This window comes from Melioribacteraceae bacterium, assembly GCA_035362835.1.
Taxonomy (GTDB): Bacteria; Bacteroidota; Ignavibacteria; order Ignavibacteriales; family Melioribacteraceae; genus DSXH01.
The window spans coordinates 1-103,137 of record DAOSDY010000006.1 but is presented as its reverse complement, the minus strand read 5'-3'; the positions used below and the strand labels follow the sequence as shown (position 1 = coordinate 103,137).

Annotated in this window: 81 protein-coding genes and 1 tRNA gene; 54 read left to right on the top strand and 28 right to left on the bottom strand. The window is 38.1% G+C overall.

Features of this window, described 5'->3' with window-relative positions:
* The first annotated feature begins 1,219 nt into the window (after positions 1 to 1,219).
* The 9 genes from glmS to PLZ15_15020 all read left to right on the top strand — a co-directional run bounded on the left by glmS (position 1,220) and on the right by PLZ15_15020 (position 11,519).
* Complete coding sequence (glmS, locus tag PLZ15_15060) at positions 1,220 to 3,052, top strand: glutamine--fructose-6-phosphate transaminase (isomerizing) (GenBank protein HOI31063.1); 1,833 nt, start codon at positions 1,220 to 1,222, stop codon at positions 3,050 to 3,052.
* 18 nt (positions 3,053 to 3,070) lie between these two features.
* Positions 3,071 to 4,390, top strand: a complete 1,320-nt coding sequence (locus tag PLZ15_15055; GenBank protein HOI31062.1) for a cyclic 2,3-diphosphoglycerate synthase — start codon at positions 3,071 to 3,073, stop codon at positions 4,388 to 4,390.
* On the top strand, positions 4,387 to 5,334 hold the full coding sequence (gene arcC, locus PLZ15_15050) for a carbamate kinase (GenBank protein HOI31061.1): 948 nt from the start codon (positions 4,387 to 4,389) through the stop codon (positions 5,332 to 5,334). Before PLZ15_15055 ends, arcC begins: the two co-directional genes overlap by 4 nt.
* Before the next feature lie 15 nt (positions 5,335 to 5,349).
* On the top strand, positions 5,350 to 7,173 hold the full coding sequence (locus PLZ15_15045; GenBank protein HOI31060.1) for a carbamoyltransferase: 1,824 nt from the start codon (positions 5,350 to 5,352) through the stop codon (positions 7,171 to 7,173).
* On the top strand, positions 7,160 to 7,579 hold the full coding sequence (locus PLZ15_15040; GenBank protein ID HOI31059.1) for an SxtJ family membrane protein: 420 nt from the start codon (positions 7,160 to 7,162) through the stop codon (positions 7,577 to 7,579). The genes PLZ15_15045 and PLZ15_15040 overlap by 14 nt, the downstream gene beginning before the upstream one ends.
* Before the next feature lie 42 nt (positions 7,580 to 7,621).
* Positions 7,622 to 8,554: an ornithine carbamoyltransferase gene (gene argF / locus PLZ15_15035; protein HOI31058.1), complete on the top strand. Its 933-nt coding sequence runs from the start codon at positions 7,622 to 7,624 to the stop codon at positions 8,552 to 8,554.
* 57 nt (positions 8,555 to 8,611) lie between these two features.
* Entirely contained in the window at positions 8,612 to 9,265 is a 654-nt protein-coding gene (locus tag PLZ15_15030; GenBank protein ID HOI31057.1) for a hypothetical protein, read from the top strand.
* 10 nt (positions 9,266 to 9,275) lie between these two features.
* Positions 9,276 to 9,605, top strand: coding sequence for a hypothetical protein (locus PLZ15_15025; protein HOI31056.1), 330 nt, complete (start codon positions 9,276 to 9,278; stop codon positions 9,603 to 9,605).
* A 90-nt stretch (positions 9,606 to 9,695) separates the two neighbouring features.
* Positions 9,696 to 11,519 (top strand): long-chain fatty acid--CoA ligase, encoded by a 1,824-nt coding sequence (locus PLZ15_15020; protein ID HOI31055.1) that lies wholly within the window; start codon positions 9,696 to 9,698, stop codon positions 11,517 to 11,519.
* 51 nt (positions 11,520 to 11,570) lie between these two features.
* Here PLZ15_15020 and PLZ15_15015 read toward each other — a convergent pair whose 3' ends face one another.
* The gene (locus tag PLZ15_15015) at positions 11,571 to 12,890 is read right to left on the bottom strand and encodes an alkaline phosphatase (GenBank protein HOI31054.1); all 1,320 of its coding nucleotides are present in this window, start codon (positions 12,888 to 12,890) and stop codon (positions 11,571 to 11,573) included.
* A gap of 193 nt (positions 12,891 to 13,083) precedes the next feature.
* Between PLZ15_15015 and metG the strand changes: the two genes are divergently transcribed.
* The 7 genes from metG (at position 13,084) to PLZ15_14980 (ending at position 22,639) form a co-directional block, all read left to right on the top strand.
* Positions 13,084 to 15,120, top strand: a complete 2,037-nt coding sequence (gene metG, locus PLZ15_15010) for a methionine--tRNA ligase (protein HOI31053.1) — start codon at positions 13,084 to 13,086, stop codon at positions 15,118 to 15,120.
* Between the two features lie 22 nt (positions 15,121 to 15,142).
* Entirely contained in the window at positions 15,143 to 16,087 is a 945-nt protein-coding gene (locus PLZ15_15005; GenBank protein ID HOI31052.1) for a site-specific DNA-methyltransferase, read from the top strand.
* A gap of 96 nt (positions 16,088 to 16,183) precedes the next feature.
* Entirely contained in the window at positions 16,184 to 18,169 is a 1,986-nt protein-coding gene (locus PLZ15_15000; GenBank protein HOI31051.1) for a peptidylprolyl isomerase, read from the top strand.
* Positions 18,153 to 18,968 carry a hypothetical protein gene (locus tag PLZ15_14995; protein HOI31050.1) on the top strand — a complete coding sequence of 272 codons (816 nt, stop codon included), beginning with the start codon at positions 18,153 to 18,155 and terminating at the stop codon, positions 18,966 to 18,968. Before PLZ15_15000 ends, PLZ15_14995 begins: the two co-directional genes overlap by 17 nt.
* A complete protein-coding gene (locus PLZ15_14990) occupies positions 18,965 to 20,230 on the top strand; it encodes a peptidylprolyl isomerase (protein ID HOI31049.1) in 1,266 nt (421 codons plus the stop codon). Before PLZ15_14995 ends, PLZ15_14990 begins: the two co-directional genes overlap by 4 nt.
* A gap of 56 nt (positions 20,231 to 20,286) precedes the next feature.
* Positions 20,287 to 21,273 carry a MoxR family ATPase gene (locus tag PLZ15_14985; protein HOI31048.1) on the top strand — a complete coding sequence of 329 codons (987 nt, stop codon included), beginning with the start codon at positions 20,287 to 20,289 and terminating at the stop codon, positions 21,271 to 21,273.
* A 139-nt stretch (positions 21,274 to 21,412) separates the two neighbouring features.
* Positions 21,413 to 22,639: a peptidoglycan DD-metalloendopeptidase family protein gene (locus PLZ15_14980; GenBank protein HOI31047.1), complete on the top strand. Its 1,227-nt coding sequence runs from the start codon at positions 21,413 to 21,415 to the stop codon at positions 22,637 to 22,639.
* Positions 22,640 to 22,645: 6 nt separating this feature from the next.
* Here the strand turns inward: PLZ15_14980 and PLZ15_14975 are convergent, their stop codons facing one another.
* A complete protein-coding gene (locus tag PLZ15_14975; GenBank protein HOI31046.1) occupies positions 22,646 to 26,293 on the bottom strand; it encodes a multifunctional oxoglutarate decarboxylase/oxoglutarate dehydrogenase thiamine pyrophosphate-binding subunit/dihydrolipoyllysine-residue succinyltransferase subunit in 3,648 nt (1,215 codons plus the stop codon).
* 200 nt (positions 26,294 to 26,493) lie between these two features.
* Here PLZ15_14975 and lysW point away from each other — a divergent pair, with 200 nt between their 5' ends.
* The 13 genes from lysW to nuoF all read left to right on the top strand — a co-directional run bounded on the left by lysW (position 26,494) and on the right by nuoF (position 36,924).
* Positions 26,494 to 26,661, top strand: coding sequence for a lysine biosynthesis protein LysW (lysW, locus tag PLZ15_14970; protein ID HOI31045.1), 168 nt, complete (start codon positions 26,494 to 26,496; stop codon positions 26,659 to 26,661).
* A complete protein-coding gene (locus PLZ15_14965; GenBank protein HOI31044.1) occupies positions 26,662 to 27,819 on the top strand; it encodes a 2-isopropylmalate synthase in 1,158 nt (385 codons plus the stop codon). It abuts the gene before it with no gap.
* 36 nt (positions 27,820 to 27,855) lie between these two features.
* Positions 27,856 to 28,701: a lysine biosynthesis protein LysX gene (gene lysX, locus PLZ15_14960; protein HOI31043.1), complete on the top strand. Its 846-nt coding sequence runs from the start codon at positions 27,856 to 27,858 to the stop codon at positions 28,699 to 28,701.
* Positions 28,701 to 29,747, top strand: coding sequence for an N-acetyl-gamma-glutamyl-phosphate reductase (argC, locus tag PLZ15_14955; protein HOI31042.1), 1,047 nt, complete (start codon positions 28,701 to 28,703; stop codon positions 29,745 to 29,747). Before lysX ends, argC begins: the two co-directional genes overlap by 1 nt.
* A 55-nt stretch (positions 29,748 to 29,802) precedes the next feature.
* Entirely contained in the window at positions 29,803 to 30,405 is a 603-nt protein-coding gene (locus tag PLZ15_14950) for a hypothetical protein (GenBank protein HOI31041.1), read from the top strand.
* A complete protein-coding gene (locus PLZ15_14945) occupies positions 30,396 to 31,187 on the top strand; it encodes a [LysW]-aminoadipate kinase (protein ID HOI31040.1) in 792 nt (263 codons plus the stop codon). Before PLZ15_14950 ends, PLZ15_14945 begins: the two co-directional genes overlap by 10 nt.
* On the top strand, positions 31,184 to 32,338 hold the full coding sequence (locus PLZ15_14940) for an acetylornithine/succinylornithine family transaminase (protein HOI31039.1): 1,155 nt from the start codon (positions 31,184 to 31,186) through the stop codon (positions 32,336 to 32,338). The genes PLZ15_14945 and PLZ15_14940 overlap by 4 nt, the downstream gene beginning before the upstream one ends.
* Before the next feature lie 100 nt (positions 32,339 to 32,438).
* The gene (gene ndhC, locus PLZ15_14935; protein ID HOI31038.1) at positions 32,439 to 32,807 is read left to right on the top strand and encodes an NADH-quinone oxidoreductase subunit A; all 369 of its coding nucleotides are present in this window, start codon (positions 32,439 to 32,441) and stop codon (positions 32,805 to 32,807) included.
* Positions 32,798 to 33,295, top strand: a complete 498-nt coding sequence (nuoB, locus tag PLZ15_14930) for an NADH-quinone oxidoreductase subunit NuoB (GenBank protein HOI31037.1) — start codon at positions 32,798 to 32,800, stop codon at positions 33,293 to 33,295. Before ndhC ends, nuoB begins: the two co-directional genes overlap by 10 nt.
* Before the next feature lie 22 nt (positions 33,296 to 33,317).
* Positions 33,318 to 33,809 carry an NADH-quinone oxidoreductase subunit C gene (locus PLZ15_14925; protein HOI31036.1) on the top strand — a complete coding sequence of 164 codons (492 nt, stop codon included), beginning with the start codon at positions 33,318 to 33,320 and terminating at the stop codon, positions 33,807 to 33,809.
* Positions 33,769 to 35,064: an NADH dehydrogenase (quinone) subunit D gene (nuoD, locus tag PLZ15_14920; protein HOI31035.1), complete on the top strand. Its 1,296-nt coding sequence runs from the start codon at positions 33,769 to 33,771 to the stop codon at positions 35,062 to 35,064. Before PLZ15_14925 ends, nuoD begins: the two co-directional genes overlap by 41 nt.
* Before the next feature lie 64 nt (positions 35,065 to 35,128).
* Entirely contained in the window at positions 35,129 to 35,602 is a 474-nt protein-coding gene (locus PLZ15_14915; protein ID HOI31034.1) for an NAD(P)H-dependent oxidoreductase subunit E, read from the top strand.
* Positions 35,602 to 36,924 carry an NADH-quinone oxidoreductase subunit NuoF gene (gene nuoF, locus PLZ15_14910; protein HOI31033.1) on the top strand — a complete coding sequence of 441 codons (1,323 nt, stop codon included), beginning with the start codon at positions 35,602 to 35,604 and terminating at the stop codon, positions 36,922 to 36,924. The genes PLZ15_14915 and nuoF overlap by 1 nt, the downstream gene beginning before the upstream one ends.
* Before the next feature lie 60 nt (positions 36,925 to 36,984).
* On the opposite strand, the gene PLZ15_14905 is transcribed toward nuoF, so the two are convergent.
* The 3 genes from PLZ15_14905 to PLZ15_14895 all read right to left on the bottom strand — a co-directional run bounded on the left by PLZ15_14905 (position 36,985) and on the right by PLZ15_14895 (position 41,775).
* A complete protein-coding gene (locus PLZ15_14905) occupies positions 36,985 to 38,688 on the bottom strand; it encodes a T9SS type A sorting domain-containing protein (protein HOI31032.1) in 1,704 nt (567 codons plus the stop codon).
* 160 nt (positions 38,689 to 38,848) lie between these two features.
* Positions 38,849 to 40,867 (bottom strand): tetratricopeptide repeat protein, encoded by a 2,019-nt coding sequence (locus PLZ15_14900; protein ID HOI31031.1) that lies wholly within the window; start codon positions 40,865 to 40,867, stop codon positions 38,849 to 38,851.
* Positions 40,864 to 41,775: a hypothetical protein gene (locus tag PLZ15_14895; protein ID HOI31030.1), complete on the bottom strand. Its 912-nt coding sequence runs from the start codon at positions 41,773 to 41,775 to the stop codon at positions 40,864 to 40,866. Before PLZ15_14895 ends, PLZ15_14900 begins: the two co-directional genes overlap by 4 nt.
* Before the next feature lie 182 nt (positions 41,776 to 41,957).
* Here PLZ15_14895 and PLZ15_14890 point away from each other — a divergent pair, with 182 nt between their 5' ends.
* Entirely contained in the window at positions 41,958 to 42,368 is a 411-nt protein-coding gene (locus tag PLZ15_14890; protein HOI31029.1) for a hypothetical protein, read from the top strand.
* Positions 42,369 to 42,546: 178 nt separating this feature from the next.
* Here PLZ15_14890 and PLZ15_14885 read toward each other — a convergent pair.
* The 3 genes from PLZ15_14885 to PLZ15_14875 form a co-directional block, all read right to left on the bottom strand.
* Positions 42,547 to 42,636 (bottom strand) — tRNA-Ser (locus tag PLZ15_14885).
* A 59-nt stretch (positions 42,637 to 42,695) separates the two neighbouring features.
* Positions 42,696 to 44,930 carry a TonB-dependent receptor gene (locus tag PLZ15_14880; protein ID HOI31028.1) on the bottom strand — a complete coding sequence of 745 codons (2,235 nt, stop codon included), beginning with the start codon at positions 44,928 to 44,930 and terminating at the stop codon, positions 42,696 to 42,698.
* Positions 44,931 to 44,946: 16 nt separating this feature from the next.
* The gene (locus PLZ15_14875; protein ID HOI31027.1) at positions 44,947 to 45,414 is read right to left on the bottom strand and encodes a hypothetical protein; all 468 of its coding nucleotides are present in this window, start codon (positions 45,412 to 45,414) and stop codon (positions 44,947 to 44,949) included.
* A 568-nt stretch (positions 45,415 to 45,982) separates the two neighbouring features.
* On the opposite strand from PLZ15_14875, the gene PLZ15_14870 reads away from it, so the two are divergent.
* The 7 genes from PLZ15_14870 (at position 45,983) to PLZ15_14840 (ending at position 57,089) form a co-directional block, all read left to right on the top strand.
* Positions 45,983 to 48,220 carry a TonB-dependent receptor gene (locus tag PLZ15_14870; protein ID HOI31026.1) on the top strand — a complete coding sequence of 746 codons (2,238 nt, stop codon included), beginning with the start codon at positions 45,983 to 45,985 and terminating at the stop codon, positions 48,218 to 48,220.
* The gene (locus tag PLZ15_14865; GenBank protein ID HOI31025.1) at positions 48,217 to 49,206 is read left to right on the top strand and encodes a DUF4249 family protein; all 990 of its coding nucleotides are present in this window, start codon (positions 48,217 to 48,219) and stop codon (positions 49,204 to 49,206) included. The genes PLZ15_14870 and PLZ15_14865 overlap by 4 nt, the downstream gene beginning before the upstream one ends.
* A complete protein-coding gene (locus PLZ15_14860; GenBank protein HOI31024.1) occupies positions 49,199 to 50,653 on the top strand; it encodes a PEGA domain-containing protein in 1,455 nt (484 codons plus the stop codon). Before PLZ15_14865 ends, PLZ15_14860 begins: the two co-directional genes overlap by 8 nt.
* Before the next feature lie 109 nt (positions 50,654 to 50,762).
* Entirely contained in the window at positions 50,763 to 51,365 is a 603-nt protein-coding gene (locus PLZ15_14855) for a TetR/AcrR family transcriptional regulator (GenBank protein ID HOI31023.1), read from the top strand.
* A gap of 140 nt (positions 51,366 to 51,505) precedes the next feature.
* Positions 51,506 to 52,846: a TolC family protein gene (locus PLZ15_14850; protein ID HOI31022.1), complete on the top strand. Its 1,341-nt coding sequence runs from the start codon at positions 51,506 to 51,508 to the stop codon at positions 52,844 to 52,846.
* Between the two features lie 14 nt (positions 52,847 to 52,860).
* On the top strand, positions 52,861 to 53,967 hold the full coding sequence (locus PLZ15_14845; GenBank protein HOI31021.1) for an efflux RND transporter periplasmic adaptor subunit: 1,107 nt from the start codon (positions 52,861 to 52,863) through the stop codon (positions 53,965 to 53,967).
* Positions 53,968 to 53,981: 14 nt separating this feature from the next.
* A complete protein-coding gene (locus PLZ15_14840) occupies positions 53,982 to 57,089 on the top strand; it encodes an efflux RND transporter permease subunit (protein ID HOI31020.1) in 3,108 nt (1,035 codons plus the stop codon).
* A gap of 61 nt (positions 57,090 to 57,150) precedes the next feature.
* Here PLZ15_14840 and citF read toward each other — a convergent pair whose 3' ends face one another.
* The 9 genes from citF to PLZ15_14795 form a co-directional block, all read right to left on the bottom strand.
* The gene (gene citF, locus PLZ15_14835; protein HOI31019.1) at positions 57,151 to 58,746 is read right to left on the bottom strand and encodes a citrate lyase subunit alpha; all 1,596 of its coding nucleotides are present in this window, start codon (positions 58,744 to 58,746) and stop codon (positions 57,151 to 57,153) included.
* Positions 58,747 to 58,748: 2 nt separating this feature from the next.
* Positions 58,749 to 59,969 (bottom strand): aldolase/citrate lyase family protein, encoded by a 1,221-nt coding sequence (locus PLZ15_14830; protein ID HOI31018.1) that lies wholly within the window; start codon positions 59,967 to 59,969, stop codon positions 58,749 to 58,751.
* Positions 59,926 to 61,449: an MmgE/PrpD family protein gene (locus PLZ15_14825; GenBank protein ID HOI31017.1), complete on the bottom strand. Its 1,524-nt coding sequence runs from the start codon at positions 61,447 to 61,449 to the stop codon at positions 59,926 to 59,928. Before PLZ15_14825 ends, PLZ15_14830 begins: the two co-directional genes overlap by 44 nt.
* A 262-nt stretch (positions 61,450 to 61,711) precedes the next feature.
* Positions 61,712 to 63,688, bottom strand: coding sequence for a homoaconitase (gene lysF / locus PLZ15_14820; GenBank protein ID HOI31016.1), 1,977 nt, complete (start codon positions 63,686 to 63,688; stop codon positions 61,712 to 61,714).
* Positions 63,689 to 63,877: 189 nt separating this feature from the next.
* Positions 63,878 to 64,414, bottom strand: a complete 537-nt coding sequence (locus tag PLZ15_14815; GenBank protein HOI31015.1) for an HD domain-containing protein — start codon at positions 64,412 to 64,414, stop codon at positions 63,878 to 63,880.
* An 11-nt stretch (positions 64,415 to 64,425) separates the two neighbouring features.
* The gene (locus PLZ15_14810) at positions 64,426 to 66,060 is read right to left on the bottom strand and encodes a carbon starvation protein A (GenBank protein HOI31014.1); all 1,635 of its coding nucleotides are present in this window, start codon (positions 66,058 to 66,060) and stop codon (positions 64,426 to 64,428) included.
* Between the two features lie 97 nt (positions 66,061 to 66,157).
* Positions 66,158 to 67,336 carry an isocitrate/isopropylmalate family dehydrogenase gene (locus PLZ15_14805; protein HOI31013.1) on the bottom strand — a complete coding sequence of 393 codons (1,179 nt, stop codon included), beginning with the start codon at positions 67,334 to 67,336 and terminating at the stop codon, positions 66,158 to 66,160.
* A 91-nt stretch (positions 67,337 to 67,427) separates the two neighbouring features.
* Positions 67,428 to 69,413, bottom strand: a complete 1,986-nt coding sequence (locus PLZ15_14800; GenBank protein ID HOI31012.1) for a helix-hairpin-helix domain-containing protein — start codon at positions 69,411 to 69,413, stop codon at positions 67,428 to 67,430.
* 11 nt (positions 69,414 to 69,424) lie between these two features.
* The gene (locus tag PLZ15_14795) at positions 69,425 to 70,210 is read right to left on the bottom strand and encodes a hypothetical protein (protein ID HOI31011.1); all 786 of its coding nucleotides are present in this window, start codon (positions 70,208 to 70,210) and stop codon (positions 69,425 to 69,427) included.
* Between the two features lie 90 nt (positions 70,211 to 70,300).
* On the opposite strand from PLZ15_14795, the gene PLZ15_14790 reads away from it, so the two are divergent.
* Positions 70,301 to 71,194: a DUF4835 family protein gene (locus PLZ15_14790; protein ID HOI31010.1), complete on the top strand. Its 894-nt coding sequence runs from the start codon at positions 70,301 to 70,303 to the stop codon at positions 71,192 to 71,194.
* 21 nt (positions 71,195 to 71,215) lie between these two features.
* Here PLZ15_14790 and PLZ15_14785 read toward each other — a convergent pair whose 3' ends face one another.
* Together PLZ15_14785 and PLZ15_14780 are read right to left on the bottom strand one after the other, a co-directional pair.
* Positions 71,216 to 72,337 carry a hypothetical protein gene (locus PLZ15_14785; GenBank protein ID HOI31009.1) on the bottom strand — a complete coding sequence of 374 codons (1,122 nt, stop codon included), beginning with the start codon at positions 72,335 to 72,337 and terminating at the stop codon, positions 71,216 to 71,218.
* Between the two features lie 49 nt (positions 72,338 to 72,386).
* Positions 72,387 to 73,580, bottom strand: coding sequence for a pyridoxal phosphate-dependent aminotransferase family protein (locus PLZ15_14780; GenBank protein ID HOI31008.1), 1,194 nt, complete (start codon positions 73,578 to 73,580; stop codon positions 72,387 to 72,389).
* A gap of 113 nt (positions 73,581 to 73,693) precedes the next feature.
* Here PLZ15_14780 and PLZ15_14775 point away from each other — a divergent pair, with 113 nt between their 5' ends.
* Entirely contained in the window at positions 73,694 to 74,686 is a 993-nt protein-coding gene (locus PLZ15_14775) for an NAD(P)-dependent oxidoreductase (GenBank protein ID HOI31007.1), read from the top strand.
* On the opposite strand, the gene PLZ15_14770 is transcribed toward PLZ15_14775, so the two are convergent.
* A complete protein-coding gene (locus tag PLZ15_14770) occupies positions 74,617 to 75,042 on the bottom strand; it encodes a DUF123 domain-containing protein (protein HOI31006.1) in 426 nt (141 codons plus the stop codon). The two genes, PLZ15_14775 and PLZ15_14770, sit on opposite strands and share 70 nt — an antisense overlap.
* A gap of 19 nt (positions 75,043 to 75,061) precedes the next feature.
* The gene (locus tag PLZ15_14765; protein HOI31005.1) at positions 75,062 to 75,376 is read right to left on the bottom strand and encodes a hypothetical protein; all 315 of its coding nucleotides are present in this window, start codon (positions 75,374 to 75,376) and stop codon (positions 75,062 to 75,064) included.
* Between the two features lie 220 nt (positions 75,377 to 75,596).
* Between PLZ15_14765 and PLZ15_14760 the strand changes: the two genes are divergently transcribed.
* Positions 75,597 to 76,943: an alkaline phosphatase D family protein gene (locus PLZ15_14760; GenBank protein ID HOI31004.1), complete on the top strand. Its 1,347-nt coding sequence runs from the start codon at positions 75,597 to 75,599 to the stop codon at positions 76,941 to 76,943.
* A gap of 88 nt (positions 76,944 to 77,031) precedes the next feature.
* Here PLZ15_14760 and PLZ15_14755 read toward each other — a convergent pair whose 3' ends face one another.
* The 3 genes from PLZ15_14755 to PLZ15_14745 are packed head-to-tail and all read right to left on the bottom strand — an operon-like array spanning position 77,032 to position 78,574.
* A complete protein-coding gene (locus PLZ15_14755) occupies positions 77,032 to 78,093 on the bottom strand; it encodes a tyrosine-type recombinase/integrase (protein HOI31003.1) in 1,062 nt (353 codons plus the stop codon).
* Positions 78,063 to 78,239 carry a hypothetical protein gene (locus PLZ15_14750; protein ID HOI31002.1) on the bottom strand — a complete coding sequence of 59 codons (177 nt, stop codon included), beginning with the start codon at positions 78,237 to 78,239 and terminating at the stop codon, positions 78,063 to 78,065. The genes PLZ15_14755 and PLZ15_14750 overlap by 31 nt, the downstream gene beginning before the upstream one ends.
* Positions 78,212 to 78,574, bottom strand: a complete 363-nt coding sequence (locus tag PLZ15_14745; GenBank protein HOI31001.1) for a hypothetical protein — start codon at positions 78,572 to 78,574, stop codon at positions 78,212 to 78,214. The genes PLZ15_14750 and PLZ15_14745 overlap by 28 nt, the downstream gene beginning before the upstream one ends.
* A gap of 117 nt (positions 78,575 to 78,691) precedes the next feature.
* Between PLZ15_14745 and PLZ15_14740 the strand changes: the two genes are divergently transcribed.
* The 10 genes from PLZ15_14740 (at position 78,692) to PLZ15_14695 (ending at position 92,604) form a co-directional block, all read left to right on the top strand.
* On the top strand, positions 78,692 to 78,931 hold the full coding sequence (locus PLZ15_14740; GenBank protein ID HOI31000.1) for a hypothetical protein: 240 nt from the start codon (positions 78,692 to 78,694) through the stop codon (positions 78,929 to 78,931).
* Complete coding sequence (locus tag PLZ15_14735; GenBank protein HOI30999.1) at positions 78,928 to 79,089, top strand: hypothetical protein; 162 nt, start codon at positions 78,928 to 78,930, stop codon at positions 79,087 to 79,089. The genes PLZ15_14740 and PLZ15_14735 overlap by 4 nt, the downstream gene beginning before the upstream one ends.
* The gene (locus tag PLZ15_14730; protein ID HOI30998.1) at positions 79,079 to 79,477 is read left to right on the top strand and encodes a DUF4373 domain-containing protein; all 399 of its coding nucleotides are present in this window, start codon (positions 79,079 to 79,081) and stop codon (positions 79,475 to 79,477) included. The genes PLZ15_14735 and PLZ15_14730 overlap by 11 nt, the downstream gene beginning before the upstream one ends.
* Positions 79,478 to 79,843: 366 nt before the next feature.
* On the top strand, positions 79,844 to 82,495 hold the full coding sequence (locus PLZ15_14725) for a type I restriction-modification system subunit M (protein HOI30997.1): 2,652 nt from the start codon (positions 79,844 to 79,846) through the stop codon (positions 82,493 to 82,495).
* Entirely contained in the window at positions 82,485 to 83,735 is a 1,251-nt protein-coding gene (locus tag PLZ15_14720; protein HOI30996.1) for a restriction endonuclease subunit S, read from the top strand. Before PLZ15_14725 ends, PLZ15_14720 begins: the two co-directional genes overlap by 11 nt.
* A gap of 103 nt (positions 83,736 to 83,838) precedes the next feature.
* The gene (locus PLZ15_14715; protein ID HOI30995.1) at positions 83,839 to 84,453 is read left to right on the top strand and encodes a DUF6088 family protein; all 615 of its coding nucleotides are present in this window, start codon (positions 83,839 to 83,841) and stop codon (positions 84,451 to 84,453) included.
* Positions 84,446 to 85,459 carry a nucleotidyl transferase AbiEii/AbiGii toxin family protein gene (locus PLZ15_14710; GenBank protein ID HOI30994.1) on the top strand — a complete coding sequence of 338 codons (1,014 nt, stop codon included), beginning with the start codon at positions 84,446 to 84,448 and terminating at the stop codon, positions 85,457 to 85,459. The genes PLZ15_14715 and PLZ15_14710 overlap by 8 nt, the downstream gene beginning before the upstream one ends.
* An 8-nt stretch (positions 85,460 to 85,467) precedes the next feature.
* Positions 85,468 to 88,758 (top strand): HsdR family type I site-specific deoxyribonuclease, encoded by a 3,291-nt coding sequence (locus tag PLZ15_14705; protein HOI30993.1) that lies wholly within the window; start codon positions 85,468 to 85,470, stop codon positions 88,756 to 88,758.
* A complete protein-coding gene (locus tag PLZ15_14700) occupies positions 88,751 to 89,428 on the top strand; it encodes a SprT family zinc-dependent metalloprotease (protein ID HOI30992.1) in 678 nt (225 codons plus the stop codon). The genes PLZ15_14705 and PLZ15_14700 overlap by 8 nt, the downstream gene beginning before the upstream one ends.
* Positions 89,429 to 89,487: 59 nt before the next feature.
* Positions 89,488 to 92,604 carry a hypothetical protein gene (locus PLZ15_14695; GenBank protein HOI30991.1) on the top strand — a complete coding sequence of 1,039 codons (3,117 nt, stop codon included), beginning with the start codon at positions 89,488 to 89,490 and terminating at the stop codon, positions 92,602 to 92,604.
* A 179-nt stretch (positions 92,605 to 92,783) separates the two neighbouring features.
* Here PLZ15_14695 and PLZ15_14690 read toward each other — a convergent pair whose 3' ends face one another.
* Positions 92,784 to 92,960, bottom strand: coding sequence for a hypothetical protein (locus tag PLZ15_14690; protein ID HOI30990.1), 177 nt, complete (start codon positions 92,958 to 92,960; stop codon positions 92,784 to 92,786).
* 692 nt (positions 92,961 to 93,652) lie between these two features.
* Between PLZ15_14690 and PLZ15_14685 the strand changes: the two genes are divergently transcribed.
* The 3 genes from PLZ15_14685 (at position 93,653) to PLZ15_14675 (ending at position 98,383) form a co-directional block, all read left to right on the top strand.
* Positions 93,653 to 95,890 carry an ATP-binding protein gene (locus PLZ15_14685; protein HOI30989.1) on the top strand — a complete coding sequence of 746 codons (2,238 nt, stop codon included), beginning with the start codon at positions 93,653 to 93,655 and terminating at the stop codon, positions 95,888 to 95,890.
* Between the two features lie 61 nt (positions 95,891 to 95,951).
* Positions 95,952 to 96,383 (top strand): response regulator, encoded by a 432-nt coding sequence (locus PLZ15_14680; GenBank protein ID HOI30988.1) that lies wholly within the window; start codon positions 95,952 to 95,954, stop codon positions 96,381 to 96,383.
* 65 nt (positions 96,384 to 96,448) lie between these two features.
* Positions 96,449 to 98,383, top strand: a complete 1,935-nt coding sequence (locus tag PLZ15_14675; protein HOI30987.1) for a response regulator — start codon at positions 96,449 to 96,451, stop codon at positions 98,381 to 98,383.
* Between the two features lie 81 nt (positions 98,384 to 98,464).
* Here the strand turns inward: PLZ15_14675 and PLZ15_14670 are convergent, their stop codons facing one another.
* The 3 genes from PLZ15_14670 to PLZ15_14660 all read right to left on the bottom strand — a co-directional run bounded on the left by PLZ15_14670 (position 98,465) and on the right by PLZ15_14660 (position 102,146).
* Entirely contained in the window at positions 98,465 to 99,670 is a 1,206-nt protein-coding gene (locus PLZ15_14670) for a DUF935 family protein (protein ID HOI30986.1), read from the bottom strand.
* A gap of 387 nt (positions 99,671 to 100,057) precedes the next feature.
* Positions 100,058 to 101,353 (bottom strand): phage terminase large subunit, encoded by a 1,296-nt coding sequence (gene terL / locus PLZ15_14665; protein HOI30985.1) that lies wholly within the window; start codon positions 101,351 to 101,353, stop codon positions 100,058 to 100,060.
* A gap of 289 nt (positions 101,354 to 101,642) precedes the next feature.
* Positions 101,643 to 102,146 carry a terminase small subunit gene (locus PLZ15_14660; GenBank protein HOI30984.1) on the bottom strand — a complete coding sequence of 168 codons (504 nt, stop codon included), beginning with the start codon at positions 102,144 to 102,146 and terminating at the stop codon, positions 101,643 to 101,645.
* A 105-nt stretch (positions 102,147 to 102,251) separates the two neighbouring features.
* Between PLZ15_14660 and PLZ15_14655 the strand changes: the two genes are divergently transcribed.
* Positions 102,252 to 103,137: Clp protease ClpP (locus tag PLZ15_14655; protein ID HOI30983.1), on the top strand; the 886-nt coding region annotated here is incomplete at its 3' end.

Genomic DNA, 103,137 nt, shown 5'->3' with positions numbered 1-103,137 from the left:
CCTCAGGATTATATTTATATAAAATTGAGGCTATTCCACAAAATGGTGAAAAACCCTTTACTCAGGTAAAAAAGATGATTCTACTTAAGTAATATTCTTTTTTTAAAGGTTTTGCAATATTAAACATCTTCAAAAAAATTAAGCACTAATCTTATATATGCAACACAGCTAAGATAAAGCTCAATTTATTGAAAGCTATTAAAAGGTCGTAGCAGCTTAATTTGTCAATCCAAAACAAAACCGCCGGATAACTCCGGCGGTTTATTTATTTACCATTCGTATTCGCAATCATTGCAGTGGTATTTGGGAGCGTTGCCATTTTCATCTATTGGTATACAACAACCGCCATAGTGAATATTATCAACATCATTTTCATTTTCTTTTTTGGGATCCAACATGACTAATCCCCATATTATTTTAGCAATCGATTTACCTCCGCACTTCGGACAAGTTTTTCGTGGTTTTGATTTCGGCTTTTTTACTTTAATAATCATTATTCACAATAATGTTTGAATGTAAAACTCAAAAGTATACTGAAATTTTCTTCTAATCGATCTTGAATGATATTTATTCCTTCTTGATGTAAGCTATTAATTCAGTTTTTCCGTCACAATTTTTGCAGCTAAATTCATTAAAAATTTTGCCAACAAAATACGTTGTCACAATTTTATAATCGAGCAAAAATTTCGCCGTTAAATTACAATCTCATTACAAAGTCGTGCAAAAAGTGTCTTAATAGTGTCTTAATTTTAAAAAAAGATTTGTTTTTAGAGTGAATTGAAAGGAAAGAATGTAATCCGTAGTCAGATGCTCTATCCAATTGAGCTACAGGTGCATTAAATCTAAAAATCTGCTACAAATATATGATTAATGAGGGTATTAAACAAAATCAGTCATATTGGGAATTGTTGGCTGTATCGAAATACAAACTCTATTCAATTGAATATATCTTCTAATATTTCAAAACCATTTTACCGTGGAGATCTGTTTACCCCGATTGATCCGAAAAAAGCACCTAATCAGTTGCAAATCCATCCATTTTTTTGCAAATTTGACCCGCAAGTTTTATTTAAAATTCAATATGATTTATCGAAACCATATCAAAATACTGGGTTTAAATATCGAGCCAAATCTACTTCTTTTACGTCCTTGTCCGGATCACTAATTTTTTATTTTCACTCTTCTTATTTATTTTTTATATCAACATATAGGAGTAACTATGTGCGGCATAGTTGGTTATATAGGTGAAAAAAACTGTGTTCCGGTTCTGATTGAAGGATTGAAAAGACTCGAATACAGAGGGTACGATTCCGCCGGAATCGGAATTATAAATACTACTCAATGCAAAGCGGTTAAGACAAAAGGCAAAGTTGCTGAACTCGAAAAACTTGTCCATTCCGAAAATCTCCAGTCCAACCTCGGAATAGGGCATACCCGCTGGGCTACGCACGGCGAACCAAGTACAATTAATGCCCATCCCCATATGAATGAAGACCGGACAATCTTTCTTATTCATAACGGTATTATTGAAAACTATGTCTCGCTCAAAAACGGATTGATTGAAGAAGGATATAAATTTGTCAGCGAAACCGATACAGAAGTATTAGCCCATCTGATTGACCATTATATGAAAATTAAAAAAGACCTCTTTCAGGCGGTCAGATATGCTTTGAATGAAGTAGAAGGGACTTATGGTATAGCAGTTATATATAAAAACGAACCGGAAAAAATTGTAGTCGCAAAAAAAGGTTCACCCCTTGTTATCGGAATCGGTAAGAACGAAAATTTCATTGCTTCTGATGTCAATGCCCTTATTGCTCATACAAGTCAGGTAGTCTACCTGGAGGATGGGGAAATTGCTGAAGTATTTAAAGATCATTTCCAGGCCAAAACGATCAGCGATAAGAATATTATAAAAGAGATCTATGAAGTAGATGTAAGTATAGACGAATTAACCAAAGGCGGCTATCCGCATTACATGCTTAAGGAGATTATGGAACAGCCTGAATCTCTTTACAATTCGATGCGCGGTCGTCTGGTTCTGAAAGAGGGAATTTCCAAACTCGGAGGATTGCAGGGTTTCGAAGAGAGAATTGCCGGTTCGGATCGGATAATCATCTCAGCATGCGGTACATCCTGGCATGCGGCACTTGTTGGCGAGTATATGCTTGAACAATATACCGGCATCCCTGTCGAAGTTGAATATGCTTCCGAGTTCAGGTACCGTCATCCGATTATTACTTCGAAGGATACTGTAATTTTTATTTCTCAAAGCGGCGAAACCGCCGATACACTGGCTGCTTTGAAAGAAGCTAAAAAGAAAGGAGCACTCTGCCTTGGTGTATGCAATGTAGTCGGAAGTTCTATAGCAAGAGAGAGCGAAGCAGGGGTATATATTCACGCCGGACCTGAAATTGGTGTTGCATCAACAAAAGCATTTACATCCCAGCTTATTGTACTTTCTTTAATAACACTGCTGATAGCGCGGAGGAAAAACCTTAATCAGCCCGAAGGGCAGGAAATTATCCGCGAAATGCAGGAGCTTAATAAAAAAGTTGAAAACATCCTTAAGCAGAACGAACTGATTGAGAAGATCGCGGAACGTTATGTCAGTTCTAAAAATTTTCTTTATTTAGGAAGAGGATACCATTTCCCTGTCGCTCTTGAAGGGGCCTTAAAACTGAAAGAGATTTCTTATATACATGCCGAAGGTTACCCGGCAGCCGAAATGAAGCACGGTCCGATCGCATTAATTGATGAGAATATGCCGGTCGTTTTTATTGCTACTAAAGATTCGGTCTATGAAAAAGTCGTAAGCAATATTGAGGAGGTTAAAGCACGCAAAGGTAGAATACTTGCAATTGTTAACGAAGATGATAACGAAATTGAAAAGATTGTAGACCATGTTATTAAAGTCCCTAAAACAATCAATATGCTTCAACCGATTTTGAGTGTAATCCCGCTTCAGCTTCTGGCTTACCATATAGCTGTAAAAAAGGGATTGAATGTTGATCAGCCGCGCAATCTGGCGAAGAGTGTAACTGTTGAATAAACTAATTAGAGGTGATTTATGATTCGTACAAACGTCCTTATCATGGGTGCAGCTGGGCGTGATTTCCATAACTTCAATGTATTCTTTAGAAATAATGAGAATTACAATGTTGTTGCTTTTACAGCTACTCAAATTCCTAATATCGATGGTAGAATTTATCCCCCGGAATTAGCCGGAAAACTTTACCCTGATGGAATTAAGATCTATGAGGAATCTGAACTCGTCGATCTTATTCATAAACTGAAAGTAAATGAAGTTGTCTTCTCCTATTCCGATGTCCAGTTTGAATATGTTATGACTAAAGCTTCTATTGTAAACGCAGCGGGTGTTTCTTTCCGTTTGATGGGTGCTTCTGAAACAATGATTAAAAGTACAAAACCGGTTGTCTCTGTCCTGGCTGTCCGGACCGGAAGCGGTAAATCCCAGACTTCGAGAAAAATTGTTGAGCTTCTTCAAAATGCAGGAAAAAAAGTTGTAGCAATCAGGCATCCGATGCCATACGGCGACCTTGTTAAACAAAAGGTACAGCGTTATGCTCAGTTCTCCGATCTCGATAAATATGAATGCACAATTGAAGAAAGAGAAGAATATGAACCGCATGTCGCAAGAGGCGGCGTTATTTATGCAGGTGTTGATTATGAAGCTATACTTAGGGAAGCTGAAAAGGAAGCCGATATTATTTTATGGGACGGCGGAAATAATGATATGTCCTTCTATCAGTCCGATCTTACATTCACTGTTGTCGATCCGCACAGACCTGGCCATGAAATGAGATACTATCCGGGTAACACATCATTGCGGCTTGCCGACGCGGTTATTATTAATAAAATAGATTCCGCAGGTCCGGAAGGTATTGAAGAAGTAAAGAAAAATATTCAGGCGGTTAATCCCGGCGCTGTGGTTATCGACGCAGCTTCTCCTATTACTGTCGATAAACCGGAATTGATCTCCGGCAAACGCGTTCTTGTTGTTGAGGACGGTCCAACTCTTACTCACGGAGAAATGAAATACGGAGCCGGTACTGTTATTTCGCAAAAACTCGGTGCCAAGGAAATAGTTGATCCGCGTCCATTCACAGTAAAATCTATTACAGAAACTTATCAGAAGTATCCGAATATTGGCGTTCTGTTGCCGGCAATGGGCTATGGCGATCAGCAGATAAAAGACCTTGAAGAAACTATAAACAGAACCGATTGCGATTCTGTTGTTATCGGTACTCCGATTGATCTCAGCAGGATACTTAAAATTAATAAACCGTCAACCAGAGTAATGTACGAGCTTCATGAACTCGGTACGAACACGTTGGCATCAGTATTGAAATCAAAAGGTCTTTTATGAAAAAAGTTGCTGTCGTTGCCTTCGGCGGTAATGCTCTTCTTAGAGGCAATGAAATAGGAACCATTGAACAGCAGGAAAAACACACGCTCGATACTTGTGAAAAGATAATCGAACTGATTAGAAATGATTATGAACTTGTAATTACTCATGGCAACGGTCCTCAGGTTGGAAATATTCTCTTAAGGAATGAAGCCGGCTATAATCAATTTAAAATTCCTAAAATGCCGCTCGACATTTGCGTAGCCGATTCCCAGGGTGGAATCGGCTATATGATCGACAGGCAGTTGAGAAATGCTCTTAATAAGACCGAGCTGAGGAAAAATGTAGTCGCTCTTATTACCGAAGTACTTGTCGATATTAACGATCCCGCTTTTAATAATCCTACAAAACCGATCGGACCCTATTACCTTAAAGAAGAAGCGGACCTTCTTGCCAAAGCGAATAACTGGATTTTTAAAGAAGATCCCAGAAAAAGAGGATGGCGTAAGGTGGTCGCTTCGCCTAAACCTGTTGATGTTATGAATTATCAGGTTGTAAGAGACCTGGTAGATAAAGGGCATATAGTAATAGCTGCCGGCGGTGGAGGAATCCCGGTCTACTTTCATCAGGATACAAAATACCTTGAAGCAATAGAAGCCGTAATTGATAAGGATCTTGCTTCGGCACTTCTGGCACGGTTGATAAATGCCGACCGGTTCTACATTATTACAGATGTTCCAAAGGTTTTCATCAATTTTAATAAACCGAATCAGAAAGCCCTTGATCATATTACTGCAGATGAAGCCGAAAAATATTTAAAGCAGGGGGAATTCCCGGATGGAAGTATGGGTCCGAAAATTCTGGCTGCAATCGATTTTGTTAGAAACGGCGGTAAAGAAGCGATTATTACAAGTGAAGAGGAGATAGAAAAAGAAAACTGCGGTACCAGAATTACTATTAATTAATTTTTAACTAGGGTTATGAAAGAATACATCCTCGGAATTTCGGCATACTACCATGATTCAGCAGCTGCTCTTCTTGAAAACGGAGAGATCATTGCTGCTGCTCAGGAAGAAAGATTCACTAGGATAAAACATGATTCCAATTTCCCGTCGAATGCTGTGAATTTCTGTCTTGATTTTGCCGGAATCTCCGTTGATCAGTTATCTGCTGTTGCTTTCTACGATAAACCGATCGTAAAATTCAACCGGATTCTCGAAACTTATCTTCAATACCCTGGCAGAGGATTGAAATCCTTTATTATGGCAATGCCACTCTGGCTGAGGGAAAAACTCTGGATCCCCGACCTGATCTCCAAACAATTGAATTTTAAAGGTAAAATACTTTTCCCGGAACATCACGAATCTCATGCCGCCTCCGCATTCTATCCGTCGCCGTTTGATAGGGCTGCGTTTCTTACAATCGACGGAGTGGGTGAATGGGCTACATCCTCCTGGGGTGTCGGAAAGGGAAACCGGCTCGAAATTCTGTCGGAACTTCACTGGCCCCATTCGTTAGGGTTACTCTATTCCGCTTTTACTTATTTCACGGGTTTTAAAGTCAATTCAGGCGAATATAAAGTAATGGGCCTTGCGCCCTACGGTGAACCCGTGTATGTGAAAAAAATCTTCGATCATCTGGTTGACCTTAAAGATGACGGTTCGTTTAAAATGAATATGGACTATTTTAACTATAATACCGGTCTTACTATGACAAATGAAAAGTTCGACCGGCTTTTCGACGGGCCTCCCAGAAAAGCAGAATCAAATCTTACTCAGAGAGAAATGAACCTGGCCAGATCCGTTCAGGATGTAACAGAAGAGATTATGATTCGAATGGCTGGGAATGTTAAAAAAGTTACCGGTGAGAACAATCTATGTCTTGCCGGAGGCGTTGCTCTGAATTGTGTTGGTAACGGTAAATTATTACGCGAAAGAATTTTTGAAAATATCTGGATCCAGCCCGCTGCGGGTGATGCTGGCGGTGCTATTGGTGCTGCACTTATTGCTCACCATCGTTTTAACAACAATCCTCCTCCTGTCAAAAAGGGAAGAGACCTTCAGAAAGGTTCCTACCTCGGTACAGTTTATTCTGATGATACGATCGAAAAATTTCTGAAGAAATTCAAACTTCCTTATCATAAAGTATCATCTGATGACTTGATTGAAAAAATATCCGATGCGATTATTGAGGAGAAAGTTATCGGATGGTTTCAGGGTAAAATGGAATTTGGACCCAGAGCTCTGGGCGCGAGATCGATTATCGGAGATGCGCGCTCACCGGAGATGCAGAAAAAGATGAACCTGAAAATAAAATACAGGGAAAGTTTCCGTCCGTTCGCGCCTTCTGTCCTGGCTGAAAAAGTGAACGAATGGTTTGAACTCGATACTGAAAGCCCTTATATGCTCCTCGTTGCAGATGTTAAAAAGGAGAAACAACGGATTATGACTGATGAGGAAAAAAATCTCTGGGGTATCGATAAATTAAATGTTGCAAGATCAGAAATACCGGCGGTTACCCACGTCGATTATTCTGCAAGGATTCAAACTGTTCATAAGGATGATAATCCGGTTTATCATAGACTAATAGAACGCTTCTACGAAAAGACCGGATGCCCTGTAATTGTAAATACTTCTTTTAATGTGCGCGGCGAGCCGATTGTTGAATCCCCGCTCGATGCCTATAAGTGCTTTATGCGGACTGAAATGGATCTCCTTACGCTTGGAAATTTTATACTTTATAAAAACGAACAGCCTCAATTTCACGACGATATCGACTGGAAGCAGAAGTATGAGCTGGATTAAAGACGTTGTACATGAACTGAACAGTCTGGATCTTTCCGTTAAATCCCTCAGGAAGTTCGGGATTACAATCGGAATTGTATTTATACTCATATCCATTTTATTCTGGGGTACGGTAGGAGTAAGGATTTTTTTCCTTGTTGTAGGATCTATCTTATTTGTTAATGGTATTATTTCTCCTGACCGACTTAAAACGATTTATAAATTCTGGATGGGCTTTGCCTTTGCTCTCGGATGGGTTGTCTCGCGGATGATTTTAACACTTCTTTTTATTTTGGTGATGATACCTGTTGGTTTGATCGCAAAAGTTTTCGGCAAAAAATTTCTTGATCTGAAGTGGGGCGATACAAAAAGTTCTTATTGGATTATGAAGGAGAATAAAGAAATCGATTACGAAAAGATGTATTGAAAAAAGTAATTCAAAAAACATATAAAATAATAAAGGTGAAAAATGGCTGTTAATATGAAAGGTAAAAGTCTGATTGAAATTCAGCATCTTACACTCGAAGAGATCTATCAGATATTTGATTTGAGTAGAACACTTAAAGAAGAACGTTTGACAGGCAAAAAACATTATGTTCTTGACGGTAAAAAACTGGGAATGATTTTCTCTAAACCGTCAACACGTACAAGAGTTTCATTTGAAGTAGGTATCTATGAACTGGGCGGGGTTGGATTGTATTTTAATCAGAATGATCTGCAGTTGAAAAAGAGCGAAAGCGTTAGCGATACTGCAAAAGTTCTCTCCAGGTATCTTGATGGAATTATGATTCGTACTTTCGACCATCAGGATGTTATCGATCTAGCAAAATACGGATCGATCCCTGTAATTAACGGATTGACCGATCTGCATCATCCCAGCCAGGTATTGACCGATCTCTTTACTGCACTCGAAAAGAAAAGAACTCTTCAGGGATTAAAACTTGCATATATAGGCGATGGAAATAATATGGCCCACAGTCTGCTTCAGGGATGTTCCAAAGTAGGTATGAATATTTCTATCGCATCGCCATCCGGATACAAACCGGTTGATTTTGTAGTTAAAGAATCGCTTGAAAATGCAAAATATATGGGAAGCACTGTTGAAATTCTTGACGATCCCAAAGCAGCGGTTAAAAATGCTGATATTATTTATACCGATGTCTGGGCAAGTATGGGACAGGAAAAGGAATCAGAAGAAAGGAAAAAGAAATTTGCAGGCTTCCAGGTTAATCCGCAGCTTGTTAAAAACGCAAAGGATGATTATATCTTTATGCATTGCCTGCCGGCTCATAGAGGCGATGAAGTTGTAGATGAAATCTGCGATTCTCCAAATTCCGTTATTTTTGACGAAGCCGAAAACCGTCTTCATGTTCAAAAAGCCATAATGGCACTGACGATGTAACAAACCTAATTATAATTTCAAATGGAGCAGATTATCATCTGCTCCGGATTTTTTATTATGGAAAATATCGACGGATTAGTATCACTCCTTATCGCTTGTATAGAATTACTTTACATTGTTAATCTTCTTTTATTTGCCAGAAAAAATACTGTTAATAAACTTGTAATCGCGCAATTAATACTGCTCTTCGGTTATCAGGTATTCGAGTTTTTAATCTGTTTTGCAGGATTGAAAGAACAGATTTTCATTTATCTCGCCCTTCTGGATATTACACTTCTGCCTCCGCTTGGATTATATACCGTTTTGTTATTTGCGGGTAAACTGAGGAGTTATCATAAACTGATTTTTTTACCGGCTCTCTTTTTTATAATCTATTATCCTTTTGCCATCGATCAGCTTGCCGTTACTAAATGTACTGTGCTTTATGCTTCATACTATTATCCTCTCGGACCGTTCTATTCAACTTTCTATTATCTTCCAATAATCGGGTCTATGATAATTCTGAATAAGAAGTGGGGAGCTGAATCGGAACCGGCTGATAAATCTCTCACCCGGCTTTATCTGTTCGGATACCTTTTTACTTTTATTCCCGCAATGGTTATTGCTATTTTTATTCCGTCATTTGTATTTGCCGTCGAAAGCCTTCTCTGTAAACTTGCTTTTGTGCTTTCGACTTTCCTTACAATCTTTGCACTTAAGAATAAATCCTGAATCGAATAGAATGATGGAAACAATACTTAACATTTATCTTATTATTAAAAACGGCTTTGTCGCCGAATTCAGGGCTGTCGATTATTCTCTTGAAGGATCTGAAGATGAGAAAATAAATTTCCTGAAATCCCGCGCGAAAGAGGATTATCAAATTGCTCAGAGATTCAACTCTCCGTGCAATTCAGCGGGACAATTCATGAAATACTCAAAGTTTTCAAAACTTGAATCCCAAGGAATGCAGTTTCAGTTATTCGAAGAAATTTTCCGCGAATATAAGGTCCCTCAAAATCCCTTAATATGTGTTACTCCCGTAGTTGATGGAATCGTTTTGTCCGATTAATTATCCGATCCTCATAAAAATTATTTATCCTTCCTTATTGACTTTTTATCTCATCCACTACTATCTTGAATCAAATTTTTGGAGAAAAAAATGCCTCTATACAAGGACTTTAAAACAATACCTCAGTTATTCAACATTATTACCCAGGAATTCGGAAAGGGTAAAGAAAGGCCGGTTCTTAAATATAAAGTTGATGAAAAGTGGAACGATATCACTTATGATCAGCTTTATGAAGAAACTGTAAACCTGGCTTGCGGGCTGGCTGCCTTCGGCGTTAAAAAAGAGGATAAGGTTGCAATAATTGCGGAGAACAGACCGGAATGGGTTTATGCAGATATGGCCATTCTAGGACTTGGGGCTATTGATGTTCCTCTTTATCCTATCTCTACTTCGGAATCGCTCGAGTATATTCTTAATAACTCCGAGTCGGTAGGAATTTTTGTCTCAAATAAATTCCAGCTGAACAAAGTCTTGAAAGTTCGCGGTAATTGTAAGAATCTTAAGTTTATTATTGTAATGAACAATTCTGAGAGAGGTTCGGAAAAGGATGTTTACTCGTTACTGGATGTTCAGAATAAGGGAAGGGAATTCCGAAAGGAACAGCCGAATTACTTCAATCAGACTTCAAGTATGTGTACCGAGAATCAACTCTGTACAATTATTTATACTTCGGGCACTACCGGTGAACCGAAAGGTGTAATGCTGACTCACAAAAATATTGTTTCAAATATCAAGGCTGCTCATGAAATTTTTCACATAGATGAAAATGATGTATTTCTTTCTTTCCTTCCTCTCTGTCATATTTTTGAAAGAATGGGCGGATATTACACTGCATTCTCTTGCGGTGGCATAATTGCATATGCTGAAAGTATAGAAAAAATTGCCAATAATATGTCGGAAATTAAACCGACAATCATGACGGCAGTCCCCCGTTTGTTTGAAAGAATGTACAGCAGGATAAAAAAGAATGTTGAAAGTCAACCGGAGAAAAAGCAGAAAATATTTAACTGGGCTATCGAAACCGGAAAAGAATATATGGTTGCTAAAAAGTCCGGCCATCCTGTCCCGATAATGCTCTCATTGAAACGGAAACTTGCGGATAAACTGGTTTTCGGCAAGTTAAGAGAAAGAACCGGAGGCAGATTAAGATTCTTTATCTCCGGCGGTGCAGCACTTTCGCGTGAACTGGGTATCTTCTTTGACGCTGCCGGAATTCTGATTATTGAAGGATACGGTCTTACCGAATCGTCACCTGTTATTACGGCAAATCGATTAAATGATTATAAATTCGGAACTGTGGGCAAACCATTGCCCGGCGTTGAAGTTAAAATTGCTAAAGACGGCGAGATCCTTGCCTATGGTCCTAATATCATGCAGGGATATTATAAGAACAAGAGGGATACTGAAGATACAATTAAAGACGGGTGGCTGCATACCGGCGATATCGGTGTATTCGATGCGGAAGGGTTTCTTATAATTACCGACCGAAAGAAACATCTCTTTAAAACCTCAGGCGGAAAATATATCGCACCCACACCTATAGAGAATATGTTCCTCGCCAGCAAGTATATCGATCAGTTTATTATTATCGGCGATAGAAGGATGTTCATTACGGCTTTAATCGTTCCTGACTACGAAGCACTTAAAGAATACGCCGATGCAAATAGAATCCAATACAGTAATGTTGATGAACTTGTTAAGATGAAGCAGATCTACGAACTCCTTGATAAGGAATTGGGTGAGTTCCAGAAGAAACTTGCTGCATTCGAAAGGATACGCAAATTCGCGATACTCGATAAACCTTTTACAATTGAAGGCGGCGAACTTACACCTTCCCTAAAGGTAAAACGCAAGGTTATTGAAGAACGTTATAAAGATCTGATTGAAGATATGTATAAAGGCATGGAAGGCTAATATTTAATATCTTGCTCATGATCCTTAAAAAATCATGAGCAAGATTATTTTTTATGGAAGCATTTTCCCGAACAGCGTCAGATACATAAACTTGTAAATATCCGTATTATCAACCGATCCTTTCACATATTCAGAATTTAAACCTGCCGCGCGTACAAGAACAGAACCGCACACGTCGTCAGTAGTAGACCAGCTTATTACGAATGGAAACGTCCTCCCCAATTTGTCCGGTTTCGACCTGAAAGGGAAGCTTTCAGGACCGTCCACTCCATCATACGGCGCACCGTTCGGGGCTAATTTAGAAATCGGTTTATCGAACGGGAAATAATCTTCTGTATAACTTATGGCTTCCATTCCGCCTGCCTCGCTGTCCGAACATGTGATTAAAAGTGTCTTCGGATTTGAATCAATATATTTCAATGCAACACCAAGGGCATCATCAGCGCGTTTCAATGCTTCAAGTGTCCCTCTGGCATTGTTCTTATTGCCGAAATTATCGGTTCCTTCTTCTTCTACTACAAGCAGGAATTGTTGATTATTCCTGGAAAGTATTTGAATTGCTGCTTCGGTCATCTCAGCAAGTGTCGGAACACCTGGTTTGAAATTTTGCAGGCCTAGTTTATTTTGTTCTTCCTCGGGTTTGTCGTTAAATGTATGATCTTCTGAAAAGATACCTAATAGTTTTTCAGTTTCTTTGGGCAGGTTCAGGAGTTGTTCGCGGCTGTAGATAACTTTATATCCGAGGTTTTTTGCTTCTTCAATCAGGTTTAGTCCGTCTGTCCTCTTCCCACTCTTTGTATGAAATCCGCTAGTCCCTTTAGGAAGCAGCCATTCCTCGCCGCCGTACATTATTACATCCACACCCGAAAAAATAGTCTGCTTTGCTATCTCTTCATCTTCCTTTCTTGAAGGCACAGTAACAACAAATGCACCTGTCCCGGGTTCGATTATACTTCCGGAATTTATCAGTCCGGTTCTAATATCTGCGCCCATTGCTTCCTGCATTATACTTAGCCTTTTGCCCGAACGCGAAACAGGCTTTTCAAGTTTATCATCAGTCCCGTAAGCACCAACACCTACTTTCACACCATATGCGTGTATTGTCCCTCCGCCGTTGGAAGTAGCTGTTAATGAATTTGTCATATGGCCAAGGTATATCCCGACATTCAGTAATTTATCCCAGTTCAATTGACTATCCGGTCCCGCATAAAGGAGTCTAACTGCATTCCAAACGGCCAGCGATGTACCGTCCGGATGGATGAAAATCACATTTCCTTTTTCAGTATTTAATGATTGAGATGATGAATTTTGTCCGGAAATAATTGACAGACCCGGTAAAATCAATATCATAAATAATTTAAGAAGCTTCATTATATCACCTTGAAATTTTTATAAATGCAAATTTATTCAATTTCCCCGGATGATGAAATATCGAATCTATTATAACTATCACTGACTCAAAGCAACTCAATATTATTCTATTCCAAATGAGGAGTGGAAAACCCAATTTTTCTTATATTTGTCTTCATTATAAACAACCATTGGATCAATTTTGGGAAATAATGTGGAAAGAATTCTAGTCACTTCAGCACTTCCTTATGCAAACGGAAAGATTCATCTCGGTCACTTAAGCGGTGCTTATCTTCCTGCAGATATTTATGTGAGATATAAGAGATTAAAAGGGGAAGATGTAATTTATGTCTGCGGCTCTGATGAACACGGAGTACCAATTACAATTACTGCCGATAGCGAGAAGGTCTCACCCAAAGTAATAATTGATCGTTACCATGAATTAAACAAACAGGCATTCGAAAAATTCGGGATGAGTTTCGATATCTATTCCCGTACAAGCATTCCGGAACATCACGAAACGGCCCGCGAGTTCTTCAAAAGTTATTTTGACCGGGGATTGCTTATTGAAAAGAAGTCTCTACAGTTCTATGACGAAAAGGTTAAAATGTATTTACCGGACCGGTATGTTGAAGGAACATGTCCGAAATGCGGTTATGAGGAAGCGCGAAGCGATGAATGCGAAAAATGCGGCTCGCTTTACGAACCGTCCGAATTGAAAAATCCTAAAAGTAAGATCTCCGGACAAACACCTGTCCTCAAAGAAACTTCACATTGGTATTTCCCGCTCGGAAAATTCCAGGAACGGCTTGAAAAGTATATTAATGAAATGACAGAAAAGTACGGCTGGAAAGATAACGTGCTTCAGTATTGTAAGGGATGGTTTAAGGAAGGACTTAAAGACAGGGCATATACACGCGACCTCGATTGGGGAGTTAAAGTTCCGGTTGACGGCGCTGACGGGAAGGTTCTTTATGTCTGGTTCGAGGCAGTTCTCGGATATATTTCAGCTACCAAAGAATTGTCTGAAAAAAGAAATGAACCGGATCTCTGGAAAAAATACTGGCAGGGAACGGATACTAAATATGTTGCATTTATCGGGAAGGATAATATTGTCTTTCATACAATCATTTTCCCGGCTATGTTGATGGCATGGAATGATTTTAATGATGATAAATATATTCTGCCTCAGAATGTCCCTGCAAATGAATTCCTCAATTTCGAGGGAAAAAAGTTTTCCAAGTCCCGCGGCTGGGGTGTGGATGTGCTCGATTTTTTGGAGTCTTTCCCCGCCGATCCGCTCCGGTATACTCTTGCGGCTAACCTGCCTGAGAATAAGGATACCGACTTCTACTGGAAAGAATTCCAGTCGAGAAATAACGGCGAGCTGGCTGATATTCTAGGAAATTTTATAAACCGGACTTTTACATTTGTCTTTAAACATTTTGACGGCAAAGTTCCGCAACTTGGAAAACTTGACAAAATTGACGAGGATATGATTAGCTTAATCAATTCCTATCCCTCAAAAGTCGGGGAACTTATAGAACGTTATAAGATTAAAGACGCTGTCTTCGAAATGATGAATCTTGCCAGAGTTGGGAATAAATACTTCAACGACTCCGAACCCTGGATAAGTGTTAAAAAGAATAAAGAAAAATGCGGTACTACATTAAATATCTGTCTGAACTGCATTTATACGCTGGCTGAATTATTTGAACCGGTGATCCCGTTCTCGTCCGAAAAGATATTTAAAATGCTTAATGCCTCTAAATCCGGGTGGGATCAGGCCGGAAATCTGAATCTTGTTGCAGGGCACCGGCTTTCGCAGCCGGAAATACTCTTTACAAAAATTGAAGATAATGTTATTGAAAAGGAAATTAGCAAACTCGGGATACCCGAAGCACCTGAAAAAAAATCCGATGAGGAAATTACCATCGATGATTTCAAAAGGATTAAGCTCAGAGTCGCTCTTATTAAAAATGCGGAGAGAGTTCCAAAAAGTGAAAAGCTCCTCAAACTGAAAATTGAAGTCGGCAATGAAGAACGGCAACTCGTTGCCGGAATTGCCAAAAGCTATCAGCCGGAGGAATTGATCGGCAGGAAAGTGTTGATTGTTGCGAATCTTAAACCGGCTAAGTTGTTCGGTCTCGATTCTCAGGGAATGATTCTGGCGGTTGATTCCGGTGAAGAGGGGAAAGTTAAGATTGTTGAGATCGACGGCTCCATCGCTCCCGGCACACTTGCTAAATAATTTTGTCTCAGCGGCAATTTCAATGACCAATAAAAAAAAATCTCCGCTTAACAGATCGATTATTATTTCGGAATCTGAAATCCAGAAATTCTCGCGAAAATTTCTGAATCCGCATTCTATAAATGATTCTAAAGAAATCATTAATAAAACAATCTGCGGTAATTTCTGGGATGTTGCCCCACTTATGCCATCGGGAGTGGTTGACCTACTTATAATCGATCCGCCGTATAATCTTAATAAATCATTCAATACAACAAGTTTTAAAGCATTGTCGATCGACAGCTATGCCGAATGGGTCGATAAAATTATCTCCGGTCTGATCCATATACTGAAAAAGAATGCTTCTGTCTATTTCTGCTGCGATTGGCATTCCTCTATTTCCGTGGGTCCTGTTCTCGAAAAGTATTTTTATATCCGCAACAGAATTACATGGGAGCGGGAAAAAGGACGTGGCGCCAAATCCAACTGGAAAAATAATTCGGAAGATATATGGTTCTGTACTTTATCTCGTAAATATCTTTTTAATAGCGAACACGTTAAACTGAACAGGAGAGTTATTGCTCCATATAAAGACTCAAACGGGGAACCGAAGGATTGGAAGAAATCTAAATCCGGCAGTTTCCGTCTTACATTTCCTTCGAATATCTGGACAGATATCTCGGTTCCTTTCTGGTCGATGCCTGAAAATACTGATCACCCCACACAAAAGCCGGAAAAGCTTCTGGCCAAACTAATTCTTGCAAGCTCAAATAAAGGTGACCTCATATTCGATCCATTCCTCGGCTCTGGTACAACTTCTGTCGTGGCTAAAAAATTGGGCAGAAACTATCTCGGAATCGAAATCGACCGTTATTATGCGGCTCTGGCAGAAAAAAGATTAGAAAAAGCTGAAAATGATAAAAAAATTCAGGGTTACGAGTACGGCCGCTTCTGGGAAAGGAACTCATTACCATTCAAAGTTGAATAAAGGAAGTAATTTCGATTTTTCTTGTTATTTTTACACTCCCGATAATTAAAAAATCGATTTAATTTATAGAAATTCTAAAATAATGGAGGATTATTGATGCCATTCAGAAAGCTTCTCTTACCGGTTATCCCATTAATAACATTTCTGGTCTCATGCGCTCCGGAACAATCAAAAATAGTTGTCGCTGAATATGGTAATTATAATGTCTATATGGACGAGTTTGAAAAGGCTTATTCCAGGAATACAGGAGGTGTGGCAAAAGCTAAAACGGATTCACTGGAAAATATGAAAAACTTTCTTGACCTCTATGTAAATTATAAAATGAAATTGAGGGATGCCGTAGTCAGGGGATATACGAGCGATCCCGATATGAAAAAAGAATTAATCGATTATAAAAAAAATATAGGTACTACTCTCTTTCTTGAAGATAAACTTTATGAACCTGCATTAAGAAAAATGTATGAAAGAAGAAAAACGGAAATTCTTGCCGCCCATATTATGCTCATCCCGGATTCCTTAATGAATGACTCCCAGGTCAGAGAACTTGGAATTAAACTTATCGAGAGAATTAATAAAGGTGAGGATTTTGCAAAACTCGCTGCTGAATATTCAAAAGACCAGTACACCAATACTAAAGGAGGTGTTGTTGGCTGGGTTACTGCAGGAATTATAGTTGTCCCTGCAATTGAAGAGGCGATTTATAATACTGAACCGGGGAAAATTCATCCCGAACTTGTTATCTCCAATTATGGATTTCATATTCTAAAGGTTATTGAAAAAATGCCCCGCCGGGACCAGATAAAAGCCCAGCATATTCTTGTTGCATTCAAAGATTCAGCTGGTGTTGTTGATAGTTCTAAAGCTTTCAATAAAATTTTGGAAATTCAGAAAGAGCTGAATCAGGGTGCCGATTTTAATAAACTCGCTCTTAAATACTCCGATGATAAAATGTCTGCCGATCAGTATGGCGACCTGGGCTATTTCAGCAGAGGCCGGATGGATCCCAATTTTGAAGATGCTGTCTTCAGACTTAAAGTGGGGGAAGTATCACAAATTATTAAGTCCTACGCCGGTTATCATCTCGTAAAATTAAACGCTGAATCACCTTATCCTGCTTATGAACAGAGTGCTGAAGAATTGAAGGATATGTTCCTTAGAACTACTTACCGGCTTGAGTATGATAAAATACTTTCACAGTTACGGCAGGATTATAATTATCAGTTGAATAGGGAGGTTTTTGCGAGGATTATGAATTCACTCCATAACATTCCATCTTATGAAGCATTCGATCAAAGCGACGTAAGGAAGCAATATGGTCAGAGTATTCTTTTCTCATATGCGGACAAATCTTCTACTGTGGATTCATTATTCAGTTTTATGAAGAGTTCCAGCCAGTTCTCCGCTCGCAACCTCACAGAAGAGTTGTTTGCCGAGGCAATCAATGTCTACCTGGATAAAAAGCTGCTTGAGGAAAAAGCATTATCCTACGATAAGGAAAATTCTAATTTTGCTTTTTTAATGGAAGAATACGAAAACGGAATTTATCTTTTCAAAATCCTCGAAGATGAAGTCTGGTCTAAGATCTCTGTAGATAGTATTATGATTCAGGATTATTTTGAAAAGCACCGGGAAAATTACAGGTGGAAGGACCGGGTTGAATTCCAGGAGATTTATGCAATTAGTGATACTGCTGCAAATCGTTATTACAATCTTGCCTTATCAGGAGAGAATTTCGACAGCCTTGTTACCAGATATTCTCTTAGAAAAGGTTATGATAATATACCGGGTTATAAAGGCCTGATGGAAATTGATGTAAATGAACTTTCGAAAAAAGCTGATTCTCTCCCGAACATTGGAGATATTTCAAAACCGTTCAGGTTCCAGGATGGATGGTCGGTTATAAAACTTATTAAGCGGGAACCGGCACGACTTAAAAATCTTGATGAAGTTAAACCTGAAATAATTAGTCTTCTGCAGGAACTTGAAAGTAAACGGCTTGAATCTGTTTATCTGAATAAGCTTAAAGAAATCTACAAACCCAAGTATTACTATGATGAGTTAATGAATGCTTTTAAGAATTAGTTTGCTTGTTGTTATCGGATTCTTATTTGTATCCTGTTCCGAGAATAAAAAAGAATCGAATCAGCTGGTAAAGATTGGTAATTCAGTCCTTACTGAGGAAGACGTCGCTGATGCACTGGGAGAATTCCAGCACCAGTCCCGGTTAAGAGAAGAATATATAAATAACTGGATCGAAAAAGAGATCTTGTTCAATGAGGCGCTGAAAAAAGGTCTTCTCGATTCACCGGTATATAAAACTCTTGTAGAAAAAAACAGCAGGGAGATTGCAGCTTCTCTTTTGATAAATGAATATCTAAAAGAGAATTCATATGTCCCCTCACGCGATGAACTGCTTGAGTTCTATGAAAAAACCAAATCTGATTTTATCTTGAATGATGATACATATCGGTTTAATAAAGTTGATTTCGGAAATTTCGAAAGTGCTGTGAAGTTCAGAAAGATTTTAGTGGAAAGCGACTGGAAGAAGGCAATCAACCAGTTCCGGGGAGATCCGGTGTTGATTAATGCCGAATCGGGTGTTCTAATGCCCCTCCACAAAATCGAACCGGTTACTAAATATAAAATTGTTAGCAATCTGCTCCCGGGTGAGATTAGTATTATTCTTCAAACGGAACCGGACAAATTTACCGTTGTTCAATTAATCGATAAATATGTCAAAGGTCTCCTTCCGCCCTATGAAATTATTGAGGAACAGATTAAAGACCGTTTTCTTCTACTCAGAAATAAAGAGATTGTAAGGGAATACTTAAATAAATTAATTGAAGATCAGGATATTGACTTAAAAGGAAATAAGGAATGAAATATTTAGCAGCATTAATTCTTTTCGCTCTTCCGATCTATTCTCAGCAGGTTGGTGATAAAATTGTGGCTGTTGTTGACAACGAGATAATTTTAAAGTCGGAACTCGATTTCAGGGCTAACTTCGAAGCAGCTCAAAGAAAATTAAATCCGTCCGATCCGGAAATACTAAGAGCCATTCTCAATCAGTTGATTGAGGAAAAACTACTCTATGCGCAGGCCGAACTCGATTCTGTCACTGTAACAGACGACCAGGTAACCCAGCAGCTCGATTACCAGATTAATTATTTCATCAATCAGTACGGCTCGCGCGAAAGGCTTGAACAGGTCTATGGTATGCCTGTTGAAAAAATTAAAAGAACACTGAGAGATGATACCAGAAAAAACCTTATGGCCGATCTTGTGCGTCAGAAAAAGTTTGGAACCATTCAGGTATCAAGATATGACATTGAAGAATTTTATAATGCATATAAAGATTCGCTCGGTATTGTTGCTGAAAAATATCAGATTGCACATATATTTCAGAATCCTAAAACCGGCGAACGGATAAAACAGAAAGCCCGCGAACTGGCTGCCATGCTTCTCGATTCTCTTAAAAAAGGCGGTGATTTTGCCCAGCTTGCACGCCAGTATTCCAATGACCCGGGAAGTGCCTCACAGGGCGGCGACCTCGGATTCGTAAAGCGCGGTGTTTTCTACCCTGAATTCGAAGCGGCTGCTTTTGCTCTGGCACCGAATCAGCTTTCGGGCATTATTGAATCTCCAGTCGGTTTTCATATTATACAGCTCCTCGAAAGAAGGGGTGAGTCCATTAACACCCGTCATATTCTGATTAAACTGAAAGCAGATGACGAAGCGGATCTCCGTTCAATCGAATTCCTTAATGAGATAAGGGATAGTATAGTTTCAGGGAAGAATACATTCGAATATTATGCAAAAAAGTATAGCGATGATAAAGAGAATGCCCGCTTTGGGGGTGAGCTGGGAACATTCGAAAAAAATCAGCTCGATAAATCCCTTCTCGATATTATCTTTAAAATGAAGGAGAATGATATCAGCTTTCCTAAGAGACTCGAAATTGATAGCAATACTTATGGTTATCATATTGTTAAGCTGATTAAAAGAATTCCTGAACACAAAGCCAACCTCGATCAGGATTTTGTGGAAATAAAACGCCTTACTGAATATTATAAAAAACAGAAATTATATTCGAAGTGGATGGATGAACTGAAGGAAAAAATCTTCTGGGAAATCCGGTTATAATTGATAAAAACTGATATCGATTAATTTATTTTCAAAATTAAGATTCAGGAGAATTAGTGCAGAAAAAATCAGACGATGTTGCAGCCGTTGAAAATTTAGCCGGATCAATTCTTCAGATAAAAAAAGAAATTTCAAAGGTTATTGTTGGTCAGGGACAGATTATCAACGATCTGCTTGTCGGTCTGATTGCAAGGGGACACTGCCTGCTTATTGGTGTCCCGGGTCTCGCCAAAACTCTTTTAATAAAAACTCTTGCCCAGGTACTCGATCTCAAATTCAGCAGGATTCAGTTCACGCCCGATTTGATGCCGGGTGATATTACCGGCACTGAAATAATTGACGACGATCCGGTTGCAAAAAAAAGAATTTTCCGTTTTATAAAGGGGCCAGTTTTTGCTAACATGGTTCTGGCCGATGAAATTAACCGTACTCCTCCCAAAACCCAGTCAGCACTTCTCGAAGCGATGCAGGAACATAAAGTAACTGCTGCAGGAACAACTCATCAGCTCGATGAGCCTTTCTTTGTGCTTGCAACTCAGAATCCAATTGAGCAGGAAGGCACATACCCGCTTCCGGAAGCGCAGCTCGACAGGTTTATGTTCAATCTGTGGCTCGATTATCCTTCGACAGGTGAGGAAATTGAAATTATTAGAACAACTACTAGCAATTATCTGCCGGACTTAAATAAAATACTTTCAGCCGAAGAACTTATTGCTTACCAGGAACTTATTAAGCGCGTTCCTGTTGCCGATAACGTTATTGAATTTGCGGTTAATTTTGTAAATAGGACTCGACCCGGTTCAGGCAATACCAGAGCTTTTATTAATGAGTGGGTTAGCTGGGGTGCCGGACCGCGCGCATCTCAATACCTGATATTGGCTGCCAAAGCAAAAGCAGTTATGGAAGGTCGGTTCACTCCATCGATCGATGATGTTAAATCGTTTTTAGTCCCGGTTTTACGTCATAGAATTATTCCGAATTTTTCTGCAGAAGCCGAAGGAATTAATTCGGTTGAAATAATCAAAAAATTATTAGCTCAGTAAATTATATTCCCCTGTAAATTGAGGAGGATTATTGTCCGCTATCATTGAATTTATCCTTAATATAATGGACATGCTCTTAAACCTCTTCAGGATTAAACATGATCCTTTTGCAGGCAGGAATAAAGATTCTGAATAAATTATGATAATAAAATTGACAGGTAAAATTTCGAAGATAATATTTACAACGATTATTGCAGCTCTATTTCTAACAGGCTGTTCCAGTGAAGAAGTAGAAAGAAAAGAGAATCCGGTCAACTACAATTCTTTTGGCCTGGCAGTCGATTCACTAATTGAAGTTCACGGAACAATAGGCGGAGGTGAGACTCTCGGTGAAATTCTTTTACCTCACGGATTGAGTGATAAACAGATATTTGAAATTGCTGAAGAAGCCCGTGGAATATTCCCGGTTAGAAATTTCAAAGCAGGGGACGAATATTACATTTATGCTGAATGGGATACGACTGAAACCGTTCACTATTTTGTATATATCCGCAATCCTATCGAATATGTTGTATTCGATCTTAGGGATAGTATTAAAGTCTATCACGGCAGAAAGGAAGTTGAAATTAGGGAAAGAGCCTTTGCAAGCACCATAAAAAATTCTTTATGGCAGACTCTTGAATCTAATTCCGTCGATCCGGAAGTAGCGGTCAAACTTTCTGAAATATATGCCTGGCAGATCGATTTTTTCAGAATTATGGCAAATGATTCATTGAAAGTAGTTTTTCAGGAATTATATGTGGACGAAAAACCTACCGGTGTAGGAAAAATATTAACCGCATCCTTCAGGCATCGCAATGAGGATTTCTATGCATTCAGATTTGAAAAAAACGATGAAGCCGAATATTACGATGAAAAAGGGAATAGCCTGCGTAAAGCATTCCTGAAAGCTCCATTAAAATTCAGCCGCATTTCCTCAAGGTTTTCTTCAAGACGTTTTCATCCTGTCCTTGGAAGATATAAAGCTCATTTGGGTACCGACTATGCCGCTCCTACCGGTACACCTATTATGACTGTCGGCGACGGTGTTGTAATTGAAGCGGGCTATACAGGCGGAAACGGTAACTACGTCAAGGTAAGGCACAATTCCACGTATACAACACAGTATCTTCACATGTCGAAATTTGCAAAAGGAATTAGATCCGGAGTTGCTGTTAAGCAGGGTCAGATAATCGGTTATGTCGGAAGTACTGGGCTGGCCACGGGCCCCCATGTATGTTTCAGGTTCTGGAAAAACGGTAGACAGGTGGATGCATTGAGAGAAAAACTACCGTCTTCAAACCCGGTAGCTAAAGAGGACCTTCCCCAATTTCAAATGGTTAAAGATTCTCTTGCAGAGAAACTTATCTCAAACACTCTTAATTAATACCAATCATTGTCCGCTAAACGCTTTCTTAATTATTTCTTCCTGTGTTACAAGGTGCTTTCTGGATGAACCGCTGGCCGGACTCGGGCTTTCAGGTCTTCCTGTAAAAACTAATCTCTGGTTTTCCCTTAACAGATTTGTCAGTCTCGGTAAAAGGAAACTCCAGGCACCCATATTTTTCGGCTCTTCCTGCACCCATCTTACTAGTGTGGCGGAAGGATAACTCTTAAGTATTTCGGAAAAAAGAATTTCGTTAAACGGGTAATATTGTTCAATTCTTACAATTGCTGAATCCTTTATTTCATTTATTTCTCTGTAATTCTGGAGTTCATAAAATATTTTACCGCTGGTTAATATTACTGTCTTAATTCCTGATCTATCTTCAATCTTATCATCAATTATTTCTTCGAATTCTCCGTCGGTAAAATCAGAAATAGGTGAACGGGCTGCAGGCAGTCGCAGTAGGCTCTTAGGTGTTAGTACAACAAGAGGTTTTTCAAAAGCTCCGTTACTTTCGCCGGTGCTGCTGTGAACCTGGCGTCTTAACAGGTGAAAGTACTGAGCCGGTGTGGTCGGATTACAGACGTACATATTCTCTTCTGCGCAAAGTATCAGGAACCTTTCGAGTCTTGCGCTGCTGTGCTCGGGTCCCTGACCTTCCTGTCCGTGCGGAAGGAGCATTACAAGATTATTCGGAAGCTGCCATTTAGTATAAGATCCTACAATGAAATTATCTATTATAACCTGGGCACTGTTGGCAAAGTCGCCGAATTGCGCTTCCCATATAACAAGAGCTAGCGGATCGGAAATACTGTAACCGTATTCGAAACCGAGTACGGCTGCTTCTGAAAGGAGACTGTCAAGCGCCTCGATTTTTGCCTGCCCTTCTTCAATTGAATTATGAGGATTAACTTCCTCTTCGTTATTCATATCAGTGAATATCAGGTGCCTCTGACTGAATGTACCGCGTGCGCTATCCTGACCGCTTAATCGAACAGGTCTTTTTTCAACGAGCAAAGTACCGAATGCAAGTGCTTCGGCAAAAGCCCAATCGATCATGGTATTACCTGTAAGAAGTTCCTTACGCTTTGCAATGTGCTTCTGAAGTTTCGGATTAAGTGAAAAGTTCTGGGGAAAAGATGTAATCCCCTTAACAACTTTTTTTAGGAGCTCGAGTGAAACTCTTGTATCGCCGTTACGAGGGAAATTATTATAGTATTCATAAGAATATGCAAGCGGCCTGTCCGGTTTGAATTTGTCTCCTTTCTTCTTTGTCTCTTTCAATGCTTTCTCTAGCAAGTCATAAATATTTTTATCAAGAGATTCAATTTCTTTATCTGACATGATACCGGACCTGATCAGTTGATTCTGATAGATTTCCTTAACCGATGGATGTGCCTTGATTTTTTTGTACATAAGCGGTTGTGTATAAACGGGGTCGTCACCTTCGTTATGACCATGCCTTCTGTATCCGATCAGATCAATAACAACATCCTTCTTAAACTTCTGTCTGTATTCAAACGCAAGTTGTGTTACCCATAGTGAGGCTTCGGGGTCGTCTCCGTTTACGTGAAAAATAGGCGACTGGACCATCTTTGCAACATCTGTCGCATAGGGTGAGGACCTGGCATCCTCCGGAGCGGTTGTAAATCCGATCTGATTATTAACTATTATGTGGATTGTTCCGCCTGTTCTATATCCTTTTAACTGAGATAGATTTAAAGTCTCGGCAACAACTCCCTGACCGGCAAAAGCAGCGTCTCCGTGAATCAATACCGGTACAAACTTATTCTTTTCGGAATCGCTATTTCTCGTCTGTTTTGCTCGGATAATTCCTTCTACTACAGGGTCAACCCATTCAAGGTGCGATGGATTGGAGGCTACCGATACTTTTATTTCACCGCCGTCCTTCGTTTTGTAATTTCCGCTTGCACCCAGATGATATTTTACATCACCCGTACCCTGCGGAGAATCAGGATCAAGCTCGTCTTCAAATTCAGAAAATATATTCGTATAACTTTTACCGATGATATTGGATAGAACGTTCAGTCGGCCGCGATGTGCCATTCCTAAAAAAATTTCCTGAACATTTTCATTGGCTGCAAAACTCAGTAGGTAATCGAGAACAGGTATTAATGTCTCCGACCCTTCAAGTGAAAATCTTTTATGTCCTATAAACTTTGTATGAAGGAAATGTTCGAATGCCTCTGCGATAATCAACTTCTCCATAATCCGTTTTTTATCCTCCGGATTAATTGAGGGTCTATTCTTTACCGGTTCCATCTTAGTCTGAAGCCACAATTTTTCATCGGGATTCTGAATATGCATGAATTCCACACCAATCTTTTCGCAGTATGTCTGATGCAGAATACTGAGTATCTCCCTCAGTGTACCGGTTCTCGTACCCTGAAGATTTCCTGTGATAAAATTTCTGTCGTAATCCCATATTGTAAATCCGTGATTTGCAGGATCGAGTTCCTGATGGAAAGTTTTCGGCGGATGTAGCGGATTGATATCAGCTATAAGATGACCTCTTACCCTGAACATATTAATTAACAGTACAATCTTTGCCTGTTTCTCAATCTCTTCAATATTTTCAATTTTCGAAAACCGTTTGGAGAGAGTATCCAAATCCCATCCAACTGCTTTCTGGGGTATTTTCAAATCAGAAAATACATTGTCGTAAAATCTTTCTTCACCCAGAAGAAGTTTATCCACATAAGCCAGAAATGCGCCCGACTCTGCCCCTTGAATAATTCTGTGGTCGTAAGTACTCGTAATATTCATCACCTTACCGATTCCGAAAGAAGTAAGAGCCGAAGGCACCATTGCCTTGAATTCAGCCGGATAATCGATCGCTCCCACAGCAATAATGCATCCCTGTCCGTTCATTAAACGGGGTGTTGATGATACTGTACCGATACCGCCCGGATTTGTTAATGTAAGTGTTGAATTCTGAAAATCTGCAGGTTCAAGTTTTCCGCTCTTGGATTTTTCAATCAGGTCATTGTATGAATCAAGAAATCTGCTGAAATCCATTACCTCGGACCGTTTTATATTTGGTACGATAAGCGATCGTGTCCCGTCTTTCCGTTCAATATCTACGGCGATTCCTAAATTGATATATTCCTTTTTAATAAAACTCGGCTTGCCGTTAACAATCCCGAATGAGTTGTTTATATTCGGAAATTTTTTCAGAGCCTGTACTAAAGCATACGCAATTAAATGTGTAAAAGAGATCTTTCCCCGTCCGAACCTCTTCAGGTGCTGATTGATTATTGATCTGTTCTCTTCAAGAAGTTTGACGGAAATAGTCCGTAACGATGTGGCTGTTGGTATGCTTAAACTTCCCGTCATATTTTCTATGATCTTTGCCCCAACGCCTGTAATCGGTACTACCTGATCTTCAGGAGCAATATCAAATGAATCTGATATAATTGTAACGGGGACATCCTTTTTTCGTGATGCGCCCTTTTGAATTGTTACTGAAGAGAACGGAGATGTTTCCCCTCCGGTGAGCTGACGGAAATAATTTTGCCAGTATTCCGGTACAGAATTGTTGTCTTCAATATATTTGTCTAGCAGGTCGGCAACGAAGCCGAAATTATAACCGAAATGATTGAATAATTCTTTATGGTATTTGGTCGAGTCCATATTTCCCGTTAATATTTTTCTTACTAAGTCTAACATAAAATTCTGGTGATTCGTTCGTTTCAGATCCTAAAAAAATAGAAATACATCTCATGATAATTGATTTGAGAAGATTCAAAAAGAGTAGTGCTGGAGTGTCAGTTTCTTGCTATCAAATAAATTGTTTTTTATGTTTGCACAACTAAAAATGGAGTTCAGATAAAATGAAAGCTGAGTGTCCGGTTTGCGGTGCCATGATTGACCTTCCTGAAGGCACTGTTGTTGGCGAACTGATTGAATGTCCTGATTGCGGAACCGAACTTGAAGTTGTATCACTTGATCCACCAACCTTAAAGGAAGCTCCTCAAGAAGAAGAAGACTGGGGTGAGTAGTTGGTCGCGGTTTTAGATTCAACATTACGCGAAGGCGAACAAACACCCGGAGTCTATTTCGATAAGCATATCAAATTAGCCATTGCAACATTGCTCGATGAGATCGGTATCGACATAATTGAAGCCGGTCATCCAATGGTTACTCCCGAAATTCATGCAGCCGTTAAATCAATTGCCCAGAAGGGATTCAGATCGGTTGTCGGCGCTCATTCTAGATCATTAAAAGCTGATGTGGATCTGGCATTGGAATGCGGAGTAGGATTTATCGGAATTTTCTATTGCGTATCCGATGAACGTCTTACAACAGTTTTTAAGAAAGACCTCGATACCGCCGTTGAACAAATTACAGATGTTATTAAATACGCGAAAAAAATTAAACCAGATCTTCTTATTAGGTATACTCCTGAAGACACGGTAAGGTCTCAGTTCGAAAACGTCGTGAAAGCTGCGTGCGCTGCTGTTGAGGCCGGTGCTGATATTATTAGTGTTGCCGATACAACCGGTTATATGGTCCCCGGTACCGATAGAAGTATGTATACTTATATCTCACGTTTGAAGGATGAATTTGCCCTGCGGAGTTTATTCCCGAAAGTTGCAGTCCATTGCCATAATGATAGAGGCTTTGCTCTAACAAATGCGCTCGACGCATACAGAGCCGGCGTGGATATAATTGATGCCGCTGCATTAGGTCTTGGAGAGCGGGCCGGAATTGTTGACCTTGCACAACTACTGGTTACATTGACCGTCGACTACAATGAAAAAAGATGGAACCTTCAGAAAATAACAGAACTTTACGAACTCGTAAGTAAGCATTCGGGTATTCCAATACCGGCTAATTATCCGGTTACAGGCAAAAACGCATTTACTCACTGTGCCGGAGTACATACACATGCAGCTGCAATTAATCCGATGCATTACGAAAGTCTCCACCCGGAAATCCTCGGTAGAAAAAGAGATTTTGCGCTCGATCATATGTCGGGTATTGCTTCCCTCCGTTACGCTCTTAATTTGATTAATGAAACCGCTATGGACGATGAGCATCAAAATGCTGTTCTGCAGGAAGTTAAATCCGTTGGTCAGCGAGGACGTACTGTAGACATCGAGGAATTAAAACATATCGTTGACGCAGTAAAGCACCATAAGACCTACAATAAATAGTTCCATAACTTAAATTTACTACCGGAGGATTTTTAGATGAAAATTGGATTGCTTCATTCTTTGATACGAAAAGATGAGAAATTCTTAATGGATGAATTTGCAAGAATAAAAGGCATTGATCTGGTTCTTATTGATGACCGCAATATTACTTTTAATCTGGGAAAAGAAAAATTCGACCTTGATGTAGTAGTAGAGCGTTGTATTAATCACTCCAGGGCATTGCATGGCCTCCGCTTATTTGAAGCCGCGGGTATTAAATGTGTTAATTCCTATAATGTTGCTACTGTCTGCGGTGATAAACTATTAACATCCGTTGCTCTGGCCGAGAACGGTGTTCCTCAGCCGGAAGTACGAGTCGCATTCACTGAAGAGTCGGCACTAAAGGCAATTGAAGAGATGGGGTATCCGGTAGTATTAAAACCTGCTGTCGGCTCCTGGGGCAGATTGCTATCAAAAGTAAATGACAGGGATTCTGCCGAGGCAATTCTCGAGCATAAGACTGTTTTAGGTTCCTACCATCATTCCATCTTCTATATTCAGAAATATGTCGAGAAAAAAGGAAAAGATATCAGAAGCTTTGTCGTTGGCGATAAATGTATTGCCGCCATTTATAGAACATCGCCTCACTGGATTACCAATACCGCCAGAGGCGGTGTTGCTACAAACTGCACGGTTACTGATGAACTGAACGATATTTCTGTAAGAGCAGCCAATGCTGTTGGCGGAGGAATTGTCGCTATCGATGTTTTTGAAACTGCGGATGGACTGATGGTCAACGAGGTGAATTATACTATGGAGTATAAGAACAGTATTACAACTACCGGTGTAAATATTCCCCAGAAAATGGTTGAGTATATTCTACAAGTAGCTGAAGGCAGGTAATGGAAAAGATTAAAGTATCTATTGTTGGTGCATCCGGTTATACGGGTGGAGAGCTACTCAGACTCCTTCTATTTCATCCTTTTGTTGAAGTTTTTCAGGTCACTTCGGAAAGCTATACAGGAAAATTCGTTCACAAAGTTCATCCTAACCTCAGAAAATCGACTTCATTAAAATTTATTTCTTCTTCAGAACTTCAGCAGTGCGACCTCTTGTTTTTATGTCTGCCGCATAACAGCTCTCAAAATCATATCGATAAGTTTATAACCCTTGCACCTAAGATTATCGATCTGAGCGCGGATTTCCGTCTGAAGAATGAATCAGAATACGAAAAATGGTACGGACATAAGCATGCCCGGCCGGACCTTCTCAACCGGTTTGTTTATGGCATCCCGGAACTTCATCGCGAAGAGATGAAAAAAGCCGACTATGTCTCAAGTGCCGGATGCAATGCGACTGCTAGTATTTTGGGACTTTATCCCTTATATAAGAACGGTCTTGTTGATGAAGAAAGAACTGTAATAGAAGTTAAAGCCGGTAGCAGTGAAGGCGGCAATAAGGTGAATGAAGGTTCTCATCACCCAGAAAGGGCAGGTGTTGTAAGATCTTATATGCCCACACAGCACCGTCATACTGCTGAAATATTGCAGGAACTCTCATTCGGGAAAAAGATAGATGTTCATTTCTCCGCTACTGCTATCGATATGGTAAGGGGTCTTCTGGCTACATGTCATGTATTCCTGAAAAATGATCTTCCAGAAAAAGAGATCTGGAAAGTTTACCGAGATGCTTACGGAAATGAACCCTTCATTAGAATTGTAAAAGAGAGCGAAGGAATTTACCGTTACCCGGAACCCAAACTCTTAAGCGGCACCAATTATTGTGATATCGGATTTAAGAAGGATGAATTTTCTAACCGGCTCGTTGTTATAAGCGCAATAGATAACCTGATGAAAGGCGCTGCCGGGCAGGCTGTTCAGGCTTTTAATCTTATGTTCGGCTTCGATGAAAGAACCGGTCTTGAATTCCCCGGTTTGCATCCGATTTAATAGAGCAATTTCTATGTGCCGGCTCCTATATATTAATTCAAAAAAAGAATTTCTGATGCAGGAATTTCTGCAGAAATTTGCGGTTATCGCTAAAGAAAGCAGGGAGTATCAGGGCCATGGCTGGGGATGTTCTTTTCTGAAAAACGGTGTATGGGGTCACTATAAAAATGTTAATCCTATCTGGGAGGATGACTTTTCATTATTTGGAAAGACCAGTCGGCTGATTGTTCATGCCAGAAGTGCGTTCCGGGACGAAGGAATTATTGTTGAAAATAATATGCCTTTCCATGACGGCAGGTATATCTTTATTTTTAACGGCGAATTAAGAGGAGTGAAAATTAAAGAGGAAGGCCGAATCGGCGCTGAAAAAATTTTTAACTACATAAAACGATTTGATAAAAACAATATTAAAGATGCAATTCTCAAAGGGACGGAAATAATCATAAAAAAATCATCCTACATTAGAGCTATGAATATAATTCTAAATGATGAAAATTCGGCCTATGTATTCTCATATTTCAATGAGGACGTGGATTATTTCACTCTCCATTCAAAAATTAATGATGATATGGCGGTCGTTTGTTCAGAGCCGTTCCGTGGTGAAACGGACTGGAATAAAATTTCAAATAATTCTCTTACGGAATTAAAATGTTTATAATTAAAATCGGCGGCGGTAAATCGATTAATATTAAGGGTATTGTAAACGACCTAGCAACTCTTAATGAAAAAATGATTATTGTTCACGGGGCAAATGCTTTAAGGGATGAACTGGCAGTCAAAATCGGCTACCAGAAAAAAATTGTTACCTCTCTCTCCGGTTACGATTCGGTTCTGAGCGATGAGGTTACTATCGACCTTATGATGATGGCTTATGCCGGAATTAAAAACAAACGGATTGTTGAACTATGTCACCAATCCGGAATCAATGCGGTCGGTCTGTCCGGACTCGATGGCAAACTAATCCAGGGTAAAAGAAATTCCGGTATAAAGGTTAGAGAAGGCGGGAAGACTCTTCTGCTAAGAGATTTTTCGGGCAAGCCGAAATCGGTTAACAGGGAATTATTAAATCTTCTTCTCGATAATAATTATACTCCTGTTATTAGTGTGCCTCTTATTGACGAAAATAATTTTGCGATAAATTCCGAAAATGACGATATCGTGGCACTCCTTCAATACGAATTTAAGGCCGGTAAAATTATTTCACTTATCGAAGAAGCAGGATTCTTGACCGATAAAAATGATCCTGCGTCTCTATTAACATCTATTTCCAAATCTGAACTTGAGGAAATGGAAAATAAGGTCGATGGAAGAATGAAAAGAAAAATTCTTGCCCTCCGGAAATTATTTGAAGCCGATGATACTACGGTGATCCTGTCGGATGGGAGAACTGAACATCCAATCATTGATGCACTAAATGGAAGGGGAACAACAATAAAATGAAAGACTACAAATCGCTTATCGAAAAGTATGAAGTAGACGTTTATCCCCGCAGGGATGTTGTACTTGTTAAAGGAAATGGTGCCCGCGTTTGGGACGATAAAGGGAACGAATATATTGATATGGCAGCAGGAATCTCGGTTGCAAATATCGGCCATGCCAACAAAATGGTTGTTGACGCTATCTCTGCACAGGCGGCAACTTTAATCACCTGCCCAAATACTTTCTATAATGATACAAAAGCATTGTTCCTCGAAAAACTCTTCTCAATTGCACCTGCTAACCTGACCAGAGCATTTCTTACAAACAGCGGAACTGAGGCTATCGAGGCCGCTATTAAATTTGCCCGACTTAATACGAAAAAGACCAAATTTATAGCTGCTATGAAAGGTTTCCACGGAAGAACTTATGGTGCTCTGAGTGCTACCTATAAAAAAGATTACAGGGAGGGATTTGAACCCCTGGTACCCGGATTTAATTTTGTGCCTTACAATAATTTTGAAAAGATTGCGGAACTCGCCGATGATGATACTGCGGCTATTATCCTTGAACCGGTTCAGGGGGAAGGCGGAATCAATGTCGGTCAGAAGGAATATTTTAGAAAAGTCAGGGATCTTTGCAACGAAAAAAATATACTCCTTATAATTGATGAAATCCAGACAGGATTCAGTCGTACCGGCAAAATGTTTGCAATTGAACATCTTGGCATTGAAGCCGATATGATGACTGTGGCCAAATCAATAGCAGGCGGTTTCCCGATGGGTGCTCTCCTCTGCTCAGATAAAATAAAAGTTGAAAAAAGTAAGCACGGTTCAACATTCGGCGGTAATCCTCTTGCCTGTGCTGCAGGTATTGCTTCCATCGATTTTATGTTAGAGAATAAATTGTGGGAAATGGCTGAATCAAAAGGGAAGTATTTTAAAGAGAGGTTTGATTCACTTCAGCTTTCTAAAGTTCGTGAATCGAGAATTATTGGATTAATGATTGGTATTGAATTGAAGGATAAAGTTCAACCTGTTCTACAGGAACTGTTGGAAAATAATATTGTTGCTCTGCCTGCAGGAACTACTGTCTTAAGAATGCTTCCTCCTTTAGTGATAGGTTATGAAGACCTGGACAGAGTATTAGAAGTTTTATCAAGAATACTAAAATAAAATTTCAGAACCGACGTTTATCATAACACGGGAATCAGATTCTTTGACTTTATAACCATTTTTGGCTTATTTTTCAAACCAAAATTAATCAATAAATGATATGATTCTTAACTATATACCGGTATTTCTTGTTCTGATTTTTGCAGCTGTCATTGCCGGTGCTATTGTATATTCATCCAGACTCTTCGGCCCTTATCGTCCCAATAAAATAAAGCAGCTTTCGTATGAGAGCGGCAAAAATCCGGTTGGAACAACACACGATCGTATTTCAATCAAATATTACCTCGTTGCTATGCTATTCATAATTTTTGATATCGAAGTGATTTTTGTTTATCCATGGGCAGTTCAGTTCAAATCTCTCTTTGCAGATTATGGACTTTTTGCTTTCATGCCAATGCTCGTATTTCTGATAGTACTTGAACTTGGATTTCTCTATATTTTTGCGAAAGGCGGTTTAAAATGGGATTAGAGGCAAAATTACAGCAGGACGGTTTCATAACTACCACAATAGATTCCATAATTGCATGGGCGAGAAAAAGTTCGGTTTGGCCTATGCCTATGGGAATTTCCTGCTGTGCAATTGAAATGATTGCTGCTGCCGATCCGAAATACGATCTCGCCCGATTCGGTTCGGAAGTTATGAGGTTTACACCCCGTCAATGCGATCTTATGATTGTTGCCGGTACTGTTACATATAAAATGGCGCAGGTTGTTAGAAGAATTTATGATCAGATGCCGGAACCCAAATGGGTTATTGCTATGGGTGCTTGTACTTCCTCCGGAGGAATGTACAGATCCTATAACGTTGTGCAGGGAATTGATCAGTTTCTACCCGTCGATGTTTATACGGCCGGTTGCCCGCCGCGCCCGGAAAATCTGATTAATGCTGTTATGACTATTCAAGCTAAAATTGCCAAGACTAAAGCCCGCGATTTTCAGGATCTGAAAACCGCTTAAATGGAAATATTTAATATCTGATATGGATTTGAAACAACTTATTATCGAAAAGATTAAAGGTAATTTCCCGGATGCGGTCAGTGAAACGACTGACTTCAGAGATGATTTATCCGTTACCGTTAAAAGTGATACTATTCTCGGCGTTGCAAAATATTTAAAAGAGGATAATGAATTACAATTTGAGATGTGCAAGGATGTTACCGCAATCGACTGGGCTACACGCAAGAACCGTTTCGCCGTTGTTTATCATATCTATTCATTTAAGCTGAACTTTAATCTACGGTTAAAATCTATTGTTGAAGTTGATCCTCCGGTTATAGATTCAGTTACGTCTGTCTGGCCCGGTGCCGACTGGTATGAAAGAGAAACATATGATATGTACGGTATCGTTTTTAATAATCATCCCGATCTTAGAAGAATGTATATGCCGGAAGGTTTCCAGTATCATCCCTTAAGGAAGGATTTCCCTGTCCTTGGAATTCCGGACAGTCTACCGTTACCTGAAAAAATTTAATTCTATGGATATAAGAACTAATATATACTCCGACGAGAAGCTGTTAAAAAAAATAGCTGAAGACAGAGAGATTATCATTGAAGATGCGCTCGATAATGAAATGATAATCAATATGGGTCCTCAGCATCCCGCTACACATGGTGTGTTAAGATTGGTTTTAAGGCTCGACGGCGAAACCGTGTTATCTGTTGTGCCTGAGTTGGGATACCTCCACCGAGGATATGAAAAGATGGCCGAAGAGATGAGTTATATAGAATATATCCCTCACACAGACCGTCTCGATTACACAGCAACACTCTGCAACAATGTGGCATACATACTTGCGGTAGAAAAACTTCTCGGCATCGAAGCCCCTAAAAGGGCTCAGTTCATTAGAATGTTGGTTGTCGAATTGTCCCGGCTTGCCGCGCATATGGTTGCTATCGGCACTTATGCTATGGATGTAGGCGCTGTTACTATGGTGATGTGGACTTTCCGCGAACGTGAGAAAATCCAGAATATTTTCGACCGTCTTGCAGGTGCCAGATTTACAACAAGTTATACGAGAATCGGCGGGGTTGCCTCCGATGCCGATGATGTTACTCTTAAAATGGTAAAGGAATTTCTCGATCAATTCCACAGTGCTCTCGATGAAATGGATAAACTGCTTCTTGGTAACCGTATTTTTATCGACCGGCTTGAAGGAATCGGTGTTCTTACAAAGGAGGATGCAATAGCTTTGGGTGTTACAGGGCCTAATCTTCGTGCATCTGGTGTTGAGTATGATATCCGAAGAGCTAAACCGTATCTGTTCTATAATGAAATCGATTTCAAGATTCCTACTTACAATGAAGGGGATTGTCTTGCTAGATATTTCCTCCGCGGCGATGAAGTAAGAGAAAGTGTCAAAATTCTATATCAGATTCTGGATAAAATGCCCGGGGGCGAAATAATTGCTAATGATCCGAAACATGCCCTTCCGCATAAAACTGAAATCTATTCTAAAATGGAAGAACTGATCCATGATTTCATGATTATTAATCACGGGGTTAATCCGCCGGCCGGTGACGTTTTCTTCTCAGCTGAAAATCCGAAAGGTGAACTGGGTTTTTATATTGTTAGTAATGGATCAGGACATCCCTGGAAAATGAAAATTCGATCTCCTTCGTTCTGTAATCTTCAGGCAATTGCAAAAATATGTAAAGGGGCAATGATCTCGGATGTTATTGCAATTATCGGCAGTCTCGACCCGGTGATGGGAGAAGCAGATAAATAATTAATAATTCTGGTCAGTTTCTTGCTCATACTCTTGATCCTGATCTAATATAAAATAAAAAATTATGGCTTTTAAATTTACTGAAGAAAATTTAGCGCGGATTGATAAAGCACGTAAGAAATATCCGACCGCACTCGCCGCAGTTATGGATTCGGTTTATATTGCACAGGAACAGAATGGTTATTTGAGCAACGAGGCAATGGAAGAGATCGCAAGTGTTCTTGGAATAGATAAAGTAAATGTCCTTAGCGTCGTGACTTTCTATACGATGTATCACACAAAGCCGATGGGTAAATATCATGTCCAGGTGTGCACGAATGTCTCATGTATGCTTAGAGGTGCTTATGAAATATGGGACCTGGTCAGGGATAAACTCGGACTCGAAAATATGCAGGTCTCTGCCGACGGGAAATACTCCCTGGAGGAGGTCGAATGTATGGGCGCTTGCGGTTATGCACCTATGATTGCAGTTAATGAAGATTTTTATGAAAACCTAACTAAAGAAAAAGTTGAAGAAATCCTGGAATCTTTAAAGTAATGGAAAGAATCGTACTGCCCGAAATAAAAGATTTTAATCGGATCGAAGTTTATCTTGCGAACGGAGGATTCGATTCCGCAAGAAAAGCTTTTGATCAGTCGCCCGACGATATTATCGATCAGGTTAAGAAATCAGGCTTGCGCGGAAGGGGAGGAGCTGCTTTTTCTGCAGGATTGAAATGGAGCTTCATGCCTAAGACCTCCGATAAACCGAAATACCTCTGTATCAACGGCGATGAGAGCGAACCGGGTTCGTTTAAAGACAGACAGATCTTTGAGTTCAATCCGTTCCAGCTTATAGAAGGCGCAATTATTACATGTTATGCTATTGGTGCAGGTGTGGCATATTTGTATATCCGAGGAGAGTACCATAAATGGATTAAGCTAATGCAGAATGCTATTGATACTGCATATGAACGCGGATACCTCGGCGAAAAGATGAAATCGGTTTTTAATACGGATTTTTCTTGCGATCTGTTCATTCATAAAGGTGCCGGCGCCTATATCTGCGGTGAGGAATCTTCTCTTATGAATTCGATCGAAGGTTATCGCGGATATCCGAGAGTTAAACCTCCATTTCCCGCACAGAGTGGACTTTGGGGCTGTCCTACAACAATTAACAACGTAGAAACGATAACAAATGTACCTCCGGTAATTTCAAAGGGATGGGAGTGGTTTTCTAAAATCGGCGCCCCAAAACATCCTGGCACATTGCTATATGGAATAAGCGGACACGTAAACAAACCCGGCGTTTATGAATATCCGACAGGTATGCTTCTGACAGAACTGATATATGATGTTGCAGGCGGAGTTCCCGGTGGGAAAAAAATCAAATGTGTAATTCCGGGCGGATCATCTATGCCCCCGTTACAAGGCGATCAGCTCGAAGGTGTTCGGATGGATGCCGAATCTCTGAAAGAAGCCGGTTCGGCGGTTGGTACTGCAGGAATTATGGTTATGGATGAGGATACAAACCTTCTTAATGTCCTTCTAAGAATCGCGCATTTCTATCATCATGAAAGTTGCGGCCAGTGTACTCCCTGCCGTGAAGGGACAGGATGGATGGAAAAAACTCTTCACAGGATAAAGGACGGATTTGGTACTTCTAAAGATCTTGATCTTCTTGTAAGTGTTGCAAATAATATTGAAGGGAACACAATCTGTGCCCTTGGAGATGCTGCTGCCTGGCCGGTTAAATTTATGATTACAAGATTCAGAGATGAATTTGAAAAGTATGTTAATATGGAATTCTCAATTCCCGTTCCCAATAAAGTCCACTCGATGAGGAATTCTTCAATACCGCTTGCCGATATTGATAAATGATTGCAATACAAAAAGAGCCCCGTAAAAGGGGCTCTTTTCTAATAAGTTTTTCAGTTCATGTTATTTGAGTAGAATCATTTTTACCGATTTTGAATAATCGCCCGCTTTTAATTGATAAAAATAGATTCCGCTGCTTAAGTGTGTAGCATGGTATTCTACTTCATATGTTCCCGGGCTCATTTCCTCGTTAAGCAACTGATCGACCTTCTTGCCCAGAATATCGTAAATAATTAATTCAACATGATATTTACCTTTGGCTCCGGAGGAAGGAAGTCCGAATTTTATCTTTGTAGATGGATTGAACGGATTCGGGTAATTCTGAGATAGCCTGAATTCATCCGGTACAATTAATTTATTTTCGAATACAGATACAGGTCCGGCTCCGGTTCTGAATTGTATTCTCTTACCCGGGAAATGAATTGCGGCGGTTTTTAACATTGAACCATCATGAGTTACTGGCGAAATTGCTGTCCTTGCATAGTAATCTGAATTCGGATTTAAATCGACTTTTGGTATGTAAGTTACACTGTATACGTTCAAGGCCTGCGTTACGGGATGACCCTGATCGGGACAGACGGATTCAATTGTTGGTCCAACAAATACATCGAGTGTAAAAGGGTCGTCGCCTATTATAGCAATATCCTCTGTCCGGAATTGGCAATTTGTTGGTATATCAGTATCTCCATCATGAGGATACTGAAATCCAACCGGGTTCGGAAACCATTGGTCATTAGTAGTAAACTTTCTGATCTGGCTCATACTATAAGTATTTCCGAACTGTTCTACTATCCTCCAATAATATGTTTCATTATCCTGTAATAAATCGGCAGGCACTGTAAATACCCCTGTATTTGTTGCTATTGAGTGGCTAAATGGGTATCCAACGTTCGGTGTAACTGCTTCCGGAGTTGTTCCGATGTAAAAGTCAACAGATAATGCGTTGTCTGGATCGTCCCAATAAAAATCCAATGGATTTCTTGGAATGTTGGTTGCATTATTACCCGGAGATAATAGAGTCGCTGCAGAGTAATCTGTTGCTCCGGTTATGAAATTAGAAATACTCGATGTAGTATTCCCGAGAGAATTACCATATACGATCGTCCAGTAGTATGTCTTATTCGGATCGAGAGGCCATGGATATGTAAATGAATTTAGTTCTTCCGGAGAAGATGAAAATGGAGGTGATATACTTGGATCCGCTTCAACGCTTGATGTCCCGAAAAAGACCAGGGTTTGAGTAACAACCGGTCTTACCCCTGTTAATGCCGGCTGTTCGAATGTCAAGTCAGGTGATGGGTTGGGTATTATACCGGTTTGACCGTATGTTGGTGTTTTAAGATATGCTGACCAGGGTTTGCCATAAGTACTGAATGTTTGAGTTATAGAATTGTTTGAAGTATTAATATCCTGTGAGAAATCGAGATAATACAGAACTGAATATTCCTGCGATGCCGTTGATATAAATGAACTGGAAAATGTATACTGCTTTGTTTCGCCCACTCCGATTGCACCACCCTGCATCGAACCGGAATAGACTGTGTTGCCGTTTTTGTCCTTGATAACTGCACCCAGATACCAGGAACCGGCTGGAAGTGCGGGTCCTATTGCGTTTTTAATTTCAACTGTTACGGGAAGACTCTTGCTTATAGGGTATTTAGTGTCCTTGGCGGGGCTTACACCTTTAACCACCTGCATATCGTTACCCAATAAAAAAACGGGTAAGAAAAAGAACAGCAACAATAATTTTGGTAGGTTTTTTCTCATCTCTGCGCCCTCATTTGTTAGCAGTTATATCTGAGGAGAAAGGAGATTTATATTTCAGATTATATTTCGAAGGTAATTGTCCTGGATTAATCTAATATTCGGTTTACACAGAATCAACCATTTTTTTCAAGTTAATGATCTTTGTCAATATTAATGTCCATCAATATTTCGATGAAATATATTTAATACATTCTTTAGCACCCTGATGATTAGGATTCAATCTTAGACATTCATAAAAATCCCTTCCTGCAAGTTCATATTGACTGATCATCATGAAGCAGTAACCGCGGTTAAATAGCGGATCAGGATAATCTGTATCGATTTTAATTGCTTCCGTTAAAATCGGTATAGCTTCCTTGTAAAAATTTCTTTTCATCAGAACTGTTGCCAGGTTATTTAGTGCTTTCGCATTCTCAGGTTCTATTTCAAGTGCTTTTATGAAATTCAGATGTGCATTATCATAATCACCAATCATGAAAAAGATATTTCCGCGGTTATTATAATACCTTGAATTGTAAGGATTAACTTTAATAGCCCCGTTGGAATAATAGAGTGCTGAATCCGGTTGATTTTTTAGTTGGAAAGCAATTGAAAGGTTGTTCAGAGCATTATGATAGTCGGGTGATTTATGAATTGCTTTCCTGTAGTAAAAAATCGCGCTGTCTATTAATCCCATTCCCTGGTATGTGTATCCTTTATTATTCCAGTACATCGGATTCTTATTGCTAAGCTCAATCGCCTTATTAAAATCTGAAAGCGCAGTCAAAAACATATTGCGGTCCCGGAAGGCGATTCCCCTGTGATTGTATGCGTCGGAATAATTTGAATCAAGTTTAATTGCCCGTGTGTACTGCTGTATCGCTTTGTCGTATTCTTTCTTTGAGTAGTAATATGTCCCCAGATTATTATGTGGAACCGGATTTAAAGGAGCGGCATCAATATTCTGCTGCCAGAGCGTAATACCGTCCTTCCAGTAATAATTCTGATTGATCGTCAGTATCGAAAAAGTAATTGTAATTATACTGAGAATTGTGAGAGGAACTATTACATTTTTTATTTTTAAGTTGAAGATTAAAGTTGATAGAATTAATCCGAAACCGATAACTACCGGATAAAGCCGGTATTCAAATATCACATACTTTAGGGGAATTATGCTCGATTCAATTGCAAGAAGAATGAAAAACATCAGAATTCCGAAACTGATCATCGGTTTTCTCTTTAAGAGGATAATTCCCGCAAATAATAGAATGATTAGAGAAATACCGCTTGCTAAAACAGCCGGTTCAAATAAAGAATTTGAAACCGGGAAGTGATAGAAAAGATGCTGATTAATTGGTACAACAAGTAATCTTATGTAAGTGATGAGTACCTGTAATTCCGTAAGGAAATAGTTATAGATTGAAGGAGCCTCAGACTGTGCGGGGATTCCCCGGGTAAAAAATATCAGAGCAGTTCCGGCAACAATAATTCCGGATAAGGTATAAATAAATTTGCTGCTTCTACTTTTATCTGATTCACGTAAAAATATTATTTCGATAAGAATTAAAGTGAGCGGAAGAGAGTAGATTATTTCCTTACTGAATATCCCCAGTATGAATGAAATAAATGAGATTAAGAAATAAATGTATTTAACAAGGTTGCCCGGTCCGGTAATCTGCAATAACCTCGCTTTCAAATAAAAGTATATTGCCAATATGTAGAACAGGATTGCAAGCGATACCATCCTCTGTGTAATGTATGTTACAACCTGTACCTGAACAGGATGAAGAGCAAATATCAGTGAAGTAAAAAGTGCTATCTTTTCTTTAAACCGAAGGATCGGTTTGTCATTGAAAGCATTCGATTTGAAAAGTAGTAAGATTAAACCGTATACCAGGAATGAATTTATCAAATGAAGTAAAAAATTCGTTAAGTGGTAATAGAATACGTTATAACCTCCTTGAAGAAAATTCAGAGAAAATGTTAGGTAAGGCAGCTGTCTGTTGTAAAAGGGGATTAGCCATCTGCCGGGGTCAGAAAATTTTTTTAGATACCCAATAGTCGGATTGTTCAGGATTGTGTGGTTATCATCAAGCTGAAATCCTGTTGTGAATGAATTATAATATGTTATTAAAAGAAATATTGTAATAATTAGGAATGGAGTGAGGGATTTAAATTTTTTAATAAATTCGCTCTTCATTTCAAATACTTTGCTATTTTTTTACCGGTTCTGAACTTACCAAGCATCCGCGGATCAAAAAGCGAAAACAACCCAACTGCAATTCCTATTAATACGAATGATTCCAGCGGATTTAAATTATAAAAGTATCCCGATACAAAATGAGCCCTCCAATGACCTAACCAGCCGGGTATTCTCTCTAGAAAGATTATTGTTTTACCGTCCATTTCTGTTATAGCCTTTGCAATAGGAACTGGTGGGGTTTTTTGGATATATCCTGTTGTAACCATTATTAGAATTACTGAAACAAGAACTGCAGTAAAAATAAATCGTTTTGTTTTGTAGAATTGCTTTGTTGCCGCGATATTCAGAGGCAGTCTGTGAAAGCCGTAATACATTAAAAGTCCGCCAATCGTTCCTATGGTATTCAGGAAAAAATCATTGAAATCTAAGTATTTGTGGCCTGGTGCGGTTATATAAAACTGAAAGACTTCGTCCAGTATACCGATCATTACACCGGCAAATAATATCCTGTTGTAATAAAAGTGATTTCTGCCAGGATCAAACGTCCAGCCGATCAGAAAAACCAATCCAAAATACTGTACAAAGTGAACATATTCTACTGCATGAAGACTGAATACCCGGTAAAAGTAATATACAAATATCAGATAGAGATAAATGAATAAAAAAGTATAAACCCTGTTATTCCCCTTAATCGCACGGTATAATACATAGCAGACAATTATAAGCACCAGAACTATACTTGCTTCTAAAGAATAATTCCTGGGAACGAAATCCCCTGTAATAGACTTTAATCTCCCGACAACCAGTGCGGTTACTTCAACATGAAGAAGAAAAGAAAAAAATACGTAAGCTAAGGTAAGAAGTAAAAGGAGGATGGTGATGAACTTATTTCTGTCCTTGAGCATCTGTAAGTTCAATGATTGTTCGAGATGGTGATTCAATATACAAAAAGAATTTCTTGCATATAACAATTTTCTGTCGACTGTGATCTATTCTTGAAACCGATACAATTAGTATAAAATATGTTGTCCTAATAGATAATAATTCCCATTTTACTCTAAGCCTAATAAAATTAATAGGTACACGAATGCAACGAACAGGATTTCATCCTCTTTTCCTCGCCGGTTTAATTGGTTCATTTATTTTCGGTTCATCTTTCCTTGTGGATCTCATTAAAGTCTATTTTGAAGATCAAAATATTTACTGGACTCCCGCAAAACTGAGCCTGAGCCTGGATGATACCGGAAATTCCTTCCAATTCTTTATCCAAAAAGAAGGATTGAAAAAGCTTGTCTCAAGTGAAACTCTTTATTTACGCGAAGATGAAGGAGTATATAAACCGGTTACCTTCGGGGATATAAAAATCCGTATGAACAACTGGAATGAGCAAAAGTCTTCTATACTTGGCAGGGCTGTATTTACCGGTTTCTTTTTCGGGAGTTCTATGTGTATGTTAATAATCGGCGCCGTAATAAAACGAAAAGAACTTCCTGTATAGATCCAAAATTCGGAGAACTTAAATTGAGAGATTCCGGCGAAACCTTCCGCTTGGTAGATCTCAAGTTAGCAGCCTGCAGGTTTACTCACATTGTCCGTTACTCCCGAACTACCGGGATTGGTTGGAGCCGCCAAAAGGTTTAAAATGAAGAAGGCTTTGAATACTCAAAGCCCTATTGCGGAGAGAGAGAGATTCGAACTCTCGGTAGCAGTTTACCCACTACGACGGTTTAGCAAACCGTTGGTTTCAGCCACTCACCCATCTCTCCGTGCTGAATCTTTCAAATTTGCATTGCGAATATAACCAGATTCTGAATAACTAAAAAATCTATAGGTGAAAAAATAATTTATACATAATTCGTGCGTTAATCCCTGCTTCCGGCAGAATTACTTTTACCCGTGAAAGATGATTCCTATGAATCCTGTTGAATATATTATCTATATTTAAGGAAAATGAGTGAACAAGATGATCGTTATTGATGCTGTATTGAAAAAATAAATTAAATATGCTGTATCCTGCAGTCGGCTCTTCAAATAAGTCAATCCTCTTTTGATCCGAGGCAAATTCACCCGATATACCGGCTGCCAACTGATCGAATTCATATTTGATGCTTATCTGACCCTTGAACGGCGGTATCTGTGGAAGTGGTTTCCTGCCTTCCTTAATAGTTCCCCTTGAATAACTGGCCGAAAATCCTAATGATATTCTTTCAAAAAATTTCCAATCGAATTGAAGTTCCATACCGTACAGGATTGCATCCACTCCGGTTGTTGCATAAATAGGAAGGAAGGTAGCATAGTTGATTTCACCTGTGTTTCGTGGAATTATGTAATCAGCAATATCATTGTAAAAAAGGTTGATGTTGTAATAGAGATCGGTAAATTTATGATAAATAAAAATTTCAGCGCCTAGTCCGCTTTCATCTATTAGATCAGGATTCCCGGTTTCATAAGAATAAGCGGCAAGATGCGGACCTTCGGAAAACAATTCTTCAATTGTAGGGACACGTGAGGATTTGCTGATATTTGCACCGATGTGAACTATCTTAGTCAATTCATACAGTACAGATAGAGAGGCTGAGTATGTAAAAAATTCTCTCTGCCGGATATTACCGATATTAGAAATCGGCTTTTCTCTTTCCGGTTTAATTAGATCATAGTTTGCTCTTATCCCCGTCTCAAATGTAAAACGGTTCATTGCAATAGTTTCGAATCCGAATAGAGCAATATTGTAAGATTTAGTAGGGGAAGTAAAGACGAATCCGCCTATTTCAAAATCTTTCATTTCACCTGAAAGACCGATTTTACCATTATCAAAAAAACCTAACCTGCCGTGCATTGCGTTGATAGAAATTGAATGATCCATAATTCTAAACTCGGATCCGACCCTGCCGCTCTTTTCAAATTCCTTATGCCTGTAAAGCTGTCCGCCGTATGAAAATTCCAATGTGTTAAACAATGAATTTTCGAAAATGATTTCAGTTATAAAACGGAACTGGTTTTTATATAAGGAAATATTTACACCTCCGGGATGAGCCCCTACAAATCCCCCTGGTATACCGTAATCAAGTTCGAACCTTCTGAAGGAAGTACCGATCCTGATATTGTCGTTTATGTATGATCCGCCTAATGATAAATTTGTGTTTGATGATCCTGAGTTTTTAAGATTTCCTTCCGGAGTCATTAAGTCATCTGTTTTTCTTCTGCTTCCTTCAAGGCGTAATGCAAAATTTTTATAAGGTATCTCAGTAATCAATGAACCGATATATCCATTGTTCGCCGATTCATAGTATCCTCCAATTGTTCCGAAAGGGGCATTGTGAACCTGCTTTGGTATCTCATTCCGAACAACATTAACCACCCCGCCTATAGTAACAGGTGTATATGTAAGAATTTTTGGACCCCGGATTACTTCGATCCTGTCGATTGAAAAAGGCTCTACCGTTAAAGCATGATCCGGAGAAGTTGCCGATAAATCGACGGTCTTTTTACCGTCTTCACTTATCATTACACGATCGCCTCCAAGTCCTCTGATTACTGGCCGGGCAGGTGCCGGACCCATCGAACGCATTGCGATTCCTGTTTCATTTTTCAATGTTGATGCTAACGTTAGTCCTAGATCCTTTTGAAGTTCCTTACCTTTAAGAACATTTGATAGTTCATAAAGATCCTGAAACTTTGAGACCGAGGATTTATCGGAAACAATTACTGTGGAAATCTCAATGGCCTTGGGCAGAATGTAAACTGCGAATATGGAACCGGAACTTTCACTGAATTTAATTGTGGCAAGAGTTTCTTTATAACCTACGTGAGTTACTTTGAGAGTATAACTGCCTTCATCTATATTTACGAAGGTAAAGTTTCCATTGGCATCGGATGTAGTGAATTTGTTATTGTATAGCAATTCAACAGCTGCATTAGGAACCGGTTTATTTGTTTCGGCATCTATTATAATTCCGCTCAAATTTCCTTTGTAAATGGTTCTGGCATTTACCGGATAATAACAGAAAATATACGCTGCCGCCACCATTATTATAACGAGGCTTATATTTCTTCTTTTCATTACAGTCACGGTAGGATTATTTAATCTCTACTGGAATTTTACCGGTCCGGTAATCGTTGTGACCCTCGTGCTCAATAAAGAATTCAATACGAGTATTTCCGGATTTTAATCCGTCGATATGGAATTCGTATCCGCCTTCTTCACCGGGGTGCTGATAAATTGAAAAGAGGTTCGGATCATCGATAGTCCACTTGAATTTCGAATCTTCCGAATCGGGCGGGTCAATCAGTTTTTCACTGCCGTCAAAAAATTTTACACTGAAATGATCGCTTCTTTTGTTTGTTTCTCCTTTTAACGTATCAGCTGTAACACCGCGTAAAATTTGGACAACCATTTTTCCGCTTGCATCGAAAATCGCCATACCAATAGCTTCAAAATGATCCTCTTCGGCAGATAAAGGATCTTCCTTGCATGAGGTTACTAATAAGAGTGTTAAAATAAAAACAAATAATGCTGACCTCGGAATAGATTTTACTCCAAACATTTTTCCTCCCTTTATATATTATTTAGAATTGATTAAGAATTGGAATTGAGTGGGGGAGCTCTTAAAAGGGAGAGGGAATATAATCGGGATTTTAATTCCCTGTTTAATTTATCTGTTGCAAGAATTTCGGAATCAATTCTTACAGACAATTCAGAAGTAATTTTGCCGATATAACCGGTCGCTGAAAATTGAAGTATCAGACAATTTGTTGCATTGTGGGAACTAGAATTGTGATAATGACTGAGAGTATTTTTTGAACTGAATATTTCTTGACCGGAAGAATAGAAAATTATGTTATGATAATGCGAAAAGCTTATAGCAAGCAGCCCTAAATACAATGTTAGAAAACTGCGGCCAATGTTTATTTTACTCTTTCCACTTATCATTTATATACTGATCTTACTCTAACTTATTATTTGTAACAATTGAGTGCTTCGACAAGTTCACTGGATATTAATCGTACGCTTAAAAATACCATCAAAAATATATAGTTTTTTTGCCCGAAAAGTCTATATTACATCCCGAAATTAACCAATATATGTCGCTAAATGCGGGGGACAGATTTTCGATGCACCGACTAATACCCCAATTACTCCTGTTAGTATTATTAAATTCAACTCTATTGGTTGCGCAGGTTGAAACAACAGGGAATTTGAGGGGACTGGTCACCGATTCCACTTCCGGCGAAGCACTTGCCTATGGAAATGTTTTTATAAAAGAATTGAACATCGGGGCATCAACAGATTCACGCGGATACTTTATGATCGGCTCCGTTCCCGCTAACCGGAATTTAACACTAGTTATTTCCTACCTCGGTTATAAAACAAAACAGATTCCTATCAAAATTACTCCTAATAAAGTAACTCATTATGACGTTAGCCTAATTCCGACAGGTGTTGAACTACAGACAATTGAAAAAATCGGGGAAAAGGTATACGAGAAAAATGATACGGATATAAGTCTTCAGAGAATAGTTGTTAGAGACCTAGAAGCACTTCCCAAAGGAGTTGAAACCGATATCTTTCGTTCAATTCAGTACCTTCCCGGTGTTCAATCCACCGGTGACGTCTCCGCCCGGTTTTATGTTCGAGGCGGTGCAAGTAATCAGAACCTTGTTCTCGTAGACGGCATTACAATATATAATCCTTTTCATGCGTTGGGACTCTTTAGTGTGGTTGATCCTGACATGATAAATAACCTCGAATTCTATAAAGGGGGATTTTCGGCGGATTTTGGCGGAAGACTCTCTTCGGTTATGAGTATCAATACAAAGGATGGAAATAAAAATAAGCTTGGTGCAAAAGCAACATTAAGTTTTCTAACGGGTAAAGCTCTACTCGAAGGCCCTATTCCGAATGGGTCATTCATCATAACTGGTAGAAAAAGCTATTCCAATCAGATTCTAAAAAAGTTTTTGAATGAAAAAAATGTTCCGGTCGATTTCTTCGACCTCTCTTTTAAAGCAAATTATTCAAATCCCGATTTTATTCAGGGAGGTAAATTCATAATCAACGGATTTATTAGCGGGGATAATATTCTGAATAGTGACCCCCGGGTAGAAGATTTTTCCTGGTCAAACAACCTGTTCGGTTTTAAGTGGTTCCAGGTCGGGGATAGCCCTCTCTTTTACGAATTGGGATTCTCATACAGCGGATTCCACGGTAAGGTTTTGCCCAAATCGAGCAATGTTAGAAACAGGGATAATCAGGTTGAAGATGTAAGTGTTCAAATGGACTTTACATATATGTTCGATAATAAGGATGAAATCGGTGTCGGATTCCTGATTAAAGAGTTGAATACAAAACTCTTCCTCGAAAATGCTCAGGGACTTCCTATCAATCTCGGAAAATCCGGTACTAATATTATTTTTTACACCAAGTATAAATTCCTTCAGTGGGAATCATTGGGTCTTGATGCGGGGCTTCGTTATAATCTGGCTAACCTCTCCGGAAATCCGAATACAATTTTTATGGAACCGAGAGTTAATTTTACACTCAGACTTAACTCACTAATATCGATAAAAGGTGCCTGGGGAATCTACAAACAGGAGCTGACTACCATAACAAATGAGAATGAAGTAATCTCAATTTTTGAACCGTGGATTATTATTCCTGATTATATGATCCCTTCAAAATCGACTCACCTTATCGGCGGACTTAAGTTCGATTTCTCCGAAAACTTTGCGATCGACATTGAAGGTTACCTTAAAAAGACAATTGACGTACCGATCCTCAATCAAGAAAAGACTTTTCCCTCGCAGCCCGATTTTGTCTCAACGGATGCCGAATCCTACGGCCTGGAATTTTTCTCGAGACTATCTTCCGGAATTTTTAAATTCACTACTTCATATTCTTATGCCCATTCATACCGCAAACTCAATAATCTTCTCTATTACCCGAAATATGATGTTAGGCACAGTCTCAACCTTACAATGGAAATCGATTTCGGAAATGGTTGGCTCTTTAATACAGCATGGATTTACAACTCGGGCCTGCCTTTTACAAAGATTGTAGGTTATTACGATAAGTATTATTTCGAGGACTTTTTTGCCGGATGGTTTGAGAATGATGCGAGAAGACCTTATTCAATCCTCGGTATTCAAAATCTCGGAAGACTTCCTCATTACCATCGCCTGGATATAAATCTGTCCAAAAAATTCTTCATTTATGATTATAATGTTGATGTCGACTTCAGTATAATTAATTTATACGACCGCAAGAATATATTCTATTTCAAGCGTGATACAGGCGAAAGGGTGAATATGCTTCCGGTATTGCCAACACTTACTATAAAATTTTCATTATGAAAAAAATTATTATCCCGATATTGTTAATGTTTATTTACTCCTGTAGCGAGAATTTTGATCCTTACGGCGAGTTAAAAGATAAGTATGTGCTGAATTGCATTATTAGGGGTGATACTACTTTTCAGACTGCTACACTATCCAGGACATATCTTGTTACAAATAATGATCCTTATTCAAGTACTATTGACCCGGCCGTCAGGAATGCTTCTATACGTATCTGGAACGGTGATTCTATTGTAGTCTTAAGAGATACTGTAATAGATCGGCCTCAATCCTCAGCTTACAAATATCCATACCACCTCTACTATACAAACAAGTTTGTTTTTACTCCCGGTAAGAGTCTCGATATTGAAGTCAGGCTCGAAAACGGTTCCAAACTTAGATCTCATACAATTCCGCCCGCACCGGTTCAATTCTCTTATGTAGAGAAAAATATTCCTTTCCGTAATAATGAGTCGGTCTACTTTGCCTGGAATGCGGGATTGACAGATCAGACCTATGTTACACGTATTTCAATTTATTATTATAAAAAAGTGAACGGAGTAAATGTTTTTTATAAAAAGGAAATCCCTCTCCGGTATGAAAATTTCAATGACCAGCTAGTCCCAATTTTCCCATCAGCGACAAATAATAATTCTTTAACTATTGGAATGGAAACAATTAGTGAAACTATGAGTTCATTATCGCAGGGAGATGAGAACAAGGGGAACTATGAAATAATTGCTGCATTTCTGGAAGTAATTGCCCTCGATAAAAATTTGAGCACATACTTTAATTCGACCGCCAGAAGTCTGGATGATGTATCAGTTAAACTGGATGAAACAGATTTTACAAATGTCGAAAACGGATTCGGAATATTCGGCATTTATCTTAGAAACACCTGGGTGGTTCCTTTTACTCCAACCTATGTAAGGTCATTCGGATATATTCCCGGATTCGGTACTGTTGATTATCCATTTGAAAACAGGATCGGCCGAAATGATTAAAAAGATTTTAATATTGCTGATCGCTGCTCTTCTATGGTCATGCGAAAAACAGGTCTATGAAGGATCTGTTGAACCGGAGGAAATTGAATCGGGTAAAATATTTCTGTTCAGTAATCCTCCAGGATTTAAAATTTATGTGGATAATAGAAATATGGGAGTTGTTACACCCGATACTGTTAAATGGCTCAAAAGCGGTACACATAAAATCACCCTTAAGAATGAATGGTATCTTTATGATACAACCTTTAATGTGAATGTCAGCAGTGACGTTATTGCCAAGATTAATATCGATCTTGTAAATAACCCAAATTACTTAGGAACTATTTCAGTTTCTTCCCAGCCGAGCAGTGCAGAAATCCTGATTAACGGTGCAAGTACCGGATTTGTAACTCCCAAAACCATTAATCGTATGACGCCCGGTTTCTATCAAATAAAATATAAGCGTTCACAATGCCGCGAGGATAGCGTTCAAATTAAAATCAGGGGCGGGGAGTTCATTGAAGTCTACAGGATTCTTGAGGACACTTCCCGTACTGTATGTTACCGTACTCATAATTCGGGAATAACAAGTAATATTCTGACCAAGGTAATAATAGATAATAACAATAATAAATGGATCGGTACTTTCAACAAAGGATTGTTGAAATATGACGGCAGGAACTGGATTCCTCATAACGATAATGGAAGACTTGGTGATGCACAGATTACCGATCTGCTGATGGATAGAAATAACCGGCTCTGGATTTCTACTACAACCGGACTATCATATTATGACGGAATAAACTATCAAATTCTAACTTCTAATCTTCCTTCGAATACTGTGAATGCACTTGAAGAGGATAAAAACGGAAATATCTGGATTGCTACTTTTAAAGGCCTCGTAAAATATAGTAATGGTTCATTCCAGGTATATAATATTTCCAACTCTCCGCTTTTAGACGATAACATTATGAGTATTGCTGCTTTGGCGGACGGATCGATTGCAATCGGAACTTCTATTGCCGGAATTTATTTTTTGAATGGTAATGAATGGAAATCATATAATATAAAAAGCATGTTCTTCGATGATATGCTTTCCAATTTCACAATAGACCTGATTCAGGATTTGGAAGGTACTATCTGGGCTTTTGTGCAGGGTGTTCCTTCTGAAGGTACAAGAAGTTCAATTCTGAAATATCAGAATGGATACTGGGAAAAATTTACGCTGCCGCTTCAATTCCCGGTAGAGGTTGTTTCCTTTAATATCGATTTATCAAATACACTCTGGATTGCCGCAACAACAGGTCTTGTAAAATATTTCCCTTTAAAAAGTGCGCGCCTCTTTAATACCCCCGATTATAATTTCTACGTTAAGCACACAACATCAGCCGCGATGGATAAAAACGGCGATTTGTGGGTGGCTACTATGGGTGGGGGAATTATCAAATTAAAAAAGAATAACTACTAAATTCCTACCGACTAATCGGCCGGAGAAACTTAATTGCACTGAATCCCTGATTTTTTATTTGTCCGAACAAAAAAAACTTTTTAAGTTTGTCATACCAAACGGTCGGTATATGAGCGAAACCAAAGAATTTATATTGAATACAGCATTTGGTCTCTTTCTGCAAAAGAATTACAAAGAAGTTACAATGAAGGAGATAGTCGATAAGACTGGTCTCTCCAAGGGAGCATTCTATCATTATTTTACAAGTAAAGAAGAACTTTTTCGGGAAGTCATCGAGACAGTTTATTTCAAAAATCTTGTAATCGATTTCAAGAAGATTAATGCAGAATCTCTGAAGCAATTCTATACGCGGTACCTCGATTATATGATGGATAACTTCCAAAAGATGCGCGAAAAGCTGATGCTGCCCGAATCTTCAGTCAATATTAATTTCATTACTATCCTGTTCGATGCAATTAATCTCTTTCCTGGCTTCAGAGAAGAACTCATTAACGCGCTCCGGGAGGAACTTGAAGCGTGGACATCAATTATTAAAACGGCACGCAGCAAGGGTGAATTTACTTCACCTATGACTGATGAACAGATTGCACGGATGTTCATTTATTCGAACGACGGTATAAGTCTTCGTCTTTTAATCGAAGGAAAACTCGATAAAATCAATTCCGAAATGCTTACTCTATGGAATAATTTTTATGAAGAGCTTAATAACTAATCTCTTTTTTGAAACTAATAAGAGGAAAGAATCGTCTATTTATGCGTGTTTTGCAGAATATTTTATTAACCAGAGTAAAAAAATCATCATTCAACTTCAATTAATCAGGAATGAAAATTGAATTAACAGAGGTAAAATTTATGATAAAACGAAAAATTGTATGGATCTTATCGGGACTCGCATTATTATCGACTCTGACTTACGGGCAGGAAAAAAAGATTGTCTACTTATCCTGGAAAAATGTTGTCGATTTTTCACTGAAGGAGAATTTATCCCTTCAATCGAAAAAACTTGATTACGACATTCAGAATCTGGAAACGTGGAAATCTCTTTCATATTTTCTACCGTCAATAAGTTACCAGGGCATTGTTCAGAAGAATATTGAATTGCCTGTATTCGTTTTTATGGGGCAGAGGTTCGTAGTTGGTACACCATATAATTTCCAGCATTCTTTGAGTCTTACTTTACCAATTCTTACAGGCGGCAGCAGGTGGTTCAATCATCAGATTCAATCAAATCTGAAAAAATCCCTTGCCGAGGAACTGAAAGGTAAAGAGGAGGAGACGGTTCTTAATGCTGTTCAGGCTTATTATGCTATCATACTCTCGGGTGAGATAAGGAGTACAGCGGAGGAAGCGGTTAATGTGGCCGCGCAGAATCTTGAACAGGTTAAAAAATTCTATAATGCCGGCACTGCTACCGAACTCGACCTTCAGAGAGCCAAAGCTCAATATTCTTCTACACTCCCTATGCTTGAATCGGCAAATTCCAATTTGAGACTTTCCGCTCAACGTCTCAAAAGTTTATTGAATATTCCTCTTACTGACTCTCTTGTAATAACGGATCAGCTGGAGAGGACCGAGTTTCTGAATGAGTTTTCAGGAAGTTCTCTGGAAAACTTTAAAGAACTTTCAAGAGAGAACAGGAATGATATAAAAGCACTGAAATACCAGTATAACGCGGTAAAGGATGGCGAGAAAATTGCGCTTGGCCAGTTCAGTCCGACTGTAGCCATTGCTGCGAGTGTGGATCATGCCGCACCGATGGATAATGCCAAGGTAACCTGGTCGGATTATATCCGTTCTAAATCCCTTACGCTTTCAATCTCATGGCCTCTATTTGAAGGAGGCAGACGAATTCTCGATTATCAGATTGCTCAGATCAGAACCGATCAGATGAATCTTACGGTAAAACAGGTTGAGTATGCGGTTGATCTCGATATTGAACAGAGCTATTACGGCTACAACGAAGCTTCAAAAAATCTGCAAAGTCTGAAAGATGCTCTCGATCAGTATAAGGAAAGTCTTAGGATTTCGAACCTGCTATATTCGCAGGGAATGAGCAATCAGCTCGATGTTCTTAACGCTCAGCTTCTCTACACTAAGAGTAAAAGCGATTACCTGCAGGGTATCTTTAACTACAACATTAACCAGCTCGCACTTTTAAAGTCGGTTGGTTTACTTGATAAAATATGGAAATAATTACCGAGGATAAAATGAATACTAGAAAATTCTTATTTCTCTTTTTTGTTTCGCTCTTCGCGATCTCATGTACTCAACAGGAGGATACGAGTGTCGAAAAATCCGTCCCTGTTAAAATCTATAAAGTTCAGTCCGAATCAATTTCAAAGTATATTCGTGTTACAGGATCTATTTCGGCGGAAGAGGATGTTATGGTGCTTAGCAAGATTCCCGAAAGGATTGTAAAGGTCTATGTTAAACCGGGTCAGAGAGTTGCTAAAAATCAGATACTGGCCGAACAGAAAAATGATATTTTAAAACAGGGACTCGATATAGCCGGAGCTACACTTAAAACTGCCGAAGCAAACTTTAGAATGACCAATCAGGATTACGAGAGGATGAGCAGACTCTATTCCGAAAAAGCAATCAGTCAGCAGCAGTTCGATCAGATTAAAACCGGAAAGGAAACAGCAGATCAGACTTACAATCAGGCAAAATCGGGCTACGAGCAGGCTAAAGAACAGTATGAAAACAGTTTTATTAAAGCACCGTTTGACGGTGTGGTTGCAGCAATTTATGTAGAAGAGAATCAAACCGTTAATATGGGACAGCCGGTAGTGCAGGTCCTTTCACCTTCGCGAATGAAATCCAAAGTCTACCTTAGCGGAACTGATATTCATTATGTTAAAACAGGTCAGAAGGTTCTCGTAAATGTTCCTACGCTTCCGGGCGTAAATTTTAACGGAGTTGTTGAAAAGATTAATACTGCTATCGATCAGATGTCGAAATCTCTCGAAGTTGAAATTAATCTCTTATCAAACGATGGAAGAATTAAATCGGGTATGTTTGCGGAATTTATGATCCAGACGGATTCGAGAGAAAACAGTATGGTTGTCCCTGAAACAGCACTGATTCCGCAGACAGAAATAATCATAGATAAGCAAACCGGATTGCAGAGACTAATAAAGAAATTTTATCTTTTTAAAATTGATAACGGATTGGCAAAGATGGTGGAAGTAAAAACAGGAATTGCAAATAACGGTCAGATCGAAATTACCGGCGGACTGAATATCGGCGATTCAATAATTGTTGTCGGGCAGAATATTGTTAAAGAAGGTCAATCAGTTAACGTAATTGAATAAGGATATTTAATAAAATGCTATTAACAAAATTTTCTCTTAAAAGGCAGATTACACTCTTAATGATTTACGGCGTGATAATCTTTTTCAGTTTCTTCTCATTCTCTCAATTGAAAATCGATTTCTTCCCCGATATTACATTCCCGTTTGCCGGTGTTATTACAAGTTATGTCGGTGTAAGCCCGGAGGATGTCGAAAATCTGATTTCACGACCTATTGAAGAAGCTGTCTCTTCCGTTAAGAATATCGAAAAAGTCAGTTCGCAATCTTCCAAAGGTACTTCAATGGTCATGCTTGAATTCAAGTATGGCACGGATATGAATATCGCGGAAAATGATATAAGAAAAAATCTCGATTTTATAAGGGATTATCTCCCGGCTGACGCAACTGAGCCATTAGTATTCGTTTTCGATCCCTCGATGATGCCGATCAGCTATCTTACTATAAGTTCTCCTTATCTCGGCCCGGCCGAATTAAGAAAATTATCCGAGGAGAAGATTGAACCTTTACTCGAAAGAGTTAATGGAGTAGCTTCCGTTCAAACAATGGGCGGGCAGCAGAGACAAATAAATGTAAACATTAATCCGGTCCTTCTTGCCTCATACAACTTATCTCCGAATGATGTCCTTCAGACTGTTCAGTTCGGAAGCGGATTACAACCTGCCGGTACAATAGAGACAACAAGCAAGACGTATAACCTTCGTGTGATGAGCGAGTATTCCTCTCTCGATCAGATTAAAAACACTATCGTTACTTATCGGAATGGTATACCGGTATATCTCAAAGATGTTGCCGTTGTTGAAGATGGCTTCAAAGAGAATACTAATGAAGTAAGGTCCGATTACGGTGCAGGAATTATGCTTGTTATTATGAAGCAGTCCGACGCAAATACGGTTTTGACAAGCAGGCATGTCAATGAGGCAATTCCGGATATTATTTCAAGACTACCCCAGGGAACAAAAGTATCTGTGATGTGGGATCAGGCCGAGTTTATTCTTAAATCGGTTAATAATCTTAAGAATACCGCAATAATCGCATTCGTTCTTGCGTTTATTGTAATCTATTTTTTCCTCAGGAATTTCCGCGGCAGCTTGATAATGGGAATTTCAATTCCTGTCTCTGTAATTACGACTTTTGCCGTTATGTTTGCCGCAAATCTTACACTTAATATAATTTCGATGGCTGGTCTCGCTCTTGCGATCGGTATGCTAGTAGATAACTCAATTGTGGTACTTGAAAATATATACCGCCACAGGGAAATGGATAAGAACCTTTATGAATCTGCGGATATTGGTACTCAGGAAGTTGGTATGGCTATTACCTCATCAACCCTAACCACAGTTTCTGTATTTCTCCCGGTTCTGTTTGTACCGAATATTACCGGTCAGTTATTCAAAGATATGGTCCTTACAATTACATTCAGCTTATTAGTATCGCTTGTCGTTGCTATTACTCTTGTACCTCTTATGTCGGCAAAAATTCTTCATATCGAGGTTAATAAAAAGGAGAACCGCTTTTCCAGGTTTAAAGATAGAATCGGCCAATGGATCTCAGATCTAACAGAGAAATACAGATTAATTCTTCACTGGTCGCTGAACCATAAAAAAACAGTGATGTTCTCTGTTACTGGATTATTGATACTTTCTATTGGACTGGCAACTTTACTCGGCGGGGAATTTCTTCCGAAGTCGGACCAGGGATTGATAAATGTAATTCTCGAATCACCTTCGGGAACACCGATAGAACAGACGAGGGTTTATGCTTATCAAATTGAGGATATTATTAAGGATGTAGTCGCAAAAGAGGATTTTGAATCGGTCTCGATTTTTTATGGTGAGAGGGAAGGGATTGGCGCATTTGGAACAACTTCGAGTACGCTTGAATTGTTTCTAAAACTGAAACCGCGCAGTATAAGGCAGAAATCACAGTTTGAAATTCAGGATAGCCTAAGGAAAAAATTTGATCTTTTGCCTGGAGTGACCTACATATTCCAGGAGGGCGGTGCTTTTACAACGGAGAAAGATATTGAGGTAAAAGTAATAGGATTTGATGTGGCGGGCGCAAAGGCGATTGCCAATGAATTTAAATCGAAAATGGAAAAGGTTGAGGGTCTCGTCGATATTTCTCTCAATACAAAAGAGACAACTCCTGAACTTCAGGTTCATTTGAATAAAGATCTGCTCAACTTCTATAACTTATCGACTGTACAGGTGGCAGGAAATATCTCTACTGCAATTCAGGGAAGGGTGGCATCCCATTACAGAGAACAGGGTGATGAATATGATGTCTATGTTCGGTTCGATAAGGAATACAGAAACAGAAAGGAATCTCTCGAACAATTAGAACTAGCATTACCGTCCGGCGGCAGAATAAAATTGAAGGATGTTGCTGAAATTACTGAAGAGCAGTCGAGCCCTACTATTTTCCGCGAGAATCAGAGCCGCTATGTATCAGTCGGATGCGGATTATCCGGAATCGATCTTTCTGCTGCAGTTGACCGGATAGAAAGAATAATTGAAGAAACTCCGGTCCCGTCCGAATACCAGGTTTTGATTGGCGGTACGGCTGAAGATCAGCAGGAAGCGTTTTTCTATTTAGCTCTTGCGTTCCTTGCTGCTATAATTCTTGTCTACATGATAATGGCATCTCAATTCGAATCTCTTGTGGATCCTTTGATAATTATGTTTACGGTTCCTCTTTCAATCATTGGGGTTGTTATATTTCTTGCTATAACAGGAACAACATTCAGCGTTATGGCCCTGGTAGGTGTTGTCATGCTGGTAGGTATTGCGGTTAATAACGGAATTGTTCTTGTTGATTATATCAATCAACAGCGAAGAAAAGGAATGGAATTGCTGGAAGCTGTTGAGTTCGGCTGTAAAGCAAGAATGAGGCCGGTACTAATGACTGCTTTAACTACAATTCTGGGTATGGTTCCCCTGGCAATTGAAATGGGAGAAGGCGCAGAAACATGGTCTCCTCTTGCCAGAGCTGTTATCGGAGGGCTGTCGGCTACAACTCTCTTAACTCTTATTGTTGTTCCGGTAGTTTATGTAATATTTGAGCATGCAGGCGAAAAAGTGAAAAACTATTTCAGAAAGAGAAAAGAAAGAAAACAGAATTAAAAGCTGAATATCTGTAATTAATAGTCTTAGTTAATCGTGAGATCAGCTAAGACTATTTTATTTATCCAATCAACTTATAAATAGTATCAAGTAATGTCCCATCAACCCATTTCACAACTGCAACTATCCGCTCTTTGTCTATTTTCGGTTTAGCAGGGGGGCCGCCGCAAATTTCATAAACTTCCTTCTGAATCTCTTTAATTGAACGGATCGGAAGTTTTGAATTCTTTGTAGCTTCGATTAGATCTTTTCTGCGCGGATTAATAGCAATCCCCCTCTCGGTTACAATTACGTCTATTAATTCACCTGGTCCGCAAAGTGTGGTCACTTCATCAAGTATAACAGGAATCCTGTCCCTGAAAGATGGGACGGCAAGTATAGTGCATTTAGAGAAGAGGCAATTCTGCCATCCTCCTATTCCGTGCAGCAGGTAACCATCGGAATGAGTTACAACATTTGCGTTGAAATTAATATCAACCTCAGTAGCTCCGAGAATGGCCGCGTCAACTATTGATGCAAAATTCCCTTTACTGTGATAATTGTAGCTTGTAAACGGAGTTGTCATAACATGATTCGCGTTATCACGCATCGAGATCACGGCATCCAGATCGAAAGTCTGGCCGTCAAGAATATAATCTGCTAATCCTTCCTTTAGTAATTCGACAAGGTATTTAGTTGAACCGCCTCTTATAAATCTCGCCTTCACACCTTTTCTTTTCATAATCTCTTTAAGGAAAAGAATTACCGCAAGGTTTATACCGCCGGCTCCTGCCTGATATGAAAATCCCTCCTTAACAATTCCGGCCTCATCCATAAACTTTGCGATGTATTCGGCTATTAAGAGCCGGTCCGGGCTCTTAGTCATTTCAGTTGTTCCGCTCACTATTTTAGAAGGATCGCCGAGAGAATCGACTTCCACAACATAGTCTACGTTATTACCCTGAATCTGCCATGGAACACACGGGAAAGAAACCAGGTTATCTGTTACAACAATTACTTTATCCGCATACTCGGAATCCGCGAGAGCGAAACCGAGTCCGCCGCAAGCCGATTTGCCCTGCACACCGTTCGCGTTTCCGAACGGATCGGCAGTTGGCGCTGCTATTACTGCTATATCAATATGAACTTCACCGTCCTGAATCGCCTGGTACCTGCCGCCGTGAGAACGGAGTATTCCCGTTCCCTTCATCTTACCTTCACTTGTGAATTTACCGAGAGGACCGTTCATGCTTCCTTCAATGTGGTGAATTGTGCCGTCGGTAAGATACCGGAGCAGATGAGAATGACAGGGGAATGAGGCAGACGGAAACCATCTTAAGTTTTTTACTCCGAGTGAATGTGCGGCATCAAAAATATTATTGGCAATTGTATCTCCGTTCCTGAGATGGTGATGAGTGGAAATTGTCATCCCGTCTTTTAATCCTGCTCTCTTTAGTGCCTCTCTAAGATTTTTTACAATCTTATTTCCGTCCCCGGGATAATCTGCACAGGATTTTATTGAAGGATTTGCTCTCCTTCCGTCAGGTTTATGTTTACCGATGCCTTTAAAAGGAATCTGCTTTTGGCCATTAACCTCGATAGGAACAAATCTGTCTGCGGAGTTTTTTGTCAGTTTCATCTTTTTAGTCAATAGTATTGATAATAGTTTGGTTTTCATATTCAATTGCTGTCAGCCCAGTTGGTCTTTAATAAACCGTTTAATATTGCGAGTTCAATTGTATGCCGGGCTCTTTTAACAACAGGTGCATCGATCATCTTACTTCCAAGAGCAACAACTCCAAGTCCTTTTTTCTCGGCTTCATTAAACGCTATAATAATTTTCTTCGCACGTTCTATTTCTTTTTCTGTAGGTGCAAACGCCTCGTGAACAACCTGAACCTGACGGGGATGAATACAACCTTTGCCTTCGAATCCGAGTGACTTTGCTTCAATAACACTAGCTCTCAGTCCTTCCATATCATTAACATCCGAGAAGACCGTATCAATTGCCTGTATACCCGCTGCCCGGGCGGCGTTTATGATTGCAGAACGTGCGTAAAAACTCTCCTTACCTTCCATAGTTCTTTCAACTCCCAGATCAGCAGTATAATCTTCCAATCCGACTGCGAGCGCGCAAACTTTATCGGATGCTGTTGCTATCTCAAATGCTTTTACAACACCGAGTGCGCTCTCAATTATCGGCATAAGAAATATTTCGGAATTTATATCCCTGCTGTTTTTAATAAGGTTGATCTCATCCTCTACATCCAGGACAGTTTGAGCGGATTCGCACTTGGGAATTAAAATAACGTGAACATTATGAGGAATAACGTAATGGAGATCATCAAGTCCCCGCGGAATCTGATTTATTCTAACCATCCTTTCGGCGCCGTAAAAATCAACTGCGCATAATGCATTCCTGACAAGAAATTTAGCAGCATCCTTTTCGGATGGAGCAACACTATCCTCAAGGTCAAGAATTATTCCGTCGGAGTTATGAAGCCCTGCGTTAGGATAAAACTTCGGTTCATTGCCAGGAAGGTAGAGCCGGCTTCTTCGTAACCTGTCACGTGATGACCCGTACAGATTTTTTTTATTGAACTCCGGTAGGAATTCTTTCTGATCCTCCGGAAAGAGTTTTTTATAAGCCGCTTCGAAACGGGCGGCAATTGTAAATGGAAGTGCTCCATAATCAGTTGTCTTTATTAATGCATTCTTAAGACCGAAGAAATCGCTCATCGTTATCATAAGATCGTTAATAGTCTCGCCGTACATAGAATCAACTTTACTTTGGAGGGACGATTCAATCCCGCCCGATTTTGTTAATTCTATCTCGATATAACAATCGGATCTTACTTTATCTCCTTGTTTTCCCGCGCCTGCTCTTTTTAAGTTTTGCATTTTTCACCTTTTTAACAGAATAATTTTTTTTCTTTACCGGTTTCTTCTTCAACACCAGAGAATTCATAAATTTTTGAACCGGAAGTATTTCACAGTTAAAGATAATCTCTTTAATCTTCTTTTGCTCTTTTGCATTTAATAACCCGGATGAGAGCGCTATAAATTTATTGTCGAGGTCTTCCATCAACATCGGTTCACGCGGATCACCTTTCGGATATTCAAGGTATTCTGAATATTCTCTTCCGTCAATAGTTCTTATTTTAACTTTCGACGGCTGTTTGGCTGGGAACATCTTTTCGAATTCCAGAGAAGCTTCACCCTTGATTTTATCGATCACATTCCATATACGCGGGTCTTTCAGCTTTTCGTCGCTGAAGGATTGAGTTGTGATTTTACGGTCAACAATAGCTGCTGCAATACAGTATGGAAGTGAATGATCGGCTGTCTCCCTGGATTCCGGTCTGTATTTGTGAGGATCGAAAAGTATGTCGCATGCTCGCGCAATTGTTGTTACTGTTACTCTGTCAATCTGATCATAATTTATATCGTGATTAATAATGGTTTTAAGAGTGGCTGAAATATGAGTATGTGTTAACGCTTCGGTGGGGAAGGCTTTCATGCTGCACTCAAGAATTTTCCAGCTTTTTCCTAGACCTCCTGTTAGAGCATCAATATCCCAGCTCCATTCGGATTCTCCTTCGCGGCCTTTCATGATTACCGGTTCCGGTTTTTCCTCTTTAGCATTCCAGCCGCCGAAGCAATCCATGAATCCTTCTTTACCTTCGAATACTTTTTCGGTACCTGAATAACCTCTCTTAGCCATCAAAGCAGCAAAGACACCGCTCTGTACAGCCATCGGATCAACTGTATTCTTCATCATTGTCAGCCTGCCGGCAGTGGGGCATCCGATGGTATGATTATGAGAACCGCTTATTCCGATTGCATTTACCATCTGATCGACATTCAAGCCGAGTATTTTACCGGCAACGATGGGGGATACGAATTGAGTTAAAGTTGCATGGTGCCACTTCCGTTCCCGTATTCCCGGTTTGGCAAATAAGCAGAGTCTCTGTTCGAATTCATAGGCAAGTACAATCGCAACAATTACATCCTTCATTGTAGCGCCGACCATTTCCGCTGCCGATAACGCGGCTGGTATTATATCGGATGGATGCGAGGGATCCTCTTTCCAGTAAATATCATTGAAATCGAGTGAACGGATCATTAAAGAATTTACTAGAGTTGCATTCACTGCAGGAATTTTATCACCGAATGCTATTACAGTGGATTCTTTTCGTCCACCGGTGTTTTTTAATATATCCCGGATGATGTTTACATCTTTAGTTCCGTAAGCTCCGAATGCACATCCTATGGAATCGTATAAATATCTTTTTACTTCATTTATTACCTCTTTTGGTAAATCTTCATATTTCAGGTTAACTGCAAACTCAGAAATAACGCGCGAGATGGACTTCTCCATTGTGGTTATCCTTATAAATTAAAATGTGAAAAAAGGTTATTTGTTCTGCCAGTTGGTTTCGAAAATCTTAGGAAAGTTGAGGAAGGGGAAAAATTCTCTTTCTGTATTTATTCTATCTGCAAGCATTAACAATTCAATTTTTAACTGAAACAAAATTATTCTTTTGCCGGCTCAAAAGCTATTTGCTAATCACAAATTCGTAAAGAAACACTAATAAATATGATATAAAAAACGATTAGATAAAATGTCTTATGATTTTTTATCAGCTTAAATTCTTCTTAACCCAGTTTTCCAATCCGCCCGAAACAATAAGCTCCTGAGCTGCAATACCAACCGGATCAATTGGATATTCTGTTCCATCGGCAGACAAAATTGATTTAGCAAAATCAATCACTGCTCTAATACCGGTTTTTACTGTTAATTTTTCTGTACCGAATTTGCTCTTTAGATTTTTAATAAGTTCAGGACATTCTATTAAAAGATACCCGTTGTTAAGCGCATTTCTTTTGTAAGTTTCATTGAATGAACCTGCAATAACAAGCTGAATTCCTTTATATTTTAATGCGGTTGCTGCCTGCTCTCTCGAACTTCCAGTACCGAAGTTAAATCCGCCTGCCAGCAGGTCTCCCTTTTTTACGATTCTTCCAAATTCAGGATCATAGTTTTCCATCACTACTGCCGCTTGCTGTTCTGGCGTCATATCATCCTGGTATGTGTATTTGCCGGGGTAAATTCCATCTGTGTTAAGATTATCCTGATGACAGAATATAAGTTCACCTTCCAGTGAAGAGGGGAATCCATCAATTGTCTGAACCGGTTCTTTTACCGAAGAGGTTCTTGAATTGATCTTAATCTCACCAATTAAATTACCGTGAGGTTGAGTGTAATCATAAGTAATGAAGCCATTCAGTGCGGAGGAGGCAACGACTGCGGGAGAAGCCAGATATGCCTGTGCATTCGGAGATCCCATTCTCCCCTTGAAATTTCTGTTTGTTGCAGAGATTCCCACTTCACCGTCTTCTAATAGTCCTGTTCCCATTCCAATGCATGGGCCGCATCCCGGCGGAAGCGGAATTGCCCCTGAATCGAGTAGTGTCTGCCAGTCGCCCCGTTTTTCACTTTCGGACTGCACTTCACTCGAAGCCGCAGCAATATAGAATTTAACTCCTTCGGCAATCTTCTTACCGCGTAAAACTTCAGCGGCTTCTGCAATATCATCAACTCTCGAATTCACGCAGGATACAAGATAAGCTTTCTGGATTTTCAGCTGTTTGTCTTTTATCTCTGAAACCGGGCTCATCGTCTTAACCGTGTTCGGACCGGATACGTGAGGTTCCACACTGGTTAAATCGAATGTTAGGACTTTTGCATAGAATGCATCCGGATCAGGTTCCAGTTCCGGAATTTCATTCTCCAATTCATTAATTCTGATCTGGTTCATACGCGGATGCTTCCCGTTACCATCTGTATCTGAAGGAACTCCTTCCAGACCCCGTGAAGCTACTTTACCGGCTCTCTCTTTCAGCCAATTAAGAGTCACATCATCAATCGGGAAGAGACCTGCCATCGCGCCCCATTCCGTAGTCATGTTGGCAATGGTTAATCTCTGGTCAATCGACAGAAATTTTACACCTTCGCCTGTAAATTCGATTGCATGATTCAATACTTCGTCATGATTGAAAAAGCCGCACAAGGCGATTATCACATCCTTGCCTGTGACTCCTTTATTCAGATTTCCCTTTAACTCAACTTTTGCAATAGGAGGGACCTGCCACCAAGTTCTTCCGGTGGCCCAGATTGCAGCGGCGTCGGTCCGGACTATCGGAGTACCGAGGCACCCTAATCCGCCATACATATTGGAATGACTGTCAGATGCAACTACCATTGTACCAGGCCATGCATATCCTTCCTCGCACATAATCTGATGACCAATACCCCGGCCTGCGGGATAAAAATCTGCACCCATCGATTTAGCAAACTCTTCTATTTTTCTGTACTTGGCAAGGTTTTTTTCATCTTTATTCTGGATATCATGATCGAGTGTGCATACAACCTGGCGGGGATTAAAAAGTCTTGTTGCACCGATGCTTTTGAATTTCGGAATTACCGCACCTGTATTGTCGTGCGTCATTACATAAGCCGGCTTTATTGATATATAATCACCCGCGTGGATTTTCTGATTATTGTGTAATCCGTAAGCAAATTTCTGTGCGATTTTTTCAATTAAAGTCTGGTTCATTCAATTCTCCGTTAAAGGTGAAATATCATATGGAAGACGAAAATTTAATTTGAATACATTTTTAGCTTTTTTAACAGCACAGCGAAAACACGATTTAGTAATTCTCCGATTTTAATTTTATCCCAGCAGCAACAATATTCTTGAAGCAGGGAAATTTCATTTTGTGAATCAATCCTTACTCTCCCCGACTCACGCTTTAAAAGGTTCAAAAGAAACGAAATCCGCGTGATGAACAATTATCGATTCAACCGATCTTTTTCCGAGATCCCCTTCTTTAGAATGATATGCTATGATATGAAGAACTTCAGGGGGTAGACCGAAACGGTCGGCAATTGCAACTCCGCTGAAAGGATGACGGAGAAGTTTCCCCGCATGGCTCGTAGTAAGCTTTCCGTTTACTTTGTCGTATTCTATAAGTTTACCCACGTCAATTAAAATTGCGCCGGCAATCAGATAATCCATGTTAATAGTAATCGAATTTCCGAAATTCTCTTTCATTCGGTTAGCTATTTCTACAGCTAATTGAACACAGGTTCGTTTATGATTCATAAATGATACGTTGCAATCCGTAATAAGAAGTGAGAAAGGAATTACTTCGAGATCTTCCGGTGTAAGGACTGAGTTCTTAATTGCGTAAACCCATGCGTTCAGCGTTTTTTCTCTTAATGAATCGTCTTTAATCAAGTTTAATTCCGGCCAGAGTTTTTTAACTTCTTCAATTAACATTTCTTTTCCTTTTATTTAGCGGGGATAGTTTCACTATTGTTTTTTCTTAATACCATATAAGCCTGATAAACCAGTATAAGTGCAAGAACAAAAAGAAGTACAGAGATCAATGAAAGGACATAATTATTGCTATTGATGTTTGTATAAAAAAGAGTAGCAAGCGCCGTTAAAGTTACGGCGAACATAAAGATCATCGGGTAAACAGTAAATGAATAATTGAGTTTCATATTGGCAATCCAGACAGTAATTGCCAGTAGAGCAATTGCCGCTAATAACTGGTTGGCACTACCGAATACCGGCCAGATCGACATAGTCTGTCCGCTGAATGTAAGAGCCGCACCGAATGCTACCGTTATTGTTGTTGCAACATATCGGTTCCTAACTAAAATACTTTGCTCTTTTTTATCTTTGACTTCAAAGAATTCCTGGAATGAAAACCGGGCCAATCTAGTTGCAGTATCTAAGGTTGTAAGTGCGAATGCGGACACTGCAAGTGCGGCAAAATTTGTTGCAACTTCCGTCGAAATTCCAAGTAAGGGAATATTATGTATGAAGTTTGCAACTCCTATTGAAAATGCAGCTACGGCTCCTTTGGTCTCAAGGAGTTCAAGAAAATGCTGCTGATCTAATGACGCAACCGATAATAAAGCAAGCACTGCAAGTATCCCTTCAATAAGCATACTGCCGTAACCTACAACTCTTGCATCTTTTTCCTTGTCAAGCTGTTTGGAAGTTGTTCCGCTACCAACTATTGAATGAAATCCGCTGATTGCACCACATGCAACGGTAACAAAAAGAGCAGGGAATAGAAATCCTAGTTTGTCAATGTTAAAATTTGTTACCGGAGCCAGGTGTACTTCCGGCATTGTAAAGAAAAGTCCAGCTATTCCCCCGATCATCAGTGCATATAAGAAAAATGAATTAAGATAATCCCTTGGTTGTAATAAAATCCAGACAGGTGTAACTGATGCAACAAAAATGTATCCGATTAGTATATAGATCCATACCTGGCTGCTTAATTGAAGGGGAAAAATATTCCCAAGGTAAATGCAGAAGAAAAGAAGCGCTACTCCTATAACCGATGATAACCATAACGGCGCTTTGTACCTGTAAACGGTAAGGCCAAATGCTACAGCTAGCAGAATAAAAAGTAGTGAGGAAGTGCCAGAGCTGGGAATGCTTGCGAATGTACTCGCAACAATAAGCATGAAAACCGCAATAACCAGAATTAATGTGGCCCAGGCAAAGAGAAGAAATAACTTCTTGCCGTTATGACCGATGTAACGGTCGATAATCTGCCCTATCGATTTTCCTTTGTGGCGGATTGAAGCTACTATTGAAGTATAATCGTGAACGCCACCGATAAATATTGCGCCGAAAATTATCCAGACATAAACCGGTATCCATCCGAAACTTGCCGCGATTATGGGGCCAACTATCGGACCCGCTCCGGCAATCGAAGCGAAATGGTGGCCAACTAAAACAGGTGTCTTCGCCGGGCAGTAATCCACACCATCGTACATAGTGTGGGAGGGTGTCTGGTTTTTATTATCGACGCTTAACTTGCGGGTTATAAATCCTCCGTAATAACGGTAGGCAAATCCGAATGCAACCATGGCAAAAAGAATTATTATTATCCCGCTCATGGAATTTCCTCTCTAATTAAATTTTGAGGAGAGATATAAAAAGCTATTGGAACAACTATTTATGCTTACTACACCTCTGCCTCATTAAAATGTCGGATTAAAGTTTCGATATTACTGCGTCTGTCATCTGTTCTGTTGTAGCGGCACCATTTTTAAAAACATCCGGACCGCCTTTTAATTTCATCATATCATATGTCCTTACTTTTCCTTCTTCAACAACGCGTGCGATTGCATTTTTTATTCTTTGAGCAATTTCATTTTCGCCAATATGATCGAGCATCATTACGGCGCTCATGAACATCGCAATCGGATTTACAATTGATGGAGTGAGCGTCTCGTATTTAGGCGCGCTTCCGTGTGTAGGTTCAAATACTGCGTACTGATCCCCCAGATTTGCGCTGCATGCAAATCCGAGTCCGCCTATCAATCCGGCAAATCCGTCGCTAATTATATCCCCGAACATATTCTCGGCTACTATCACACCGTATTCCTCCGGATTTTTGGTAAGCCACATCATCTGTGCGTCTATATTAGTATCCCATAGTGCGATACCGGGGTATTCCTTCGAAATCTGTTTTGCAATTTTAAACATCATTCCGGATGTCTCTCTTAATACATTCGGTTTTTCGCAAAGAGTTACATTCGTATAGCCGTATTTTCTGGCATATTCAAATGCCGCCCGGATTATTCTTTCGCTCGCTTTCCTGGTTACTATTCTCGTTGAGATTGCCATCTCTTCACTGGGTACATCCTTAAAAGCTTTCATCTTTGAGTTAGTTTCAAATGCATCGCGGACTACTTTGGGAGGGTTGGTCCATTCAACTCCTGCGTAAAGTCCCTCTGTGTTCTGTCTGAAGATAACTGCATTTACTAAAGGTTCTTCGAATCCCGAACCCGAATCCCGTCTTATAAAATTGAGAGGATTACCTTTGAAAGAGATGCAGGGACGGATGCAGATATCAAGATTGAATTTCTGTCTCAGTGAAACAATTGGTGAAAAATAGACATATCCTTTACCTTGAAGTGAGGGATCGAGTTCTTTTTCGGCCGCATCCTTCGGTTTGCTTGTAATTGCTCCGAAAAGAGCAATCCTGTGTTTTTCAATTAAATCGATCGTCCTTTGCGGTAATGCGTTTCCTTCCTTGCACCAGAAATCCCAGCCGATATCACCCCATACATAATCTGCCTTGAAACCGGCAGCTTCCAATAATCTTATTGCTTCCGGTAAAACTACTTTTCCAATACCATCTCCTGGAAGTGCGACAATAGTTCTCATTATTTATCCTTATTGTTTAGAAATTTGCATCTGCAACTTAGAGACTAAAGGGTTATTTGGCAAGCAATTCCGGAAGGATTAAAAAGCCTGTTCAAAAATTAAAGTCGACCTGTAAACTTAATTTATTGTCAAGCGGACCATGAATTTCCATATCGCCGCTTCCCAGGCTGAGTTTATCCGGCTGATATAATTCGGAATATTTGAATGATATGGAGAAACCCCAATTTGTTCTGTAACGGATAAGCAAATACCACTTCATGCCTTCTCCGGATAATGCCGGATTGGTCATCTTCCCGGGCAGTTCGTTTTCAAATTGATAGATACGTGATAAGTATGAATCGGTCCTGAAGAAAATTAACCGGCAATCTATGTTGAGATCAGTAACAGGAATTAATCTTATTTCCTGAAAGAGAAGGTAACCTTTTTCCGAAATGTGAAGCACCGGGACTTTTGCACTAACGAATTCAAAACGTGTTTTTATTCGGATTCTATTTTCGGTGCTTAATTCAATCTCTGTTCTGATATTAGTATTTATATTTCTTATAAGCTGGTATCTGTTCTCAATTATCTCGTCCGAATCCTTACTCTCCCTTTTGAATTTAATCTTCAGTTCCGTGTTCGAAAATATTTTGTTCGTGTAGTAAAATAAGAAGTCGTTCCCGGTTGAGGAAAATGGGTAATTACGCGAAGCAACCGGAAACCTGAATTGGTCGTAATAAAGATTGAAGGTACCGTAACCGGTTCTGACCCGTATCCCCGTATAAAAGCCCGATTCATTACATGCATTTTTCTTTTCACCAAAACTGTTTGCGTAGATATTGAAATAATCTGAAGGAAAATTTCTGTAGGATATCATAAAGGAAATATTTTTATCAATGTAAATCTGTGCCGAGAAAACCGAAGTGATTGTTTTTAATTCTGAAGCTATTTCTCCGCTCACTAACAAGGGCGAGAACAGAGTTGAAAAATAAACTGACAAATAATTGAATCTTCTTCCAGGAAGGTTGAAATAATTATCGCTTCTAAAAGGATTACTGTAATTTGAATTATAGAATAAAAAGCCGAGGCTTCTATCCTGATCAAAATTAATATCAATAGCCGCACCAAAAATTTTCTCGTTTACCTTATCCTTTTTCTTTAGTTCTGTTTCTGTCCGGTGGTATCCGTCATTTATTAATGAAGATATATTCCCGGTAATTGTGTCTATAGAGGCATCTTTATTGAGAGATGAATAAAAAGGTGTTATGAATAGAGGTCCCAGTTTTATTGAGGCGGTTATTCCTCTGAAGAACTGATTTTCATCGGCGCTTGAGTAGACGCTCCCGAAACTTCCCCCACGTGAGAATGTCCCGGTTGCCTGAGTCCCTTTGCTGAATGCGTATGGTCCCCATAATGCAAGACCCTGACCGAAATTCAAGAGAAAATCGCCTGCGATTATCTGGTCGAAGAAGAGAAGGTTATTTACTCTTACAAAATATGAATTAAAATCGTAAATCGATTTTTCACCCGGATCTTTTTCAATCAGTATTCCAGCGTTAAACCTGTTCGACCCGTTTAATCTTAACCTGTTATATATTTTTTGCCTGGGACCGGGAAACTTATCCGACCGAAAACCATCGCGTAATTGAAGATCCTGTTCAACCCTGAATCTGTAAATCAAATTCAGATCAGTAAACAGATTTGATATATTCTCAATAATTGAATTTCTCTCATCTGTTGAAAATGTTATAAACGGACTGATCCTGTCTATTATTTCCAGATCTATCCCATCAATATTTCGTAAGTCATCCAGATTGTTTATACATCCTTTTAATTTCCTTGCTTTTATAATCGAAGCGGCAGTATTGATGTCAATAAAGGGAATGTTAACTATATCCCCGATAGTTGCTTTATTGATGTCGATTCTGTTTTGCATTAAATATTCTATTGTATCATAAATCTGCGAGTCCTCTATGTCTATTGTCGCTTCTTCAAGCAGTTCGCCGATTATATCTTCATTACGGAGCGAATCTTTTTGCTGTGCAATTGAATTAATTGTAATTAACAGAAGAAAAATTATGAAGTGCAAAAATTTCATTATAGTTTATTTTAAAAACTTACTATTATCCCGAATTGATGACTGAATCCCAGTTCCGGATGTGAAATGACCGCATATTCTGCCTGTACAAATGAATATTTAATTCCGAATCCTCCTGTAAAAATATCCGGTTCATTTGAAGCTCCCAATCTCAGCATCAGAAAATCTATAAGTGAAATCTCGGCGCCGAAACTAAAAGTCGGATTATAGTGGAGTTCCTTTCGAAGGTTGAAATAAAATTTTACATAGTCATTTGTCTTATAACCGATTCCTGAATTGAAAGTAACCGGAATCTGATCTTCTTCTTTACTTATCGAACTGCGGGTAATATTTTCAACAAGTAAACCGATCTTAATAGATTTCGATAATTCTGCGATGCAGCCTAGATTAAATGTAAAGACACTATTGGAACCGTAATTTTGAATTGAGAAATGATTATAGATTGATGTTAATCCAATGGAAATATTTTGTGAAATATTTTTACTGAAACCGAATGCTAAATTTGTCTCTCTGTATAATTCGAATCCATAAATTATTGCACCTGCGCTTAAAGACCCGAATTGGAAATTCTCTGAATATGCACAGGAAGCCAATGAAAGTTCACTCAGCCCGAATAGGGAAGGCGAATAATAGAATCCAACCACCCGTTCTTTTAGGAAAGTTAATCCTGCAGGATTGTTGAAAACAGAGAATGCATCGGTGCTGAATGAAATATCCGAGTGAGATAGAGCAATTTGACGGGTGCCGGGGTGGTACTGGCTGAAACTTTGGGACCAACTAACGAGTAAAAAAAGCAATATAATTAATTGCCTTTTCACGGATTGAAATTTAAATGATTGTAATAAATATATCAATTACATATTTTGAAAAAAACAAAAGTGGTTTTTATGAAAAAATTCATCGCCCTGGCAGTCATTTTACTCGTGTTTGCTCAAAAAGTCTACTCACAGGAATTGGATGCTACCGTTAATGTAACTTATGAACAGTTGCCTGTAGCTGCAAAAGACAGATTGATTAATTTTGCGACCCAGGTAAGGGATTATTTGAATAATAACAAATTTACACGGCAGAACTGGGAAGGAGATAAAATTAAATGCAATTTCAATATTTTCTTTACCGGCTCGTCGGATGAACTCTCCTACAGTGCTCAGATCGTTGTCGCCAGTCAGCGCGTCATTGAAGGAACTCCCCGAAGCTCACTTATGCTGAATATTATGGATAACGGCTGGAACTTTAAGTACGAAAGAAATCAGGCAATGTATTTTAATCAGACAGATTTCGATCCTCTAACCAGTCTGCTCGATTACTACGCTTATATTATAATCGGTTTCGATCTCGACTCCTATTATCGCCTCGGAGGTTCCGAATATTTCTCTAAAGCTCTCGATCTTTGTGTGAGAGGCGCCAGCAGCGCTTTCTCGGAAGGATGGCAGACTAAAAGTACAGCCTACAACCGCCGAGGGCTTGCCGAAAACCTTCTTAATGCAAAGTATCAGCAGCTACGCCAGGATATTTTTGATTATCACTACAACGGGTTGGATATATTTCATTCGCCTGAAACTAAAGCTGAAGCACAGACTAATATTATAAAACTGATTCTGAATCTTGAAAAAGCAAAGGAACAGATCGATCCCAGAAGTGTATTTCTTAAAGTTTTCTTCGATGCCAAGGCGGGCGAGTTTGTTGAGTATCTGAAGGATTATTCCGATAAGAATATTTTTAATATCCTAAAGAAGATCGACGCTTCGCATATTTCAAAATATGACGAGGCATTTAAATAGTTTTCTGGTTAATCTGAGCGGTTAGACAGGTATTTCGTAGATCCGGTATTTCTTGTAGATCTCGCCGTTCATCGTCTCGGCACCTCGGTTCATCATATCGTTATCTTCAAGAATCCAGCTAGCTTCGCCAAGAAAAATCCCATTCATTGCGGCACGTTGAACAATTTCCCAGTAAAAAACCGCATCCAGACCCCGTTTCTGATATTCGGGAATTATCCCGAGAGTTAGGATCCTTGACCATTTAATTTTTTTCTTCTGAGTTAGGAGTTTAATTATACCGAACGGAAATAGTCTTCCGTTCATCTGTTTAAAAATATAATTGTAATCAGGCAATACTAATGCGAAACCTACTATCTTATTGTCAATTTCTCCAAAAAGCAGAAGAGAGGGTTCAACAAGCGGTTTCAATTCTTTAGCCATGACATCAATCTCTGGATCTGTCATCGGCACAAATCCCCAGTTTGGAGCCCAGGCATTGTTGTAGACAAATTTTATTTTTTCAATTTCTCTTTTAAAATCCTTCATAATGATCGGGGAAATTTTAATTCCTGATCTCTTCTGTGCAATTTCAGCAACGCGTCTCAGTTTATCTGAACCCGTTACTTTTTGATTTTCGAGCTTATATGCATAAAGATCCTTTGCCTTCTTTAAACCGTAATTCTCACAAAGTAACGGATAGTATCTTGGATTATAACTCATCAGAATACGGGGCTCGTCATCAAATCCCTCAATCAACATTCCGTATTCATCGTTGGAGGAAGGATTTGCCGGCCCGCGCATATCGGTCAAGCCTCTCATTTTCAGCCAGTTTCTTGCTGCATCAAAAAGGGAGTCGGCTACCGACTGGTCATTAATCGATTCAAAAAATCCGAAAAATCCGACTTTATCATTATGATATTTATTATGAAGATCGTTTTTAATAGCTGCAATTCTACCCACCGGTTTACCGTTTCGTCTGGCAATAAAAAACTCAGCTTCAGCATGCTGGTAGAATGGGTGGTTGTTTCTATCAAGGATTTTTTTTCTGTCGTAAATAAGAGGCGGAACCCAATACTTGTCGTCTTTATAAATCTGCCAGGGGAATTTGATGAATTCAAGTAGATCTTTTCTTGAGGATACTGTTTCGATATGAACTTTATCCATAAGTCCTTTTTGAGGGGGCAGATCTTCAAGTGATCTGCCCGCGGAATATTTATTGGATCAGACCGAGTTCTTTACCGATCTTTTTAAATGTATCGATAATATAATCGAGATGCTCATCTTCATGTGTAGACATGTAGGATGTTCTCATCATTTGTCTTCCCTGCGGTACTCCGGGAGATATGAATACATTGACAAAAATCCCTGATTCATATAGCATTTTCCACATCGTAAATGCAAGTTGGTCGTCACCAACAATTACTGGAACAATTGCAGTCCTTCCGTCCGGTACATTGAAACCGGCAGCTTGCAGCTCGTTTCTTACTTTTGCGGCATTTCTGATCAATTTATCAACACGCCAGGGTTCCTGTTCCAATATATCAAGAGCGGCAAGAGCTGCGGCAACGGAAGCTGGAGTTGGCGATGCGCTGAAAATAAGTGCAGGTGAATGATGTTTAAGATAATTTATAACCCTTTCAGGTCCTGCAACAAAACCGCCTAAAGATGCAAATGTTTTGCTGAAGGTTCCCATCGTCAGATCGACTTCTTTTTCTAAATTGAATTCGCTTGCGGTGCCTCTTCCTCCTTTGCCGATTACTCCGACTGAATGAGCATCGTCAATCAGGATTCTTGCATTGTATTTTTTTGCAAGAGCAACGAGATGAGGAAGGTCCACAATTCCTCCGCCGGTACTGAAAACACCGTCACTCACAACTAACTTTCCGGCATCGATCGGAATCTTTTTTAGAACCCGCTCAAGGTCGTTAAGATCCATATGTTTGTACCTTTCGAGACTCGCTGTTGCTCCCTTGGCCATAATTTGTCCGGCCACAATACATGCATGATTATCGCGGTCTGAAATAACATATTCACCTCTTTGCACAAGAGTAGGAATAATTCCCTGCGCAGTCTGATACCCGGTACTGTATAGTAGAACGGATTCAGCACTGAAAAATTTTGCAAGTCTTTCCTCAAGTTCAATATGAAGATCAAGTGTTCCCGTTAAATACCTTGAACCCGAGCATCCTGTCCCGTACTTCTCAATTGCTTTTAATGCGGCTTCCTTTACTTTCGGGTGAGCAGTCAATCCCAGATAATTATTTGAACCGGCCATTACAATTTTACGTCCTTCTATCTGAACAACCGGACCTTCATTTTCTTCGATTGGTCGGAAATATGGATAAACTCCCAGAGCTTTTATATCATCAGCCCGTGTAAATTCATGACATTTATTGAATAAGTCCAATAGCCCTCCGGATTATTTTTCGTCCTTAATTTTTTATATCTTAATGAAAATTATTTAGCAGGTTTTGTAAATAACCTTAACAATATAAACAAAATATCTAATTTAATAGTAATATGAATCCAAAAATTATTTCTGTTGTTACTGGGGCCTCAGGTTTTGTAGGAAGTCATCTCGTCGATAAACTCCTTGAACAGGGTCACCATGTTAAATGCATTTTAAGGAAAACAAGTTCAAAAAAATGGCTGCAAGGTAAGAATGTTGAAATTATCGACTGCGGACTTTTTGATAAGGAATCTCTTAAAGAAGTTCTTAAAGATGCTAACTACCTTTATCATGTTGCGGGTGTAGTAAAGGCAAAAACTAATGAAGAGTATATTAAAGGAAACGTGGAAGCTACCCGAACTCTTCTGCAGGCCCTTGTAGAAATTAATCCCGGTATAAAACGGGTACTGATAGTAAGCAGTCAGACAGCATGCGGCCCGTCTCTCGACGGTAAACCTTGTACGGAAACAACAAAGGAGCATCCGATTACACGTTACGGAAATAGCAAATATTCTCAGGAACTGCTAGCCCGTTCTTTTATGGATCGACTTCCAATAAGTATTGTACGCGCTGTTGCAGTTTACGGTCCGAGAGATACGGAAATCTATCTTGTATTTAAGACTTATCAGAATGGTTTTATGGGATTGATCGGATTCAACAAGAAGCTCGTTAATCTTATCCATGTAAAGGACCTTGTGGACGGAATGGTTCTGGCTGCTGAAAGTGATAGGGGAATTGGACAGACTTATTTTATCGGTTCCCAGGAGTACTACGATTGGATTCAAATAGGAAATGTAATTTCAAAAGCTATGGATAGAAAGGCTCTGATTATTCGTGTACCCCACTTTTTAGTTTTTACAGTTGCTGCATTTGCGGAATTTTTCTCCCTATTCAGCTCTAAAGCTGCCACTTTTAACATTGAGAAAGCCAGAGACTTCGTTCAGCAATACTGGACCTGTGATGTTACCAAAGCTGTGAACGAAATCGGATTCCGTCAGAATATTTCTCTGGAAGACGGAATTAAGCAGACTGTCGATTGGTACCGCGAAGTAAAATGGCTTTGATTCAGTCTCCTTGAACTGTAATAAAGATGGGATTCGCATTGATCGCAATCTGAATTACCGAATCCACCGGCCGCCACCGCTACTCCGGTTATCTTTGATATCTGGTTTGAAATACGGCACTCCAGGAATTTTTTCTTTTTCAATAAAATGAAGATTCGTTTAATTTCTGCCGACTTGTATGCGGTCAGGTGATCGATGTGCCAGTGCTTTTTTTTCTTTTTCCTTAGATGCCTTTCAATTCGTTGCTTCAGATTCTTTTGAGCGCTTCCCGTATAGTAATAATATCCGGATTTGAAGATGCGTCCGGCATATTTTTTTATCCCAATTGAAAAGCTCGATGGGGCATAGATTTCCAAAATATATACGCCTGAATTATCAATTGTTTTTTGCACCTTCTTTAATCCAGGTTCTTATTCCGGTTATCTGATTTTTTGTTAATGGTCTGTATCCGATAGGAGGCATCGGAAAAGCGCTTTTAGCTTCGATTGACCAGATGAGTTTACTGTTATCCGGTAATCCGGGTGCTACTACTAGGAAATCTGAAGTAGCTTCTGCGTGGTTTATAAGGCTGAGCCCTCCGGCTCTATCGATTGAATTGTGGCATCCGGCATTATTGCATCTGGCATTAAAGACCGGCTGAATATACTGATTGAAGCTGACATTGCTCGAAGGAATTGTTATCGAGTCCAAATCCTCCTGATTTATTGTATCGTCACAGTTATTAAAAATCATCAATGATATAATAAAAGAAAATATGATTAATATTCTATTCTTCATATTCTGTTTGGAATAATTAGCTCCATTTTTATGTCAAACATAAAAAGAATTTACCTATATCACTAATCCAAATCTTTTTTCACTTAAATAATTATTTTATCTTTCACCGGTATATTCAATAAAGGTATCAGATATGAAATCAATAAAAATTCTTTTAACCGTTTTATTTATCTTTTGCCTTTCATCATTATTAATGGCTCAGGATCTTCTTCAGTCGGGACCTATGGTGGGTTATTCTTCAATGCGTGAGGTTGGCCTCTGGGTACAGACCAGCTCTGCGGCCAAAGTAAAATTTGCCTATTGGAATATTAATTCACCGAAGAAAAAATATTTTACCGACGAATTTTCAACAACCAAAACAAACTGGTTTACTGCAAAATTAATTGCAGATCAGCTTGAACCGGGTCAAAAGTATAATTATCAATTGTATATAAACGGTAAACCCGTTAAGAGAAATTACGACTTGAAGTTCCAGACACAAAAACTCTGGCAGTGGCGTGAGAATCCACCGGATTTCAGTTTTGCAACCGGAAGCTGTTTCTACGTTAATGAAACTGTGTATGATAGACCGGGAAGGCCATACGGCAGCGATTATCAGATTATGACGAGCATCTATAAAAAAAATCCAGACTTCATGATCTGGCTGGGAGATAATTTCTATCTGAGAGAAGTTGATTGGGACTCCTGGACTGGAATTCTAAAGCGTATAACTCATACGCGTTCTTTGCCGGAGTTACAACCTGTTCTCGGCTCGATGCACCATTATGCGATATGGGACGATCACGATTTCGGTCCTAATGACAGCGACAGGGGATACTATCTTAAAGAGAAAACACTCGATGCCAATAAATTATTCTGGGGTAATCCTACATTCGGATTTAGCGGAAAAGAATCGATGACTACTTATTTCCAGTGGGGAGATGTCGATTTTTTCCTTCTGGACGGGAGATATTTCAGAACACCAAACAACCGTAAAACCGGTAATAGAGAACTCTTGGGGGATGAACAAATTCGATGGCTAATTGATAATCTGATTTCTAGCAGAGCACCATTTAAGATAATTGCTGTTGGAGGACAGGTTCTAAATCCTGTTGACGATAAACCGTTTCTCGAAACATATGATAAATATCCGGAGGAGAAAGCGAAATTGATGGCCCTTCTGGAGGATGAGAAAATTGAAGGAGTGGTTTTCTTAACAGGTGATAGACATCATTCCGAGCTTACAAAACTGCCTAGAGAAAATTCTTACCCGCTTTACGATTTTACAATTTCCTCTTTAACTGCAGGAGTATCGCCGGGTAAAGATGAAAAGAATTTCCTTAGAGTACCGGGTACTCTGGCTGACCAGCATAACTTTGCGGTATTCGGTTTTTCTGGTCAATCGAAAAACCGTCTTCTCAAATGCACAGTATATGATTCAGACGGAAAAGAACTCTGGAACTATTCTATTAATGAAAATGAATTGAAGTATAAAAAGTAATAAGAATGATCCCGCTTTAAGCGGGATCGATGGTGGAGCTAAGCGGGATCGAACCGCTGACCTCTTGAATGCCATTCAAGTTAAAACTTCATTTTTGAGCTATTTTCAAGGCGTTTTGAGGCATTGTGCCCTCAAGTGTGCCCGAAATTACATCGTTTATTCGATTTCCCAGCCGCATATAGTCTGCCTCTAAATAGTACTTCTGTGTGGTCCTGATATCTCTGTGCCGCGCTAATTTTTGAATATCGAATAACGACATACCCGAGTTTGCAAGTCTTGAAAGAAATGTTTTCCTCAGTTCATGTATAGTGTAATGTTCTAATTTTTCTCTATTTAAAAACCTTCCGAAGAACTTTAACGAATTGCGGTCTTTATACTTAATTACTTTCCCCGATTGATTTGAAAAACTTAATAAAAAATCCCGTAGCTCCTTATATAGCGGAAACTGATCAACTCGTTTTCCTTTATTGTTCTTTACATAGATGATATTTCTTCTGTAGTCTATATCCTCATGTTCAAATCTTATTAATTCGCTTACTCGAAAACCCGTCATCATAAATAACCTGATAACTCTGTACTGTTCTTCGTTATGCTTTTTAAGTAAGTACAGAATCAACTCCAATTCATCTTTCGATATTACTATTATCTTCTTTTCGCTCCGTTCCAATCGCGGGAAAGGATTTTCTTCTATTATTCTCTGTCTTACATAAAATTCAAAAATTATTCTAAGATGCCTGAAAATTATTTCTATAGTACTCTTTGCAAGTTTTTCTTGATTTTTCTTTTTGTAGTACTGCAGTTCATTATAAAAATTCTTAACTGCATCCTCATTTATTTTTTTTACTTCTATATTACCCAAAAAATCAATTAGTTTGTCATAACAATATTTATACAAATTGATTAACTGACTGGATCTATTCTCCTTCGTTTTCTCAAAATCCTTATAAGCCTCGCTTAAAGTTTTCTTCTTAACCTTTTTGATAAGCGGATGAATTCCGTTTAAGATATCGGCTTCCTTCTGCAGTTTGATTTTCTTGGCGAGTATTCTGTTTTCGCGAGTGTCTTTTAATCCGAGTGATTCTCTGTAGCGTTTTCCGTAGACTGAGTATGTGAGCCAGATTACCCCGTTCCTTTTATATATTTCAGCCATTCCGGCTCTTCCCCCTTTTTCTTACTCTCTTCTATTTGTCTGTCCTTCTCCTCAAGTAACTTTTCCAGTCTGTTTATTATCTCATCTTTTGCTCTAATGATTTCTGCCATCTGCTTAATTATTTCTCCTTCATACTTTTTATCCACTTCTCAACCCCCAGCTTCTTTTTGTAATCTTCAATAATCTTATCCTGGTATTCAATAATCGATAGCAGCTTCTCCACTACTTTTTCTTTCTCTGCAATAATATTTTTGTAATTATTTATAATTTCCGACTTATCATTTTCATTATTCTCAACTTCATCTATTTTTTTATTCTCGTCTTCTATAATCCCTTTATTTATTAATATCGCCTGGAATTTTTTCGTCGGCTTCCTGATCCATCTGCTGACCTGAGAAGGATCTACGCCTAATTCCTCGGCAAAGTCACATAACCGTTTGTACCTCGCAAGTATGCTTTTTTTTACTTTTTCTGAGTCCACGGGTAACCTTTCTTAACATATTGACAATATTATTGTCAATTATTGACATTTATTAACACATTATTTATATTTAATTAACTTATTTTCACATTATCAAATTAACATATTTACATTTTAATGTCAAGTAAAATCATTTACAAGGACATCTCCCTCCCCAAACTCATCCTTTCTATCAGCGAAGCCTCCAGAATAACCAATATCGACCGGTCTATTATCCGAACATTGATTAAATCCGGTGAGATTGATGTGTTTGTCTGTCCCGGCAGAATACATAAGAAAATCTTTGCCCCTTCCCTTATCGATTTTATAAACAGAAATTCACTCACTATGAATACATTAGATGAGGTCCTGAAATGAAATCTAATACCAAACTAGTTCATATCGATCCGGTCACCCACGGCAAATTAAAAAAATATGTCCTTAACCTTCAGCTTAAAGGTATCCGTACAACAGTCTCAATCGAAGCTAATACGGCTATCCTTAATCATATTTCTAAATTGCTGAATGAAAAATAATATCGAGTATTATTGCCACTATTCTAATTCTCATAATCATCCTAAGTTCAAACTCCTCCGACTCAAATACGGCTGGGCGGGAGAGGGGAGATTTTGGGCGCTCAATAATATTATCGCCGGGTCCGATAACTGCATCCTCAACCTAAACAAAAAATATGTCGTTGCCTCCGTTTCGTCAGATCTGGGAATGAGCATAGAAGAGTTTCAGGAGTTTGTTTCCTACCTGTCGAAAGAATGTGAATTGTTGATCGATATCGATGGGAATGTTTCTACGGAGAATGTCCGCGAAACTTTTAAGGAGGTTATGAAACAGCGTGTCCGCAATAAGGAAAACCGCGAAAAAGCCCTCTTAAGCAAAAACGAACTGAAGCTTATTAGACCAACCTGATCTCTCGTTATAAAAAAACCTGTTCCGAACACGTTCTTTTTAACAAAGAAAGAAAGAGAGAAAGAAATAAAAGAAATAATATTACTGTGGACAACTCAACAATATAAATATAACATCGAGTTGGACATCCCGCTGTTTTTTAGCGGGATGGATAATGAACCAAATCAAAAATAATATGGAGTTGGACATCCCGATTTCTTCTATCAAGATGGATGATGAAACAATTTTAATATAATTTGTATTTGTCCATCCACTCGCATTTATTAACGAAGTGAAATTATTTAGGTTATTCTTTCATTTTTATCGAACTTTAATTAATTTCTATAAAGTAATACTGTATTATCCTATTAAAATTTCAAACAATCTATGAATAAACTTACCCTAAATAAGCTTGAAAATATTTTAGAAGAAATTTGCGAATCTCTCCGTGGCAACATGGACGCTTCCGAGTTCAAAGAATATGTTATCGCGGTTCTATTTCTAAAACGAATAAATGATAAATTTGACGAAGCGAGAAACATCAGAGAAAAATCATTCAGAGAAAGAGGCGCTTCTGAAGAACAAATTGAAGAAGCGGTTAAAGATCAACACGCTTATCAATTCTTTATTCCTGAACCTGCGCGTTGGGACCATATTAAAACTTTGCATGAAGAAATTGGTGATGGTCTTCGCATCGCTTTTGAGGCAATTGAGGAAACCAATCCCGATAAAATCGAGCAAGGCGTTTTATCAACAATCGACTTCAATAAACAAGTTGGAAAGAACAAACGTATCGGCGATTCCGATCTTAAAGTTCTCATTCATGAATTAAGCAAAGTTTCTTTTCAAGATTCTAATTTGGAGTTTCCGGATTTACTCGGTTCAGCTTATGAAATATTAATAAAATATTTTGCTGACTCTTCTGGTAAAAAAGGAGGCGAATTTTATACTCCTGGTGAAGTAGTAAACTTGCTGGTCAATATTGTTGAGCCTAAAGAAAATGATGAAATTTATGATCCAACCGTTGGTTCCGGCGGCTTTTTAATACAAGCATATAACTATGTTAAAAACAGGTATGGTATTGATAAGAACGTTAGTCTTTTCGGTCAAGAGAAAAACGGAACAACATGGTCTCTCTGCAAAATGAATTTTCTCTTTCATGATATTTATGACGCAAACATTCAAAATGGTGATACATTATTAAATCCTCTCCACATTGAGGGAGGTGTAACTCGTCGTTTTGATGTTGTGCTTGCTAATCCACCTTTCTCCCAGAATTGGACTACAGAAGGAATGCAGCATGCCGAACGCTTCAATTTCAAAATGCCTAAAAAAGGCAAATCCGATTTCATGTTCGTTCAACATATGATTCATTCTCTTAAAAGTAACGGGCGTTTAGCAGTAGTAATGCCAAATGGAGTTTTATTCCGTGGTGGTGAAGAAAAGAATATGCGCAATTGGCTTATCCAAAATGGTTTTCTTGAAGCTGTTGTTAGTTTACCTCCTGCTCTTTTCTATGGAACGGGAATTCCCGCTGCTTTCTTGGTAGTAAACATGAATGGAACTGGAGAAAGAAAGAATGTTTTACTTATCAACGCGGATAAAGAATTTAAAGAAGGAAAAGTTCAGAACAAGCTTAGACCAGAAGACATCGAAAAAATTACTTACGTCTATAAGAACAAAATTGAAATACCAAATTATTCCAAGTTAGTTTCTAAAGAAGAAATTGAACAAGAAGAATATATTCTGAATGTCCGCCGCTATGTAGATAATTCTCCACCGCCCGAACCGCACGATGTTAGATCTCATCTCCATGGAGGGATCCCAAAATCCGAAATTGAATCATTGAATCCTTACTTCGAAAACTATTCCGATCTCAAAGAGTCGCTTTTCATATGTCATTCTGGACCCGATTTATCAGGTGAAGAATCTCAATCCAATGAATATGAAAAGTATTATCAATTCAATAAATCTATTTCAGAAAAAGAACACATTAAAAAAATAATTGATGATTCAGACGCGATTAAAACTAAGCACCAGCAGTATTTCGATCTTATCGATTCTTGGTGGAACGAAAATCTTGAGCGTCTTGAAAAACTCCCCGTTAATAAAAACCTTTTTGAGTTAAGACAAATTTTTACTTCAAGCATTGCAGATCAAATGCTCTCTCTTAATATCCTCGATCTCTATCAATCACGTGGCTCGTTCGCTCATTTCTGGAATACAATTGCCGCAGATCTAAAATCCGTTGCTGCCAGTAATTGGAATCCGGAATTAATACCCGATAATGAAATTCTTGAATCTCAATTCCCTGAAGTATTACAAGAATTAAGGGAAAAAGAATTCCGCCGGGATGAAATTGAAGCTCTTTTTAAAGAAGTTAACGAACTCGAGGAAGGACAGTATAACGAAGATGATTATGAAGTATTTCCAAAGGATATTTTGATAGAGCATAAAGAGCGCATAAAAGAAAACGGCGCCAAGCAAAAAGCGCATGAAAAACAGATTAACAATCTTATCAAACGCTATAATGCCAACGCTAAAACGATATTAAAAGATATTGATAAAGAGAAAAAGGATGAACTAAAAATAAAAATAGACAAGCATGAATTTGGTATTAATGCTGAACTTGATTCTCTTCTAAAAGAGATTGAAGATTTAAAACCACTTGCCGCCGATTACGCAAAACGCAAAGCAGAAACCGAAAAACTTGTTGAACGGCATTATGAACTTGATAAAGAATTGAAAGAAGTACGGTTGGTAATCAAAGAGATAAGAAATAATAAAGAAAAAACCGTTGAACTTGCTCGCGAAAAAATAACACAAGAAGAAGCTAAAGTTTTAATACTTGCCCGTTGGAAAAGAACGCTAACAACAACAGTTGATGAATACCTTAAGCAATACCAGCGTAAATTCCTTTTTGTAATTGAAAACCTTTGGAATAAATACACAACTCCATTGCACACAATTCTTAACGAGCGCGATAAAGAAACCGAACAGCTCAACAAATTCTTATCCGAGTTGGGTTATGGTTCCTAATACTACAATTGGTGAAATAGCAAAAGTGAGGAGAGGAGCTTCACCAAGACCTATCGGTGATCCTAAATATTTTGGTGGTGAAGTCGGTTGGGTCAGAATTTCAGATGTAACCAAATCGCAAAAATATTTGAAGAAAACTGAACAATATGTATCCCCTTTAGGTGAGTCGCTGAGTGTTAGAGTTGGTCCTGGCGCTTTAATAATGTCAATTTGTGCAACCATTGGTAGACCCATAATTATTGATATGCCTGCATGTGTTCATGATGGATTCGTATTGTTCAATGATATTAAAAATACCGATATTGAATTTCTATATTATATACTTCAATTTCATGAAAAAGATTTTGAGGCAAAAGGACAACCCGGAACACAACTTAATCTTAATACGACAATTGTTGAAAACTTCAGAATATTTCATCCCATTGAAAACGAGCAACGCAAAATCGCTTCAATCCTGTCATCTATCGATTCAGTAATCTCCAAAACAGAAACTGCAATAGAAAAATATAAATCCATTAAACAAGGATTAATGCAAGACCTCTTTACTCGCGGTATAGATATTAAAACCGGTAAAATTCGCCAAACATACAACCAAGCACCAGAACTTTATAAACAAACAAAGCTTGGTTTTATTCCAAAAGAGTGGGAGATTGATACACTTAAGAATATTACAAATTTACTTACAGATGGTTCTCATAAAAGTCCTAAAACGAGCCCTTCTAATTATTTAATTGGCAATGTTAAGGATATGTTAGAAAATGATTTTAATTACGATAGTTGTACTCAAATAAGCAAAGAAGATTTTGATTTTTTGGTTACACAAAATTGCTCACCTCAAAAGGATGATGTTCTATTATCTAAGGATGGAACAATTGGTAAAATTATTCTCTTTAATGGCAACAGAAAGATCGTAGTATTGTCAAGTATTGCATTACTAAGATGTAATGAAAAAGTTAAACCACAATTTTTATACTCATATTTAAAGTCATTTTATTTTGATAGAGAATTATTAAAATTTAAGACTGGTAGTGCATTAACGCGTGTTGTCATTGATTCAATCAGAAAAATGAAAATTACATTTCCAAAAGACGTTTCAGAGCAAATAGAAATATATAATCATATCAACTCTATTGAGAATTATTTACTGGTTGAACAGAATACCGTAAAAAAATATAAATCTATTAAAACCGGACTGATGCAAGTTCTTTTAACCGGAAGAAAGCGCGTAAAAGTAGATTAACCCCGACTTTCAAGTCGGGGAGTTTTAGCAAACCCACAATCAATAATTGTGGTAATCTTGTCGCAAATATTTGCTAAATTTGCGACAAAAATGAGGCTCTATAATGCCGCAAAGCGTTGAATCGCAAATACTTACCAAAATTAAAAAAGCCAAGAGGGGCTCGCTCTTTTTTGCGGATAACTTCCTAACAATTGCTAACTCAAGAACCGCCGCAAAAGCTCTTGAAAGATTAACAAAATCTGGTGAACTCAAAAGAGTTGCTACCGGCATCTACACCCGCCCGCTTAAAGACCCGGTTATTGGTTTTGTAACTCCACAGGCAGAAACCGTAGCTAACACAATTGCGAAACGGGATAAAGCCCGCATCGTACCAACCGGAGCTTTTGCTCTTAATAAATTGGGCTTGTCCACTCAAGTTCCTCTTAATATGGTATACCTTACAGACGGCGCCGCGCGCAAAATTAAAATCGGTGGACGCACAATTACTTTCAAAAAAACCGCTCCTAAAAACCTCGCGGCAATCGGTCAAATAAGTAGTTTAGTTATTCAAGCCCTTCGTACAATTGGTAAAGATAAAGTTACCCAGCAAGAAGTAGAAAAAATTCTGCAGCTTCTTAAAGAGGAAAAAGTTACCCATCTTCAACATGATATAGGAACGGCACCCGAGTGGATTAGAAAGATATTTTTAATTGCTCTTAGAGAAAAATCAAATGAATGAAACTGCGGTGAAAAAATGGTTTGAACTTCAAGACGCTACTAAACAAAATATTTTTGTGGAGATTAGTAATAAATCTGGTTTGCCCGCTGCCGCGGTTGAAAAAGATTGGTGGGTTGTTCGAACACTCGACTTGGTTTTTAATATGGATGTAGCTCCTCATACTGTCTTCAAAGGAGGAACATCTTTAAGTAAAGCGTGGAAACTTATTGATCGGTTTTCTGAGGATATTGATCTGGCGCTTGATCGTAAATTTTTGGGCTTTGCTGAACAGCTGACTCAATCTCAAGTTAAAAAGCTTAGAGAACGCTCTTGCAGCTACATTGTTGACACATTTGCCCCGGCGCTAATCTCGGTTTATAAAGAAGCCGGTTTTCAAAGCCTGGAAATCAAAGTCGCGCCAACAACTTCAGACGATCAAGACCCTCTGATTATCGAGGTAAACTATCCAAGCGTTACGGAAACCTCGGAGTACATTTTGCCAAGAGTCTTAATTGAAATTGGAAGCCGCTCTTTAATAGAGCCAAATACTCAAAAATCTTTTTCATCCCTTGTTGGCGAATATTATAAAGAACAATCCTTTGCTGATGACGATATAACTATCCCGGCTGTGAACCCGGAACGAACATTCCTTGAAAAAATATTCCTATTGCATGAAGAGTTTCAAAAAACTCCCGATAAAATTCGTGTTGATAGATTAAGCCGGCATTTATACGACATTGAAAGAATAATGGATTCTGAATATGGTCAAATAGCGCTGTCCGATTCTAAATTATACAACCATATTGTTGAACATCGGAGCTCAATTACTCGTATTAGAGGAATAGACTATTCGAATCATGTCCCTTCCAAAATAAATTTTATTCCGCCCGATTCTTTAATAGAAGAATGGAAAAATGATTACAAGCTGATGCAAGAAAGTATGATTTATAAAGAATCTCTTCCTTTTGATAAACTTTTAGAAAGATTAATAACTCTAAAGACTAATATAAATCAACTAACTTTCTAGAGCTGTCTATGCCTGAATATCTCAACATTGAAAAACCATTTCTAAAAAAACTTTATCAAATTGGCTGGGAACCTGTAATCGATCAAGGTGAGGGAATTCCTCAAGACCCAAAATCAAGCGCACGCAAAACATTTAAGGATGTCATTCTTGCAGATATTTTTAAAGATTCAATTCGTAAAATTAACCTTACCGATGATGGTAAAGAATGGCTTACCCCGAATCACCTTGACCAATTGTTGAGAGGATTTACCGCTTTAACCGCGCCAAGTCTTTACGAAGCTAATAAACAAGCACATTATCTTTTACTTAAAGGAACAGTTAAAGAAAACCCAATAACTTGCATAAACACTCCTGTAAAATTTATTGATTTTAAAAATCCTCTTAACAATTCTTTTGTAGCGATCAACCAATTCCGCTTAGATACTCCCGGTTCTACTAAAAATCATATTCGTCCAGATATTGTCTTATTTGTCAATGGACTTCCGTTTGTGGTTATTGAGTGCAAAGATTTTGATTGCAGCGAACCTCTTTCTGAAGCTTTTGATCAAATACGCCGTTATGCAAATCTTAGAGATGATCGTTATGGCGTTAAGGAAGGAGAGGAACGTCTATTTCATACAAATTTATTTAGCATAATTACCCACGGAACGGAAGCGCGTTTTGGTTCAATTTCTGCCGATTTTGATTACTATTATAATTGGAAGGATATTTTCCCGGAAGAAAACAAAAAGTATTTTGATAAAGACATTAATGAAGAATTGGAACTCGAACTAAAACCGGAAGAGCGTCAAGATGTATTAATCCATGGTATGCTTAATAGAGAAGTTGTCATAGATATTTTAAAACACTTCACTGTATTTATGACAACCGACAGCGGGAAAGAAGTGAAAGTTGTTTGCCGCTACCAGCAATATCGCGCGGTTCATAAGATCATTCACAGAATTAGAACTCAACCAACTCCATTCGATCGATCCGGTGTTATTTGGCATACTCAAGGTTCTGGTAAATCATTAACCATGGTTTTCTTAATTCGCAGAATGCGTGCTTATGAAGACTTGAAAGAATACAAAGTTATTTTAATTAATGATAGAACCGATCTGGAGGAACAACTTAGTAAAACAGCCGATCTTACTGAAGAAAAAGTTACTGTAATAGAACATCGTGCTGATCTTGAAAAAGAATTAAGTCCGGCAATTCCAAATCTTAATATGGTTATGGTCCACAAATTTCTCGAAGAAAAAATCCGATATTCTTCAAGCTTGATGAAAGCTTACGTTGAGGAAGGAGTTGTTCCCGAATATGAATCTTTTGCAACAATCAGTGAATCGGATAAAATCATTTTACTCATTGATGAAGCTCATCGAACACAAGGCGGTATAATGAGCGAAAATATATTTGATGCCTTTCCTGAATCAACTAAAATCGCTTTCACTGGAACCCCACTTCTTACAGATAGGCACAAACTAAAAACGCACCAGCGTTTTAACAGCTTTATTGATACATATAAAATGAAAGATTCCGTTGATGATCGAGCGACACTTGATATACTTTATATTGGACGCACAAGTAAAGATCAGATACTTGATAAAAATATATTCCGTAATGAATTTGAGGATATGTTTAAGTCTAGAACAAAAGAAGAAAAAGAGGAGATCATTAGACGTTACGGGAACATGATTGCTTATCTCGAATCTGAAAAAAGAGTTATCAAAATTTCAGAAGATATAATTGAACATTATACAAGGGAAATATTACCAAATGGTTTCAAAGCGCAAGTTGTCGCGAGTTCAATAAAAGGAGCTGTTCTTTATAAATACGAAATTGAAAATGCTTTAAAGAAAAAAATAGATGCGGAAAAAGCAAAACCGGATGGTGAAAAGGATGATGAACTAATTAAACAAATGGAGTTTTGTAAAGTTGCGGCTTATGTTACACAAGTCAGTAATAATGAAGAAGCTTTCATAACTAAAGCAAGAAATGATGCTGCTGAATTAAAGGCAAAGGATAATTTTAAGAAAGATTTCAATTTTGAAAAACCGGACACCGGAGTTGCCATTTTATGTGTTTGCGATCGACTTCTTACTGGTTTCGATGCGCCAATTGAACAAGTCATGTATCTTGATAAAAATTTACGAGAACATGATTTATTACAAGCCGTCGCTAGGGTTAATCGTCCTAAAGGCGCTTTTAAAAAGAATGGAATTGTAGTTGATTATTATGGCGTTGCCGAACATTTAAGAGAAGCATTGGCTATTTACAATGATGATAAAGTAGATCAAAAGTCTCTCGATGATTTAAATGCATTCTTTCGTGATTTGAATAAAGAATTACCTGCTCTTGAAGCTCGCTATCAAAGATTAATTAAATTCTTCATTGAAAACGATGTTAAGGATATCGAAAAATTTGTTCAACAAAAAATTGATAATCAGTATTATGAATTTGAAGTAGCAGAAAAATGCATTGAACTTGCTGCTACCCCAAAGTTTAGAGCTGAACTTGATGTTTATCTTCGTCATTTCTTCTCAAGTCTGGATTTGCTTTTTAATGTCAAAGACGCCGATAAGTATTGGGTCCCCGCTAAAAGATTTGGTTACTTGCTTATTAGAATTAGAAACCGTTACAAAGATGAAACTATGGATTTAAAATGGGCTGGCGCTAAGGTTCGCAAGCTAATTGATAAATATTTAGTGTCATTTGGTATTGAAAGCAAAATTCCACCTGTAAGTTTGCTTTCCGAGGATTTTCCTAAAGAGGTGGCAAAGTTCGCGTTGAATCCAAAATCTAAAGCATCTGAAATGGAACATGCAATAAGAAAACACATTAAAGTCGAAATGGAGAAAGACCCTGCTCTTTTCATGAGCTTGGAAGAACGTCTTGATAATATTGTTAAAAATCACGCCGATGATTGGGATCGACAAGTATTAGAATTTGAAAAACTTCGTGATGATCTGAGACAAGGGAGAGAAAATGATAACAATTATGTATCTAAAGAAAAAGCTCCTTTCTTCGATCTAATGATCGCAATTACATATCAAACTGAAAAACCATCTGAAGAAGACTTAAAGAATATCGCTAGAATTACCGAAATAGTAATTAACCACATTCTTTATGCTTTGAATGACCATAATCTTTGGCAGCATGATGCGGCAATTCATGAGTTGGAAGGAAAGGTTAAAGATGAACTAAAGTATTTTTCTGGGATAGAATCAATTTCAAAGAAGCACGATGTAATTACAGCAGAACTTATTAAATTAGCAAGAAATCGAGAACAAGAATTACGAAGAATTAAAAATGCTTGATCAATTACAATTAACATTAACTCGTAGTGCTCGTAAAACACTTAGCATCTATATTGAACGCGATGGTTCAATTACTGTTCACGCGCCAAAGAATTTACCTTTGGCTAAAGTTGAAGAAGTTCTCAAGAAGAAAGAATATCGTATTTATAAGGTATGGACTGAACAAAGAATATTAAATGAATCTCATAGAAATAGAGAATTTGTAAGTGGCCAATCATTTCTTTACTTAGGTAGGAGTTATGCGTTAAAACTAATAGATACAATTGAAGAACCCCTTGTATTAAAAAACGGTCGTTTTTATTTAAGGAAATCAGAAAAGGTTAAAGCCAAAGAACACTTCGTGAATTTTTATAAAACAAATGGTTTCCCAAAAATCATAAAAAGAATTGAAGATTATAAAAAGAAGTTAGGAGTAAGCCCGAATAAAGTGAGAATCATAGATATTCAAAACCGTTGGGCTTCATGCACTCAAGAAGGTAATCTTAATTTTCATTGGAAATGTATAATGGCTCCTTACGCAGTGCTAAATTATATTGTTGTTCATGAACTGGTTCATTTGAAAATAAAAAATCATACTAAAGCATTTTGGAATGAAGTTGATAAACTAATCCCAAATTATTTAGATAAAGTTGATTGGCTCAAAAAGAACGGCGCCGGTATGGATTTGTAATTAGTATTACAATATTATAACAGTATATTTATTTAACATTGTATTGAAGCGAGGCGAAAATGGATAAGGATGCTGCTATCAATTCATTTATTAAGGCAAATTATAAACTACTAACTAATAAAGAGATATATGATAAAACAACTTATAAAAAGTTGAAGCATGAGTACTTTGTAAACAAATGCAAACTGTCCGGTTCAGTTAAGGATAAAGAAATCGTTGACAAATTAATAGTATTACTTATAAAAAATCATTCTATTAAAAGTATTGAAGATCTAGGAAAATATATGTTTAGTATTCCATTTATTAAGAATACTAATGTGCAAGTTGAAGAATATGACTTATTACTTAAACAGCTTAATAAAGAATTCACAGACATGCAACTATTAAGAAATCTTGAAGACGATAAAAAAATAGAATTATTAAAAAAAGATATTATTCAGAAAAGAGAACCAGAACTTATAGCAGAAATTGAAAAAAAGAAGCTTGAGAAGGATCAACTCGATAAAGAAATATTTTCAATTCTTGATGATATAGTTTTCGAAGAGCCAAACGAAAATGAACTAGGTGTTAACTCACTAGAATGGTGGGAGGAATTAAATCTTATATCTAATCCTTTCCCAAGTTCTAATGGCTTCTCTATGATCGAAGAGAATCTTTTTGAAAGAATATTAGTCGGTACTGAACCATTTCAATGGATGTGGAAAAAATTAACTACCAATACATTTGATTTTTTTGGTAAAGGATTTTTAGTTGAAGGAGCATTAGGTACAGGGAAAACCACTTTTTATGATTACTTTAAACCACAATTCATATTACGAAAAATCGAACCTGTACGAATTATAATTCCAGAAAAAATGAACGTACCTCAATACAATTTAGATTTTGAAAATCAATTAACTAAAAAAATAAAAAGTATTTACCATACGCAGAATATTAAAGTTGATAATACTGATTATGAAGAACTTATGATGGAACTTCAAATATCTAAAAGAACTGTTGGTTTTGTTATTTATATTGATGATTTACACAAGAATATTAATCAAACTATTGTTTTTGATTTTCTATCCTCTCTTCAACTATATAAAAACAGATTTCATGATAACTCAATAAATATAGCTTTTTTTATTTCTGGATTACCTGAATGGCGTGAAAAAATTAAGTTAGATCAAAAATTAACTTCTTTCTTTGATGCACCTCTCACTATTAATATGCCACAAATATCACCAGAACAAGCTGCGGAGGCTATTCAAAAACGTTTATCAGCATTTTCAAAAACAAATAATCGTTCATTCCAAATTAGTAAGAAATTTTTACAACATATTTTTGGTATGGAAGAAAAGAAAAGAGTAATTGTAGGTTTTCGCGCATATATTGAAGCTGCAAAGCAACATTTTGAGACCAAACAATTTAATGTATTAGGATTAGCTCCTTCAATTATTCCTGCGGCATTATTATCTAATATAAAAGAATATTTAGAAAATGATAAATTCTTTAAAGAATCCTTAAATAAGTTAATCTTTTCTGGGGGTAAAATCAGTAATAAAACATTAAATAAATGTATCGATTTACTTAGACATATTTACCTTGATTCATATATTTTAGAAATTGATGCGCATTTTGAGAACAAAAATAATCTAATGATATTAAAACGTCTAGCGGACTCAAACCTATTGCTTAAAAGCAAAGCTGAAAAAGGAGCATGGAAGGTACATCCAATACTAGTCGAGCTGAATAATAGTATTAAAAGTAATTATGGGTATTCACTTGAAGATTATTTAGTTCAGCTATATGGTATAAATGAGGATAGAAAACCATCAGAAACTAATGATTCCAGTATCCATTACAGAAAAAAAATAAAAACTTTTTCAGCAATTCTCTCACCAACTCATTATTCCACTCTTGAAAGAATAGTAGACGAAATATTGGTTTTATATAATTCAGATAAAGAATCAGAAGATGGAATAATACAATTTTTAGAGAAAAATAAATTTAACTTCGAGCGAATCAAATACTTAATTAATTCCTTTGCCTTCTATATTCTGGATTTAGAGACCCCCTCACTATCTGATGTATTTGGTAAAAATGAAATTCGTAATTGGTCCTTACGTTTTAGAAATTTAGAATACCTTCCAGATTTCACTAAGTTAGTCGAAAATGAAAATAAGTCATTATCAAGAGATGATTCATATGCTGCACGTGTTATTAGCTCTGCTTTAAAAACATTTGAAGAATTATTTAATGAATTGGAATCTTCCATCCACGCGCGCCAGCTTGTCAGTGGAATCCCGTTGAAGAACTTCAATAAAAAATATATTAAAAATTTATACTTATTAGCAGATCATATAAAATCACAATCATTAGAAGATGAAACTTTCTTTGAAGCTTCTCGCAAGTATTGTCATAATATTGAATATAGTTATAAAGAGTATTTATTTATTTCTTCTAAACTCATTCTAGGAAGTAAAAGATATGAACATTATCCCGAAAATATTATTAAAGATTTTGGTCGTAATTATGTTGGTCCCGAGGACTGTTATAATGAATTTAGCAATATTGAAAGAAGTGGTTTTTCAAAAATATTTTTAATCCCTTATCCAAATAATTCCACCTTTTATAAATATATTATTCAGCCAATAACTGATTTATGGAATAGTAAAGACTTAGGTACATTTTATAATTTGTTTATTGAATTTGATAAGATACTATCGCACAACGAGAAAGAAAAAATCCCGTATATTAGAAAGAATATTAAACAATTTATCAATCTATCCTCTAAGTTATTATCCGATTTTTCGGATCGTTTATTTAATATAGTCTATAGTGATTCGTTCATATATTCTAAAGGAGATGATATAATTATTACTTATTCAAAAAAACCTCGCGGTTCAAATAAAACTATTGAAACTGATACTAAATATATTAAGTCTTTACCTGCAGATGTTGCACATTATAATATCTCAACAACAGTAAAAGAATCTCAATTATTTATAGATTCATTTTTTACTGAAAATAAATTAGAATTAGATTTATCAAATCTTGATGATGTTAGAAGGATTGTCCCCGGTAATAAATATCCTGAGCAGATAGGTACACTTTGTTATTTAATTAAAGAAAAAAAGATTCTACCACTTCAGATATATGGTTTACAATATTACTTTATATTGCCTAATAACTAATTAATCCAAATTAATATTTTATGTATTATCCCAATACGTCAAAATCCTTCTCGTTTAAATTGTGTTTCTTCATTTAATAATACGCAATAAACATTATCCAAAAACGTAAAAGTTTCTGTATACTCATAATAAAATTATTTTATCAATATGTGACTCACAACTAGTAACTTAAAATCTTTTCATTTCCTTTTTACAAACATTATTTTCTCTAAATTATCTTCCCCCTCGCCGTAAACTATTCTTATTCTGCAGTCTTTTCTAATCGCTTCCTCCAAAATCTCGCCCGCACGCTCATATCCGAAAGAGAATACCAAAGCGCCTGCTGTTTGTGATCCCTTATTTTTCTCTGGAAACATTTTCGAATATTTTTCTTCTATATTATGTAATCATCATAATTCATTAATTGATACCTTCTTTATAATTATCATCTATTTGTTATGTTAATAAATGGAAACATTCAGAATTAATTTATAAAACAAATTCTCAATTAGTCAATTTCTCAAAATCCTTCTCATTCAAGCTTGTCCTGAGCGAAGCGAAGAATCTCAATCTTCAATCTTAATTAAGTCTTTATCTGTGAGGTTATATCTCTTCATGTAGTACTCCTCCGTAAACCTTATCCCCACATCCTAAAGCGCAATCTGGTAAAAAAATAATTTATCTGTATTGCTCAATTCACAATCTTTTATTTAACTTCTTCTGAGTCTTGTATTCAATAATATCCGGAAGACAATTTGTCGTTTGTCGGGAGTTAATATTTAGTTGTCTGTCTATATTGTCTTTTTTATTCGTGAAAATTTAATTATGGTAAAAGAATATTTTTTTAATTAAATTAAAAATGAAATGATCATCATTAGGAACAGGACATAATTTTCATCCTTAACTTTATGAATCATTATCAAGAATATTATCGCGTTTCCGCTCTAATCCATTGGAATATTTCCCAATGGACTGCTTTATCCCAAAATGCCCTTCCTGAAATGAACATAATATCTTTTTTGTTTTGCATAACCACTTTTAATTTCTAAGTTTCTTAGGATAGGGGATTATGGATCCTGTTAGAATTTATAAAGTCCTTTCAAAATATTTAAGTTTTATTGTTTCCTTAATAGGGCTTGGCCTTTTTATCGGTTGGTTCTTCAACGACTCGATTCTCGACCAGTTTTATTTTAAAAACGATGTAATGAAACCAAGTTCATCTATTTCATTTATCCTCTCCGGAATTTGTCTCTGGCTTCTTAATAGTTCAGAACGAATTAAATGGAGAATTCAAATTATCAATGCCGGTGCAGTAATAATATTAATTATAAGCGGATTAACACTGTTTACAAGTTTTTTTAAACTGGAATTTGGTATCGATTCTCTTTTTGAATCGATAAGCCCCATTAAAAAAATAAATTCTATTGGAATGGCACCTGCTTCTGCGGTTAATTTTTTTATTATCGGGTCCTCTATTTTATCTTCTCGCAAGCTTAACTATAATGCTCTGAAAATCCTTGTCGCTCTAATCATCCCGATCTCTTTGTTCGCATTTCTTAATTATTTTATCGATAGTCAATCCCTTCTCTACCCGGATAATTTTACTCCTATTTCCTTATTATCTTCAATCTCTTTTCTCCTTTTTGCTGTTGGATATTTTTTATATCTGTCGGAAAATAATGCCAATTTATTAGGAAGTAACTTCTCCAGATTTAAAAATGTGTGGAGTCCTTTCCTTTTAACTGTTGTGTTAATTACACTAGCTTCTCTTCTTAGAATATGGCCCTTACATTCATTAGGTGCAAGAACTATGTGGGTCACTTTTTATCCGGCAGTTACTTTAGTTGCTATTTACGGAGGATTCGGTCCTGGTCTGTTTGCTACCTTTTTTTCATGCTTCGTAATTTTGTTTTTATGGCCCATCTTTGTTGCTGTCCCTTTTATTAAAGATAATGGCGATTGGCTTAGTATGGCAATTTATATAAGTACCTGCGGAATTATTTCATACATCGCTGAAGTTGCACTCCGTAGCAAAGAGAAAATTAAACTTATTAATAAGCAGTTGTCAGTAGTCAATATTGAATTTGAAAAAGAAATTGAAACTAGACAGGCGGCGGAAAAAGAAATTAAACAACTTAACCTGGAACTTGAATCTAAAGTCTTGAAAAGAACTGAAGAACTGGAACAAGCAAATAATATCTTAAGAAAAAGTGAAGAAAGGTTTCGCTCTACTCTTGATAATATGTTGGAGGGATGCCAGATCATCGGATTCGACTGGCGTTATATTTATCTAAATGATTCTGCTGATAAACATAACCGTCGTCACAAAGATGAACTCCTTGGAAATAAGTATACTGATATGTGGCCCGGAATTGATCAACTTGAGATTTACCGCATAATTAAAAAAACTATGGATGAACGTATTACTCAACATATTGAAAATGAATTCAATTTCCCGGACGGCTCCAAAGGATGGTTTGAGCTTAGCATTCAACCCGTGCCTGAAGGAGTTTTTATTCTTTCTTATGACATTTCCGATCGGAAGAAATCTGAAGTGGAATTACATAATCTAAATCTTGAACTTGAACAGCGGATTAAACAACGTACCGCTGAACTCGAAACCGTAAATAAAGAATTGGAAGCGTTTTCTTATTCTGTCTCACACGATCTTCGTGCTCCCCTCCGGCATATAAATGGCTTTGTTAAGTTGTTGCATGATTCCAATACTTCCAATATGGATGCAAAAAGCAAGCGGTATCTAAAAATAATCACGGCCTCTGCAAATGAAATGGGAATTCTAATCGACGATTTATTGAATTTCTCTAAAATGGGCAGAGCTTCTCTTAAATATTCTATTATCGATTTTAACTTCCTGGTTGGAAATGTTATAACGGAAATTAAGAATTCTTCCGAAAACTCTAATATTGAGTGGAATTTATGTCAACTTCCATCTCTTTCCGCAGATTCGTCATTGATGAGAGTTGTATTCGTTAATCTTATTAATAATGCTGTTAAATATTCTAGAAAAGCATCCTCACCAATAATTGAAATTGGATCCTTCAGCAATCCGGATAATAAAATAGTTTTTTATGTTAAAGATAATGGTGCTGGATTCGATATGAAGTATGCTCATAAATTATTTGGTGTCTTTCAACGACTTCATTCTGCTGAAGAATATGAAGGCACTGGCATAGGTCTCGCAACTGTTAGAAGAATTGTCCATAAGCATGGTGGCGAGACCTGGGCTGAAGGCGAATTTAATAAAGGTGCTACTTTTTATTTTTCACTTCCTTTTAACAGCCATTGATATGAAGCATATTTATTTTTAGTACTAATCTTTTTTTATTTGATAAATCTTTGGAGTTTTTATGAAAAAGTTTAAAAGAATTCTTTATGCCGAAGATAATCTAAAAGATAGAGAACTTACATTAGCGGTTTTTGAGGAACATAAACTCGCCAATGATATAATTTGTGTCTCTGACGGTGAAGAAGCTTTGGATTATCTATTTAAAAGAGGTAGGTACTCTAATATTGAAAACAACCAGTTGTCGGTTATCTTATTGGATATTAAAATGCCTAAAGTCGATGGCATTGAAGTATTGCGCCAGATCAGAAGTGATAACAACCTGAAACATGTCCCGGTCGTTATTCTTACTTCTTCACGCGAAGAAAGAGATTTGATCGAAAGCTATAAATTAGGTGTCAATGCCTACGTTGTCAAACCGCTTGATTTTAATGAGTTTGTTGAAGCTGTTAAAAATCTTGGTCTTTTTTGGGCTTTAATTAATGAAACAATTTAAATATAATTTCTTCAATATATCTTTATTCGTACGATTTATTCTGTAATTCTTTCGTAGGAGTTATTATGGCAAACAAAGTTCGTATTCTGCATCTCGAAGATAATGAATTTGATTCTGAACTATTAATATCTACTTTGACCGGAGAAGGTATCAATTTTTATGTCCAACGGGTTTCTCATAAAAAAGAATTTATTGATGAAGTAACTTATAATAATTACGATTTAATTATCTCCGATAATGCACTGCCCGATTTTAATGGTATTGAAGCTTTACGCCAGGCTAAACGTATTCAACCTTCAACTCCGTTCATTTTTCTTTCCGGAACACTTGAAGAAGATATTGCTATTGAAGCTATGAGATGGGGTGCTTCCGATTATGTCCTGAAAGATAAACCTTCCAAGTTAGGTCTTACAATTAAAAGAGTATTAAATGAATTCGAAAGGAAAAAGGAATTAGATCTTGCAAATAAAAAAATTCAAGAGAGTGAAGAAAAATATCGTCTCATTACAGAAAATTCAGCCGACGCAATATTTGTTACTAATCCGCAAGGTGAATATGTTTATGTCAATCCGGAAGCTACTAAGCTGCTCGGTTATTCCAAAGAAGAATTACTGCAAATGACTATTCTAAATCTTGCTCCTCCTGATTTAATTAATGATTACTTGAATCTGTTCCAGAAGGTCATTAATGATAAAAGAGCTTTTTTTGAACTTGAACTTCAGAAAAAAGATGGTTCGATTCTTCTGGTCGACTTAAATGCTGTTGTTCTTCCGAATGGTTTTATTTACGGAAGTTGCCGCGATATTTCGGTTAGAAAAATGGCTGAGAATGAAATTATTAAAGCTAAGGAAAAAGCTGAAGAAATGAACCGCATGAAATCTTATTTTCTTTCAAATATGAGTCATGAATTAAGAACTCCTATGATCGCTATTATTGGTTACGCTGATTTACTTCGCGAAGAAATTGTTGAATTAGAACATAAAAAAATGCTCGATGGAATTGTGGAAGGGGCAACTAGATTAATTTCTACGTTCCAGAATATCCTGGAACTTTCAAGGTTCGAATCTTCTTCATCCAATTTGAAAACTTCTGTTTTTTCTTTACAGGATATTATAGAGGAATGTCTTGACCCGCTTTTTAAAATTGCAGCCCGTAAAAATCTGTATCTTAAAACCGTTATGCCTTCTAATAAAATACTTGTTGATATCGAACCGGGTATGTTTAAAAATGCTGTTTTTCAATTAGTTGATAACGGAATCAAGTTTACCAAAAATGGAGGAGTAATCGTTAAGGTTAGTTCAAAAATTATTAATGACCAGATTAGAGCTTTAATTGAAATCACCGATTCAGGTGTTGGTATTAAACCAGAAGATATTAAAAAAATATTTGGTGAATTTAGGCAGGCAAGTGAAGGACTTAATAGATCCTTTGAAGGATTAGGCGTTGGACTCCATTTAGTAAACAAGATTATTGAACTCATGAATGGTGAAATTAGTGTTGATAGCCAGGTTGGTAAAGGTACCTCTATTACAATTTCACTTCCTGTTAAATTAACAGAAGAAGAACTTTCTAATGAAATTGCCTTTAGGAATAAGACTTCCGCTGTTGAAGAACTGTCTGTAAATCAAATTGATAAAAAACCTTCTGTTCTTCTAGTGGAAGACAATCCTTTAAATAAAGATGTTATTCATTATTACATTAAGGAAAACTACTCAATAACAGATTGTTCTGATGGTATTTCTGCTCTGGTTATTGCTGCACGTTCCTTATATGATATTGTGTTGATGGATATTAATTTAGGTGATGGAATTGACGGTATCGAAACACTTAATAGATTACGGCGTATTGATAATTATTTAAATATTCCGATAATTGCCGTTACTGCTTACGTTATGCCTGAAGATAGAGAAAGAATCCTTAATCAGGGATTTGATGGTTATCTCCCTAAACCATTCACAAAAGAAACAATTAATAAATTATTAGGTAAATATCTGAAGTAATGCCAAAAGCTGACTTAGAAATAAAATATTGTTACTTTTTATTGTAATTATTGTGTAACTATTTTTTATCTCACAGAATTATTATTCATTTACTTTCCTGATTTTATAATCTACCGTATTCAGATTATACCTCTTATTAAAGTACTCCTCCGTAAACCTTATTCCCATGTCGTAAAGAGTTTTATCCCGCTGGACAGTTTCCTCTATAACGCTCTCTTTCTTCGTAAGCTTTATTCTGGGACCAATATCCAGCCCGTAATTTATCTTCACATAATAATCGAAGAGGGTATTCAGGCTCTTCTCAATAAGCTTCTTATCCCTAACACCCATAAACTCCAGCATCTCCCGGTGCGTCTCGGCCGCCTTATAAGATCCCACTTTCCCGATATCCAGCGTCAGCGTTTCCGTTAAAATTACTTTGGATATCTCCGAATTGTAATGCGTAATTATGTTCGAGAACAAACCGCCCACCTCATATTTCATAGATTCCTTAAACTCAATCGGTATATCGTCTCTGAACGCCGCCACGTTATTCTCTGTTATTTCGGTCAGCTTATTCACAAGTTCGTCAATCTGCGCGTCCGTAAAAGTGCTCGGATACCTCGCAAGGAAGTAGGGAGTACCGAACTTCTCAGCCATAAGCTGCCAGTATTCTATGGCAGCCCTCTTAAAAATCACAGGCCAGTAGCATTTCGATAAAAGCTTTTCGCCGTAGGGATTAGTATACTTCGGATTATTTCTAGTAATAATGAATTTATACTCAGGAAGTTTCTCACCCTCTTCATATATGTAATAAAATCTTGATCCTGATCTTGATCCTGCTCTTGATCCTGCTCCTGCTCTTGATCTCAACCTCAGTATGTTATCGCTGTCATAAATGAACCACTCCTGCGGTTTCTCCTCGAGCTCCACGGGAACTATCTTGCCGTTTATTTTCCTATACTCTATCTCAGCCACTTCATATCCGTAAAGTATACAGTCAAGCAATTGACTCGCTATTTTCTGCAGATCCAGGTTTCTGGTAATCTCAATCGCCTCTTTTTTAATCTCCTCATTCTCGTATTGGATTTCCCAGCCCATCTGCATCACCTGCATTTTCCGTTGTGTAATTGCAGCCGACAAATGCCCGTCTCTAATAAGATCCCTCAGAATCTCATAATCATATCCGTTCTCGGCAAGAATCTTATCCGGATCGGGCAGATATCCGTTTACATTCACACCCATCTTCTTTCGCGAGACAAATATTTTCAGCAAATGCTGCACCTTTTTCAATATCGATTCTTTCATTTCATCTATCTCCTATATTAATAATTCTTCCTTAACGACCTCAAATAAATTGCTTTTGTTTTTGTACCTTAAAATAATTGCGCCTGCCTTATTTCATTTGGCCTTAAAAAAATGGCGTAAAAAGAATGAATGAGGAATGCGTTAAATGGAAATTTTTGTTTGAACCCCGCATTCAAATTAATTATAAAATAGCGGGGGAGTTTAATTTCCATAGCATTACGAATGAAATTCTTAGCCATTTTTTTTCAGCCTTGATTTTTTGTTACTTTTTTATCAAGAAAAAAGTAATAGCTCTCATTTTTTTTGTGCATGTTCTGGCGCCTGCCCCTTTCCGTTCAGCGGGGAGAAAAGAAGAGCAAAGTAATTACAATATGAATTTCATAACCTCTACCTATTAGGTCTATACTTAAAATATTTCTCACTCTTCACTTTTTTACTGACTATAATGTTCTCGCGGAATTCCAAATTCCGCGACTTTATGTAATTCAGAAACTGTGTCGCCGCATCTACCTGATCGTCATACTCTCCGTTTGGAAATTCTTCAAGTTCATCCAGAAAACTTTTAATCCAATTGCTGTTTCCTTTCAGTTTTACCTTACCCGCTTCAATAATAGGAGTAATCGAATGCACCCTTGCAAGCTTGTCTTTATCCGGTTTAATCGGTTTAACTGGAATCCTAGTTTCCCTTTGAATCTCCTGGATTAAGCTTATGCCGCTCGATTTATCCTCAATCAGAATTTCATTTGGTCCGTAAGTGTTGAACAATTCCACCGCTTTCTTTTTAAGCTCTGGAAATTCCACCCGGCCTCTCCAAACATCTTCCAGATAATATCCCTCATTCGTTACAATCCAGGTCTGGCAGACGGAATAGTCATTCTCTTCTTTCTCTTTGAACGCGGTATCCCAGCTTTGTATCGATGCCACAAATCTCTTGCTGTTAAGGTCATTCTCTTCATAATATCCGAACCATTCTCTTTTTATAATTCTTTCGGTCAGCTGATCAATGAACTCCGCGTATACTTCCTGATCGCGCAGGGCAGGGGAGACTTCCTTTTCATACTCTTCAAGTTCCTTTTTATCAATCATCGGATTGTCATAAGAAGTGAATCTATAGCTTTTCCATCCCTCTTTACTCTCAGCTTCATAGTTGAATAATTCATAGAATAGGTGTGTTTCATCTCCGGATTTTTTCCCTTTCGGTGTACCGCCGATAATCGCTCTTGCCTTCTTCTCAAACATCATCGGTCTAATCGATTCTTCCCACAATCTTCTGTTCTTCAAAATTATCCCGGCTTCATTAAGCATCACCAGATCATATCCGAATCCCTCGATATTCTCAGGCCTGTCCGCACTCCTGAAATCGCAGTATGAATCTTTCAAATACAGTATTGATTTAGTCCTATTAAAGCTGTAAAACCTTTTTGGTATCACTCTTAGAATTGGCTGAAAATATCTTTCCATATACCTAATTATATTTGAATAAGTCGTATCCACCCAAAGCGCTCCAATATCGTTATTTACCAATTCATCAATCATATATCTAGCCATTCCTGCCGTCAAACCAAACCTTCTTCCTTTCGCAATTACTTTGACTCTTTCTTTACTTTTATAAAAAATCTCAAGCTGTTTTTCATGATTCCCTAATTCAATGTTTACAATATTCTCATTCATATGAATATTCATTATTGACCTCAAAAAAATTGCGCATAGAAATTTGACGAACGGAATGAAAAGCAGAAATTGCTGTCTGACGATCCCGCTTTCATAAACTATTTATAAAAAGTGCGGGGGAGGAGTTCAATTTCTGCCATGAAGTGAATCAAATTTCAGCAATTTTTTTGCAGTCTTGATCTTTTGTTACTTTTCTATCAAGAGAAAAGTAAATAAAATCATCATTTACATATTTTGTTCTTTGTACCATCCTCTTTAATTCAGTTTATTAATTGTCTTAAGTAAAGAATTGATTATTCATTTAAAACTGCTCAATCCTTTTTACTATAACATTAAACTTGAACGGTTCGCCTGTCTTCTCCTCGAATAATCTATGGTACTGAGCAAGTATTTTTAATGCTTCAATTTTATTATGCAGTTTAATCGACTTCCGCTTACCGTCTTTTGTATCTGCAATTGTCACTTCAGAAATTGCGCCCATTAATTCATTCGGTATTTCATGCGAATCCTTTATTGTTATTCCCTCCTTCATTATCGTTATGTAATCTGTTATCCGCGAAAATCCCACTACCGCCAGCTCCCGGATAATCTTCTCCTGATCGTTTTTGTAATTGTCATATATCTCCCCAATACGCTTCGATAATTCGTTCCTAAGGTTAGCATTGGTTAGCATCCTGGAAGCTGTTACCTTGGCCGATTTAACCGAATATCCCGCGCGAATGGCGGCCTGTTTGCCGTTCAAATCCTTTAAGTACTCATTCAGGAAGATTCTCTGCTTTTCCGGTATCTCGCTTTTACGGCTCATATTATCAAACTTGACAATTATCTATATTAAATTAACATTTTATTTGCTATTAATGTCAATTATTGTTAAAATATGTCAAGAATAATGTCAAGTTCGGAGCATTAAATGAAAATCGGCATAATTAATATTTTCGACTCCATTTCCACCTTCGGCATCTCCTCTAAAAAAATCCTGGCAATCCTTTCCGACTTTAAGGAAAAGAACATCACTGAAATAGAAGTCCGAATCAACTCCGCGGGAGGATCTCTGTTCGAAGGATTCTCAATCTTTAATCAGCTCAGGGATTTCGGAAACGTTCACACAATCGTCGACGGCGTTGCCGCCTCAGCCGCTTCTCTAATTGCCCTTGCCGGCAGTAAAGTCTCGGTCTATAAGAACTCCTATCTCTTCATTCACAATCCCTGGTCTCTCGCGATCGGTGATCATAACGATATGGAATCCGCTTCCGAGGATCTCAAGAAGTTTACTCAGACTATCATAGATCTCTATAAATCCAAAACTGGTTTATCCGAAGAGGAACTGAAGGACTTCTGTACTAAAAACACTTTCCTAAATTCTGATGAATGCCTCAGCTACGGTTTTGCCGATGATGTGATCGATAACTATCCTGTCAAAAAGTTTGTCGCCCTCAGCTCTCAGATATTCGATCCGGAAGATATCGCCGCATCAGAGTCAGACGGCTTAAATCAAACCGGTACTAACCAGAACGATATTAACCGGAAGCTCCTTGAACTCGGCAATTCTATTACTTTGCTTCAGAACAATATTGACCAGCTAAATTCTCTAATGAATCTTTCCGATGAAGAAAGAAAAATTCTCTCCGATAAGGAGATCTTCGCAAAACTCTCTAATCCGGAACCATCCTATTTTGCATTTTCTGCAGAATCCGGCTTGACGGAAATTCTTAACACAAAGCTGAATGACGGTAAGTTTACCCCGGCGTTTGTAAAATCATTCTCGGAATTATTAAACTCAATTTCCAATATTCCAT

What these genes read in the sequence shown, in the direction of transcription:
- PLZ15_14895 (HOI31030.1), bottom strand. Translation starts at nt 41,775, where the DNA reads ATGCTCAAGGACAGAAATAAGTTCATCACCATCCTCCTTTTACTTCTT.
- PLZ15_14790 (HOI31010.1), top strand. Translation starts at nt 70,301, where the DNA reads ATGAAAAAATTCATCGCCCTGGCAGTCATTTTACTCGTGTTTGCTCAA.
- PLZ15_14950 (HOI31041.1), top strand. Translation starts at nt 29,803, where the DNA reads ATGCAGGAATTTCTGCAGAAATTTGCGGTTATCGCTAAAGAAAGCAGG.
- PLZ15_14980 (HOI31047.1), top strand. Translation starts at nt 21,413, where the DNA reads ATGATAATAAAATTGACAGGTAAAATTTCGAAGATAATATTTACAACG.
- PLZ15_14995 (HOI31050.1), top strand. Translation starts at nt 18,153, where the DNA reads ATGCTTTTAAGAATTAGTTTGCTTGTTGTTATCGGATTCTTATTTGTA.
- PLZ15_15025 (HOI31056.1), top strand. Translation starts at nt 9,276, where the DNA reads ATGATGGAAACAATACTTAACATTTATCTTATTATTAAAAACGGCTTT.
- PLZ15_14855 (HOI31023.1), top strand. Translation starts at nt 50,763, where the DNA reads ATGAGCGAAACCAAAGAATTTATATTGAATACAGCATTTGGTCTCTTT.
- PLZ15_14875 (HOI31027.1), bottom strand. Translation starts at nt 45,414, where the DNA reads ATGTTTGGAGTAAAATCTATTCCGAGGTCAGCATTATTTGTTTTTATT.
- PLZ15_14690 (HOI30990.1), bottom strand. Translation starts at nt 92,960, where the DNA reads ATGTTTCCAGAGAAAAATAAGGGATCACAAACAGCAGGCGCTTTGGTA.
- PLZ15_14720 (HOI30996.1), top strand. Translation starts at nt 82,485, where the DNA reads ATGGTTCCTAATACTACAATTGGTGAAATAGCAAAAGTGAGGAGAGGA.
- PLZ15_14830 (HOI31018.1), bottom strand. Translation starts at nt 59,969, where the DNA reads ATGCAAAACTTAAAAAGAGCAGGCGCGGGAAAACAAGGAGATAAAGTA.
- PLZ15_15015 (HOI31054.1), bottom strand. Translation starts at nt 12,890, where the DNA reads ATGAAGCTTCTTAAATTATTTATGATATTGATTTTACCGGGTCTGTCA.
- PLZ15_14660 (HOI30984.1), bottom strand. Translation starts at nt 102,146, where the DNA reads ATGAGCCGTAAAAGCGAGATACCGGAAAAGCAGAGAATCTTCCTGAAT.
- PLZ15_15005 (HOI31052.1), top strand. Translation starts at nt 15,143, where the DNA reads ATGACCAATAAAAAAAAATCTCCGCTTAACAGATCGATTATTATTTCG.
- PLZ15_14700 (HOI30992.1), top strand. Translation starts at nt 88,751, where the DNA reads ATGCTTGATCAATTACAATTAACATTAACTCGTAGTGCTCGTAAAACA.
- nuoB (HOI31037.1), top strand. Translation starts at nt 32,798, where the DNA reads ATGGGATTAGAGGCAAAATTACAGCAGGACGGTTTCATAACTACCACA.
- PLZ15_14715 (HOI30995.1), top strand. Translation starts at nt 83,839, where the DNA reads ATGCCGCAAAGCGTTGAATCGCAAATACTTACCAAAATTAAAAAAGCC.
- PLZ15_14760 (HOI31004.1), top strand. Translation starts at nt 75,597, where the DNA reads ATGAAATCAATAAAAATTCTTTTAACCGTTTTATTTATCTTTTGCCTT.
- PLZ15_15055 (HOI31062.1), top strand. Translation starts at nt 3,071, where the DNA reads ATGATTCGTACAAACGTCCTTATCATGGGTGCAGCTGGGCGTGATTTC.
- PLZ15_14775 (HOI31007.1), top strand. Translation starts at nt 73,694, where the DNA reads ATGAATCCAAAAATTATTTCTGTTGTTACTGGGGCCTCAGGTTTTGTA.
- PLZ15_14685 (HOI30989.1), top strand. Translation starts at nt 93,653, where the DNA reads ATGGATCCTGTTAGAATTTATAAAGTCCTTTCAAAATATTTAAGTTTT.
- PLZ15_14800 (HOI31012.1), bottom strand. Translation starts at nt 69,413, where the DNA reads ATGAAATTTTTGCACTTCATAATTTTTCTTCTGTTAATTACAATTAAT.
- PLZ15_14825 (HOI31017.1), bottom strand. Translation starts at nt 61,449, where the DNA reads ATGGAGAAGTCCATCTCGCGCGTTATTTCTGAGTTTGCAGTTAACCTG.
- PLZ15_14840 (HOI31020.1), top strand. Translation starts at nt 53,982, where the DNA reads ATGCTATTAACAAAATTTTCTCTTAAAAGGCAGATTACACTCTTAATG.
- PLZ15_14845 (HOI31021.1), top strand. Translation starts at nt 52,861, where the DNA reads ATGAATACTAGAAAATTCTTATTTCTCTTTTTTGTTTCGCTCTTCGCG.
- PLZ15_14735 (HOI30999.1), top strand. Translation starts at nt 78,928, where the DNA reads ATGAAATCTAATACCAAACTAGTTCATATCGATCCGGTCACCCACGGC.
- PLZ15_14785 (HOI31009.1), bottom strand. Translation starts at nt 72,337, where the DNA reads ATGGATAAAGTTCATATCGAAACAGTATCCTCAAGAAAAGATCTACTT.
- PLZ15_14925 (HOI31036.1), top strand. Translation starts at nt 33,318, where the DNA reads ATGGATTTGAAACAACTTATTATCGAAAAGATTAAAGGTAATTTCCCG.
- PLZ15_14890 (HOI31029.1), top strand. Translation starts at nt 41,958, where the DNA reads ATGCAACGAACAGGATTTCATCCTCTTTTCCTCGCCGGTTTAATTGGT.
- PLZ15_14880 (HOI31028.1), bottom strand. Translation starts at nt 44,930, where the DNA reads ATGAAAAGAAGAAATATAAGCCTCGTTATAATAATGGTGGCGGCAGCG.
- PLZ15_14940 (HOI31039.1), top strand. Translation starts at nt 31,184, where the DNA reads ATGAAAGACTACAAATCGCTTATCGAAAAGTATGAAGTAGACGTTTAT.
- lysW (HOI31045.1), top strand. Translation starts at nt 26,494, where the DNA reads ATGAAAGCTGAGTGTCCGGTTTGCGGTGCCATGATTGACCTTCCTGAA.
- ndhC (HOI31038.1), top strand. Translation starts at nt 32,439, where the DNA reads ATGATTCTTAACTATATACCGGTATTTCTTGTTCTGATTTTTGCAGCT.
- PLZ15_14850 (HOI31022.1), top strand. Translation starts at nt 51,506, where the DNA reads ATGATAAAACGAAAAATTGTATGGATCTTATCGGGACTCGCATTATTA.
- PLZ15_14705 (HOI30993.1), top strand. Translation starts at nt 85,468, where the DNA reads ATGCCTGAATATCTCAACATTGAAAAACCATTTCTAAAAAAACTTTAT.
- PLZ15_14915 (HOI31034.1), top strand. Translation starts at nt 35,129, where the DNA reads ATGGCTTTTAAATTTACTGAAGAAAATTTAGCGCGGATTGATAAAGCA.
- PLZ15_14755 (HOI31003.1), bottom strand. Translation starts at nt 78,093, where the DNA reads ATGGCTGAAATATATAAAAGGAACGGGGTAATCTGGCTCACATACTCA.
- PLZ15_14900 (HOI31031.1), bottom strand. Translation starts at nt 40,867, where the DNA reads ATGAAGAGCGAATTTATTAAAAAATTTAAATCCCTCACTCCATTCCTA.
- PLZ15_14990 (HOI31049.1), top strand. Translation starts at nt 18,965, where the DNA reads ATGAAATATTTAGCAGCATTAATTCTTTTCGCTCTTCCGATCTATTCT.
- PLZ15_14740 (HOI31000.1), top strand. Translation starts at nt 78,692, where the DNA reads ATGTCAAGTAAAATCATTTACAAGGACATCTCCCTCCCCAAACTCATC.
- PLZ15_15000 (HOI31051.1), top strand. Translation starts at nt 16,184, where the DNA reads ATGCCATTCAGAAAGCTTCTCTTACCGGTTATCCCATTAATAACATTT.
- PLZ15_14680 (HOI30988.1), top strand. Translation starts at nt 95,952, where the DNA reads ATGAAAAAGTTTAAAAGAATTCTTTATGCCGAAGATAATCTAAAAGAT.
- lysX (HOI31043.1), top strand. Translation starts at nt 27,856, where the DNA reads ATGAAAATTGGATTGCTTCATTCTTTGATACGAAAAGATGAGAAATTC.
- PLZ15_14860 (HOI31024.1), top strand. Translation starts at nt 49,199, where the DNA reads ATGATTAAAAAGATTTTAATATTGCTGATCGCTGCTCTTCTATGGTCA.
- PLZ15_14945 (HOI31040.1), top strand. Translation starts at nt 30,396, where the DNA reads ATGTTTATAATTAAAATCGGCGGCGGTAAATCGATTAATATTAAGGGT.
- PLZ15_14810 (HOI31014.1), bottom strand. Translation starts at nt 66,060, where the DNA reads ATGAGCGGGATAATAATAATTCTTTTTGCCATGGTTGCATTCGGATTT.
- PLZ15_15030 (HOI31057.1), top strand. Translation starts at nt 8,612, where the DNA reads ATGGAAAATATCGACGGATTAGTATCACTCCTTATCGCTTGTATAGAA.
- PLZ15_14815 (HOI31015.1), bottom strand. Translation starts at nt 64,414, where the DNA reads ATGTTAATTGAAGAAGTTAAAAAACTCTGGCCGGAATTAAACTTGATT.
- PLZ15_14865 (HOI31025.1), top strand. Translation starts at nt 48,217, where the DNA reads ATGAAAAAAATTATTATCCCGATATTGTTAATGTTTATTTACTCCTGT.
- PLZ15_14730 (HOI30998.1), top strand. Translation starts at nt 79,079, where the DNA reads ATGAAAAATAATATCGAGTATTATTGCCACTATTCTAATTCTCATAAT.
- lysF (HOI31016.1), bottom strand. Translation starts at nt 63,688, where the DNA reads ATGAACCAGACTTTAATTGAAAAAATCGCACAGAAATTTGCTTACGGA.
- citF (HOI31019.1), bottom strand. Translation starts at nt 58,746, where the DNA reads ATGAAAACCAAACTATTATCAATACTATTGACTAAAAAGATGAAACTG.
- PLZ15_14870 (HOI31026.1), top strand. Translation starts at nt 45,983, where the DNA reads ATGCACCGACTAATACCCCAATTACTCCTGTTAGTATTATTAAATTCA.
- PLZ15_15020 (HOI31055.1), top strand. Translation starts at nt 9,696, where the DNA reads ATGCCTCTATACAAGGACTTTAAAACAATACCTCAGTTATTCAACATT.
- PLZ15_14695 (HOI30991.1), top strand. Translation starts at nt 89,488, where the DNA reads ATGGATAAGGATGCTGCTATCAATTCATTTATTAAGGCAAATTATAAA.
- PLZ15_14905 (HOI31032.1), bottom strand. Translation starts at nt 38,688, where the DNA reads ATGAGAAAAAACCTACCAAAATTATTGTTGCTGTTCTTTTTCTTACCC.
- arcC (HOI31061.1), top strand. Translation starts at nt 4,387, where the DNA reads ATGAAAAAAGTTGCTGTCGTTGCCTTCGGCGGTAATGCTCTTCTTAGA.
- argC (HOI31042.1), top strand. Translation starts at nt 28,701, where the DNA reads ATGGAAAAGATTAAAGTATCTATTGTTGGTGCATCCGGTTATACGGGT.
- PLZ15_14675 (HOI30987.1), top strand. Translation starts at nt 96,449, where the DNA reads ATGGCAAACAAAGTTCGTATTCTGCATCTCGAAGATAATGAATTTGAT.
- PLZ15_14975 (HOI31046.1), bottom strand. Translation starts at nt 26,293, where the DNA reads ATGGACTCGACCAAATACCATAAAGAATTATTCAATCATTTCGGTTAT.
- argF (HOI31058.1), top strand. Translation starts at nt 7,622, where the DNA reads ATGGCTGTTAATATGAAAGGTAAAAGTCTGATTGAAATTCAGCATCTT.
- terL (HOI30985.1), bottom strand. Translation starts at nt 101,353, where the DNA reads ATGAATATTCATATGAATGAGAATATTGTAAACATTGAATTAGGGAAT.
- PLZ15_14805 (HOI31013.1), bottom strand. Translation starts at nt 67,336, where the DNA reads ATGAGAACTATTGTCGCACTTCCAGGAGATGGTATTGGAAAAGTAGTT.
- PLZ15_14725 (HOI30997.1), top strand. Translation starts at nt 79,844, where the DNA reads ATGAATAAACTTACCCTAAATAAGCTTGAAAATATTTTAGAAGAAATT.
- PLZ15_14710 (HOI30994.1), top strand. Translation starts at nt 84,446, where the DNA reads ATGAATGAAACTGCGGTGAAAAAATGGTTTGAACTTCAAGACGCTACT.
- nuoF (HOI31033.1), top strand. Translation starts at nt 35,602, where the DNA reads ATGGAAAGAATCGTACTGCCCGAAATAAAAGATTTTAATCGGATCGAA.
- glmS (HOI31063.1), top strand. Translation starts at nt 1,220, where the DNA reads ATGTGCGGCATAGTTGGTTATATAGGTGAAAAAAACTGTGTTCCGGTT.
- PLZ15_15045 (HOI31060.1), top strand. Translation starts at nt 5,350, where the DNA reads ATGAAAGAATACATCCTCGGAATTTCGGCATACTACCATGATTCAGCA.
- PLZ15_15040 (HOI31059.1), top strand. Translation starts at nt 7,160, where the DNA reads ATGAGCTGGATTAAAGACGTTGTACATGAACTGAACAGTCTGGATCTT.
- PLZ15_14670 (HOI30986.1), bottom strand. Translation starts at nt 99,670, where the DNA reads ATGAAAGAATCGATATTGAAAAAGGTGCAGCATTTGCTGAAAATATTT.